89 protein-coding genes and 3 pseudogenes are annotated in these 102645 nt (G+C 40.8%); 42 read left to right on the forward strand and 50 right to left on the reverse strand.

The window, feature by feature from the left end; translation table 11 throughout:
* The first annotated feature begins 359 nt into the window (after positions 1 to 359).
* From ppsA to V7K89_RS16960, 9 genes and pseudogenes are all read left to right on the forward strand, one after another.
* Positions 360 to 2858 carry a phosphoenolpyruvate synthase gene (ppsA, locus tag V7K89_RS16920; protein ID WP_335189052.1) on the forward strand — a complete coding sequence of 833 codons (2499 nt, stop codon included), beginning with the start codon at positions 360 to 362 and terminating at the stop codon, positions 2856 to 2858.
* Positions 2859 to 2908: 50 nt separating this feature from the next.
* Positions 2909 to 3571, forward strand: coding sequence for a glutathione S-transferase family protein (locus V7K89_RS16925; RefSeq protein ID WP_335189054.1), 663 nt, complete (start codon positions 2909 to 2911; stop codon positions 3569 to 3571).
* A gap of 251 nt (positions 3572 to 3822) precedes the next feature.
* Positions 3823 to 4467 (forward strand): GNAT family N-acetyltransferase, encoded by a 645-nt coding sequence (locus tag V7K89_RS16930; RefSeq protein WP_335189056.1) that lies wholly within the window; start codon positions 3823 to 3825, stop codon positions 4465 to 4467.
* 209 nt (positions 4468 to 4676) lie between these two features.
* Positions 4677 to 6251: a dolichyl-phosphate-mannose--protein mannosyltransferase gene (locus tag V7K89_RS16935; protein WP_335189059.1), complete on the forward strand. Its 1575-nt coding sequence runs from the start codon at positions 4677 to 4679 to the stop codon at positions 6249 to 6251.
* A 243-nt stretch (positions 6252 to 6494) separates the two neighbouring features.
* Positions 6495 to 6652 (forward strand): annotated as a pseudogene (locus V7K89_RS16940) (ATP-binding protein); the annotation flags it as partial.
* Positions 6653 to 6929: 277 nt separating this feature from the next.
* Positions 6930 to 7655: a helix-turn-helix domain-containing protein gene (locus V7K89_RS16945; protein ID WP_335189062.1), complete on the forward strand. Its 726-nt coding sequence runs from the start codon at positions 6930 to 6932 to the stop codon at positions 7653 to 7655.
* Positions 7549 to 10269, forward strand: a complete 2721-nt coding sequence (locus V7K89_RS16950; RefSeq protein ID WP_335189065.1) for a peptidase domain-containing ABC transporter — start codon at positions 7549 to 7551, stop codon at positions 10267 to 10269. The genes V7K89_RS16945 and V7K89_RS16950 overlap by 107 nt, the downstream gene beginning before the upstream one ends.
* 72 nt (positions 10270 to 10341) lie before the next feature.
* Entirely contained in the window at positions 10342 to 11865 is a 1524-nt protein-coding gene (locus tag V7K89_RS16955) for an HlyD family efflux transporter periplasmic adaptor subunit (RefSeq protein WP_335189067.1), read from the forward strand.
* A 146-nt stretch (positions 11866 to 12011) separates the two neighbouring features.
* Positions 12012 to 12779 carry a peptidylprolyl isomerase gene (locus V7K89_RS16960; protein ID WP_335189069.1) on the forward strand — a complete coding sequence of 256 codons (768 nt, stop codon included), beginning with the start codon at positions 12012 to 12014 and terminating at the stop codon, positions 12777 to 12779.
* A 49-nt stretch (positions 12780 to 12828) separates the two neighbouring features.
* On the opposite strand, the gene V7K89_RS16965 is transcribed toward V7K89_RS16960, so the two are convergent.
* The 10 genes from V7K89_RS16965 to trmB all read right to left on the reverse strand — a co-directional run bounded on the left by V7K89_RS16965 (position 12829) and on the right by trmB (position 21316).
* Positions 12829 to 13872, reverse strand: coding sequence for a T3SS effector HopA1 family protein (locus V7K89_RS16965; RefSeq protein ID WP_335189071.1), 1044 nt, complete (start codon positions 13870 to 13872; stop codon positions 12829 to 12831).
* A 17-nt stretch (positions 13873 to 13889) separates the two neighbouring features.
* The gene (locus V7K89_RS16970; RefSeq protein WP_335189074.1) at positions 13890 to 15011 is read right to left on the reverse strand and encodes an aminoglycoside phosphotransferase family protein; all 1122 of its coding nucleotides are present in this window, start codon (positions 15009 to 15011) and stop codon (positions 13890 to 13892) included.
* 223 nt (positions 15012 to 15234) lie between these two features.
* The gene (locus V7K89_RS16975; RefSeq protein WP_335189076.1) at positions 15235 to 15420 is read right to left on the reverse strand and encodes a hypothetical protein; all 186 of its coding nucleotides are present in this window, start codon (positions 15418 to 15420) and stop codon (positions 15235 to 15237) included.
* A gap of 566 nt (positions 15421 to 15986) precedes the next feature.
* Positions 15987 to 16157 carry a hypothetical protein gene (locus V7K89_RS16980; RefSeq protein ID WP_335189078.1) on the reverse strand — a complete coding sequence of 57 codons (171 nt, stop codon included), beginning with the start codon at positions 16155 to 16157 and terminating at the stop codon, positions 15987 to 15989.
* 487 nt (positions 16158 to 16644) lie between these two features.
* Positions 16645 to 17742: a T3SS effector HopA1 family protein gene (locus tag V7K89_RS16985; RefSeq protein WP_335189080.1), complete on the reverse strand. Its 1098-nt coding sequence runs from the start codon at positions 17740 to 17742 to the stop codon at positions 16645 to 16647.
* A 26-nt stretch (positions 17743 to 17768) separates the two neighbouring features.
* On the reverse strand, positions 17769 to 18929 hold the full coding sequence (locus V7K89_RS16990) for a phosphotransferase (RefSeq protein WP_335189082.1): 1161 nt from the start codon (positions 18927 to 18929) through the stop codon (positions 17769 to 17771).
* Positions 18930 to 19102: 173 nt separating this feature from the next.
* Positions 19103 to 19306 (reverse strand): hypothetical protein, encoded by a 204-nt coding sequence (locus V7K89_RS16995; RefSeq protein WP_335189084.1) that lies wholly within the window; start codon positions 19304 to 19306, stop codon positions 19103 to 19105.
* Positions 19307 to 19354: 48 nt separating this feature from the next.
* Complete coding sequence (locus V7K89_RS17000) at positions 19355 to 19792, reverse strand: nitrogen fixation protein (protein ID WP_335189086.1); 438 nt, start codon at positions 19790 to 19792, stop codon at positions 19355 to 19357.
* A gap of 145 nt (positions 19793 to 19937) precedes the next feature.
* Complete coding sequence (locus V7K89_RS17005) at positions 19938 to 20234, reverse strand: hypothetical protein (RefSeq protein ID WP_335189088.1); 297 nt, start codon at positions 20232 to 20234, stop codon at positions 19938 to 19940.
* Between the two features lie 434 nt (positions 20235 to 20668).
* The gene (trmB, locus tag V7K89_RS17010; protein WP_335189090.1) at positions 20669 to 21316 is read right to left on the reverse strand and encodes a tRNA (guanosine(46)-N7)-methyltransferase TrmB; all 648 of its coding nucleotides are present in this window, start codon (positions 21314 to 21316) and stop codon (positions 20669 to 20671) included.
* A 395-nt stretch (positions 21317 to 21711) separates the two neighbouring features.
* Between trmB and V7K89_RS17015 the strand changes: the two genes are divergently transcribed.
* From V7K89_RS17015 to V7K89_RS17025, 3 genes are all read left to right on the forward strand, one after another.
* The gene (locus V7K89_RS17015; RefSeq protein ID WP_335189092.1) at positions 21712 to 22440 is read left to right on the forward strand and encodes a MotA/TolQ/ExbB proton channel family protein; all 729 of its coding nucleotides are present in this window, start codon (positions 21712 to 21714) and stop codon (positions 22438 to 22440) included.
* Between the two features lie 42 nt (positions 22441 to 22482).
* Positions 22483 to 23163, forward strand: a complete 681-nt coding sequence (locus V7K89_RS17020) for an ExbD/TolR family protein (RefSeq protein WP_335189094.1) — start codon at positions 22483 to 22485, stop codon at positions 23161 to 23163.
* Positions 23164 to 23494: 331 nt separating this feature from the next.
* A complete protein-coding gene (locus V7K89_RS17025) occupies positions 23495 to 23857 on the forward strand; it encodes a phage holin family protein (protein WP_289798955.1) in 363 nt (120 codons plus the stop codon).
* Between the two features lie 75 nt (positions 23858 to 23932).
* On the opposite strand, the gene psb29 is transcribed toward V7K89_RS17025, so the two are convergent.
* Entirely contained in the window at positions 23933 to 24640 is a 708-nt protein-coding gene (gene psb29, locus V7K89_RS17030; protein ID WP_335189096.1) for a photosystem II biogenesis protein Psp29, read from the reverse strand.
* Positions 24641 to 24849: 209 nt separating this feature from the next.
* Between psb29 and V7K89_RS17035 the strand changes: the two genes are divergently transcribed.
* Complete coding sequence (locus V7K89_RS17035; RefSeq protein ID WP_335189098.1) at positions 24850 to 25455, forward strand: chromophore lyase CpcT/CpeT; 606 nt, start codon at positions 24850 to 24852, stop codon at positions 25453 to 25455.
* A gap of 45 nt (positions 25456 to 25500) precedes the next feature.
* On the opposite strand, the gene V7K89_RS17040 is transcribed toward V7K89_RS17035, so the two are convergent.
* Both V7K89_RS17040 and hemF read right to left on the reverse strand, forming a co-directional pair.
* On the reverse strand, positions 25501 to 25869 hold the full coding sequence (locus V7K89_RS17040; RefSeq protein ID WP_094351701.1) for an STAS domain-containing protein: 369 nt from the start codon (positions 25867 to 25869) through the stop codon (positions 25501 to 25503).
* A 268-nt stretch (positions 25870 to 26137) separates the two neighbouring features.
* Entirely contained in the window at positions 26138 to 27178 is a 1041-nt protein-coding gene (gene hemF, locus V7K89_RS17045) for an oxygen-dependent coproporphyrinogen oxidase (RefSeq protein WP_335189100.1), read from the reverse strand.
* Between the two features lie 450 nt (positions 27179 to 27628).
* Here hemF and V7K89_RS17050 point away from each other — a divergent pair, with 450 nt between their 5' ends.
* From V7K89_RS17050 to V7K89_RS17085, 8 genes are all read left to right on the forward strand, one after another.
* Positions 27629 to 28153: an SRPBCC family protein gene (locus V7K89_RS17050; protein WP_335189102.1), complete on the forward strand. Its 525-nt coding sequence runs from the start codon at positions 27629 to 27631 to the stop codon at positions 28151 to 28153.
* 278 nt (positions 28154 to 28431) lie between these two features.
* Positions 28432 to 29502: an Mrp/NBP35 family ATP-binding protein gene (locus V7K89_RS17055; RefSeq protein WP_335189104.1), complete on the forward strand. Its 1071-nt coding sequence runs from the start codon at positions 28432 to 28434 to the stop codon at positions 29500 to 29502.
* Between the two features lie 167 nt (positions 29503 to 29669).
* Complete coding sequence (rodA, locus tag V7K89_RS17060) at positions 29670 to 30983, forward strand: rod shape-determining protein RodA (RefSeq protein ID WP_335189107.1); 1314 nt, start codon at positions 29670 to 29672, stop codon at positions 30981 to 30983.
* A 102-nt stretch (positions 30984 to 31085) separates the two neighbouring features.
* On the forward strand, positions 31086 to 31283 hold the full coding sequence (locus V7K89_RS17065; protein ID WP_335189109.1) for an NAD(P)H dehydrogenase subunit NdhS: 198 nt from the start codon (positions 31086 to 31088) through the stop codon (positions 31281 to 31283).
* 160 nt (positions 31284 to 31443) lie between these two features.
* Entirely contained in the window at positions 31444 to 32100 is a 657-nt protein-coding gene (locus V7K89_RS17070) for an HAS-barrel domain-containing protein (protein ID WP_335189111.1), read from the forward strand.
* Positions 32101 to 32244: 144 nt separating this feature from the next.
* Positions 32245 to 34383 carry a cation:proton antiporter domain-containing protein gene (locus tag V7K89_RS17075; protein WP_335189113.1) on the forward strand — a complete coding sequence of 713 codons (2139 nt, stop codon included), beginning with the start codon at positions 32245 to 32247 and terminating at the stop codon, positions 34381 to 34383.
* A gap of 469 nt (positions 34384 to 34852) precedes the next feature.
* Positions 34853 to 35803 carry a UDP-glucuronic acid decarboxylase family protein gene (locus tag V7K89_RS17080; RefSeq protein ID WP_335189115.1) on the forward strand — a complete coding sequence of 317 codons (951 nt, stop codon included), beginning with the start codon at positions 34853 to 34855 and terminating at the stop codon, positions 35801 to 35803.
* Between the two features lie 149 nt (positions 35804 to 35952).
* Positions 35953 to 37344, forward strand: a complete 1392-nt coding sequence (locus tag V7K89_RS17085; protein WP_335189117.1) for a UDP-glucose dehydrogenase family protein — start codon at positions 35953 to 35955, stop codon at positions 37342 to 37344.
* 195 nt (positions 37345 to 37539) lie between these two features.
* Here V7K89_RS17085 and V7K89_RS17090 read toward each other — a convergent pair whose 3' ends face one another.
* Positions 37540 to 38334: an LmeA family phospholipid-binding protein gene (locus V7K89_RS17090; RefSeq protein WP_335189119.1), complete on the reverse strand. Its 795-nt coding sequence runs from the start codon at positions 38332 to 38334 to the stop codon at positions 37540 to 37542.
* A gap of 406 nt (positions 38335 to 38740) precedes the next feature.
* Between V7K89_RS17090 and V7K89_RS17095 the strand changes: the two genes are divergently transcribed.
* Both V7K89_RS17095 and V7K89_RS17100 read left to right on the forward strand, forming a co-directional pair.
* Positions 38741 to 39379 carry a hypothetical protein gene (locus V7K89_RS17095; protein ID WP_335189121.1) on the forward strand — a complete coding sequence of 213 codons (639 nt, stop codon included), beginning with the start codon at positions 38741 to 38743 and terminating at the stop codon, positions 39377 to 39379.
* Positions 39361 to 40275 carry a hypothetical protein gene (locus V7K89_RS17100; protein WP_335189123.1) on the forward strand — a complete coding sequence of 305 codons (915 nt, stop codon included), beginning with the start codon at positions 39361 to 39363 and terminating at the stop codon, positions 40273 to 40275. The genes V7K89_RS17095 and V7K89_RS17100 overlap by 19 nt, the downstream gene beginning before the upstream one ends.
* 77 nt (positions 40276 to 40352) lie before the next feature.
* Here V7K89_RS17100 and V7K89_RS17105 read toward each other — a convergent pair whose 3' ends face one another.
* From V7K89_RS17105 to V7K89_RS17140, 8 genes are all read right to left on the reverse strand, one after another.
* On the reverse strand, positions 40353 to 40967 hold the full coding sequence (locus tag V7K89_RS17105) for a hypothetical protein (RefSeq protein WP_335189125.1): 615 nt from the start codon (positions 40965 to 40967) through the stop codon (positions 40353 to 40355).
* A 109-nt stretch (positions 40968 to 41076) separates the two neighbouring features.
* Positions 41077 to 42327 carry a competence/damage-inducible protein A gene (locus tag V7K89_RS17110; protein ID WP_335189127.1) on the reverse strand — a complete coding sequence of 417 codons (1251 nt, stop codon included), beginning with the start codon at positions 42325 to 42327 and terminating at the stop codon, positions 41077 to 41079.
* Positions 42324 to 42473, reverse strand: coding sequence for a hypothetical protein (locus V7K89_RS17115; protein WP_335189129.1), 150 nt, complete (start codon positions 42471 to 42473; stop codon positions 42324 to 42326). Before V7K89_RS17115 ends, V7K89_RS17110 begins: the two co-directional genes overlap by 4 nt.
* 6 nt (positions 42474 to 42479) lie before the next feature.
* Entirely contained in the window at positions 42480 to 43763 is a 1284-nt protein-coding gene (gene glyA / locus V7K89_RS17120) for a serine hydroxymethyltransferase (protein ID WP_335189131.1), read from the reverse strand.
* A gap of 378 nt (positions 43764 to 44141) precedes the next feature.
* Positions 44142 to 44393 (reverse strand): hypothetical protein, encoded by a 252-nt coding sequence (locus V7K89_RS17125; RefSeq protein ID WP_335189133.1) that lies wholly within the window; start codon positions 44391 to 44393, stop codon positions 44142 to 44144.
* A 2-nt stretch (positions 44394 to 44395) separates the two neighbouring features.
* Positions 44396 to 45328, reverse strand: coding sequence for a hypothetical protein (locus tag V7K89_RS17130; RefSeq protein ID WP_335189135.1), 933 nt, complete (start codon positions 45326 to 45328; stop codon positions 44396 to 44398).
* A 166-nt stretch (positions 45329 to 45494) separates the two neighbouring features.
* On the reverse strand, positions 45495 to 46271 hold the full coding sequence (locus V7K89_RS17135) for an RNA polymerase sigma factor SigF (RefSeq protein ID WP_335189137.1): 777 nt from the start codon (positions 46269 to 46271) through the stop codon (positions 45495 to 45497).
* 752 nt (positions 46272 to 47023) lie between these two features.
* Entirely contained in the window at positions 47024 to 47860 is an 837-nt protein-coding gene (locus V7K89_RS17140; protein ID WP_335189139.1) for a photosystem II manganese-stabilizing polypeptide, read from the reverse strand.
* Between the two features lie 265 nt (positions 47861 to 48125).
* Here V7K89_RS17140 and V7K89_RS17145 point away from each other — a divergent pair, with 265 nt between their 5' ends.
* A complete protein-coding gene (locus tag V7K89_RS17145) occupies positions 48126 to 48362 on the forward strand; it encodes a hypothetical protein (protein WP_335189141.1) in 237 nt (78 codons plus the stop codon).
* Positions 48363 to 48646: 284 nt separating this feature from the next.
* Positions 48647 to 48994 (forward strand): hypothetical protein, encoded by a 348-nt coding sequence (locus tag V7K89_RS17150; RefSeq protein WP_335189143.1) that lies wholly within the window; start codon positions 48647 to 48649, stop codon positions 48992 to 48994.
* A 110-nt stretch (positions 48995 to 49104) separates the two neighbouring features.
* Here V7K89_RS17150 and V7K89_RS17155 read toward each other — a convergent pair whose 3' ends face one another.
* Both V7K89_RS17155 and V7K89_RS17160 read right to left on the reverse strand, forming a co-directional pair.
* Positions 49105 to 54153, reverse strand: a complete 5049-nt coding sequence (locus tag V7K89_RS17155) for an nSTAND1 domain-containing NTPase (protein WP_335189145.1) — start codon at positions 54151 to 54153, stop codon at positions 49105 to 49107.
* A gap of 136 nt (positions 54154 to 54289) precedes the next feature.
* Complete coding sequence (locus V7K89_RS17160; protein ID WP_335189147.1) at positions 54290 to 55621, reverse strand: P-loop NTPase fold protein; 1332 nt, start codon at positions 55619 to 55621, stop codon at positions 54290 to 54292.
* A gap of 902 nt (positions 55622 to 56523) precedes the next feature.
* Between V7K89_RS17160 and V7K89_RS17165 the strand changes: the two genes are divergently transcribed.
* The 3 genes from V7K89_RS17165 (at position 56524) to ftsZ (ending at position 59740) form a co-directional block, all read left to right on the forward strand.
* Positions 56524 to 57357 carry a cell division protein FtsQ/DivIB gene (locus tag V7K89_RS17165; RefSeq protein ID WP_335189149.1) on the forward strand — a complete coding sequence of 278 codons (834 nt, stop codon included), beginning with the start codon at positions 56524 to 56526 and terminating at the stop codon, positions 57355 to 57357.
* 730 nt (positions 57358 to 58087) lie between these two features.
* Positions 58088 to 58372 carry a hypothetical protein gene (locus V7K89_RS17170; protein ID WP_335189151.1) on the forward strand — a complete coding sequence of 95 codons (285 nt, stop codon included), beginning with the start codon at positions 58088 to 58090 and terminating at the stop codon, positions 58370 to 58372.
* Positions 58373 to 58432: 60 nt separating this feature from the next.
* Positions 58433 to 59740, forward strand: a complete 1308-nt coding sequence (gene ftsZ / locus V7K89_RS17175; RefSeq protein WP_335189153.1) for a cell division protein FtsZ — start codon at positions 58433 to 58435, stop codon at positions 59738 to 59740.
* A gap of 480 nt (positions 59741 to 60220) precedes the next feature.
* On the opposite strand, the gene gshB is transcribed toward ftsZ, so the two are convergent.
* The 14 genes and pseudogenes from gshB to V7K89_RS17245 all read right to left on the reverse strand — a co-directional run bounded on the left by gshB (position 60221) and on the right by V7K89_RS17245 (position 72952).
* The gene (gene gshB, locus V7K89_RS17180; protein WP_335189155.1) at positions 60221 to 61195 is read right to left on the reverse strand and encodes a glutathione synthase; all 975 of its coding nucleotides are present in this window, start codon (positions 61193 to 61195) and stop codon (positions 60221 to 60223) included.
* 232 nt (positions 61196 to 61427) lie between these two features.
* Complete coding sequence (gene grxC, locus V7K89_RS17185) at positions 61428 to 61700, reverse strand: glutaredoxin 3 (RefSeq protein ID WP_335189157.1); 273 nt, start codon at positions 61698 to 61700, stop codon at positions 61428 to 61430.
* 129 nt (positions 61701 to 61829) lie between these two features.
* Positions 61830 to 61991 (reverse strand): PEP-CTERM sorting domain-containing protein, encoded by a 162-nt coding sequence (locus V7K89_RS17190; protein WP_335189158.1) that lies wholly within the window; start codon positions 61989 to 61991, stop codon positions 61830 to 61832.
* A gap of 54 nt (positions 61992 to 62045) precedes the next feature.
* Positions 62046 to 63791, reverse strand: coding sequence for a GTPase HflX (gene hflX / locus V7K89_RS17195; protein WP_335189223.1), 1746 nt, complete (start codon positions 63789 to 63791; stop codon positions 62046 to 62048).
* A gap of 232 nt (positions 63792 to 64023) precedes the next feature.
* Positions 64024 to 64353 (reverse strand): type II toxin-antitoxin system PemK/MazF family toxin, encoded by a 330-nt coding sequence (locus V7K89_RS17200; protein WP_335189160.1) that lies wholly within the window; start codon positions 64351 to 64353, stop codon positions 64024 to 64026.
* Entirely contained in the window at positions 64331 to 64552 is a 222-nt protein-coding gene (locus tag V7K89_RS17205) for a hypothetical protein (RefSeq protein ID WP_335189163.1), read from the reverse strand. Before V7K89_RS17205 ends, V7K89_RS17200 begins: the two co-directional genes overlap by 23 nt.
* A gap of 125 nt (positions 64553 to 64677) precedes the next feature.
* Complete coding sequence (locus tag V7K89_RS17210) at positions 64678 to 66342, reverse strand: tetratricopeptide repeat protein (protein ID WP_335189165.1); 1665 nt, start codon at positions 66340 to 66342, stop codon at positions 64678 to 64680.
* A pseudogene (locus V7K89_RS17215) lies at positions 66339 to 67664 on the reverse strand (ATP-binding protein). The gene V7K89_RS17210 and the pseudogene V7K89_RS17215 overlap by 4 nt, the downstream one beginning before the upstream one ends.
* A gap of 254 nt (positions 67665 to 67918) precedes the next feature.
* The gene (gene cofG, locus V7K89_RS17220; RefSeq protein WP_335189167.1) at positions 67919 to 68899 is read right to left on the reverse strand and encodes a 7,8-didemethyl-8-hydroxy-5-deazariboflavin synthase subunit CofG; all 981 of its coding nucleotides are present in this window, start codon (positions 68897 to 68899) and stop codon (positions 67919 to 67921) included.
* 113 nt (positions 68900 to 69012) lie between these two features.
* Positions 69013 to 69774 carry a beta-carotene ketolase CrtW gene (gene crtW / locus V7K89_RS17225; RefSeq protein ID WP_335189169.1) on the reverse strand — a complete coding sequence of 254 codons (762 nt, stop codon included), beginning with the start codon at positions 69772 to 69774 and terminating at the stop codon, positions 69013 to 69015.
* Between the two features lie 649 nt (positions 69775 to 70423).
* A complete protein-coding gene (locus V7K89_RS17230) occupies positions 70424 to 70867 on the reverse strand; it encodes an SRPBCC family protein (RefSeq protein WP_334909772.1) in 444 nt (147 codons plus the stop codon).
* 19 nt (positions 70868 to 70886) lie between these two features.
* A complete protein-coding gene (locus tag V7K89_RS17235; protein WP_012411100.1) occupies positions 70887 to 71075 on the reverse strand; it encodes a CPXCG motif-containing cysteine-rich protein in 189 nt (62 codons plus the stop codon).
* Positions 71076 to 71086: 11 nt separating this feature from the next.
* Positions 71087 to 72733: a B12-binding domain-containing radical SAM protein gene (locus V7K89_RS17240; RefSeq protein ID WP_335189172.1), complete on the reverse strand. Its 1647-nt coding sequence runs from the start codon at positions 72731 to 72733 to the stop codon at positions 71087 to 71089.
* 21 nt (positions 72734 to 72754) lie between these two features.
* On the reverse strand, positions 72755 to 72952 hold the full coding sequence (locus V7K89_RS17245) for a SemiSWEET transporter (protein ID WP_335189225.1): 198 nt from the start codon (positions 72950 to 72952) through the stop codon (positions 72755 to 72757).
* Between V7K89_RS17245 and V7K89_RS17250 the strand changes: the two genes are divergently transcribed.
* The gene (locus tag V7K89_RS17250; RefSeq protein ID WP_335189227.1) at positions 72879 to 73043 is read left to right on the forward strand and encodes a hypothetical protein; all 165 of its coding nucleotides are present in this window, start codon (positions 72879 to 72881) and stop codon (positions 73041 to 73043) included. The genes V7K89_RS17245 and V7K89_RS17250 overlap by 74 nt on opposite strands.
* Positions 73044 to 73103: 60 nt before the next feature.
* On the opposite strand, the gene V7K89_RS17255 is transcribed toward V7K89_RS17250, so the two are convergent.
* From V7K89_RS17255 to V7K89_RS17280, 6 genes are all read right to left on the reverse strand, one after another.
* Positions 73104 to 74963 carry a hypothetical protein gene (locus V7K89_RS17255; RefSeq protein ID WP_335189174.1) on the reverse strand — a complete coding sequence of 620 codons (1860 nt, stop codon included), beginning with the start codon at positions 74961 to 74963 and terminating at the stop codon, positions 73104 to 73106.
* A 128-nt stretch (positions 74964 to 75091) separates the two neighbouring features.
* A complete protein-coding gene (gene aroC / locus V7K89_RS17260; protein ID WP_335189177.1) occupies positions 75092 to 76180 on the reverse strand; it encodes a chorismate synthase in 1089 nt (362 codons plus the stop codon).
* A gap of 348 nt (positions 76181 to 76528) precedes the next feature.
* Positions 76529 to 77611, reverse strand: coding sequence for a photosystem II q(b) protein (gene psbA, locus V7K89_RS17265; protein WP_335189179.1), 1083 nt, complete (start codon positions 77609 to 77611; stop codon positions 76529 to 76531).
* A gap of 222 nt (positions 77612 to 77833) precedes the next feature.
* On the reverse strand, positions 77834 to 78505 hold the full coding sequence (locus V7K89_RS17270; protein WP_335189181.1) for a DUF2834 domain-containing protein: 672 nt from the start codon (positions 78503 to 78505) through the stop codon (positions 77834 to 77836).
* 131 nt (positions 78506 to 78636) lie between these two features.
* A complete protein-coding gene (hrcA, locus tag V7K89_RS17275) occupies positions 78637 to 79788 on the reverse strand; it encodes a heat-inducible transcriptional repressor HrcA (RefSeq protein ID WP_335189183.1) in 1152 nt (383 codons plus the stop codon).
* A 470-nt stretch (positions 79789 to 80258) separates the two neighbouring features.
* Positions 80259 to 80591 (reverse strand): rhodanese-like domain-containing protein, encoded by a 333-nt coding sequence (locus V7K89_RS17280; protein WP_292862223.1) that lies wholly within the window; start codon positions 80589 to 80591, stop codon positions 80259 to 80261.
* 159 nt (positions 80592 to 80750) lie between these two features.
* Here V7K89_RS17280 and V7K89_RS17285 point away from each other — a divergent pair, with 159 nt between their 5' ends.
* The 9 genes from V7K89_RS17285 to cysE all read left to right on the forward strand — a co-directional run bounded on the left by V7K89_RS17285 (position 80751) and on the right by cysE (position 90422).
* The gene (locus V7K89_RS17285; RefSeq protein WP_335189185.1) at positions 80751 to 82412 is read left to right on the forward strand and encodes a DUF3352 domain-containing protein; all 1662 of its coding nucleotides are present in this window, start codon (positions 80751 to 80753) and stop codon (positions 82410 to 82412) included.
* Between the two features lie 220 nt (positions 82413 to 82632).
* A complete protein-coding gene (locus V7K89_RS17290) occupies positions 82633 to 83577 on the forward strand; it encodes an Hsp70 family protein (protein WP_335189187.1) in 945 nt (314 codons plus the stop codon).
* Positions 83574 to 84446, forward strand: a complete 873-nt coding sequence (locus V7K89_RS17295; RefSeq protein ID WP_335189189.1) for a hypothetical protein — start codon at positions 83574 to 83576, stop codon at positions 84444 to 84446. The genes V7K89_RS17290 and V7K89_RS17295 overlap by 4 nt, the downstream gene beginning before the upstream one ends.
* Entirely contained in the window at positions 84443 to 84952 is a 510-nt protein-coding gene (locus tag V7K89_RS17300; protein WP_335189191.1) for a LysM peptidoglycan-binding domain-containing protein, read from the forward strand. The genes V7K89_RS17295 and V7K89_RS17300 overlap by 4 nt, the downstream gene beginning before the upstream one ends.
* Positions 84952 to 87681, forward strand: coding sequence for a peptidase M, neutral zinc metallopeptidase site (locus V7K89_RS17305; protein WP_335189194.1), 2730 nt, complete (start codon positions 84952 to 84954; stop codon positions 87679 to 87681). The genes V7K89_RS17300 and V7K89_RS17305 overlap by 1 nt, the downstream gene beginning before the upstream one ends.
* 13 nt (positions 87682 to 87694) lie before the next feature.
* The gene (locus tag V7K89_RS17310) at positions 87695 to 88309 is read left to right on the forward strand and encodes a molecular chaperone DnaJ (RefSeq protein WP_335189196.1); all 615 of its coding nucleotides are present in this window, start codon (positions 87695 to 87697) and stop codon (positions 88307 to 88309) included.
* Complete coding sequence (locus V7K89_RS17315) at positions 88302 to 88778, forward strand: nucleotide exchange factor GrpE (RefSeq protein ID WP_335189198.1); 477 nt, start codon at positions 88302 to 88304, stop codon at positions 88776 to 88778. Before V7K89_RS17310 ends, V7K89_RS17315 begins: the two co-directional genes overlap by 8 nt.
* 173 nt (positions 88779 to 88951) lie before the next feature.
* Positions 88952 to 89443 (forward strand): hypothetical protein, encoded by a 492-nt coding sequence (locus V7K89_RS17320; RefSeq protein ID WP_335189200.1) that lies wholly within the window; start codon positions 88952 to 88954, stop codon positions 89441 to 89443.
* A 214-nt stretch (positions 89444 to 89657) separates the two neighbouring features.
* Positions 89658 to 90422 (forward strand): serine O-acetyltransferase, encoded by a 765-nt coding sequence (gene cysE, locus V7K89_RS17325; RefSeq protein ID WP_335189202.1) that lies wholly within the window; start codon positions 89658 to 89660, stop codon positions 90420 to 90422.
* Between the two features lie 115 nt (positions 90423 to 90537).
* Here the strand turns inward: cysE and V7K89_RS17330 are convergent, their stop codons facing one another.
* On the reverse strand, positions 90538 to 91122 hold the full coding sequence (locus V7K89_RS17330) for an Npun_F5749 family FMN-dependent PPOX-type flavoprotein (protein WP_335189205.1): 585 nt from the start codon (positions 91120 to 91122) through the stop codon (positions 90538 to 90540).
* 162 nt (positions 91123 to 91284) lie between these two features.
* On the opposite strand from V7K89_RS17330, the gene V7K89_RS17335 reads away from it, so the two are divergent.
* Positions 91285 to 92637, forward strand: coding sequence for an ATP-binding protein (locus tag V7K89_RS17335; RefSeq protein WP_335189207.1), 1353 nt, complete (start codon positions 91285 to 91287; stop codon positions 92635 to 92637).
* A complete protein-coding gene (locus tag V7K89_RS17340; RefSeq protein WP_335189209.1) occupies positions 92594 to 94636 on the forward strand; it encodes a tetratricopeptide repeat protein in 2043 nt (680 codons plus the stop codon). Before V7K89_RS17335 ends, V7K89_RS17340 begins: the two co-directional genes overlap by 44 nt.
* A gap of 484 nt (positions 94637 to 95120) precedes the next feature.
* Here V7K89_RS17340 and V7K89_RS17345 read toward each other — a convergent pair whose 3' ends face one another.
* Complete coding sequence (locus tag V7K89_RS17345; RefSeq protein WP_335189211.1) at positions 95121 to 95840, reverse strand: Uma2 family endonuclease; 720 nt, start codon at positions 95838 to 95840, stop codon at positions 95121 to 95123.
* 96 nt (positions 95841 to 95936) lie between these two features.
* Here V7K89_RS17345 and V7K89_RS17350 point away from each other — a divergent pair, with 96 nt between their 5' ends.
* On the forward strand, positions 95937 to 96104 hold the full coding sequence (locus tag V7K89_RS17350; RefSeq protein WP_335189213.1) for a hypothetical protein: 168 nt from the start codon (positions 95937 to 95939) through the stop codon (positions 96102 to 96104).
* Between the two features lie 74 nt (positions 96105 to 96178).
* On the forward strand, positions 96179 to 97522 hold the full coding sequence (locus tag V7K89_RS17355) for a TMEM143 family protein (protein ID WP_335189215.1): 1344 nt from the start codon (positions 96179 to 96181) through the stop codon (positions 97520 to 97522).
* Positions 97523 to 97629: 107 nt separating this feature from the next.
* Here the strand turns inward: V7K89_RS17355 and V7K89_RS17360 are convergent.
* The 4 genes and pseudogenes from V7K89_RS17360 to V7K89_RS17375 all read right to left on the reverse strand — a co-directional run bounded on the left by V7K89_RS17360 (position 97630) and on the right by V7K89_RS17375 (position 102155).
* Positions 97630 to 98340: pseudogene (locus V7K89_RS17360) on the reverse strand (Uma2 family endonuclease).
* A 109-nt stretch (positions 98341 to 98449) separates the two neighbouring features.
* The gene (locus V7K89_RS17365; protein WP_335189217.1) at positions 98450 to 98758 is read right to left on the reverse strand and encodes a KGK domain-containing protein; all 309 of its coding nucleotides are present in this window, start codon (positions 98756 to 98758) and stop codon (positions 98450 to 98452) included.
* Between the two features lie 292 nt (positions 98759 to 99050).
* Positions 99051 to 100118, reverse strand: a complete 1068-nt coding sequence (ccsB, locus tag V7K89_RS17370) for a c-type cytochrome biogenesis protein CcsB (protein WP_335189219.1) — start codon at positions 100116 to 100118, stop codon at positions 99051 to 99053.
* A 246-nt stretch (positions 100119 to 100364) separates the two neighbouring features.
* Positions 100365 to 102155, reverse strand: a complete 1791-nt coding sequence (locus V7K89_RS17375; RefSeq protein WP_335189221.1) for a DUF3352 domain-containing protein — start codon at positions 102153 to 102155, stop codon at positions 100365 to 100367.
* Positions 102156 to 102645: the final 490 nt, after the last annotated feature.

Consider the following 102645-nt stretch of genomic DNA (forward strand, 5'->3'; position numbering starts at 1 on the left):
AAATGCTCTGAATGCGGTAACTAAAAAAGACATTATTGGATGGTTCACCCACTGCTGTTACTATATTGCACCCAACTGAGAACCGCTATATTTTGCGGGCATCAGTGCTGTATTCAGTTAGTTCATCTTCTGCCATTTTTAGGAGTCGTTCTAGCTGCGCCATCATGTATTACATCCGGTATTTTGATCGAGTTATTAAACTGAATAATTGTTAGTTCGTATTGCTTATAATTTTGTATTTCATCGCCAAATATCAAACTACGCGACACAACCAAACATCTAAAGTTGAATATGGCAAAAATAAATACAGTAGCAGTTATGCACTTACAAGTTGAGTATAAACTTCAAAGGTAATATTTATGACTATAGTATCTAAAAGCACTTTGTCTCTATCTGCCCAAGAACGATCGCTCATTCTCTGGTTTGATGAAATTGGTATTGCTGATATACCAGTAGTTGGTGGTAAAAATGCCTCACTAGGGGAAATGATTCAACAGTTAACACCCAAAGGCATTAACGTTCCCACAGGATTTGCTACTACTGCTTACGCTTATCGTCATTTCATTCAATCAGCGGGGTTAGAAGCAAAACTACGTAAACTTTTTGCTGACTTGGATGTTGAAGATGTCAAAAATTTACGAGAACGCGGAAAAAAAGCGCGATCGCTATTAATCCACACACCATTTCCGGTAGAATTGCGCGAGGCGATCGCCACAGCATACCATAGTCTTTGTGAACAATACAATGCAGACACAGATGTGGCAGTCCGTTCCAGTGCCACTGCTGAAGACCTTCCTGATGCTAGTTTTGCTGGACAGCAGGAAACCTACCTCAACGTTGTCGGTGTCGAAGGAGTTTTAGCAGCTTGTCACAAATGCTTTGCGTCTCTATTTACTGATCGCGCTATTTCTTATCGTCACGCCAAGGGATTTGACCACTTTAGCATTGCTCTAGCTGTGGGTGTGCAAAAAATGGTGCGCTCTGACTTAGCAACTTCTGGGGTAATGTTCTCTATTGATACAGAAACAGGTTTTAAGGATGCAGCACTAATTACAGCCGCCTACGGTTTAGGTGAAAATGTTGTTCAGGGGTCTGTAAATCCTGATGAATATTATGTTTTTAAACCAACTTTAAAAGCTGGTTTTTGCCCAATCATCGATAAAAGATTGGGTAGTAAAGAACTGAAAATGATTTATGATGACGGCTCCAAATTTACGAAAAATGTTTCGGTTTCGCCCAGCGAAAGAGGAAAATTCGCTCTGAATGATCAAGAAATTTTACAACTAGCAAGTTGGGCATGTTTAATTGAAGACCATTATTCCCAAGTCCACGGCGTTTTCACTCCAATGGATATTGAGTGGGCAAAAGATGGGATTACTAACCAACTTTTTATTGTGCAAGCGCGTCCCGAAACCGTCCAGTCACAGAAGACGGGAAATGTGTTGCGGAGTTATCGGTTGGTATTGGGGAATCGAGAATGGGGAATCGGGAATGGGGAAAATTCCTACTCCTCACTTCCTGATTCCCAATCTCCAATCCCGCTTGTGACAGGACGTGCGGTTGGGGAAGCAATTAGTCAGGGAAAAGCACGTCTAATTTTAGATGTTCACAAACTAGACCAGTTCCAAGTCGGGGAAGTTTTGGTGACAGAGAGAACCGATCCCGATTGGGAACCAATTATGAAACGCGCTAGTGCGATTGTTACCAATTCTGGGGGGCGCACCTGCCATGCAGCAATTATTGCGCGAGAATTGGGTGTACCTGCGATCGTCGGATGCGGCAATGCTACAGAAATTTTAAAACCTGGTCAAGAGGTAACAATTTCTTGTGCTGAAGGGGAAGAGGGAAAAGTTTATGCAGGCTTATTACCTTTTGAAGTGGAAGAAGTTCCTTTAGAAAATTTGCCCCGCACCCGCACTCAAATTTTAATGAATGTGGGTAATCCTCAAGAAGCATTGAGTTTATCGGCAATTCCTAACGATGGCGTCGGTTTAGCGCGGACAGAATTTATCATTGCTAACCAAATTCAAATTCATCCAATGGCGTTGATTCATTATGACTTGTTAAAAGATGAATTTGTGAAAGCTAAAATTGCTGACATTACTGCACTTTACGACGATAAACCCCAATATTTTGTAGATAAATTAGCCCAAGGTATAGGTAGAATTGCGGCGGCATTTTATCCCAAACCAGTGATTGTGCGAATGTCAGATTTCAAAAGTAATGAATATGCCAACTTGTTAGGTGGGCGACAGTTTGAACCTCATGAAGAAAACCCAATGCTGGGTTGGCGAGGAGCGGCGCGTTACTATGATGAAGGTTACAAAGAAGCTTTTGCCCTAGAATGTCATGCCATCAGGCGGGTACGAGAAGATATGGGTTTAACGAATGTTATTCCGATGATTCCCTTTTGTCGCACTCCCGATGAAGGGCGTTTAGTTTTGGCAGAGATGGCAAAAAATGATTTAAAGCAAGGTGTTAACGACTTGCAGATTTATGTAATGTGTGAGTTGCCTAATAATGTGATTATGGCTGAGGAGTTTGCTGATGTATTTGACGGCTTCTCAATAGGTTCCAACGACCTAACTCAATTGACACTGGGGATAGATAGAGATTCTGCCTTAGTGGCGCGGTTATTTGATGAACGCAGTCAGGGTGTAAAGCGAATGGTAAAAATGGCGATAGAAGCAGCGAAAAAATGCGATCGCAAAATCGGCATTTGTGGTCAAGCACCCAGCGACTATCCAGAATTTGCCCAGTTTTTGGTTGAACAAGGAATTGACTCGATTAGTCTCAATCCAGATTCGGTTTTAAAGACAATGCTGGAAGTGGCAAAAGTCGAGGGTACTAATTCGTAATTCAAGTAATACCAATTTCAAAAAAGAATGGACCGAAAGGAGAAATCACCATGACCCTGACAATGACACCCACTATTACCGCCTTTGAACGGTCGCCTGATGGCGGCAAGGGACTGGCGCGTGATATGCGCGTTCGCTGGGCGCTCGAAGAAGTGGGCCAACCTTACAACGTTCGTCTTGTTTCGTTCAGTGAGATGAAGCAACCCGCGCACCGTACGCTTCATCCTTTCGGGCAAATTCCAACCTATGAGGAGGGTGATCTCGCCCTGTTCGAGTCGGGGGCGATCGTGTTCCATATTGCGGAGGGCCATACAGGGCTGTTGCCAGACGATGCGAATAGTCGAGCGCGAGCAATCACATGGATGTTTGCCGCACTTAACACGATGGAGCCGCCAATCGTTGATTGGGGAATCGCCACGCTCTTAGAGCGCGATCAGGCCTGGTACGAGCAGCGCCTGCGTGTCGTCGAAGGTCGCGTCCATAATCGGCTCTTAGAACTTTCCAGTCACCTTGGAGATGCCGACTGGCTTGATGGCGCATTCAGTGCAGGCGACCTGATGATGGTGTCAGTGCTGCTCAGATTGAAAAACTCGGGTATGCTCTCCGACTATCCGAATCTCTCTACCTATGTCGCCCGTAGCGAAGCGCGGCCCGCCTTCAAGCGTGCTTTCGCCGCTCAATTAGCGGTTTTCACTCTTCAGCAACCGAATTAGTGAAGGCAGATATACCAAACGCTCGGATTGTGTTAGGGTTCCGATCTCAAGAACTGCGGAAAGATTTAGAATTTGCGTAGTTTACCGCCGCAGGCATCGCATAACCAACGGTAGTTAAACTTCTGGATAACTGCCCATAGCATAGCAATCGCCATATTTTGTTTGTGTAATTGTCTACAAAACTTTTGACTGCTCAACCATAAGTATCTTAGTATTTTGCAGAATGGCGATTTAGTTTAGCCAAAAGCAAGATGGCAAATCTTTTAGAAACGGAACGTTTGATAATTCGCAGTTGGATACCCGAACGAGATGCCGAGCAAGCCTTTGTAATTTATAATGACCTTGAAGTTACGCACTTTCTCCGTAAAGCTTCTCGCGTTACAAGTGTTGAGTCACAGCGTCAGCGCTTAATTGAAGGTATCGAGCGCTCGCACCAACGCAACAATGGTACTGGATCTTGGGCAATTGTTGAAAAGGAAACTACAACAATTGTAGGAACTATCCTTCTTAAACAATTGCCCGACAAAGATGGTTTACCCACTCAAGATTATGAGGTAGGCTGGCACTTGCGGCGAGCTTCTTGGGGTAAAGGGTATGCAACAGAAGCAGGACGAGTTATGCTCAACTACGGATTTAGTGTTTTAAACTTACCAGTGATTTATGCCGTAGTGAAGCCAGAAAATCATCCCTCAATCCGTGTAACAGAACGATTGGGTATGAAACTAGTGGGGCGGACAAACAAGTATTACGGTATTGAACTACTCCTGTTTCAACTAGATGCACTTGAAGAGTGGAAGGGGAACAGGGGAGCAGTTCTTAATCTGAGGGTAGGAGGGCAAAGGAGTGGAGTTCAAAGACTCATTAACGGAGTTCAAAGACTCGTCAGCGAGTATTAAAGACTCATTCACAAGTATCAAAGACTCGTCGGCGAGTATTAAAGACTCATTCATGAGTATCAAAGACTCATTCACGAGTATCAAAGACTCGTCGGCGAGTATCAAAGACTCATTCACAAGTATCAAAGACTCATTCCCTATTCCCCATGCCCAATGCCCAATGCCCAATGCCCAATGCCCAATGCCCAATGCCCAATGCCCAATGACTAATGAATAAAAAATGGTTCCGAATTGGGATGGTGAGTGTATTTCTTCTCTCACTCGCCTTGAGATTTTGGGGACTAGAGCGATTCAACACTCTAGTATTTGATGAAGTTTATTTTGCTAGATTCGGTAATAATTATCTTACGCGTACACCATTTTTTAATGCTCATCCGCCGCTAAGTCAATATATTATTGGGATCGGCATTTGGATTGGCAGTCATATTCCTTTTGGGCACGATACGGTAAATGGGCTGACAGGTTCATTGCGATCGCCTTGGACTTATCGTTGGTTCAATGCCCTGACTGGCTCATTTGTTCCTGTAGTGGTGGCTGTGATCGCTTATCAGTTAAGTTATCGTCGTACCTTTGCAATACTTGCAGGATTATTCACAGCTTGTGATGGTATTTTTTTAGTTGAGTCTCGATATGCTCTAAGTAATATTTATATCGTCATTTTTGGTTTGTTAGGGCACTGGTTTTTATTATTAGCATTAGATAACCAAAATCGGCGACGTTCTTTTTGGTTAGTTTTTGCTGGCATTGGTTTTGGTGCCTCAGTCGGTACTAAGTGGAATGGTTTATGGTTCCTATCAGGTGCTTATCTCATTTGGGTAGCAGCTTGGGTAATTCATTTGATACATTCTTTTCCTAACCTCAAATTCTTTTTTACATCCTCTTTATTGAAGGAGGCAGGAGGTGAGGCAGCCCCCGTCTTGGCGGTTCCCGTCGATGGGGGACTGCCGAACCCGAAGGGCAGGAGGCAGGAGGCAGGAGTTAGTACTTATTCTCCCTCATCACTCTCATCTCAGACACCACTACAAAACTTGACTCAGCTCAATATTTTTCAGATGCTGTTTTATCTAGGAATCATCCCAGCTTTTATTTACAGTATCATCTGGATTCCCCACCTTCAACTAGATAAAACTTATGGATTTATTGCAGTACATCAGCAAATTTTGAAGTTTCACTTACATTTAGGAGGAAATAGTCCTAACGTACATCCTTACTGTGCTGCTTGGTATAAATGGCCTTTGATGACTCGACCAATGGCATATTATTATCAAACGGCTGAAAGTATCACTGAACCGTTACCTGTCATGGGCCCGCCTTTACCTGTCGGTGCTGGACAAGTTATTTATGATGTCCATGCAATGGGCAATCCATTTTTGTGGTGGTTTGGTGTCGCTGCTATGTTGTTTTTAGTAGGGATGCTGGCGTTACAAGCAGTAATTCCTTGGGTAAAAGAAAAGCGTTTTTCTATGCCTGCAACCCTGAGTGTTGATACTTGGATTGCCTTATATTTAGTTATAAGTTATGCTGCTAACTTATTACCTTGGGTGGAAGTGACAAGGTGTGTTTTTATCTACCACTATATGTGTGCAGTAGTGTTTGTATTTTTAGCGATCGCTTGGTTTGTCGACCGATGTCTTTGCAGTTATTATCAACAACTCCGGGCGCTAGGTGTCACCATTACTTTTATTATTTTGGCTGCTTTTATTTTCTGGATGCCCATTTATTTGGGTTTACCCCTCTCCCCTAACGATTATAAGCTGCGAATGTGGTTCAACTCTTGGATATAGTTTCTCCCTCCTGCCTCCTACCTTAAAACCTGTAAATTTGTACCTCATTTACCTAAAATATGCTGTAGATGTGTTTCCTGCACCAATACGCTTGGGTTAAGAAAATTTATCTGTTGAGGCAGGCTGTTGTTGAGCAGAAGGAGAAAAAACCTTATCTAAACCATATTGTTTCCTGCACCTAATGCTGATTGAGGATAGTGCAAAATGTCAGATTTAATTAAAAAATGAAGAATTGCAAAGAATAGTAGCCAGTTGATGCATTTATTCCAGAACCTGATCGTAACCTCATAAAGTTCTACAGTGACCAACCACCACAACTTTATATGGGAGCAAAAATAGAAGATGCATGGCTATTCTCAATCCAGGATAACGGGATTGGCATTAACCCACAATTTAGCGATCACAAATATTTTTACTTGTAAATAAAATATTCAGTGGTAGTGCTACATTGTCATATTTAGTCTCATATTTCATAAAAGTTTAACGGTTAATTCATGGAATTTACATATATGATTTGTAGCCTGATATATACCTGACATACAATACATGTAATACATAAAACAATGTGAACTATTAGGGGAATCACAGCCCCTAAATAGATTTGTTTGTGAGTGCTTGATAAATTATGTTTCAAGCACAAGGCATTTATGCGTCTATAAAACTAGCAATTCTACGTTTATGTTCGACTACAAAGCGAAACCTGAAACTAACTACTTAAGTGGATCTACTGGTAAGTATTTAACAGAGTTTCAGCGGAAACTGCTATTACAAAATTTGCAAAAAAGTTTACTTGAATCCTACCGTCAACGCATTGAAATCATGTTGTTGGCAGATGAGGGAAAAACTCAAACAGAGATTTGTCAAAGCTTGGGGTGTTGTGCAGCAACAGCAAGGCATTGGACACACATAGCCCGGACTGGGATGGCGCATCAATGGCAAGATTGCCCCATTGGTCGCCCGAAGGCAGTAAATGACCAGTATTTACAACGTTTGAAAGAACTGATTAATAGTAGTCCCCGCGAACATGGCTATGCTTTTCGACGCTGGACAGCTAACTGGGTTGGGAAACATCTAACAAAAGAATTTGGGATTGAGGTGAGCGATCGCCATATCAAGCGACTGCTTAAACAGATGGGATTATCCACACTCCCAAAACCCAGCAATTCTGAAGCAAACAGCAATGAACAAGCTCAGGGTTCCAAAATTTTGATTGATGACCTTAAATCCGCAGCTATTCCAGATAATACCGAATTTTTACCTATTAACTTTGCAAAATTAGGAAAAGATTTAGACATTCATGGCGCAAGATATATCCGCTCAGTTAGTAACTCTGCAACTGTTCAACAAAACTCTGGGTTATTCTCTTTCGACAGAGGAATTTCAACACTGTCTTCAACAAATTAAATTTATCAATCCGAAAGTTGGCAAGTTCTGGCAAGGAACTGATGCCAAAGTGGGTATTTATATTGCGATCGCTGGTAAGGTCAGGTTGCTAGATAGCGCTGATGAGTTAATCGCCACTTTGGAGGCAGGTGACTCATTTGGGGAATTTACATTGTTCAAGGAAGTTGACTTCAGACCTTATGGAGCAAGGGCTTCAGTAAACTTGCAACTGTACTTTATTCCGGGTGAGGTTTTGTGGCCATTGATGGCTAAATATCCCCAAATACGGGAGCATTTGTGGGCTAAGGCGTTATCTCGTAATCCCCAACAAGTGGACTCAGATTACCCCCCATCTGACTCAAAACTGGTACATGAAACGAAGATTTTGTCAACCCTAGGAGTAGAGCCATGCGAGAAAAAGATTAGCAAAGCCTATTTTCCCAACTCCACGCAGCGAGTCGGGCATTTATTACAGCGTGTGATTCGGCGCTATCCGTTTTTTGCCCAACAGAGTGGATCGGATTGCGGTGCAGCTTGTTTAGTGATGGTGTCTCGCTATTGGGGGAAAAACTTTAGTGTAAATCGCCTGCGGGATATTGCCAATGTTGACCGCAATGGTTCGTCGCTGCGGGGATTATCGGCAGCGGCGGAAAGTATTGGCTTTGCCACGCGACCTGTGAAAGCGAGTCTTGACCAATTGGCGAAACAAAAATTGCCTGCGATCGCCCACTGGGAGGGGAAGCACTACATAGTTGTCTACGAAATTACCTCCAAACACGTAATTGTCGCCGACCCCGCCATTGGTCAACGCACCTTTAGCCACGCTGAATTTAAAGCCAACTGGACTGGCTATACACTACTGCTGCAACCCACAGCCTGGTTGAAGGATGCCAAAGAGACTACAACTCCCTTTTGGCAATTCTTTGAGTTGATCAAGCCTCACTCTTTAGTAATGCTGGAAGTGTTTGTTGCTTCCTTATTTATCCAGATATTTGGGCTTGTTACTCCCTTATTTACCCAGTTAATTTTAGACCGTGTAGTGGTGCAGCGTTCTGAACTAACCTTAACGGCGGTGGGGTTAGGGTTACTAATTTTTAGTTTATTCCGTGTGGCGATGACGGGGTTGCGGCAATATCTGTTAGACCACACGGCAAATAAGCTCGATTTAGCATTGATTGTCGGATTTATTCGCCATACCCTGCGGCTACCCTTAAGTTATTTTGAGTCCCGTTATGTGGGGGATATTATCTCTCGTGTACAGGAAAACCGCAAAATTCAACGTTTCCTCTCCGGTGAGGCGTTGTCCATCCTATTGGATTTAGTCACTGTCTTTATCTATTTAGGATTGATGTTTTGGTACAGCTGGAAAATGGCGTTGCTGGTGTTGGTGATTATACCGCCTTTTTTCTTGCTGGCATTGATTGCCACACCTTTTTTACAAAAGATTTCTAGAGAAATCTTTAATGCTGTTGCTAATGAAAGTAGCTATCTAATTGAAGCCCTTTCTGGTGTACGAACGGTTAAATCCACAGCAGTGGAACAGACAGTACGTTGGCATTGGGAAGAGTTATTAAGTAAGGAAGTAAAAACTAACTTTTCCGGGCAAATTATCAGTAATCGCCTGCAAATATTCAGTAACACAATTGAAGCAGTGGTAACTACCATCTTGCTGTGGTTTGGAGCGTACCAAGTGATTCACAACCAGCTAACCATTGGGCAATTGGTAGCATTTAATATGTTGTTGGGAAATATTATTAGACCCTTCCAACGATTAACAGTTTTGTGGAATCAATTGCAAGAAGTGGTGATTGCCGTGGAACGCATTAATGATGTGTTGGATGCGGAACCAGAAGAGGATTTGCAGCACCAAGCACGGCAATCTTTACCACCCATTCAAGGTAACATTCGCTTTGACAACGTGACGTTTCGTTATCACCCTGAAAGCGATGTCAATGTTTTGGAAAACCTCAGTTTTGAAATACATAGTGGGCAAATGGTTGCCTTGGTGGGACGGAGTGGTTCGGGGAAAACCACGATTTCTAAGCTAGTTTTGGGGTTATATCCCCCCACAGATGGCAAAGTATTGATTGATGGACAGGATATTACTAGTCTTTCGTTGCGTTCTCTACGCGAACAGGTTGGGGTAGTTGACCAAGATAGCTTTTTGTTTGGCGGAACGATTCGGGAAAATATTAGCTTGGCACATCCTGGGGCAACTTTGGCAGAGATTATTGAGGCAGCGCGATTGGCGGGTGCTGATGAATTTATTAAAAAGTTACCGATGGGTTATGAAACCCAGATTGGTGAGGGAGGGGGAATGTTGTCTGGAGGACAGCGACAAAGAATTGCGATCGCTAAGGCGTTGTTAGGCAATCCCAAGCTGTTGGTTTTGGATGAAGCGACTTCCCATCTGGATGCAGAGTCAGAAAGGATTATTCAGACGAATTTAAACACAATTCTCAAAGGCAGAACCACCTTAATAATTGCCCATCGCCTTTCTACTGTACGAAATGCAGATTTGATATTGGTGCTAGATCGCGGCGTGTTGATTGAGAGTGGGACTCACCAAGAGTTGATGGCGAAGCGGGGACATTATTTTTATCTCAATCATCAGCAGATGGATGTTGCAGGGTGAAAAAAGAGGGGAAGGAGGAAGCTTTTCTTGTCTTTCCACTCCCAAAATCCCAAATTGATATCAGGAAAAATTATGCCAAACACATTGAATGGAAGGGTTAAAACCCAAATCTATGAGGTAGAACAGCACGAGGAAGTTTTAAGGGAGCAAACACTAGCTAAATCAACTGATGATTGGGCTGACGCAACCAAGGATTTACTTGATAGCTTGCCCCAGGTGTGGACAAGGGGATTGCTGTATTTTTTAATGGTGTTTGTCTCTATCATTTTACCTTGGGCGATGCTATCTAAGGTAGATGAAACGGGTACGGCAACAGGGCGACTTGAGCCAAAGGGAAAGACGGTTAGGCTGGATGCTGCTGTGGCAGGTACTGTTGCCGAAATTCGGGTAAAGGAAGGTGATTCGGTTAAAGTTGGGCAGACTTTATTGGTGTTGGAATCGGAGTTAGTTAAGGCGGAATTGCGGCAGGCACAGGACAAGTTGGAGGGACAATTAAATCGACTTTCTCAATTAAATTCATCTAAAAGTCAGTTGGTTGTATCTTTGACAACTCAACAGCAACAAAATCAATCTCAACAGTTAGAAAAGCAAGCTCAGATTGACCAAGTGCGACAGAATATGAATGCTCTGAGAAATTCCTATAATTTACAAAAAGACGAAAAATTAGCTCAAGTCAATCAAGCACGGCAAACTCTTGAGCATAGTAAAACAGCTAAGAAGTTAGTAAACAGTAGTTTGGCGAGTACTGAGCGGGAAGTTGAACGCTATCGCAGTCTTTGGCAGTCAGGGGTTGTTCCAGAAATTAATGTTGTCCAAAAGCAAGATATAGCTAAAGACAAGCAACAGTTATACGAACAAAATCAGTCAGATATTCAGCAGGCTAAACTACGTTTGGTAGAACAACAGAGTAGTTATAAGCGGACTATTCGGCAAGCAAGTGCAGATATTGAGCAGGCACAGTTGCAACTGAAAGAACAAGAAAGGAGTTATCAGACTTTAACTCGTTCTAGTAAGCTGGCTCTGCTAAAAATTGACGAACAACAGAAGAATTTGGAGACAGAAATTACTACACTTCAGGCAGAAATTGCTCAAAGTAAGAGTCAGATTGTTTCCTTAAAGTTTCAGTTAGGACAACGAGAGTTAAGAGCCACCGTGAATGGTAGAGTGTTTCAGTTACCAATACAACGAGCTGGATCTGTGGTGCAGCCTGGAGCAATGATTGCAGAGATTGCACCCCAAGGTTCGCCTTTAATAATTCGGGCACAAATGGCAACAACTGAGAGTGGTTCTTTGCGAAGAGGATTACCAGTAAAGCTAAAGTTTGATGCTTATCCGTTTCAGGATTATGGCGTACTGGAAGGAGAATTGTTAGAGATTTCTCCTACTACTATAGAGGTGGAAACATCTAATGGCAAGGTAGCAGCTTATGACTTAGAAATTGCCCTAAAACAAAATTGTGTTCTCTCGGCTAATAAGTGTATTGTCTTGCATCCTGGGGATACAGCAACGGCTGAGGTAATTGTGCGTCAGCGTCGGATTATTGATTTTCTGCTTGACCCATTTAAGAAGTTGCAGCAGGGTGGGGTAAAATTGTAAGGATTTTGCAGTAATCATGCATTTTTAAACCTAATCTCTCTTGCTTCCTAGTGAAGAATAAAAAAGCTCCTTTTCTACTAACAGAGTGATTGGGAATAAGTCAGCATTTCACGTTTTATTTAGTCTATCTACTTAGGATAAATATCATGTCTCAAACTATTACGATTACTAACGAAGACATTCTTGAGCAAGTCAAGATATCTGGCAAAGTTCCTGAGATAATTGAAGAGATTGTCACCCGCACGGTAGTAGAAAATGCCGCATTCGAGGCGGGTATCAAAGTAGAGACTGAGGAACTTCAGAAAGCAGCGGATCAATTGCGATTAATAAATCAACTTCAGAGTGCTGATGATACCTGGGCGTGGCTAGAAAAACAAGGTCTGTCTCTAGATGATTTTGAAAAACTGAATTACAGTAACTTAATTAGTAATAAATTATTTCGTCATCTATTTGCAGATAAAGTTGAACCCTATTTCTTTCAACATCAACTAGACTATGCCCGTGTAGTGTTATATGAGGTTATTTTAAATGACGAAGATTTAGCAATAGAACTTTTCTATGCTATTCAGGAAGGTGAAGTGAGTTTCTATGATGTTGCTCACAAATACATCCAGGATATAGAGTTACGTCGAAAAGGTGGATATCAGGGAATAGTGTATCGTCAGGATTTAAAGCCAGAAATTTCTGCGGCGATTTTTGCATCTAAACCGCCACAGCTTCTCAAACCGATTGTTAGTTCTAAGGGAGTACACCTGATTTTGGTGGAGGAGATTATTCAACTGGAATTGAATAATGCCCTATACCAAAAAATTGCTTCAAATTTGTTTTTTGAATGGCTAAAGGAACAAATCGCTAAAGTTGATGTTGTTAAGCAGTTAGACTCTAATTGTTTAAGCTCTAATTCTGAAGCTTAACCTTAAGTCCTACTCTGTTGGCAACGGGTGAACTTGTTACACTGTTGGCTTAGTATAACGGTGTGTAGATGTCTTCAGAGTTAGGATTGAGATATGGACGCTCTAGGTTAATTCCTAAGTTCTCAAAATGTTTGAGTATATATTTCATCCGAGCTTCTTTTGATTCATCACCATTCTTATGAGCTTCTAGTAAAGCATTGGCAACAATTTGGCAGCGGTTCAGCCCAAAACCTTCTGGAAATAAAAATTCCTGTTCTGGTTTTTCCGCTAAACCCAGCCCTGGGGCAAGCACCTTAGTAAATATGGGAACTTGATTTTGAAAGTGCGATTGATTTTGGGTGTAAATACTCTGTATAACTTGTCGAACCACTGTATATCTTTCCTTATTAATTCGGAGAAATGCTGAGTCATATCGCCCATAATGTGAGGGATTATGCAAGACATGGAAAATGAAGGGAATTTCAATTTTATTTAGTCGTATTGTCAGTTCTTTCATAACTGCAACTGCACCTTCAGGACTGAAGTTAAAGTAGATAAATACAGTTGAATCATCAAAAGTGCTAACGAAATTCCCATATGCCATATAAAATTGATCTATCACTTGACCAGATGGCGTATAGACTGAAACCCAATCACCTACCGCAGCTAATTGCTCTTCTACCCGAAGATGACAGGAGCGCTGGATGTGTACAATAACATCTTTTTTTTGCACTGCGAGACTTCCATCAGCTTCCTCTCTAAGAACGCGAAAGTTTTGATTCCACCAACCTTTTCCTTGATTGTTATTCTGTAGTTTTTCACAGAATTCCCAATCCACCTCGGAAGCAGTGTTATCTAACTCAATTCCATAATCTGCCTTAATTGCTTGGGTTTTTTCTAGTAGCAGTGATCCGTTATAGTAAATGCTTAATATTGAGTTACGCAGTAATGAGTTAAGGTACTCAAACTGCATCTTTTGAGGTAGTTTTTGAAGCTGTGCTATGACATCAGCAGAGGTTTTTGGTAGCTGATAATCAGAATGACAGACAAATAAATCTGAGTATTTGATTTGAAGATGAGTGGCAATATCTTGAAGTTTCTCTAGTACTTGCATAATTGTTATGATTAAATCTATCTAACACAGGCTAAAACTATTAACTCATTTAATGCTAATTCTGTCATCCCAAAAACAGATTTGAATGATTCTTCTGGTCTACATAGCAAAGTTTTGGCTAATTGAAGGATACAAATACCTTGATTATTAAAATCTTGGAAAGACTGAATCATTGCTATAATCTTGTATATTAAGGCAAGACCAGTAAACTGGACCACTCTCTTGAGAAAGTCTGGACATTCTTCTAAAACTTGTGGAAAGCTAATAATATATGATCTGGTTAAGGCGATAATTGAAGGTTGAATGGCTTCTAAAGGTATTGTGGCTAGCTGAAGTGATTGCTCCAATAGAATAGCAGGATGTATAATTAAACTGTTCAACCATAATAGTAAATATCCTGCAATCGCTGTTCCTAAATCAAAGGCTGGATCGCCCCAGCTACAATTATCCCAGTTAATTAATTTAATGATAGTCTTATTAGACTGCTCTGCTTGAAATAACAGCTTTTCTGAGTATATAGGAATTAAAATGTTATTTAACTGAAGGTTATTGTGGGTTAGGCAACAGTGATGATAAGTAGCCACAACCTCTGTCACTGCTGCTCTCAGGCTTTCAGAGCTTTGATAAAAAGTTAGAAACCTAAAACCTTGTGGCAGAAATTCCTCTATTAAGGTTTCAATAGCCACTCTATCAAGCAAATGACCAGGATAAGGGAATTGATAGCAAGATTTGCCTTCAATAATCTTATTCATGAAATCGTAGCAGTTCTTAGAAATGAAAGTTTCACGATGTAGATATGCTAAAGAAGTTCCCATTAACTCTGCTATTCCAGTAGGAAAAGCTTTCTGGCTTATGTAATAACTTTGTACATCAATCAAATCTTTCTGGCATTCGTATATCAAAATCGAATTACCTTCATCAAAATGAATGATTTCTAGATTCAAAGATGAAGCAAAATGTAAATCATGGCAATTACGCAAAAATCTCTGAAACTGCCACTCATTCTTAACTCGGTTACTGATGTTACTATTGTGGTAATGGTAATCCTGCTTAATAAAAAACTGGCGGCCACTGGGCAATTTGACAGTCAAAAAAATTAGATTATTTTTGCCTTTGCTTGATTTAGAATTAATCGTCATTAATTTCCTATTCTGTTGTGAATATATCCCAATATCAAGTAAGTAATGAGATACATTGTTAGAGCTTAGTTTCATAGTTATTAAACTTGATTATAATAGCAGCGTTAATTAAAAAAATGGGATGAATAACACCATTTAGGTATTAAACTCCCAATCCCTAGTTAAATTTAGTTAGGATAAGTTAGACGTTAACCGCTTATCCTTAAGTTTAACTACTTCATGATTAAGCTACAGCTTCTAATTCAGCGACTGCACCCGCACAACTGTGTGCAAAGGTACAAACAAGAGTAAAGCCACCTCCTTTTATATAATTAACATCGTTTTCATTTAGGTCATTCAGAAAACTTTCAGAATCAGCAAACAATTCAAAACCAGCAGGTACGATGTCATTAACTTTAATGTTAGCCATTTGAGTATTTTCTCCAATTAAATTGTGTGCTTTGCTAGGAAGCAAATAATTATGTTTGTTTCCTGATTACATCGTATTAAATTTAATTAGATATGGCTAAAATTTTAGAGATTACAAAGTACCATAAAAGATACACTTTTATAAAAAAAAATTAATTTTAGCTCTTAAAAACACTTTGCTGTCAACTGGGCATGACTTATTTGTGTGCTAGAGTGAAAAATAGTTGAATAAAAAGCAAAATTCTAAAATTAGATTATCTTGACGAGAGATAAAACTAAAACAGTTATGTCTCCATAAACTTTGAAACTGAGTAAAAGCTATAAAAAAATCAGCCCAAGAATCCTCTTAGACTGAACGATAAAAATTTAGGGCTATTTCATTTTTCCTTAAATCTGCTCTGCGTCAATGCTTGAGAGTTGCAGACCTATGCTCGCTTCTTGAGTTGATTTTTTCTCCTGTTGCTCCAATTCTTTTGCAGTGGTAATCCAGTTACAAAGCCGCTTTTAATGTTATCAAAAACCCCTCAAGAAATTTGAGGGGTTTATTAGTCTAGTTTGTATCTCCCTTTAACCTAGTAAAAATGGAGTTAAAGTTATAATAATAACAGGTGTCATTCCGCCTTGAATGCTGAGAGCATCGCTTTCTGACAATTCTGTTAAGTGATCTAAATAGCTTTCGGAATCAGAAAATAATTCGCTGCCAGTCACGGATAAATTATCGATTTTGATTGTAGACATTGGTTTATCTCCTTTGAGATTTACTATTATTATATTTAATAAGTATTAGGTTATATTTTGCCTAATTACTGTATTTATATAGTCGCACTCAAAATCTGTAAAAGCAACTTTTATAAGTATTTAATGAGGACATAATTGTTTTAATATTAATTAAGTATAAGATAAAAATATTTAATTTTAATGAAGTAAATACTATTAATTTCAATATAAATATAATTATTTGTTAGGATATAATTGTTTCATTATTGTCTTGAGTTAAAATACTAAAAAATTTTTAATTAAGTAGGTAAGAATAAATCAAGGTATGTTGGCTTATTATTGAGGCCAAGTTTAAAAATATGCACTGCGTTATCTGGATTAGATAGCCCGTATATTATCCTACATATAAAGCATCATCAGGGGCAGCCGCGATCGCAGTAGGTACTGATTACATTCCAATAGTCACAACTTTTTCAGCATTTTTTGAGTCCCCTTTGGAATGAAAACTTTACAGTTTGAAAAGTGTATAAATATCTTCAGAGTTGGCATTAAGATATGAACGCTGCAATTCTATTCCCAAAGAAGAAAATTGCTCAATTATAGCCCTCATCCGCCCCTCAATTGAGTTATCCCCTTGATACCAGGCTGTCAGCAACCCATTCGCTACAATCTGACAGCGATTCATCCCAAAGCTTTCCTGAACACCAAACTTTTGGTCTGGTTCTTCTGCCAACCCCAACCCTGGTGCAAGTTGCATGGTGAATAGCGGCACCTCCGGCTGAAAATGCAATTGGTTTTCTGCATAGACAGTCTCAAGGACTTGCCGGACAGCTTCATAGTTGCTTTTTCCAAAGTACAGTACCCCTGAATCGTAACGCTTGTAGTCATCTGGGTTATACAGCACCTTAAAGTGGAAGAAAATGGGAATGGCATTCAGCCGCCGTGTCAGGCTATCCATAACTGCCACTGCACCTTCAGGGCTGACATTAAAGTACACCCGTACCAGATTTTCATGACTTTGATGTACGACATTGCTAACTGCCATGTAAAAGCCATTTTGCACCAAATTCTTCGGCATCCGAATAGCGACAGAATCACCTATCACAGCTGCCACTTCAGTAGGTTGAAGATGCTTATTCCGTTGAATATGCAGTCTCAAACCGCCTTTATTCACGACTAAACTGCCATCACTTTCTTCTCTCAAAACAGACCAACCAGGGTCAAAGTAGCCGTCTCCAAAATTACTTTCATGCAATCGCTTATAAAACTCCACATTTACCCTTAAAACAGTATTATTCTCCAAATCTAAGGGCAAACCATTTCCCTCCCCATTTAGTACTAAAGCACTTTGCATAGAACTGTTGTAATAAATACCGTAAAGAAAACTCCGCAATTGCAGACCCAGATATTTCTGTTGCATCTGGGTTGGCATCTTCTGAAAACGTTCAACTGCCTCAGATGGTAATTCTAAAGATTTGTAATCTGGATGGTGAATAGAGAAATCAGATTTTATTTCAATTTTCTGAACAATATCTTGCAGAACATTCAGTAATTGCCCAGTTAAAATAGTCTCTAGCTGAGTTTGAGGAGAATTTAATAATTGCATAACTACTTTAGTAATAACAAAATGATTTAAACAGCAGAACTACTCAGGTTAGTTAATTCAACAGCAGCAGCACCAAAAATTGTTGGCATCGATTGTACAGGACGGCATAATAATGTCTTAGCAACCTGAAGCATAGCAACTCCCATATTGCCAAAAGATTTTTGGTACTGAATCATCGCCTGAATCTGTTGAATCAAAGCAAAACCTGCAAATTGTACCACTCGTTGCAAGAAATCAGGACGGTGTTCTAGAATTTCTGGAAAAGTGTTTAAATAAACTTGGGTTAATGTACCAATTGAAGGCTGAAGTAGTTCTAAAGGTGTTATTGCCAAGCGTAGAGACTCTTCAATACTCAAAGAATTACTGATAACTAAGCTAGTAAGCCAGATTTGTAGATAGCTGCCAAGAAGTGCTCCCAAATCAAAAGCTGGATCTCCCCAAGCCGAGCGTTCCCAATCAATTAGCCGGGCAATGTTGTTACTGGAATCCTGCCAATCTTTGTACAGGAGAATATTATTTAGTTTTAAATCATTATGGGTGAGACAAGAAGGCGTTACATTATTACCTAATTCTGTGATCGCCTGCCCTAAGCTATCATAACGTTGATATAAAGCAAAAAACTTTAACCCATCGCTAGGAACTAGACCAAAAATTTCCGGTTCAATCCGTTCTAATCTCCGAACTAAATGTGATACTTGATCAGCCATAAAATTATCTGAATTTTTAGAAAAGAATTCCTGATATTCTTGGCGGTTGAAAGTATTACTATGGATAGTCCCTAAAATATTACCAATTGCCGTAGCGATTTCTGGAGGAAAGCTATTTTCCTTAGTGTATAAATCCATTAAATCCCGATAATTATCTAAATAATTGAAGACAATAATGGAATTCTCACCATCAAAAAGCAGTAACTCTGGTAAAAATGAGCGGTAGTTGTCAAGATTTGGAAATTGTTGTAAAAACTCTTGAATTCGCCACTCACTAAAAAACTCACCAGCCACTTTACCTTCTTGATTGTGTCGTTCTTGTTTAACAAGAAGCTTGCGATCGCCTGACAAAGTAACTAATAAATTAAAGTTTTTTGCTGTAAGTAATTCTACCTTAATCGGTGGTTGTTTTAACTGATTATATAATCCCTGTTCAATTAAATAATTGGCAACATTATGAGAGTTTAAGAGAAATGTCATAATTTTTTTATCAACCAATTTTGATGTAGAGAAAATTGTGGTAGTTAAGTTACTACCACAACCTGTTTTTGCAAGGATTTTTTAAACTACTACCACACGACGTTAATAAACTATCCATTCTAAATTAATCAAATGTCTGCGGTATATAAATTACAAATTACGTGCAGCAGTGATTAACCCAGTAAATAGCCACCGATGAGAATTATCACATCTCTTAGTGCTCCACCCGTAATATTTCTTTCTTCTTCAGACAATTCTGACAGTGGCTCTTGTACATCTAAACCTTGTTTTCGTCTCGCAGATGCATTCACAACGGCTTCTTCAATCAAGTTCGTAATTTCAATTTGACTTGTGAAATATTTGTGATGAATGTTCATTGATATTATATTCTCCTTAAATTACTTAAATAAACTTTGTAGCTTTGCTTAACTAACAGTCGGTGTTGCCACTTTAAGTAGTAATTCAGAGCGATTGTAATTATCTGTAATAACTTGTGGACAACGCATACAAGCTGCCTTGCCTTCCTGCTCCCACCATCGGCAATCTCGGCGTATGGAACAAGGTGGTAGATCGTCTACTACCGTCGGCAAATTTTCTACAACTCGCATTGCTAAACGACAATCTTTGCCATCAAAATGTTGACAACCCTTAGTTGCACAGGGTGCTGCTGTCCGAAAAATTTCAGTGGGTGTTACTGGACTAGCCTTTGCTATTAGTTCATCTGTGACAGGTTGGGGGTGCTTAAGATAAGCTACGCGGGGTTCTGTGACTGTGCCACCAACGACGCCGAAAACAACACTGTCCTGCCATTCTGGTCTTGCACTAGGGCAAAGTGTAGTCTTTTCTGTAGCGATGTCTTCCATAAATTGAACCTATAGTGAATTGTGTTTTTAAGCTGATGGAGATTTACACAGAGTTTTGAGTCAGATTGCTCTCCATCAACCTAAATAAGCAAATTAAATGTCCAAGAGTTTAATACTGACTAGTAACTTCAAAGACTTGTACTTTCTAGATTAAGAGATCAAGTTCGGGTCCTTGTGCAATTAGTCCACAAGTAATCGGTTGTATCACAGAAATATCATTAATTGGTTCTCTCACACCAATACCACCTGCAATGATTGGATCGAATTTTGTAACCCTTACAAAACCGCCTGCAACGTTTGCCATTTCTTCATTAGACAGAGTTAGCAAAGTATCTTCTAAATCCTGATTGGGATTCCGTCGTGCTAGTGCATTGTTAACAGCATTATCAATCAGATTGCTAATATCAAATTGATAATCTGAATTCTTTTTATTCCTTTTCATTGTACTTTTCCTCTGAAGATATAACTAGATGTAGGCTTAATGATTAAGTACTGTAATTACTTAGCCTGTATATATTTTAAGCATGGTAATAATAGATTTAACTATGTTTTGAAAATTTATAAGCAGACATAAATAAACCTTTTATGTCACTAAAAAATAACTTATAATTTTTCATTAATAACTATTTATTAATAAAGTTTATATCTCATGATTCACTTCAGTAGCAGATTTTTTTTACCAATTATCAGAGAATATTTAATTAAAATTTTGACCCTTAATAAAACATTTATGTCCCAAAAAATTTTCCAATCCTGGGCAATATTTAATAAAAATATAATAAGCAAGACTTAAGAAATATTAATAAATATTTATAAAAATGCTTAATAAAACTTCAAATCCAAAATTAAGGAATAAAGTTGATATTATAAACATCTCTATTCTGTACTTTTCACCCTTTCAAACAAAGCCCGATAAACAGGTTCACCTTTTTTTTGCGTACCTATTTCCCGTTCTGTGGGAACTGGCAGGGGGTTTTCAGCCAACCATTCTTCTCTACCAACTTTCTGAAAAGCTGAATTAGCTGCAAAGCGATCGCGCATTTCTACAGCAACAAATTCCATATCTGATTGCAGAAATACCAATCCTCCAACCGCGAGATAATTAGCTAAGTCTGCTACTAGTTCTGGTTGGACTACACGACGTTTAGCGTGGCGGATTTTAAACCAAGGATCGGGGAATTGAATTGTAACGCGTTGTAAACTTCCTGGAGGGAGGGAAGAAAAAAGTGAGTGCAGAGAGTTATTCACATTGCAAAATAAATAGTGCAGGTTTGTTAAACCTAACTCAGAACGTAACTTATTCGCTTCCACCACCAGCGGTTCCCGAATTTCCAAGCCGAGAAAATTCCAGTTAGGTTCTATCTTGGACATATTCAACAAAAACAGTCCCTTCGCACAGCCAATGTCTAAATGTAGTGGTTGATTTGGCTTTGCATAAATTTTTTCCCAGTCTTGGGGACTTGCTGGTGTTTGATACTTTTTACCAAGTGGATTAACATGCTGGCGGACTCGGACTGCTGCCAAAATTTGTTCTCCTTTACATGAAAATATCCTGTCGTGATTCAGGTTATATCAATTCAAAAAATGTTTGCGACTAGACACCCCATCCTCACTGACGCGCACCCTCCCTCAAGCTTTGGGATGGGTTAGGTAGGGTCTTATCTATGTATTGCATTCTTTTTTCAAATTGGTATTACAAGGAGTCTAGCAAAAGTATGCCAAAAATTATCGGTCTATCATGCAATTGCCTACCCAGCAGCAAGTTTGTACAACAGTCTCAGTTAAATACGTCATCCTTGCACTGTTTTTTTAGGTTATCGAGAAATTTATATTTTGGAAGTCCCTCATTTTGCATTAATCTCTAGAATTAAAATGCCTTAACACATTTGCTTTAGTCGTGGAGGGAGGAAACTTAAACAGTGGATATTTTAGATTTGTTTTATAAGGGTGGGCCAGCGATGTGGCCATTGCTAGTTCTATCAATTCTGGCTTTGAGTGTAATTTTCGAGCGTTTGTGGTTCTGGTTGCGAATTTTGACTCAGGAAAAGCAAATAGTCGATCGCGTCTTGGATGCTGCCCAGGAAAATTGGGAAGTAGCTGCGGACATGGCAAGAGAAGCAAGCCATCAGCCTGTCGGGCGTTTTCTCTACGCCCCTCTACGTTTTGCCAAAAGTGATGCGGAAACTTTTCGACTAGCACTGGAGGCTACAGCAGAAGACGAATTAGCTGGGATGCGGCGGGGTGAAAAACTTTTAGAAGCCGTGATTGCTCTAGCGCCGTTGCTAGGATTGTTGGGTACAGTTTTGGGTTTAATCCACTCTCTGCGCTCAATTCGGATTGGTGATTTGGGAACTGAATCTACCGCTGGCGTGACTACTGGTATTGGTGAATCTTTAATTAGTACGGCAAGCGGGTTAATAGTTGCCATCATTAGTTTGGTATTTTACCGTCTATTTCAAAGTTTTGTAGTCAACCAAGTCAAAGTTTTTCGGAAGGCAGGGAATGAGATGGAATTGCTCTATCGCCAGTCTCCTCCTGACTTTAGCAATAGGACATCAGCAATTTTGCCAGAAAATTTCACTCCACCCCGCAAGCCAGGAAAGACTAGAGTTTCTGAGTCTCCTGAACCCCCGAATACACCTAATTAATAGTCAATAATTCAACCCCTGAACCAGGCTTGAGAGTGAGACATGAAAGTTAATCTACATACTCCAATTGAAGAAGTCCAAATTCAAATCATCCCTTTAATTGATGTCGTTTTTTGTATCCTGACATTTTTTTTATTAGCAGCTTTGCAATTTACACGGCAACAGGCAATAAATGTTGATTTGCCTAAAGCCAGCCCCAGTACAATCTCTGGAATAACATCACAGAGTGGAAGTGTGATTGTGACCATCGATGCTGTGGGCAATACTTACATAGAAAAACAGCCTGTAAAACAGGAAAATTTGAAACAGAGTTTAAAACAGTATCTCCAAGCAAACCCTAATGCCGTTGTCGTGCTGAATGCTTCGCGTACAGCAACTTACAATGATGTGATTGAGACGTTGGATTTGCTACGACAAGTAGGAGGCGATCGCGTTTCTCTGGGAATTATTCCTGGCCCATCTCAACCATCTAACCAGCCTGCCGTCCCCTCTTTCCCAATAAATCCTGGTGCTGCACCAATTCCAGGCATCAATCCTGAAGGTAATATTACCCCCAAATTCCCCTTAGCACCTAATTCTGTACCCTTTCCTAGCATCACTCAGCCTCCAACTGGGCAAGGCATCAGTCCTATTAATCCTGGTATTTCTCCGGTGGTTCCTAACTCAACAGCGCCTAAAGCGCCTGTAGCACCCAAACAAACCCAACCTCCTCTTAAAAGATGATATAGGGACATTGGGCATGGAGCATGGGGCATGGGGCATTGGGTTATTCTCTTTGTCTCCCTTGTCCCCTTTCAAACCTTTTCCCAAACCTAAAGATATCTAGAATAAATCTCAGCTAGAGAAAAAAAAGCTGCTAATTTACAAATAATTGGTTGAGCTTTAAAGATTTTTCCACCTATAGACTAAGCAATTCATCACCAATTACCATCCACATTTCATACCAAATTGGGGAAGGATGTCCAAATAGGTTAACAGATTGAAAAGCGCTTATATCAAGCGTTTTTCAGTGTGTCCTAATTACAAATTACTAATTAATATCAGGGGTTGTGGCATGAATATCGTGACGCTTTTAATTGTTTGGGTCGTAACAGCTATCAGCTTGTTGATAATTAGTAAGTTGCCTTTGGGAGTTGAAATTGATACTCCTGGTAAAGCGTTTCTTTCTGCCGCAGTGCTTGGTATCGTGACGGCAATAGTCAGACCGATTTTAAGCCTCATTTTTGCAGTACCAAATCTACTAACATTGGATTTATTATCTGGCATTTTCACATTTATGATTGCCGTGGTTTGTTTTAGTATTGCTGCTTGGTTAGTAGAGGGCTTTCGCTTGCGTTACGGGATTTGGAGTGCTGTTATTGGGGCATTTACACTGACTATAATTAACAGCTTAATCTACAAAATATTGGGTGTCTAAAGCTAAGAGTTAGGAGTTAAGAGTTATTAACAATTTCTCACTCATAACTCCTAATTCATCACTACCAAACTGTAACTATTCGTTGGAACTTGGGGGAGCAACTGGGGTAGTTGATTGTTGTTTACGTTGCTCACGTTTTTTGCGATCGGCTGAGAGGATATCTGCCATCACCACTAGCGCTTGCGCCATTTTGTCTAAGTTAGAACGGTATAACTCCAAATCTTTATTGAGCTTGTCATCAGAGAGGTGCAAGCCAGCAGCGATCGCTTTCAGCGCCTCAGTAAGTTGCTTTTCGTCTTTGACTAATTCAGGATCTGACTGTTCTAATAACGAAAATACACCAATCGCGAACAGACGGTTGTATTTAAAGTTAGGATTGTTGGCGATCACTTGCAGGTGTGCTTGCAAGTCAGCATCTCTATCTAAGTAACTAGTTTGGCCTAGCCACGCAATTAAATCTTTAACTGGCAAACCTTTAGCTACGGTTTGCAATCTCTGGGCATCCTGTCGATAGTGTTGCGGATCTTGTTCTATAGCCTGACATAAGGCGTTAAAAATTGATTCTTGATCCCGTTCTGGTTGATAGCCTTCCATGAAGCGGTCAAAAGTAGTGACGACACCCAAGGCATAAATTGGATTGTAGCTAAAATCGATATTTACTGACAGCAGATGCATTTCCACCATCAATTCTTCTACAACCCGACGATAAATAGTGTTGATCGGACGGGTGTGAAGATTGTAGAAAGTTCGCTTTGTATCAGAGACTGTACGGACGTTATTCACAAAGAAAAAAGAAATGTTAAGGGCGACGTATCTTTATTTTCTCGCTTAAAGGCTACTTTGCCAAGTTGAGCTTTTAGCAGGTGACGGTTTCATTTACAATATATATACATTAGAAGTATTTTATAAGCTGGTAGCTACAGGAAATAAGACCTTTTCCCCGAAAAAACTAGCCAAAAATTATTATCCTTAATGATTTATTTATTGTACTTATGAACTTATCGCCACAGTTAATTACTTTAGGTGAGTACCTAGCTGGTGAATTTGATAATCGGGAACAAGCCATAGCAGAACCAGTTTGGTATGTTCACCTTTGCCTGTGGCAAAGACCAGTTAATCTGTTCGCAGAAGATAGCATCACCTTATTTGCCGAACAGGCTAACGTTATTACCCTAGATCAACCTTACCGCCAGCGAATTATCCGGTTGCGTCAGGCAAGTGACTCTGACGCAACTGTGGAAATACAATATTATATGCCTCAAGATCCAGGTGCATTAAAAGGTGCAGGTGATAACCCTGCTCTACTAAATACATTGACACCCGAACAATTAGATTTACTACCAGGTTGTATCCTAGCAGTTACTCAGGAAAAACTAGCCTCAGATGGCTATAAGTTTACTACTACCCCACTACCAGAGACTCGTTGCAGCTTTACTTATCTTGGCAATAGCGTCTATGTTTCTTTAGGTTTTGCAGCTACAGCGACAGAATTTCACAGCTATGACAAAGGAACTGATCCTGCAACTGGAAAAGCAACTTGGGGAGCGATTATGGGGCCTTATCGCTACACCAAGCGAAATCAGTATTCAATAAGATAAAGTTATGAGTTCTCGGTCAGATTTGAATTAACTCTTAACTCTTTTTTAGCTAGCAATGCTACGAGGTACACCTTCTAAAGCTTCCTCTTCTGTTTCAAAGATTTCAAAAACAGTATCCATCATCGTCACTTCAAACACGAGTTTGGCTTCTGGATGTACATTACAGATGCGGAAACTGCCCTTGACTTTATCAGCATCACGCATTCCAGCTACCAAAGATGTAAGACCAGAACTATCAATAAAATTTACCTGAGCTAGATTTACAACCACATGGCGACTGAGTTTGGAAATACACTCTTGTAACTTCAGGCGAAATTGCCAAGCAGTGGTGATATCCAGACGGCCTGATGGTGTCAAGACGATAACAGTGTTTCCGTCTTGGGTTGTATAGGTTTTTTGGTCTATATGAATCACTAAAGCCCTCCCCGTGGCATTCCTTTTAAGATTAACTAGTGACAGAATTTTCTAATGCTGTCACTTGAGATTAACAAGCTATAGCTAAATTTGTCACCTTTTTCGGCTAAGTGCTTAACTTTAGTAGTTTAACTCATCAAAATAGTAGAGAATAGGGCATGGGCAATAGGGCATGGGGCATGGGACATAGGGAGAATGAGAGAGCTGGGGGAGATGAGGAAATGAGGGATAAAGAATTAATAACCAATGCCCAATGCCTTATGCCCAATTAATCTGGTGTCCAGTTGATCCAATCTTGAGGTTTAAGGAAAGTTTCATACAACTCGGCTTCGGGGGAATTGGGTTCCGGTTGATAGCCGTACTCCCAGCGCACTAAGGGTGGTAGGGACATGAGAATTGATTCGGTGCGTCCATTGGTTTGCAGACCAAAAATAGTACCTCTGTCATAAACTAAGTTAAATTCTACATACCGTCCCCGGCGGTAGAGTTGAAAATTCCGTTGGCGATCGCCATACTCGATCCCATGTCGCCGTTCTACAATTGGTACGTAGGCTGGTAAAAATGCTCTGCCACAGCCTTGTACAAAGCTAAACAAATCTTCCCAATTTCGGGTTGCTGGTGTTCCCACCTGGTTGCTATAAATAGCCGCTTCTCCATTGGGATTTGGCCCGCGATATAAAGCACCCTGGCCATCTTGGTAATCAAAAAATAGACCGCCAACACCCCGTGTCTCATCACGATGCTTGAGGTAGAAATATTCATCACACCAGCGCTTAAACACTGGGTAATACTCTGGGTGGTGTTGGTCGCAAGCCTGCTTTAATGTTTTGTGTAAATGTGCTGCATCTTCAGCAAAGGGGTAATAAGGTGTCAAGTCAAGACCGCCACCAAACCACCACACTGGCCCTGCTTCAAAGTAGCGATAATTTAGATGAACTGTGGGCACATAAGGATTGTGAGGATGTAATACCATTGAAGTGCCTGTGGCATAAAAGCCATGCCCTGCTGCTTCCGGGCGTTGAGCTAAAATTGAGGCTGGCAAATGAGAACCCCAAACTTCAGAAAAATTTACACCTGCTTGTTCAAATATTGCACCTTCTCGCAGTACGCGCGATCGCCCTCCACCTCCTTCTGGACGTTCCCAACTATCTTCATGAAACTTATCCACACCATCTAGTTTTGCCAATGATTCGGTAATTTCGTCTTGCAGTTGTTTCATAAACTGACTGACCCTAGTCTGAGCATTAGCTGCTGGCAAAGACTTGGATGATTTTGCATCTACAGTTGGTATTTGCGAGTTGGTCAACATAGATTCCCGAACCTAAATTACAATTTCCAGAAAGCCACAAATTCTTCATTTTAAAATTTGGGGGAAACACGCACCAACAATCAAGCTCTATTTGCCCAACCCGCTTTTTTCTTACTGGTTAAGCATTTATACGATTGATGGGCATCACTAGAGTTATTTTCCCTCAAATGCGTATAGGCTTGTATATTGAATTAGTTTTTTTTTGAAATTCTTAATTGGAATATTCTGGTATAAAGACTCAATTTTAGTCTTAAGCTTGAGGTATCAAAGATTTGACTAGTCTACTCAGAAATTTTTTGCCATATTGCTGATGTCGGCTGTTAGGGTCTGTACTGAATCAAGGCTTGCTATGTTTAGGGTATTTTTGAGAAAGTTTTAATTTAACAATTGAGTGTAGTTGCACACCATACCAGAGTTACCAGAAAGTATTTAGGGAGGAGGATTAGGAAAATGCAAGGTTGGTTATCCAAATTCATCCGCCGCAAACGTCGTCGGTTTTGTGCTTCTCTGGTGTGGACATATCGAGAGATTAGTTCTGCTTCTGTAGATGAACTATGGCAAAAAGTGGTTGACTTAACAGATGTTTCTTGGCATCCACAACTTAAGAGTACTAATGTTCCCTACGGATTAGTACCCAAACCAGGATTAATTTTTCAAGCTGTAACACGCTTTTCGCCGATTCCCATCAGAATTTTTGTGGAACGCGTCAATCCCAGAGAGATGCTGAGTATCCGAGTGATGGCGATTCCTGGAATAGAGGAACGGGTAACTTACCAAGTAGAGTCAACGGTTTGTGGTACTTGTTTATCTTATTCTGTAACCCTACGGGGTTGGTTATCGCCCCTGATTTGGTCTTTATCCCGTCCTTATGCAGACCGCGTTGCACGATCTTTAGTCGAGGCAGTAGAAAAGACGGCATTACCAGGGGTATCTGGTAAGAAAAAATCTCTTAATGACAGTTGTTTTGATTTTTAGGTACTGGGGATTGGGAAAGAAGCAGGGGAGCAGGGGAGCAGGGGAGCAGGGGAGCAGAGGAGAGAGAAGTTGCAGTAAGTTTTTCTCCTCTGCCTCTTGTGCCCAATGCCCAATGCCCAAAGAAAGTTAAGATTCTATTAGGTAATAATGCAATTTGCTAAGTTTTATCACGGCAGTAACGTGATAACACTAAGCTGACCTTACTTAAGAAGGCATCCAGTTAATAGCTAAGATGTTTCACACAAGTGTATTTATTCATTATTGAATTTTGAATTTTTATGTACGATGTCCTCGATTCCCGTTCTGTGTTAGAAGTTTTGCGACCAGTAGAAGACCCAGAACTCCGCAAAAGTCTGGTAGAACTGAATATGATTCGCAACGTAAAAATTGACGGTGGTAAGGTTAGTTTCACTTTAGTGTTAACCACTCCTGCCTGTCCTTTACGTGAATTTATTGTCGAAGACTGTCAGAAAGCTGTCAAAAAACTCCCAGGCGTTACAGATGTCAGCATAGAAGTGACGGCAGAAACGCCGCAACAAAAAAGTTTACCCGATCGGACTGGTATTTCTGGAGTAAAAAATATTATTGCTGTTTCCAGCGGTAAAGGTGGCGTTGGTAAAAGTACAGTGGCGGTAAATGTCGCAGTGGCTTTAGCCCAAACTGGAGCAAAAGTCGGCTTACTAGATGCTGATATTTATGGCCCCAATGACCCCACCATGCTGGGTTTGTCTGATGCTCAAATTACTGTGCGTTCTACTGAAACAGGTGACATCCTGGAACCTGCTTTTAATCACGGCGTCAAATTAGTTTCAATGGGCTTTTTGATTGACCGAGATCAACCAGTAATTTGGCGGGGGCCTATGCTCAATGGTGTAATTCGCCAGTTTCTCTATCAAGTGCAATGGGGTGAATTGGACTATCTGATTGTAGATATGCCACCGGGAACTGGAGATGCTCAGTTAACTTTAACCCAAGCAGTACCGATGGCAGGGGCAGTAATTGTTACCACACCGCAAAACGTAGCTCTGTTAGATTCTCGCAAAGGATTGCGGATGTTCCAGCAGATGAATGTTCCGGTATTGGGGATCGTGGAAAATATGAGCTATTTTATTCCCCCCGATCAACCAGATAAGCAATATGACATCTTTGGTTCCGGTGGTGGCTCCAAAACAGCTGCTGAATTGGGAGTGCCACTATTGGGGTGCGTGCCGCTAGAGATTTCCACACGAGTTGGTGGTGACAGCGGTGTGCCGATAGTTGTTGGCGACCCAGATTCAGCTTCAGCAAAAGCATTAACAGCGATCGCTCTTACCATTGCAGGTAAGGTATCAGTTGCTGCTCTAGCATAATTATAAATTTGAATTTCTATTTACTTCCTAGCTATAGCTTGGGAATACTAGAAACTGGGTATTAGGGAGTGGGTAAATAGGGAAAAAAATAACTATTGATTATTAACCAATTCCCAATCCCCAATTTCCAATTCCCAACAATTAAAGCTAAAGTCTAAACTGGCACAATGTTGTTAAAACGATCGCTCCCCAAAATTCGCTGGAAGTCTTGGGTTAAGCCCTGGCAGCATGTAGATTGGCTACTTTTTTGTTTGCCGATTGCTGTTAGTATCTTTGGCGGCCTGATGATTCTCAGTACGGAACTTAAGCAGCCAGTGACTGACTGGTGGTGGCACTGGATGGTAGCGGGTATCGGCGTGCTTATAGCCTTGTTTTTATCTCGCATCCGTTACGAACTCTTGATACAGTGGCACTGGGTAACTTATTCGTTAACTAACTTCAGCTTAATCGCCGTGATGATTGCTGGTACTAGTGCCAAAGGGGCGCAGCGGTGGATTAGTATCGGCGGTTTTAACGTGCAACCCTCAGAATTTGCCAAAGTCGGTATAATCATCACCTTAGCAGCTTTGCTACACAGACGCACTGCTTCTAGCCTCGAAGGTATTTTCCGCGTTCTAGCAATCACCGCTATACCTTGGGGATTAGTATTTTTACAACCAGATTTAGCAACATCACTGGTATTTGGTGCGATCGTCTTAGGAATGCTTTACTGGGCAAATGCTAACCCAGGCTGGTTAATTCTGATGATTTCTCCAGTGGTTGCCGCCATTTTGTTTAGTATATCTTGGCCTTTAACAGAGCCAATAGTTTTATTCAAAGAACTATCTTTTGGCCCATTAGGACTAATTTGGTCAGTTGTGATGGCTATTGTGGGCTGGCAAACTCTTCCCTGGCGTCGATTTGGTTTAGGTGCTATTGGTGCGTGGACTCTTAATATACTGGGTGGCGAATTAGGAGTCTTCGCCTGGAACCATGTTTTGAAAGAGTATCAAAAAGACCGACTAACTGTATTCATGAATCCTGATCACGATCCACTAGGTGCTGGATATCATTTAATCCAATCTCGCATTGCTATTGGTGCTGGTGAAATATGGGGATGGGGTCTGTTCAAGGGGCCGATGACGCAACTGAATTTTGTACCGGAACAGCATACAGACTTTATTTTCTCCGCAGTCGGGGAAGAATTTGGTTTTGTTGGTTGTTTGGTAGTGCTGTTTGTGTTCTGCTTAATTTGCTTCCGTCTATTGCATATTGCCCAAACCGCCAAAGATAACTTTGGTTCCTTGTTAGCTATTGGCGTTTTGTCGATGATTGTATTTCAGGTGATTGTGAACGTTGGTATGACTGTAGGTTTAGCGCCTGTGGCAGGAATTCCCCTACCTTGGATGAGTTATGGGCGTTCTGCAATGCTGACTAACTTCATTTCCTTGGGAATAGTAGAATCAGTAGCAAATTTTCGGCAAAGACAGAAGTATTATTGATGTGTCATTTGTCCTTTGTCCTTTGCTAATGACCAATGACAAATGACAAATGACTAATAACAAGTATTAAGCTATTAAAAGGAAACAAGCGAGGCTAAAAACATGATTCTGCCTGGAGCAACTGTTCGCGTCAAGAATCCCGCAGATACCTATTATCGCTACGAAGGACTTGTGCAACGACTTACTGATGGCAAAGTAGCCGTACTATTTGAGGGTGGTAACTGGGATAAATTAGTTACCTTCCGCCTGAGTGAATTGGAACTTGTAGAAACCACCGCCGGACGTAAAAAATCTAAATAAGATTAGTCATTAGTCATTTGTCCGTTGTCATTTGGCAAAAACTAATGACTAATAACCCTTCAGGTGAGCCAGTTGCTCATGGGGGAAACCCCCTTGGCGCTAGCCTCTCCCTTTGGGAGAAGACCGTACTGGCTCACCAATGACCAATGACTAAATTACTATGCGCCTCCCTTTACCACAGTTTGCCACTGGTGATCGCCATCCCAATCATATTGCGGAGGTAATTGAAACTACCAGTACTGAATTCTTGGCTCAGTGTTTGGAACCGGAAGATTTAAGCTTTCCCTCCATGCCACCCTTTGGTAGTTGGGTCTGTTCTACAGATGAAGAATCTGGCAATCAAATTTACGCTGTAGTGTATTATGCCACAACTATGCCCATAGATTCCGTACACCGAGCGAGAGCGTTGGGGTTGTCCTTGCAAGACTTACGAGAGGAACAACCCCAAATATTTGCTATGCTCCGTACAGAATTCCGGGCTGCGATCGTCGGATTTGAAGTATCTTCGCAAAATCAAAGTTATAACCAAAGAGTATATCAGTATCTTCCACCCCGTCCCCCGCAAATTCATCAAGCTGTTTATCGATGTGAACCAGAAGCTATCATTAAATTTACTGAAGAACTAGATTTTTTACGGACACTCCTTTGTATAAATGGTGCGCCAATAGAGTCTTTAATCGCAGCTGCCATTCGAGATATATACCAGTTACGCAAAGCTGACCGAGAATGGCTAATTAAAGCTGGACGTAGCTTAAGTGTTTTACTTAAAGATGACTACGATCGCTTACGTTTTATTTTGAGTCAAATCCACCCGTAGGTAGTTAATTCTTAAATAATTGCCTAGTTAGTGTACATTAAAATTTTGATTTTTCGTCAGGTGGCTTCTCTATTTATTTATATTGCCCGGGCGATCGCCCCCAAGGTAATCGCTGTTTTACCATAGCCTCTTCAATTCCTATATATGGAACTAATATCACAAGTTCTTGTTCTGGAACCAACTTCCCAAGTTCTTGGCAAAGAACCAATTGTTCCCTTTGCTATTTTGCTAGCGATCATCTTAGTTATACCGATCATATTTGAGCGGCTAAGATTATCAGGATTAGTGGGTTTAGTTTTCTCAGGGCTAGTACTTGGTCCCTCAGGTTGGAATCTTCTTCAGTCTGACTCACCGATAATTAACCTACTATCAGACATTGGGTTAATTTATTTGCTGTTTGTCGCCGGGCTAGAAGTCAATCTAGAACAGTTCCGCCGCAGAAAAAGTCGTGCCTTTGGGTTCGCTAGCTTGACTTTCAGCATACCCCTAGTCATGGGAATTTTATTAGGTCTGATTTTAGGCTATGGCTGGAATACTTCAATCTTAATTGGCTCTTTATTCACTTCCTATACCCTTTTGGCATATCCCATAATCAGCCGTTTGGGAGTAGTAAACAACGAAGCTGTTACTGTGATCATTGGAGCGACGATTTTTACAAATATTGGCGCAGTACTGATATTAGCCGTTTGTGTAGCTGTCGCTCATGCTGGAGTGTTCAGCTTTGCTAAACTACTCACCTTATCAGGTTGGTTAACTATTTACTCTGTTGCTGTTGTTACAGGTTTTGATTGGGCAGGCAAAGAATTTTTCAAGCGGTCTGGAGACGATGAAGGAAACAAGTTTTTGTTTGTGTTGCTTTCTGTGTTTCTGGCAGCTATGGGAGCTCAATTGATTGGGGTAGAAAAAATTGTTGGTGCTTTTTTAGCAGGTTTGGCAGTGAACGAAGCTGTGGGTGAAGGTCCTGTCAAAGAAAAGGTGGTATTTATTGGCAGTGTGCTGTTCATTCCCATTTTCTTTGTTGACCTTGGCTTACTGATAGATTTACCCACTTTTGTGAACAATTTGAACACACTCAAGTTAACACTGTTGATTGTAGTTGGTTTGATTGTCAGTAAATTGATTGCAGCTTTGTTGACAAAACTGGTTTACCACTATAAATGGCAAGAAATTCTAACGATGTGGTCGCTGTCACTTCCCCAAGTTGGTACAACGTTAGCAGCAACGTTAGTGGGATATCGGACTGGGTTGTTGTCACTAGAAGTATTACATAGCGTCATTGCTGTAATGCTTATCACATCAACCTTGGGACCATTGATGACCAGTCGAATAGCTGTTGGTTTGAATTCTTTGCCAGCCGAAGATCCAGTACCACCTCTATCTGAGGAGAATGCATCAGAAACAAACAGTGCTTTTACTATAGTCGTGCCTGTATATAATCCTCAAACCCAACAGTATTTGATTGAAATGGCGGCGTTATTAGCGCGTCAGTCTCAGGGCAAAATTATACCTTTGGCGATTGCTACTGCTGCTGCTCAGATGGATGCGCCCCAGTTAGAAGCGTCTCTACAACGGAGTGAGTGGTTATTGAATAAAGCCACGACACAAAGTCGAGCCTTGGGTGTAGCCGCAGAACCAGTGCTGCGAATTGATGATGCCTTTGCTCAAGGAATTAGCAGAGCGGCTCGCGAACAAGAGGCTAATTTAATTGTTATGGGTTGGGGTAAACGGACTGGGTTACGAGCGCGTTTATTTGGGAATGTGATTGATGGTGTGCTTTGGGCATCCCATTGTCCAGTAGCGGTGACACGTCTAGTAGAATCACCGAAAAAAATTCAGCGGATCTTAGTACCAATAGAAAACTTAACAGCATCGACATTACAACCTGTACAATTTGCCCAGATACTAGCCGAAGCAAATCAGAGCCACATTACTGTGCTGAATGTGTGCGATCGCCGCACTAGTTCTAGCAAAATTGCTTGGAGGCGATCGCACCTCTCCCTACTGGTATCTAAATTGGCTTTGACCAATGTCCCAGAAATTCAAATCATGGCTCACGAAAATGTTGCCCAAGCAATTTTGCAGGCAGCAAGATTATATGATTTAGTAGTTTTACCTTTTATACGTAATCGTACTAGTCCTGGAGGGTTAGCCATTAGCGATGTTACAACCCAGTTAGCCAGACAACTCACCTGCTCAATTATCATGCTTGGAGAACCGCAACGCACTCAAACTACAAATTTAATTATGTCTACCACAATTAGCAGCATTACATCTGCTGTATGATATAAGGCAGAATACAGTTTAAGTAAGTGAACTTCGGCTGCGTTAGCGTAGTCTGCTGGAGGCATCAAATTTCCAAAAATCTTGGCAATAAATGAATCGGCTGTAGGAATGTACATCTGTATTGTTGGCAAGTATTTGTAGCACGAGTGTCACCCCGAACTCGACTAACTTTTTGTATCCAAATAAAATCTTATTAACCGTAAAAATACTTTATATTTTTGAAGATTTGATAAAGTTCGGCTGAACAACAAACAATTTTTAAACAATTTCTGCTATTTTGCTAATTAAATTCTTAAGAAAACAGGTAAAAATATAACAAAACTACAACTGTGAAAAAATAAGTAAGTTCAACAATACTTTTTGACTGAAGCTTGTTATTTTTTTTTGTTTTGAATTTTTGTGCCCAAGGTGGGTAATCTAAAATTAAGTGCAATAGCTACTGAAAATATTTGTAAGTAACTGGGAAACTATGAGAATTTTGGTGACGGGCGGTGCTGGGTTTATTGGTTCCCATCTCATCGACCGACTAATGGCTGCTGGGCATGAAATAATATGCTTGGATAATTTTTACACTGGTAGTAAACGCAATATCCTCAAATGGTTAGATCATCCGTACTTTGAATTGATCCGTCACGATATTACCGAACCAATTCGGTTAGAAGTCGATCAAATTTATCATTTAGCTTGTCCTGCTTCACCAGTACATTACCAGTACAACCCAGTTAAAACCGTTAAAACTAACGTGATGGGAACACTGAATATGTTGGGACTAGCTAAACGTGTGAAAGCAAGGTTTTTCTTAGCTTCCACTAGTGAAGTATACGGAGATCCAGAAGTTCATCCCCAAACTGAAGAGTATAGAGGTAGCGTCAATCCCATTGGAATACGTTCATGCTACGACGAAGGTAAAAGAATTGCTGAGACTCTAGCATTTGATTATTACAGGCAAAATAAAGTTGATATTCGAGTTGTTCGGATATTCAACACCTACGGGCCGAGAATGTTAGAAAATGATGGTCGGGTGGTAAGCAACTTTATAGTTCAAGCCTTGCAGGGTAATCCTTTAACGGTGTACGGTGATGGTTCGCAAACTCGTAGTTTCTGCTACGTTTCTGATTTAGTAGAAGGATTCATCCGCCTAATGAATAGCGACTACGTTGGCCCAGTCAACCTTGGCAATCCTGGTGAATACACGATTTTACAATTGGCACAAACTGTGCAAAATATGATCAATCCAGACGCGCAGATTAAGTTCGAGGCACTACCTTCGGACGATCCCCGACGTCGCCAGCCTGATATCACAAAGGCAAAAACTTGGTTAAATTGGGAACCTACCATTCCTCTGCAAGAAGGTTTAAAACTGACAATAGAAGATTTTCGCGATCGCATTCAAAGCGATGCCAATAATTCAACCACCTGAGTGGCGTCTAGCGTTGCTCTTAATTTTCATGCAGGCTAATCCGATTGGTAGCTAGTCTATATTAGTTACTGATTTTTCTTAAGTGTGTAAGTGTAAAATTGAGAATTTCTTTTTGAAAATTAAACCCAAAAAAGTGAGGAGTTAAATAAATGCGTGTTTGCGTTATTGGTACTGGTTACGTTGGTTTAGTTACAGGTGCTTGCTTGGCTCATATTGGGCATGATGTAATTTGCGTAGACAACAACGAAGAAAAAGTTAAGTTAATGAAGTCTGGGCAGTCTCCAATTTTTGAGCCGGGACTCTCAGAAATTATGCAGTCTGCCATTCAAGCAGAGAAGATTCATTTTACTAGCGATCTTGCTGCTGGAGTTTCCCACGGAGAAATTCTGTTTATTGCTGTGGGAACGCCACCTTTACCCACTGGTGAAAGTGATACTCGTTATGTTGAAGCTGTAGCCCGTGGTATTGGCGAAAATCTCAACGGTGGTTATAAAGTAATAGTAAATAAATCTACAGTACCCATTGGTTCAGGTGACTGGGTGCGGATGCTGATTCTGGATGGTGTTGCAGAGCGGCAGAAAACATTGGTACCCGCAGGTGGAGTGCCGAGTGATGATAAATTATCTGAGTTTGCAGCTGAGTTTGATGTAGTCAGTAATCCAGAGTTTTTGCGAGAAGGTTCAGCAGTTTACGACACCTTCAACCCTGATCGCATTGTATTAGGGGGCAATAGTCAAAGAGCTGTAGCATTGATGCAACAACTATATGGGCCAATTGTTGAACGCAAGTTCGCTGCCGATCAATCTCTACCTCCTGTGCCAATTTTGGCAACAGACCTTAGTTCGGCGGAGATGATTAAATACGCCGCTAATGCCTTTTTAGCCACTAAGATTAGTTTTATTAACGAAGTTGCTAATATTTGCGATCGCGTCGGTGCTGATGTTACTCAAGTAGCTAGAGGTATCGGTCTAGATTCCCGCATTGGTAACAAGTTTTTACAAGCTGGTATTGGTTGGGGTGGTTCTTGTTTCCCCAAAGATGTCTCTGCACTGATTCACACTGCTGATGACTATGGTTATGAAGCCCAGCTACTGAAATCTGCTGTCAGTGTCAACGAACGCCAGCGATTGATTGCTTTGGAGAAACTCCAACAAGTTCTGAAAATTCTCAAAGGCAAAACAGTCGGACTACTCGGACTGACCTTCAAGCCTGATACCGACGATTTGCGTGACGCCCCAGCACTCAACCTAATTGAGCAGCTAAACCGACTGGGAGCCAAAGTAAAAGCCTATGACCCCATTGTTTCCCAAACAGGTCTACGTCATGGGCTTTCTGGCGTGCTAGTAGAAACCGATGCTGAAAGACTCGCTGATGGCTGTGATGCCTTAGTACTTGTCACCGAATGGCAGCAGTTCAGCACTCTCGACTATGTGAAGATGGCAAAATTGATGGCCCACCCCGTTATCATCGACGGTCGTAACTTCCTCGACCCCGAAGTAATGATACGCGCTGGATTCCAATATGTAGGTGTGGGAAGATAAAAAGTAGAGACGCGATTAATCGCGTCTCTACAGGAGTTAAGAATGATAATAAAAATTAATTACAACTTAGTAATTAATAACTCCTAACTCCATTCAAAACCTAAAGAATTAAACTACTGCCTAGATGATTCTAGGCGGTAGTTTAATTTTTTTAAAGTTTCACTTTACTTTGATTGTTTGTGTGTAAGTATTTCATCAAGCGCTATTTGGAATACGTTCAATTTCAGCATATCCACTGAAAATAAGTTTTTGACCTTCAGTTTCTAATCGGTTGAGCCGCATTTTCACTCCATCAAGGTCAAAACGATCAAGATCAACCATATTATCTAAAATTTCTACTAGCGCCACGCTCAAGGTTTGCGAGATTTCGCGTTGTGCTTCTGGTACTTGGTCAAGTTCGATTTTTGGATCTTTGAAAGAAACTCGCCGCCGCCTTTCAATGCCTATAGTTAGGATCATGCTCAGGGGTACAAGTTCGCCATTATTTAAATCTGCTTTTGCTACAAGCTGCAACCGATTTTCAGGTAATAGCTGTATCTGAACTTCCGTAAAGGAGACTGGTTCTCCGCCAGATAATGCTGTCAGTGATGGTACGGTGAGGTTAAGCAGGCGCTTTTTCACCAGTTCCGCATTAAAAGCTTGGTTGATGCCTACTTCTGATAAGATTACTTGAGCGATCGCTTGAGTGGGTTGCTTAAGACTGAGTTTACCCTTTAAAACCGAGCCGAAGTCAATGGCAACCGCATCAGTTTCAAAAGACATTTCCTCAACCGCGAAATCTTTCCGAATCACCAAGCCACGACCGCTCATTTTGAAGCTATCAATGCTGCCTTGCAAGAGCTTGCTGGAGGGGTAGCAGCGCACAAATACTTCTACTGACTCGCTCATACTAAACAGGTGGCGAATCGTTTGGCTAGCGACCGTGTTAAGCATCCGCTCTCCCCAATCAGTGCCTTTAGGATCTTGTAAACTAGTAAGTCCGCCGAACATGTGATTTTGGGTCTCTAGAAGTTCTTTGTACTTTTGTAACAAACTGTGAAGAATACAGCAAGCGATCCCGTGATTAATTGTACTGATGGGTAGGCATAGGATAGCTGATGGTTAATGGGCAAATGTATCATATATTACTTACTTTGTTTTGTTAGGATTAAATTTAGTGCAAAGTGCTATTAATCGCTTACAAGTGGGAATACTGAAACAAGATTAATTTTGAAGCCTCTCACTACTGCCAACTACCACTCAGCTAGATATTTTAGAACTTGTCAACCATTGTTATATAAGGATAATCACAACAAGAACTACTGCTAGTACTTATTGGTGAATAAGGGCAATTATTGAGCCAGCTTAAAGATGATTTGCAGATGTTCCAAGTAGTTTTATAAGAACAAGGATTCTAATGGCAAAGGTTCAATGTCAACTGTGGACACCTATTGCGAATGCTTATGAAGCTTATCGCCGTCGTCTAATTGGGAGTTCTACAGCGATTTACGAACACACTTGGCGATTGATCCATATTGAGGAGTCACTGGTCGTAACACTCAGTGCGTCTTTAGCTACGCGGCTTTTAGTTATTTGGCAAGAACAACCAAATATGAGTGAGCAATTGAATAAGTTACGAACATTAATCACAGGTATAAAACAGGATGATGCTGGTGAGCCTGATTTTGATTCAGATAATGTAGGCTGTCTTCGTGGAAGTATTGGTGCATGGCTCGATTTTCTCAGTTGGTTTTTAAAGCTTGATGAGCAATTTGAGTGTTCATTTGTCGTTTGTGTCAAAGATTACCTTGAAAAAGTTCCTGATGGGAATCCTTCTTTAGCATTTCTCACTGCTTGGCAACGTATTGAATCAGTAAAAGGTTTTAAAGGTAATGAGCTTAAGAGGATCGATAGGCTTAAAGCGATAAATTCACTACGCAATAAACTTGCACACGTTCCAATTTCGCATAGGATATTTCGTGATCTTTATGAAGGGCTTCGCCAAGAAGTACTATCACTACTTACTCCTTTGACTGATTGGCAAAAAAAGGTGTAAGTGATGATCCAGAAATAAAAAAATGGCATTCGCCTTTTTATGGATTAATTACCAATGAACTTTGCTTTTCTACAGGTCTTAATATTACTCAATCTAAAGATATTGATGAACAAAAAATTTACTGGAAATGGAATCCGCCCAATAATGAAAATTCAATTCAATGGTTAGCTTCTCCATTTGTACATATTGATGATGAATTGGGAGTATCACTTCTGTTTAGAGTGAATCATTTCAGGGATGATCTCAAAGAACAACGCGGTGAATATCATCGTTTTGCTGCGGAATTGGAACCTGTTCGAGAACAACTAATTCCACAAGATATTATTCAGGCATGGATTCCAGCGAAAATACCTTCCTCTACTACAGAATTATTGGATGGTAACTGTGTAGGGGAGCCTGTTAGCGATCCTGCTGAAGTAAAAGAAGAACTACAAGAGCAGTTAAAAGATAAAACGCCCTATGAATTAAGGAGTGCAGCAGTAGAAGCTTTTTGGAAAAGAGATTATCTGCGAGCAATGACAATATTTGATGAATTAGCAAAAATTCATAACTCCAATGAATACAACCATGTAGCAATGTACCAGCATGGTGTTGCGATGTGGAATACAGCTGAACAACTCGGAGCCGAAGGCCACATATATAATTTGGATCAGCGAATTACTTGGCTTAAAAATGCTGTTGATTTACTTAAAGACGCTTCGCAGCACCGAAACTCTGATTACTCGGCTAAGGCACTCTACGAAAGATCAAAAGCATTATGTCGTCTATCAAAGCTTGATATAGATGATAATGACTTTTTTACACAAGCTTGTGAGGATGCTGAAAAAGCAGCGAACTCTGTTTACGAGCCAGCTTACATAAGTTGGTATCAGCGATTGATAGAACGTGGTTGCTAGATTCTATTTTGACTTGACTGTAGAAAATATTAATATGATAATTTTTCATCTTTGATTCTCCAAAGTCGCGATCTTTCTCAGCAACCGAGTATCGCCACCAAAATACAAAGCAAGTCTTCTATGTCAGCAGGAACACGATATAAATTCAGGTCTTGAGTTATTTGTTTACTTTCTCGATTCAATAAACCAAATTGCCAAATATCCCCTGTAGAAACAGCCCCCTGTAAATTTGGTTCTTGAGAGTCAGTCCACGCATCAATAGCAATCAGTTCTACAGCAAGCTGAGTAAAACCCCTTGCCAAATCAGCATTTTTAGCTTCTATAACTAAAAGCTTACGGTCTGTATGAAGATAATAGTCAAGGGAACCTTTTAACTGTTCTGTAACTAGAAGAGGATATTCGATTCTAAGTTGGGCGTGAGTGTAATGAACAACATCCAATAAAATTGGCGCAATTAGTAACTCTCTGCGGGCTGCCTTACTAGTCAAACTAATATATGGCAAACTCTCTTCAATTCTAGATTTGAGATTTGCAAGTCTGTCTAATTCAATGGTAGACTTTTGTAGATTGAGAGAGGAACGTTTTAAAGAATAGCCAAATTCAACCAGTATGTCTTCTGGCTCAAATGACATCTCAAAATAGCTTCTAAAAATGTATGAGTGATTTGGTTGGAGGATAGGAACTTTGCTCATACCTGCATAATTCGTAATTCGTAATTCGTAATTGAGTTTTTCAGCATAGCATCAGATTTTCGATAAGTTCGTTTGTCATACAACTTGTATGACAAACATAATATAACTCCTACCTCGTCAACAACTTCCGCCGCAGATTATCCAACGCTGCATTCGCGCTGACATGACGAATTAAAGCTCGACCTCGCACTGTACCAAACTGATACTCAAAACTTGCCACTTCATCCTTTGGCCCAGCCAAACCAATGTAAACTAAACCCACCGGTTTAGTATCTGTCCCTCCGGTTGGGCCAGCAATACCAGTGATACTCAATCCCCAAGTTGTTGCAAGGCGGGTTTTGACTCCAACAGCCATTTGCTCTGCGACAGTAGCACTTACCGCCCCAAATTTATCTAAATCTTCTGGGTTAACCCCCAACAGTCCAACCTTCACTGAATTGTCATAAGAAATTACGCCACCCCAAAAGTAATCAGAACTCCCAGAAATCTCAGTCAACATTTGCCCTAAACCGCCACCAGTGCAAGATTCTGCCACTGAAAGCGTCTCTTTTGATGCCCGCAATAACTGACTGACTACGGAAGCAAGGGTATCGTTGTTAACGCCGTAAAAATCCAATCCGGCGATTTCTTTAAGCTGTTTCTCAATGGGTGCAATTAGTTCTTCTGCGGCTGCTTCGGAAGTGGCTTTAGCAGAAACTCGCAATCTTACTTCCCCCTTACCTGCATAAGGGGCTACTGTGGGATTTGGCAATTTCAAATAGGAAGCAACCTTTTCCGCCAAAGCAGATTCACCAATACCCCAAAATTTTAAACTCCGGCTGTAAATAATTTCTTTACCCCAACCTTGACTTTTGAGAAACGGCACAGCTGTTTCTTCCCACATCACGTGCATTTCACTGGGAACACCGGGAAAGGTAAAAATCGTGATTTCAGGACGAGGTTGCCAAATGATGCCGGGTGCTGTTCCAGTGGGGTTGGGTAGAATTTCTGCACCTTGGGGAATCAAAGCCTGCTTGCGGTTACTTGGTGACATAACCCGACCACGTTGGGCGAATTTCTGAGTTATGTCCTCGATAATGTCAGAACGTTCTACCAAGGGGACTTTAAAAAAATCGGCGATGGTTTCGCAGGTGAGATCATCAGGTGTTGGGCCGAGTCCACCAGTGAAAATGAGAATTTGCGCTCTGGAAGTAGCAATTTCTATAACTTGCTTCAAGCGTTCTGGGTTATCCCCAACCACTGTTTGATAGTAGTGGGGAATTCCTAGTTGCGCTAATTGTTGCGCCAAAAATTGAGCATTGCCGTTGAGGATATCTCCCAACAGTAGTTCAGTACCAACACAAATAATTTCTGCACTCATTGGATTGGGGAAGGGAAGTAGGGAGTGTGGAATGGGGAATAGGGAGTGGGGAATGGGGAAGAAGAACTATTGACCAATGCCCCATCCCCAATGACACCAGTTGCTTCAAGTCGGGCATTGCCCGCCCAACGCACTGGCTCCCCCATGCCCAATTATGCTAATGCTGGTACAGGAATTTCCAGGTGAGGATATAAGGGAAAGCGATCGCACAATGCCGCTACCCGTTGCCGACAATCTTGGGTTACTACGTCGGAATCTGGAGAAAGTAGGCGATCGCTAATAATATTTGCAATCTCGGTAAATTCTGCTACTCTTAAGCCCCGTGTAGTCATTGCTGGCGAACCTAACCTCAGACCGCTGGTAACAAATGGTGACTGCGGATCAAAGGGAATAGTATTCTTGTTAGCAGTAATATTCACAGTACTGACTAACTGATCTGCCTGCTTACCAGTTAGACTTACAGAGCGTAAATCTACTAAGATTAAATGATTGTCAGTGCCGTTAGATACTAACTTTAAACCACGATTTTGCAGTTGTTCGGCCAAAGCACGAGCATTTTCAATCACTTGGGCAGAATAAGTTTTAAACTCAGGCTTGAGGGCTTCTCCAAAAGCTACTGCTTTGGCAGCAATAACGTGTTCTAATGGCCCGCCTTGGCTGCCAGGAAAAACAGATTTATCTAACTTTTTACCTAGTTCTGCGTCGCCAGTCAAGATTAAACCACCTCTAGGTCCGCGTAGAGTCTTATGGGTAGTTGTTGTTACTACGTGACAGTGAGGAATGGGATCGGGATGAAGACCAGTGGCAACTAAACCAGCAATGTGAGCAATATCAGCGAGTAAGTAAGCGCCGATTTCATCAGCAATATTACGGAACTTTTCAAAGTCAATTACACGAGGATAAGCCGAATAACCACAAATCAAGAGCTTAGGACGCTCCCTCAGCGCCAGCTCGCGAATTTGATCGTAGTCAAGTTGTTCTGTTTGTTGACTGACACCGTAGTGGCTAACTTGGAACCACTTACCTGAGAAATTTACAGGGGAACCGTGGGTAAGATGTCCCCCATGAGACAAATCCATCCCCATAATTTTGTCCCCTGGTTCTAGGAGTGACAGAAACACAGCAAAATTGGCTTGTGCACCAGAATGAGGTTGTACATTCGCATGAGCCGCACCAAATATCTGTTTAGCACGGTCGATCGCTAGTTGCTCGATTTTGTCGATAAACTCACAACCGCCATAGTAGCGTTTACCAGGTAAACCCTCAGCATATTTATTTGTCAGTACCGAACCTTGAGCCGCTAGTACAGCGGCGGAGGTAAAGTTTTCACTAGCAATCAACTCCAAATGGTCTTGCTGACGCTGTAGTTCGTCGTTGATTAACTCCGCGATCGCCGGATCGCTGAAAGAAAGAAAGTCTGAATTAGTCCTAGTCACTTCAATTATCCTTATGGAAATTTGTACAACGGCTGATTTTGGTTGGACGCAGCACTTAAATATACAGTCAAGAGCAATGGTTTTTGACTGCTTTAGAGAGGCGATTAATCGTCTTTGTACTTTGAAAGTTTATTTGCGCCAACTTATTTATTATTAGACTCAAGCTCGATTAATGCATTAATTATCATAACGTTGCTTTTTAAAATCCTCCCCTTGCTGCGTGTTGTAAGACCGTTAGACAGTATTTTTATGAACCTGTGTGAAATAATGCTTACTGCGATCGCTGCTTTGTGGAATGAATTTCAGAATGATTCACGAACAACAAGAACCCCGACTTCTTAAAGAAGTCGGGGTTTTGCGGGTTGCAATTCTCACAAATCAAATAGGATTCATATAGCGATTTTGATAGTAAGCCAAAATCTGGTTAACTCGTTGCCGATTTTCTAAGCTAGAGTTTGCTGTCCACCAGAGGCTCAAGCCAGCAATTTGACTTTGATTGTAATCAAACTGTTGGGATGACTGAGGAATTAAATCCACTTCCACCCCTTTGACTTGACGTAAATGAGCTGCTATTTCTCTATATACAGCTAAAGGCAAACCAGGGAATTCGACTTTTTCCTTAGTCTCCATTTTTATGAAGCTCCCACATTAAAGGTATTTTGGGGGGGCGTTGTCGCTGAAATAGGATTGCCAGTAGCAGATGCAGCTGACGGCGTTGAGTTGACAGCCCCTTCCCCTACCATTTTGGCAACTTCAATACCATATTGTTCCAAAATCACAATGGGATTGTAGCCTTGATTCATTTCAATACGTTTAATCAGTACCCCATTTGCTAATCGCTGTCCCGCCTGTACATAACGACTTGTCGGCTCATCGGGTACTTTGATAATTGCCTGTGGTTCCTTGCTAATTAGAACTACACCAGTTACAACTACTGCCCTTGCTAACTCAGGCTGTGCTGGTGGTGGCAATACAGAGACTAAAGTGGGGTTAGGGATAACTTGAGGCAAAACTTTAGGCAACACTGAAGTCAAGGTAGGATTGACTTTTTTTGGTATAGAAGAAACGTTATTTTTCTTTGGATTTAAAGCTATGCTACGTATTGGAAGTTTTCGTCCTGCTAGTGATGCAGTAGGTAGCTTAGGCGATACGGTAACAGGTCTGTTTGAAGCTATGCTGCGTGTTGGAAGTTTTCGTCCTGCTAGTGATGCAGTAGGTAGCTTAGGCAACACGGGAACAGGTCTTCCAAATGTTTTAGGCATTCCGAGAACCGTCTGCCCGAAAAGTTGTGTAAAAGGATCGCTTCGATCTTTTGATATCACAAGTTCTCGTGCCCGCTCTGTAGCATTAGTGGATTGAATCAAGCTAACAGATGCAAGATTAACTTGTGAAACCTGTTTAGCAGGTATCACTGGATTCTTAAAGGATTGAGCCGCTAATGGCGACTTTTTGGCTATTTTGGGAATTGGCACGGGATTGATAGCTTGTTGTGTATCTTCAGAAGCACATCCAGCGATCGCCAAAGTTAGAATAGCTGCAATTGTAATTTTTGAAGTTCTGCCCATGAGCCTTTCTCAAAAGCCATTGGAAAATTGAAAATTGGAAATCAACATGCCTAAAATTTGGATCTAAGGCAAAGTATGTTCCCTTTATAACCTAATTTTTTAAATTTCAAGGGTGATTTTTAGTACTGCCCACGCAGTATAACTGCGGTTTTGTGTTTGTTTGCAGTCAATCTTCTGCCACACCCATAAGCTCTTTCATTAAATCCAGTCCTTTCTTGACTCTACGGGAAACTGTTACTACACTGATGCCCAGATGTTCTGCAACTTGTTTTTGGGTCAAATCTTGCAAAAACACACATTCCAACACATCGCGGGTGCGTTTTTCTAGCTGAACCAACGCTTGTTGTAAGCGAAGTTGGTCTTCTTGTGCCAGTTGAAAGCTGCGATAGTGAGGATCTGGAACCAATTCTCCCAAGCAGGTAGAACCTTCTTCTCCATCTTGGATTGGCACATCAAGACTCAAGGGAGCGCGATTAACCCATGCTAATTTAATTTCTTGCCATTCGTTTGGAGAAATTTCCAGTGCAGCTGCTAATTCCGAGTCGGTTGGTTGACGATTGTGCTTTTCACGCCAAGAACGTGATACTCCTATTGCTTGCTGTTGGAGTGCTAACCATCTCCGAGGAATTCGCACGGTGACACCTTTATCTCGGAGATAGTGTTGAATTTCACCCCGAATATAGGGAAGAGCATAGGAACTGAAGGCATGTCCCTTGGAAAGTTCAAATCTTTCAATAGCTCTGATTAAACCCAAACATCCAACCTGGAGCAAATCATCGTAGGTTTCATGACATTGATTTGTCCAGTAGTGAGCTTCTTTTCTCACCAGTCCAAAATTGAGTTTTACTAGTTGATTGCGGATATTTTCTGACGGACATTGCTGATATTCTCGCAACAACTGCCAAATTTCGTGCTTTAGTTCAGTGGTGACTGTGGTAGGCATAGCACCGGGTTTATTGAGCAAATAAAGAATCAATTATTCGCTTTTAAATTCAGCTGCGATCGCACGATATCAAAGGAAATATTGCGCTATACTTCCTAGTAAATGCTATGGAAAATAATAAAGATTTTCTCTCATAATCCCATAGTTTACTGACAATCGAGCAAAATTTAAACGGGCGAAATCGCTATTTACGTTGGTTACTTATCTTTAGTATGGGCTGTAGCTGTTTTAGAACTACATAGGAATAAAATATAAAATTAATCACTAAATATCAAACCGAGATTGTACTTAACTTGAATTAATTAATGATGAAGTAAATTTAGAGAAACAAAACAACAGTAGTTGAGCTTTTGTTTGAAAAGCAAAAGTTGGATTTACAGTAAAATTACGTGCTCTTTCAACTAAAATTTATTCAATAGTTAAAAATCACTAAATAATTTAAAAAAGTCCTATGTATATTTACGCAAGCCCATAAAAAAAGGGCATTTCACCCTTTTTTGTACTGAAGTCTATATTCTTTTAATGAAAGGGAAAAGGTTAAAGGAATGAATCAAGCTACCTATAAGACTAAGGAATAAAAATCTTCCCAATTGCCAGAGCTATTTTACTTAGATTTAACTTTTCCTGATTTTTGTAAAAAATCTATTTACCCTCTTGAAAAAAGAGGGTAAATAGGTTAAATTTTGCGATCAAGTCTGATACTTACAGAATTATCGTTCTGAGTACCAGTCAGTTTCCTTACTTTCGAGGATTTAGCCACGAGTCGGTTCAACCCGTCCATAAAATAGACCGCGAATCTTGACTTCTTTAGGTTCGCCAGCACCTAAATCTGTATCAGATGGCTGTTCGCTCTCGAAAGTACCAGCAATTTCACCACTAGAGCCATCTATTTTAGCGATTTGCAGAGAAATCTTGCCATTAAGATTTTCAGCACGCTTGACGTTAGTGCGGGTAAGCTCTTCATCATCTGCTTGGGCGGGGAGAGCTACGGCATTATCGTAGCCACTGACGACACCACGACCTTTGGGATCTAGGAAGGCAGCACCACGATAGGAAGGAACTTTGAAAGTGCCTTCAAAGTCCGTGGAGGTGTTAATACTGGTCAAACTGGGTTGGGTTTGAGCAACCAAGTTTTTGATAGTGAAGAGGAAAGGTACTCGCTCACCACCAGGAAGTTGCACAGTAATGGCTTGGAAGTCAAGACCATCAGTTTCCACAAAGGTCAGGCTATTATCTGAGTTGATTTTTAGGTTGCCTTGCACCTGGTCAATGGTGGAAGTGTATCTGGTCAACAATTTGCCAGCAACAAATTCTGCTTCTTGGCGTTTATTAGCAGGTTCTTCTTTGATGAAGAAGCTAGTTGGTTCCAAGCAAAGTTCTTTGATGGCATAGGACTGGCTAGAATCAATGGGAATGGAGCCACGGCGTGTTTCTGTTAGTTGGGGGCATTTGTTAGCCAAGCCAGTGCCGCGAATTTGATCGTAAGTGAGTACATCTCTACCACTACTGCTAGCAGGAGCATCACTACAAGCGGTTATTAGCCCCAGGCACAAAGCCAAGAATGCAACAATTAAAGCGCGATACCTCATGGTCAACCTCAATCTCAAAAATTAATATCTAAGTTGTAAAACTGCATCAAAGCTTTAATCTTTGATGAGAAGTCGCTACTCTGCGAAAAGCTACCTTTGGTCAGACACGCCTTTGCTCTGATTAAGAGGCTCAAGCAAGTGTCCGGGCGTCTAGGTTGTCAACCGCTGCTCAAACTTTTCTGTTGCTAAACGTAGTTAATACGTATCGCTCTCTTGAGCTTGGGATGTAAACCCCAGACTAAGTAGCACACTGCATCCATTTTGGATGTGTCTCACTAAGGGAGCAAAAAACCAGCAGTTTTACTGTTGGTGGCATTTATTAAAGTTGGGCGGGTGGATGAATAAACCTCACACAGAGCAGCATAAATGCTTGCCTCAAAGAGTGCGAACAGGGATGTCTGCTTCGCACTTTGCTTTTGCTTATGGCAAAAGCAGCGTCGCCCAAGTCTTTTTGTATCATGTATGTGACGCCACTACATACAGCCCATTGTTTGATGGGTAAATCAGCCAGATCATACGATTTTTTTTAACTCAAAATCAAAGTTATCAAAATCCAAGAAAGTCTCCTTATGATCGCATCTAGCTTCTGTAAAGCCTATGCTAAAGGTTACTACGCTCTTTTTGGAGCGATCGCAATTGCTTTTGATAAAGATACAAATCTAGTTATATTCACTCCTAACTAGGGCAAGTGAGGAGATGCGGTAACAGGGAGACAACTGACAAACTAGGGAAAATTAAAAATCTCCGGTAAATTTGAGTTGACCTCATTTATAGGGAAAGGGTGGGATGAACGATCGCAAAAATATTGAATTAGAGAAGTTGTCTAGTAAACTGCAAGCGATCGCAACTGTGGTGTCTGATGCAGCTACAGCTTCTGAAGGCGATACTGTAGCTCTTTTGGCTTTGCTGCGGCAATTGGAGCAGTTGCACCGAGAGATCCGGGATGGGGTTTTTCAAGAGAGTTTACCTGTTAACCGTCGCCAACTTTACTCACTACTGAAAGATATTGAGTCTGAGGGAGGCTGGCCTTACATTGAGCGCATGAAGCTACAAGCCTTTTTGGCGAATTTGCCACAAGAGGCTCCCGAAGAAAATAACCATGAAATTTTGGAGAGCGATCGCTCATGCGGCTGATTAGCTCAAAATTTATTTCTAGCTCTGAATTAATAACTTTGATCGCCTTATCAACCGCTAAACCAAGGGCGGTTGCTCATTGAGGCTTCAACCTAATTCCTAATTCGTAATTAAAAAGGGTTTGTCCGGGTTATGCCATCACAAAGAAGGCGATCGCGCTCCTCAAGATTATGGTTGTGCTTAAGGTAATCACCCACCCAATCGCAACCACGAACAAGCAGATCGTCAAGATGTAAATTCCACAGAATTATTGTGTTGTCATCACTAGCTGATGCTAGTGTTTGACCATCTGGGCTAAAACTGACACTTAATACCGGAGCGCGATGCCCATTGAGACTTTTAATTAATTTGCCATCACGGCTCCAAAGTTTCACTGTACTGTCCCAACTGGCGGCGGCGAGTAATTCACCATTGGGGCTGAAAGTCACGGCATTGACGCTATCACTGTACCCCTTTAATAAGGTTTTTAACAATGTCCCATCCCGTCGCCACAGTTTCACGGTGTTATCCCAGCTGGCAGAAGCCAATAACTCGTCAGTAGGACTAAAACTGACACCCAACACCCAGCTATCATGGGGTGAGAAAGTTTTGAGCAAAGTACCATCCTGCCGCCAAAGTTTCACAGTTTGATCGTCACTGGCAGAGGCTAAAACCTGACCATCAGGGCTGAAATTCACGCTATTTACCCAACCCTGATGTCCCACTAAGGTTTTGAGTAACTTGCCCTCACGGTTCCAAAGTTTCACTGTTTTATCTTTGCTAGCTGATGCTAAAAACTGACCATCAGGGCTGAAATTCACGCTCATGACACTATTGCTATGCCCGTGGAGAGTCATGATTAAAGTACCGTCCAACCGCCAAAGTTTCACTGTTTTGTCAAAACTTCCTGAAGCCAGCATTTCACCTTTGGGGTCAAAACTGACACTAGTAACTTCATTTGTATGCCCCACCAAAGTTTTGTAAAGTCGGGTTTTGACCTCGCCACTACTGGTGTATCGTTGCCAAAGTTTGACAGTGCGATCGCGACTACCAGAAGCTAGCATCTGGCCATCGGGACTCCAAGCAACGCTCAAAACTCGCTTCCGATGCCCTTGAAGAATAGACGGTTTTGGAGCATCTAAACTCCATAGTTTTATGCTTTTGTCGAAACTTCCTGAAGCTAACAATTTGTTTTTTGGACTGAAAGCGATGCTAACGACAGCATCACTGTGTCCTTTGAAGGTTTTGAGTAAAGTACCAGTGATACTCCACAGGTTTATGGTATTGTCTTCACCTGCGGAAGCTAACTTTTTACTATCGGAACTAAAGCTCAAACTCCACACCGTACCGTTATGCTGCCGTAAAGTTTTGTAAGGAAAAAAGTCAAAACTGTCTTTAGTGTTGTTATTTTCCCGCCGCCAAAGCTTTACTGTCTGATCTCGACCTGCTGACGCCAGGAATTTACCGTCTGGGCTGAAAATAGACACAATCACGCCTTGCTTATGTCCTTGCAAAGTTGTAACCAGGCTACCGTCCCGTCGCCAGATTTTCACTGTTTTGTCGTCGCTGGCCGAGGCGATGAATTGACTATCAGGACTGAAGTTTACCCAGTTAACCCACCCTTGATGTCCTCTCAATATTTTTACTAGGCTACCGTCTTTACGCCAGAGCTTTACAGTTTTATCCTTACTGCCAGTAGCTAATAATTTGCCATCAGGACTAAAATTAACGCTGTAAACCCAATCTCCATGTCCTCTCAAGGTTTTATATGGTTTGGGGTCAAATTCACCTGTAACCGAGTTTTTATGCCAGATTTGCACTGTTTTATCAAGGCTAGCGGAGGCTAGGGTTTGACCATCTGGGCTAAAACTTATACAAGTAACAGCATCAGTGTGACCTTTGAGGGTTTGGAGTAAAGTACCATCAGGATGCCAAAGTTTCACCGTCTGATCTCGGCTACCTGATGCTAGCAATTGACCATCTGGGCTAAAAGTCACTCCCCAGACGATATCAGTGTGCCCATCCAGGCGGTTAACCTCAGTTACCCCGTAAACTGCTTGTTGTAGGGCTGTTACCACCCGCATTCGGGTATCTGGCTGAACTCCATCTGCTTGTTTAAGTTTTCTCCAAGCCCGCAAACTTTCTAATAGGGCATCAAATTCTTTATTAGAGGCAAACAAAGCTTCACTAGCAGCAGCGATCGCACTAATTTTCAAGTTAGTTTCACTGCGTTCAGCTCGTAGAGTTTGACGAACTGCTGCTCTTTTTTGTAAGTCGGCTTGCCACCATAACGCTGCGATTGTTCCCCCCATAATTGCTAGAATTGCGCCTGCTATCCGTGCTTCCCGCAGTCGTCGTTGCAATACTAAATTTAGTTGCTTTTGACTAAGTTGTTGGGCTGCTTCCGCTCTAGTTTTTTCAAGTTTGATTTTTTCTAATTCGGCGAGCATACCATAGTTGTTTTTTTGGCGAATTGGTTCAACTAAATAATCGTGAACCAACTGGTAGCGATCGCCTAACTCTTCTCTGACTCGCAATACCAATCCTGAACCTACCAATATTTCTAAAATCAGTTCTCCAACTTGGTCAAAGCTTGAGATTGTATCTATATCATAATTATTCACTAATGCAGCCGCTAAATCAGCTTTGGTTTTTAACGGTCGTGTCCCCTTTTCATCAGTTAACTCAAATAATAATTTCCAACTTAACTCTTCGTTTTCTTGACCGCAGTCTTTGATAACTTCCCCCAACCAACGTTCCACCAATTTTGCCGAGCCACCACAAAGCTTATATTCTGCAAGTGTCGTAATGTTTTCTATTTGTAGTTGAGCACCGACTATTTGTAATTCAATTGGATGTACTTCATCTAGTTCTCCTGTCAAATCCTGGACTAATCGGTTAATTAATTCCTCACTCAGTTCGTAATGTGAACGTTGAGTAAGACTGTGAATTATAGCTTTGGCATCTTGGCTAGAGAATTTTCCTAAATAGTAGCGAATGTCCTTATCAAGAATATTTTTATTAATTACTCCTAAATCATATAATCCAGTACTTTTTTTCTGACTCAAACGTTCAAATTCTAATAAATGATGTAAGTAATCTTCTCGTAATGAAAGAATAATTTTTACATAAGAGATATTTAAACATTCACTAAAAAATTTATAAAATTCTATTCTTTGTGTAGGAGGATTATTAATAAAGAAAAATTCTTCAAACTGGTCTAATATAATAACTATTGTATAATTGCGCTCAGATGCTAACCGAATTTTTTCTAGTATGATGGTGGGTGTAGAGTCAAGATTAACCGATATTCCTGTGTATGCTATTGCTTGGTTGATACTAGCGATTAAGATTGTCATCCAATCAGTATAAACAGACAAAACAATTGGTATAGGAATGCGTTCCCCAATAACTTTTCCTTTGAGTGCTGGGACTAAACCCGCTTTGAGAATTGAACTTTTACCTACACCAGATGGCCCATAAATAACTGTGAGTTTGTAGTCAGCACGGGCAATTCTTTCAATGAAGCGATTGACATCTTGTTGCCGTCCAGAAGCAGATATTTCTTGAGCAATTTCTTCAGGAATAATCGGTATTTTGTGAGGTTCCAGTACTGGGTTAATTCTAGGGCGTTGTGGCTGCAATTGACTTGCGCCGATGAAGGCACGAAAGCCATACTGATGTTCTATTTTAATTTTTTCTTGTTTTAGCTTAAAGGCTTCTGTATAGTTATGACATTCAAAAAAGTAAAGCGATCGCAGTTCCTCTAAAATCTCTAAGTAAAGTAATGGCTGATGTTGTAGCTCACAAACTATCCTTGCCCATTCCAAGTTATTGATAGCTTCCTCCGACTCACCCAAATGCCGTTGTGTACGTGCTAGTAAGAGAAGATGCCAACTTTCTTGTCGTCGTCTTTGCAAAGCATCTTGCAGAGAAACTTGTGTTACTTCTTCGGAGATAGAAAGTGCTGTATTTGCTAATTCATAAGCCAGTACCCAATTCGATTCTGAAGCCGCCACATTTGCTAAAAAACCATAATTTTGGGCAATTTGTGCGGTAGTTCCATAAGTTTGATGTAGATGTAATGACTTTTGAGCTAATTGTTTTAAATCATCCCAGGCTTGTAAGCGTTGCAGCATTTCACAAGCAGGCAAAATGAATTTAGCAACTAAGTCTTCTCTTTGTACCTCCTCTAATAGCTCCAAGCATTGTTTAAACCACGATAGAGCATGTTCGCAATAGCTACTAGTATTGTGGTATAAGTCTGCCATTCGGTGATAACAAAGCCCCAGGTGGAATAGTACTATTGCTTGCTTTAGTAAAGATGAGGGGGGCATAGGTTGAGGACATGAGAGGGGCAAAGAAGAATTACTCTCCCACTCTGCTACCCTCCTCGCTTCCTGCTGCCATAATGCTAGGCTTCTTTGATAATTGGCTAAAGCGCCATTAATTTGATCGTTGGCGTATTTATCTCGCCCCAACACAAATTCTAAACTAGCTTCTAATCCTGGTGTTAATTTAACGCCATATAGGCGTAGTAAATCATTACGGGCTGATTCTATTTCGTGGCGGTGTTGGGATTTTGGATCTAAATCTAGGAAGGCATTAGATAAAAACGTTTCAGCACCTGCTTCTAAAACTTTGTCAAATAGAGATTCTTCCTCTTGAGAAATCAAAGCAATTAAATCTGCTTTGGCCATTTCAAATTTAATAGTGGTTGCAGCCCAGCTTTTGAAATCAGGCGCTAATCTTGAAAGCAATGATGCCACTTCATCCTGTAGCCACAACACCACTGGAAATGGAAAAGTAGCAGCATAGATATCTCGTGCTTGGTTGACACCTGTAAGTAAGTTTTCTAGGTCGGTAGTTGACTCAATACCGAAAATCATTACAGCAGACGGTAAAGAGTCTGTAAGGACGGCAGGATTATCTAAAGATAGTTCTGAGATTATTGTGCTGTGTAAAGAAGTAGTTGATGGATTGAGAACGATTTCTCTGATATTAATTTCTTTGGTATTCGAGCGAATATTTTCTAACATTTGCTCACGTAATCGCCCATAGTTACATCGAACTAAAATCAGAGCAAATTGACCTTCAGAAAGTGCGATCGCTCTAATCAATCTTTGCAAAGTATGCTGATTTTCTTTGGTGTAGACGCGTAGCTGTTTGTCATGAGGCATTGGATATGAGGCATTGGATATGAGGCATTGGATATGAGGCATTGGATATGAGGTATTGAATATGGGGCATTGGATATGGGGCATTGGCCATTAGTCCACTAACAAATGACCAATGATGACAAATGACAATTGACTGTTACTTATTTTGTTGCCAAGCCAAAACTTTTTCTGTTTCTGCCAAGGCTGGACTGATACCAAACCAGCGCCCCACAGGATCGCGATATTCAAACAAATACATACTTCTTAGCAAGCTCTGATAGTCAGACTCACCTTTAACTCTCTGCTGCTGTACTACTTCAAACAATAATTCCCACTGGGACTCATCAATAGCTAATAGTAGATCGTCGCGGTAGTCCTTAATCACGGCTTCTAAGCAGTCCCTAGAAAAAGGCGGATCTTGTCGTTGCAGGCAGCTATAAAGTAAGCCCAGTAAGTTACGAATGTGACCACCACTAACACGGCATAGACGATCCAAAGTTTGAGAGCAATCGAATAATTCTGTAATTAATAAAAGTCTGCTATTCAAAGGAACTTCTGGAAAAGCTCTAGCTAGAACTAACTGGCGCACTAGTGACATTCCTGGTTCGTAGTCACTATCATCTCTTTGCCGTACTAATACCATCGGCAGTACTTTTGGTGCAATCCCTCCCCCCAAACGATTTTTCAGTGTCTCATACTCATTGGAAAAAATTAACGCCAAGGGAATTGTATAAACTAGGTGGCATTTAAGTCGGCGTAACTGTTCGCCTCGGTCGATGAAGAGATATTCTGGTTGCGATCGCCCGGATGCTAAGGGACGCATATCCACTCGATCCAAATTATCTACAATCACTACCAGTCCTTTTTGACCTCTTAGCTTTAGCTGTTCAACAGCCTTTTCTAAAATTTCTTCGTTAATCGCTTGCAAAATACTATTGGTTCGTGGTTCCAGATATTGCCTTAGTTGATTCCGCATCTGGTTGCTATCTTTAGTTTTGGCAGTAATTTTGGCAATACCCAAGGACAACTCTGCTTGTCCAGAAAGTTCTATGGGGCTTTGCAAAAAATCACCTACTTCTTTAAACAAATTAGTAAAATAACCAGGTTTAAGTTTGATGCCAATGCCTTCTAAACTGGCACTGACTTGACGGGCTACACTCAGCAGAATATCGCTGATATCAATATCTGCCATGTCCAAGTCTTGACTGGACTCAAAATAAACCACATGAAATCCCGCTAATTCTAGTTCTGTCTTGAGGCGTTGCAATTCCGTTGATTTACCACAGCCAATGTGACCAGTAAATAACTGACAGGTTGGCTCATCAGGAGAAATCCGAATGATAGTCCGTTGCAATTCTTCGACAATCTTGCAACCACGTACATCAGCAAAATCTATGTAATACTGCCGATCTAGTACGTTACTTATATTTAGCGTGTAGCTGGGGTTACATGCTTTATAAAAACGTGACAAATTTAATGTCGTTTTCATGTACGTAAAGGTGTATGTAGATGCAGTTTAGTTTGGATTTTTTATACAATTAATCCCTATCTGGGATGGAGACACAGGATTGATTCGCAAGGTGGTGGTGTCTTACAAAAGACAGCATTTATAGCAGGATTACTGTCAGTAATATGGTAAAGATTTAATTGACCCTAATAGCGAATGGCACGCTTGTTAACGCAAACCCATTATCTACAAAGCTTTTAGTTGTGGGGTGTAGGGTGTGAGGTATAGTGAGGTTCGCGCCAGCGTTGCGTAGCAAAGAAATTTATTTATGTTCACACTTATTTTTACTTTTCTTGATTTTTTCCGAACCTACACCCTACCCCCTATACCCAGACCTGGCAAGGATTTCATTTTTTATTTGTGCCATTCAACCCTAATAGCCTTAAGCATATCTGTCCTTTTTACACCTACTATTAAGGTTTTGACAATTTCTCGCTTTTGTTTGACCTGTCACAAAATTATATAGCTGAGTACGTGTGTAAAAAAAGCGACGATACTTCATGGTTGTTATTTTGGATAGCTGATGAGACTAACTAGTATTAATTATAGCAATGCATACATACTTTGGGAATAGTAATACCATTTAATGTTCTATTTGTCAAAAAAACAAAGTCCTAAATATTTCAATTAATATTTTGTAATCTTTAAGAAAAAAATCTTCACAAATAACTTGTCAAAAAGACTACAGTCAGTTAAAAATGAACACCGGAAACTTTAAATGAACGATGACTAGCGCCATAATCCTTGTGTAGTTACTGTAAAGTGTTACTAAAAACAAAAAAAGTCTTGAGGAGAGTGGCTAAAACATGCCAACAGTGTTTACCGAAATTAACAATGATACAAGCGTGTCAAGGAATTTAGATTGCAAGCAAAAAGGGGTGTGAATGGCTGGCATAATATCAGTTTCCCGCACGCATCTAGCCCAGCGTCGTCAGAAATTGCGTCGGCAGCGGCAGATGAGAATTATTCAAGCTATTTGGCGAACTTTTGCCATTACTGGCTTGGCGGGTGGATTGCTGTGGGTGGCAGTCCAACCAGTGTGGATGCTAAAAACTCCTAAACAAATAGTGATGAAATCAGGTAATAAATTACTGTCGGATCAAACAGCTCAGTCATTATTGGTGCTGTCTTACCCTCAGTCTTTGTGGCGGATTGAACCATCGGCGATCGCTAACTCTTTGAAGAAACAACCAACTATTGCCCAAGCGAGCGTCAGACGCCGCCTATTTCCTCCTGGATTAATCATTGAAATCCAAGAACGAGTACCTGTAGCGGTAACTCAAACACGTGGCAACAAAAAAGTAACAATCGGCTTACTAGATGCAAGTGGGGGCTGGATGCCTTTAGAAAAATATACATCACTGAATCCCACTAAAAAATTACCCAATCTCAGAGTAATTGGTTCGCCAAATCAATATTGCCCCTACTGGACTCAACTCCATGAAGCTGTGAGCCAAAGTCCCGTGAAAGTGATGGAAATTGATTGCCAAAATCCAACAAATTTAATTTTGAAAACAGAACTAGGAAATGTTTATCTCGGTGTTCCAGGCCCCCAGTTATCTGAACAAATTAAGGTACTCGCCCAAATGCGCCATTTAGCAACAAAATTTAATTCCGATCAAATAGAGTATATTGATCTGAAAAATCCTGAATTCCCATTAGTACAAATGAACCAAAAAGACCAAAAATTAACTCCCAAAATTCCTAAAAACATCTAGCGTGTTTATTATTTTGATAGCTCCTAGTAAATTAAGAAGCTTTATGCTGATAAATATATTTATTATTTTCAGTTTTCCAGCAAATCGCACGAAAATCGGCATTAACTTCTAATTAAAATGAGAAGATTAATCATAAAATCTCTATTGCGAGTAACAGACCCTCAATTGTTACCTTAACATCTAATAGTAGGGTGCAAGATGTCAAACAATCTAATGATGGTCTTTGGCGTGCAAAACGCCTTGTGCCCATACATTCTTTGACTAAACCCAGTGCAAAAAAAGAAAAAATTGCTTGAGCTTTTCATTTAGATCGGACTCGTGAGCAGAGGGCACTGATGAGAACGGTTTGCGCCGCCTTCCAAGTGCAGAGGCAAAAAAGCTCTAGCTTTGGTCTGTTGAGGACACTTCCAAAGACAGTTTACCGAAGTTTCAATCTGTAACGAAAAATGCCACCCAAAGTTGCGTAAGCATTGCTTTTGGGCAATAAGTTTGGACTACTCTGTGCTGTAATTCCTATTAGGTGACAAAATCTCTTAGAAAATCTTGATTTGTTGGCCGCACTAGTCAGGGTTCTTGTCAGATAGACTATTGCTCCAACAAAGTGTCCATTGAGACCACCCAAACAACAAATTAATCAGGTATAGTCTGACAAGTAAATTCTTGCTTAGTTTAACCTTAAGGATAAGTAAGTAAAAGGTAAATTTTGTGTCTAAAGTTGCAATCATCCCCAATGGTCAAACCTATTAACAATATTATTGAGGCAGAGAAGATACGCTGTAGTGTGTCTTTACAAGTTATGCCCGCCGCTGAAAATAATCAAGAGATTAATGTCTGGTTGAAGTTATACAGGTCAGTTTTAGATAAATATAGGTATACTTCTCTAGAATTGGCTGTGCGATCGGCTGTGTTAACAGCTTATCTCATAGCAAATTTTCGCACTGCTAATTCTGTTAGGCTTGGCAGTAGTGAAAACAATAAAGAACAACGCCATAGTATTGTGGCATTGTCAAACTAAAGTTGACTCTTAGGTGAATAACACCTGAAAAAGTCGTTTATCTACCCTTTCACAAATCCAATGACACTTGATAATAACCAAGGACTTAACTATAAAAATTCCCAATCTACGGGACAGCCGGGATTCTCTCTGGCAGTTAACTCAACCAATCCCTTTAATAACTCTGGACTGAACTTCGGGCAAAATCACGATAAGAAGATTTCTCCGGAAAATAGCCGAATTGGCGAGATTGTTCCTGGTCGGGTCGCTAACATCAAAGTGATTGGTGTCGGCGGTGGTGGTGGCAATGCTGTTAACCGCATGATCGAGTCTGATGTCTCTGGGGTAGAGTTTTGGTCAATTAACACTGATGCCCAAGCTCTTACCTTAGCTGGCGCTCCAAGTCGATTGCAAATTGGGCAGAAGTTAACACGGGGTTTAGGAGCAGGTGGTAATCCTGCTATCGGTCAAAAGGCAGCTGAGGAATCACGGGACGAAATTGCTACGGCTTTAGAGGGTGCAGATTTAGTATTTATCACTGCTGGTATGGGGGGTGGTACTGGAACGGGTGCAGCACCAATCGTGGCAGAAGTGGCCAAAGAAATGGGCGCTCTCACTGTTGGTGTAGTCACACGTCCATTTGTTTTTGAGGGACGCCGCCGCACCAGTCAAGCAGAACAAGGTATTGAAGGATTAAAAAGTAGAGTAGATACACTGATCATTATTCCCAACAACAAACTTCTGGAAGTGATCCCCGAACAAACGCCTGTGCAAGAAGCTTTTCGCTATGCAGATGATGTGCTGCGTCAAGGGGTACAAGGTATTTCTGATATCATCACAATCCCCGGTTTGGTAAATGTTGACTTTGCTGATGTCCGAGCAGTTATGGCAGATGCGGGTTCGGCATTGATGGGAATAGGCGTTAGCTCTGGAAAATCCAGAGCTAGAGAAGCAGCGATCGCAGCTATTTCTTCACCATTACTAGAGTGTTCTATTGAAGGCGCTAGAGGAGTTGTATTTAATATTACTGGTGGCACTGACCTGACTTTGCATGAAGTGAATGCAGCCGCAGAAGCAATCTATGAAGTAGTTGATCCCAACGCCAATATTATTTTTGGGGCTGTAATTGATGACAGGCTTCAAGGTGAGGTAAGAATTACTGTAATTGCCACCGGATTTACAGGTGAAGTGCAAGCTGCGGTACAACAAAGCGTGCCTAACGTTCGAGTAGCACCGAATACCTCAAAGCGTCCAACAACACAGCAACCCCCTGTTAATCCCCCAACCTCAACTCCAACTCCAACTCCAACTCCAATTCCAGAACCAAAAGAAAAACCTGGATTAGATATACCTGATTTTCTGAGAAACCGACGTACACCAAGGAATTAAAAGATTTTGGATTTTAGATTAACTTAGCAGTCTCAGGTCAGGCTGAACACTGTATAAAATCTGCTACTTCCGCCAGGGTTTTACCAAGGGCAGGGATAAGCAATCTTTTGCCGTCCCCAATTTTGTCAATTGGTAAAAAAACTCGTCAACACTACTTTATAGAATGAATTTGGGCAGGAGTCTACTGGCTTGCATGTCCAGCTATGCTTTAAGAAGAAAACAATAGGAATACCTGCCCAACTAAGGATGCATCACCGAAAGCGTAGCGGTAGCGAGTCCACGAGCATCCGCAAGAGCGTCACAGCCCGTTTTAGATAGACTATTGATACATCTACCCTTCACCATCTGTTAAACTCATTTTCCGCACAAGTAAGTATACTTGCTAAAAATAAGTAGCATATAAAACCCAATTTACATAAGTGTCCAAAGAAAGTCTGTTTGCTGAGAAATAGGACATCAACCAAAAAAAATAAATGTAAATTATTTTTGGATTTTTAATGTCTGTTCAATCCATTGAATAACCTGATGACCAAGGTGAGTACCATCTAGGCGGTCAATCTCACGAATTCCGGTAGGACTAGTGACGTTAACTTCAGTTAGGTAGCCACCGATAACGTCAAGACCTACAAAAATTAAGCCGTCTTGACATAAGCGTTCGGCGACTTGAGTACAGATTTCATACTCTCTTGGGGTAATTTCGGTTTGAGCGACTGTACCACCAGTTGCCATGTTATTGCGAAAATCTGTTCCACTAGAAAGGCGATTGAGCGCACCAATTGGTTCACCATTGAGCAGGATAATTCGCTTATCTCCCTCTTTTGCTTGTGGTAAATAGGTTTGCACCATTACTGGCACTTTACCTTGGAGGGTACTGAGTTCAACAATGGAGTTAAAATTGCGATCGCCTGATTGCAAAAATAAAATTCCTTCGCCAGCTTTGTTACCCAACGGTTTGAGAACTGCTGCCCCCTTTGCTTCCATAAATTGCCGGATAAACTGCTTATCAGCACTGACAATCGTTTCTGGAATCGCTTTGGTAAACTGAAGGGCGTACATTTTTTCATTTGCCCCTCGGATGCCACTGGGACTGTTAATCAACAGAGTTTTATTTTGGTCAATGTAATCGAGAATATAGGTAGCATATAGGTAAGAATCATTGACAGGTGGATCTGTCCGCATAAATACGGCGTCCATTGTTTCTAAAGAAGTTAAGGAGGAATCGCTCAACTTATACCAAGGATTCGCCGCTACCCAGCGTCCCTCGACTAACTGTACTGGTACAAGTTCGACTCGCTGTAGGACAGCCCAAGCTTTGCCCTCCGCCACACTCAACAGATTTGCCTGAGTCACCCAAACTTCATGTCCCAGGATTTGGGCTGCTTCAATTAAGGCAACACTGGTATCATGAGACGGATCAAGTAGATGGATAGGATCAATGATAAAAGCCAGTTTCACCCTTTATACCTCAATCACCAAGAAATTAAATGGTTATTCAATTATTATCTCTTGATGCTCTTACCAATTGATGTACATATTTACTGCTGAGTAGAATCTGGAGGGTAAAGTCTTGTGGGCAGATTGGTTTTGTGAGCAAACCCGTAGACAAGGCAACGCATTGTTTTTTTAGAGTTGTAGCGACTACCGTGTAATTTGCAATGGTTTGTCGCTAGCGCAATACTTTCTGAACCTATACGCTATTGCTAGAAGTTAGTAGCTTATCTAGCTTGCCTTGACTTTCTAAAGCGTGGATATCATCACAACCACCAACATGATTGTCGTTGATGAAAATTTGCGGTAAAGAACGGCGTCCATTTGCTCTTTGAGCCATTTTATTTCTGGCTACTTCATCTCCATCAATGCTGTATTCGATAAATTCAACTCCCTTGTTTTTCAGCAAACTTTTGGCACGAATGCAAAACGGGCAAGTCCTCCAAGTGTAAATTTCTACTTTTGCAGCCATGATGTCCTCAACTTGATTTAATACTTTTTAATTTTAGAGCTTTGCCACTGACTGTGGCTGCTTTATTCCTTGATAACCTAATCTACAGAAATCGTTAATGTAAGTAGGCAAAAATAAATAAAAGTAATATTAAGTGATGTAAAAAGGGAAATATTTTTTGTTTTTCTTCTGGAGTCCGAAAACACCCAAGGCAAATAATCCTAATACTGCGGTTGTACTGGGTTCAGGTACTTTTTTCGGTTGAGGTGCAGGGGGTTGATAATATCTATTATTTTCAATGGAAAATGCCATAGTTACTATTAACTACAGCATTTTCAACTAGATATTAAAAATTTATTTCAGTATTTACTGAGAATCAACGGCGTATTCAATCAGCTTGGCAAGGCGCTGACGTAGGGTTTCTAATCCCAAGCGCTGACTCGCGGAAATAAATACCGCCAGGGGAAATTCTTCTCTAGCTAGAGCTAGTGTCTCACTATTGGCTTGATCAATCTTGTTAAAAATCACTAGCGCCGGGCCAGGAGTTATTGGCATTTGTGCCAAAATTTCTCTGACTGAGCGAATATGACGCAACCAAGCAGGGTGAGACAAATCTACCAAATGTAGTAGGGCATCGGCTTCTGTGACTTCCTCCAAGGTGGCGCGGAAGGCATCCATTAATGATGCAGGCAGTTCGTGTATGAACCCTACCGTATCTGTAATTAGAATTTCCTGATGTTCATTTGTTTCACCATAAGGAATCGCCAGACGGCGCGTTGTGGGATCGAGAGTAGCAAATAACTGGTCGGCTGTATAAACTTCTGCATTAGTCAGGGCATTTAGCAAAGTGGATTTACCAGCGTTGGTATATCCAACTAAAGCGACTGAAGGAACTTCCTGATGCTGTCGTCGCTGCCGTAACCGCGAACGATGGGCTTGCAACTGGTTCACTTCTTTTTGCAGTCGGGAAATACGCTGTCCAATGGCACGGCGTTCAGTTTCCAGTTTTGTTTCACCAGGGCCACGAGTCCCAATACCACCACCCAATCGGGACATCGTGCGACCTCTACCAGCTAGTCGCGGCTGCATGTATTCTAACTGTGCTAGTTCTACTTGCAACTTACCAGCACGAGATTGAGCGCGTTGGGCAAAGATATCCAAAATTACTTCGGTGCGGTCAACCACCCGGATACCAATTTGCATTTCTAAGTTGCGGACTTGGGAAGGTGAAAGGTCGCGGTCGAAGACAACGAGGTTAACTCCTAGTGTTTGGGCAGTTAGGGCAATTTCTTGCACCTTACCTTCACCAACTACTGTCTGGGGATGAACGCGCGATCGCCTTTGTTGTATTGTCTGTAATACATCTCCCCCAGCAGTATCAACTAAACGCCCCAATTCTAATAGAGTGTCTTGGAATTGTAGGGGAGTCATCTCACTGGTCATCAGCCCCACAATCAGCACGCGATCGTGGTCAGCATCTACTTCCTGAGCGACATATTCGCGCTGGAATTCCGCTTCCAGATTTTCTACTAAATCTACTAAATCCTGCTCTGCCAGATCGTCCAAGTCCAGAGGTGGCGATATATTCCAACTTGGAGATTGGATTTGGCTTTCCTCTACTTTGAGAGCCGCAGGACTAGTAATCAGGGTGCGAGACTCTTGGGGTGTCAGATGAGCTAGATAAGCTTCTTTGACATACCCAGTCGCACCGCCGCCCCGCCGTGTAAATCCGGTTCCGGTAATATTTAGGACAACTAGGGCATCTAAGCGTTGCAGTGCCATCGCCGTGAGCGCCGCTTCGTTGGGCGGTTCTGGCTTGAGATGGGTAGCAATACAACGAATACCACTGAGTCGTTCTGCACCGTAACGGGGCAATTCCATTGGTGGTATTTGCGTTTGGCGCGGTGTGCCTACCCCGACGCGAATCACTTGTCCGCGACGGTTAATGTAGGCGCACACAGGCTGATTGACTTCTGTGCTAATTGCTGCCATACGCTGGGAAAACTCAGGCGTGGTGATGCGATCGCCTGGTATGCGCTGGTGATACAGCCGCTGTAGTTGCTTCAGCTGGCTGGACTTCAGACCTTGGAGATTTCCAAAAATAGTTTCTATAGGCGTTTATGACCAGTTAAATGGCCCCTCAATTCCTTCTATGTCTATTTTACAACAGGGTTTAAGCTCCTATCTCTCTCCTTTGAGGGATGCGTTAGGAATTAGTTCACGGTGGGTATTTATTTGAAGCTATTTTGATGGTAGTGCTATGTACACCGTTGAGCAATGGTTTTTATTCACGCTGTTTTTGAATAAAGATAAATTTGTAGCGATCGCTTTTAATTTCAATTGCTTAAAATTGAGGCTTGATATGCAAATCCCATACTTCTTTTAAATGCTTTGCATCTAATTCAGAAATTTGCCCTATTTTAGCCAGCAATAAAAACTGTTCTAAACAATTTAATCGAGACAGACGCACGGTTGAAGCAACACGCAAGCCACTTGCAGCCCAATCATTTAGAGGTACATCATTTTGTGTGCGTGGTTTTGCAGATGTAACTACTGCTACTACAACATCATTTCCATCTATCCACAACACAAGCACAGGGAGCTTTTTGGAACTGCTACCGCTAGTAAATGGAATATCTGCTACCCAAAACTCACCTGCTTGGATAGTCGTCATAAAGTCCTTCGTCTTCTGGTGCGTAGCCGTTCAAAAAAGCGTCATGGTTGCGGGTACTTTTGGGTTCTTCCGCTTTTTGTTGGATGGTGATTACCCAGCGTCCTGTAGTTATATTTTCCAGTATTGATTCTGGGAAATTCAATTTCTCCCCTGGTTTTAGTTCAATTTCATAAGTCAGAGTAGTCAATTCATTTTGCATAAATGTTAGTTAGGATTTTTATAATGTTAGTCTAATTCATTTACGGGCGATCGCTTTTAATTTCAGTTAGTATTTTCAGTGGAAGTGTGAAAGTGATCGCTACATTAGTTTAGTGTTTATAGCGGTTATTGAGTTAAAGCTTGAAAACGCTCATCTTCACGGATACCATCAAAATCAGAGTCACTTTTTGCACATTCACGACATTCATTAGGACTTAGATTAATTGCTTTTTGTAGGTTTTCTAATGCCTGCTCAATATTACCTTGAAGGGTATAATAGCAAGCTTTGTTGTACCAAGCTTCGTGGTAATCAGGTTTAAATTTCAGTGCTTGGTTGTAGGATGCGATCGCCTCTTCATTGCGTCCTAAATCAAATAGCGCATTGCCCCGATTGTTCCAAGCTTCGTGGTAATCAGGTTTAAATTTCAGTGCTTGGTCATAGGAGTTGAGCGCTTCTTCATTACGTCCTAAATCATCTAGCGCAATGCCCCGATTGTTCCAAGCTTGGTAGTCATCTGGTTTAAATTTCAATGCTTGGTCGTAGGAGTTAAGTGCTTCTTCATTGCGTTCTAAATTGCCTAGCGCATTGCCCCGATTGTTCCAAGCTTGGTGGTAATCAGGTTTAAATTTCAGTGCTTGGTCGTAGGATGTGATCGCTTCTTCATTGCGTCCTAAATCATCTAGCGCAATGCCCCGATTATTCCAAGCTTTATTGTCATCTGGTTTAAATTTCAGTGCTTGGTCGTAGGAAGCGATCGCTTCTTTATTGCGTCCTAAATTGCGTAGCGCATAGCCCCGATTGTACCAAGCTTTGTGGTCATCTGGTTTAAATTTCAGTGCTTGGTTATAAGATGTGATTGCTTCTTCATAGCGTCCTAATTTGCGTAGCGCATAGCCCCGATTGTACCAAGCTTTGTGGTCATCTGGTTTAAATTTCAGTGCTTGGTCGTAGGATGCGATCGCTTCTTCATTGCGTCCTAAATCGTCTAGCACAATGCCCCGACTGTTCAAAGCGTCGGGATAATCTGGTTTAATTTTCAGTGCTTTGTCGTAGGATGCGAACGCGGCTTCAAATTCATCAGCAGAATGTAATAACCTACCCAGTTCACGTAGTAAACTAGCCTTTCGACTTTTTGTTTGGTGTTTTTCTGCAAGCAAGTCTTGAATTTCTAACACTTTCTCTGTCTTTTTTTCTTGGCTGAGTTTCAAATATTCATCATAATCTGCTTCATCTAATAGGCGAGATGACTCTTTATCTAACAATTCTGGTGTTGTCGGTAATTCAAATACCCCAGAACGCCAATCAAAAAAATCTGGGGCGCGATGAATAAAATAGTTTATCGAAAATGAACGTAAAAGAAAAACAAAGCTAATGGGAAAGTCATCTCTAAAGCGTTCTCGCTGTTGGTTTAAGTGATTTAAAATATGCGGAACACTAGTTAAATTGCTAAATTGTCCTTCTGTAATTTCACCAAAATTTCTTTTCTCATACTTATATAAAGAATATTCCAGACCTTTAATCAATAAAATATCAACTTGCTTGTCTTTAACAAACTCTGCCACTGGCTGATATAAATTATCAATCGACTCGACAAAGCGTAAGACTGCAATCTTCTTCTGCGGAATCTCCTGGGGAAGTTTGACAATAAACTTGTCTGCTTCTCCAGGTGTACATTGGACGAAAAACAAACCAAATCCTGATTTTCGCTTTAGTGCGCGAAGTAAGTCTTGGTAAGCTTCTTCTGGTTGTGGGGATAAATCATCATCCCAATCACTTAAATTTGGGTTCATGAAAGTTTCGCTACGGCTTCTTTAAATTCTGGAATTCCTTGAATCAATGGATGAATATCATACCAACGCTGCATCTCTCCCTCATCATCCAAATAGCGGTATTCTAAAAGACTGCGATTATACATCAAGCTCCGATACAAGTCATCATTAATAATCCGCTTAGAAGAAGACACTTCTGCTAACAGACACCATTGATGATTTTCCACAGCACGGCGAAAAGTATCTCTAGCTTGAGTAATTGCTCGTCGCACCGCCTTTTCTGAAACAGGTAACTCTTCAGTGCGTCCAATGGCATCTTGAGTTAACAATAGCAAATTCCTCACATGACCTCCACTCATCAAACAGAGTTTTTCTAAGGTTTGGAGACTGTCGAAAATTTCCGTTTCTAGTGATAGTTCCGGTGCAATTTGCCGGACTCGCTTGTTAATTACTTCTTTAACTTTCTTGAGTCCTGGCTGGTAAATGTCTCCTTTGAGAGTATTTACCATAATCATCGGCAAAATTTGGGGATCGCCGTAGATATCTCTGAGGTCTGTTGCTCTGGTAGAATAGACCATTGAAATGGGGACAGTGTAAATCAAATGGCAATCTAAAGCTTGGAGTTGTTCGCTGCGGTCTAAAAAGACTTCCTCATAGTTGGTGCGTTCTCCTTCTTTGACTAACACCATCCGGTCTAAATTATCGACAATTACCGCCAGTTGAGTTTTACCCGTAGGTAAGTTCTTTTTTGCATCCACCAGAAACTCATTCAACACCTGAATTAAAGTGACGGTGTAAGGATCAATTTTTTGGCGAATCTTCTGGCGTAATTCTGGAACAGCTCTTAAATTCGCAGTCAACTTGGCAAACTGAGCAAGTTGGGTTTCTACTTCCAGACTCTCAAACTCTATGGGAGTCTGCGCCAAATCTTTTAAATCTTCCTAACGACTTTTTAACCAGTTAAGTATCGGACGAGGACTAGCAATTTCTTTTAAATCTTTGAGCAAACGGCGGGTACAGGCAAGGAGTATATCTGTATATTGGGCATCTTCAGAATCGATATCCTCTTCATCAGCTGCAAAATAAACAACATAAAATTTCCGATTTTCTAAATACTTCTTTAACCTGAGTAATTCTGTAGACTTCCCTGCACCCCGATGACCAGAATACAATTGGCAAGTATTTGTATTTGCTAGTCGCATCCGATTTCCTAACTCTTGCTCAATATCCGCATCTCCCCGCACTTCCTGACAATCTACATATTTTGGATCGCCTGCGGGTAAGGGTTCAAAGGGGTTAAAGGCGTTGTAGAGGTTTGCGAGTAAGTCAGTACTATTAACCATAGGTAAAAAATATAGCAATGATGCTCATAATAATTGAGATCATACAGAATTGAGGTAGATGAATCCAATTCAAACACTCGTTGACGGAGATAAAAGGTGGATTCATCCACCTCAAATACTCGTCAACGGAGATAAAAGGTGGATTCATCCACCTCAAACACTCGTTGACGGAGATAAAAGGTGGATTCATCCACCTCAAACACTCGTTAGCAAAAAAACTACTACGAGATAGGAAAATCTCTACTTCCCTATTCTTACAAAAGAAAAACTGGGGTTAAAGTCTTTCGCCACTGTCTCACCGCTGTTTGTAATTCTTTCGATAACCAACTATCAAATTGCGGATAAACTGGCAAACGGGGCATCAATTCCCACCCCGCAGGCTGTAAAATTTCTCTTAATGCCTGTTCCTGAACATGAAGATAATCAGGATTCACCTCATCTTTTGGCCCTATTCCACCCAAATCTCGCGCACCAGCTTCGATACAAGCAAGTAACCATCGGTCATTTTTAACTAAATTCGGCGGAATTTGAATAGTAATATCTGGCGGTAAAATCTGACGCGCTTTAGCAATTACTTCTGGTAACTGATGAGGGTCAAAAGGTGGTGCATCAAAGGTTTGCTGATGTCCTGGACTATGAGGTTGCAAGATAACTTCTTGAATGTGGTGATAACGTTGATGCACTTGAGATATAGCTTTTAATGTTTCCCACCAATCATCAACTGTTTCCCCAATTCCCAACAGTAACCCAGTTGTAAAGGGAATCTGCAACTCTCCCGCCCATTGCAACTGCTGTAAACGAACTTCTGGTAATTTACTCGGTGCGTGCCGATGTACACTATTTAACAATGTTGGCGTTAACTGTTCCAACATCAGCCCCATCGAAACATTCACACGCTTGAGCTTTTGCATTTCTGCAAAACTCAGTGGCCCCACATTTGTATGAGGTAAAAACCCCATTGAAAGCGCTAATTCACACAAATTATAAATCCGCTCAAACCACGCCTGACGCTTTGGCGAATGGGGATGTACTTCACCGCTAAGTATGAGAATTTCACAGACTTTTTCGCTTTGAAGTGGTTTTAAAATACTGTTTGCATCTGAAAGACTCATCCAGGGACTTTTACCCGGTTCGCTGTGAAAGTTGCAATAACTACATCGATTAAAGCACTCGTAAGTGGGAACGATTGTATAAGCAGGACTATAGGTTACAAGACGAAAATTATTAATTGGCATAAGCAGAATAAATTTGCTTTTAGTAAGCAGCCTCAGGCTGATTTTAAGGGTTAGAAACGCTAACTAGAAACTTTTAATTATTCATGCCTACTTATTTATTAAAAAAACAAGAACTATTTTGCTTTATAAATTTTTGGTAACTGCCACCAAGCAACATGGGGATACTCGTGATGTTCTTCATGATAGCCGAAATGATAGCACGTAATAAATGACCACCAAATTGGACGGCTAATCGTTTGGGCACAATGAGGCTGAATATAACCTGTAATTGGTTCGCTATGTGGAAGGAAAGTACCAAAATAAAACAACTGGAATGAACTTAGAAGCGAAGGAAGCACCCAAAAAATTATTAGATTAGCATGGGGTATATGAAGGATGCGATTAGCAAACTGATATATAAGAGTTAGAGCAATAATTTGTCCCCAACTCCAGTAACCTTTCATAAAATGGAAATACCAAGCAAAGAAGCTTTTATGTTTACCATTATGAAAGTCTGGGTCTGTTTGAGTTGCTGGATTTTGGTGATGTAACCAATGCTTTTTTAATAATTTTTTATATGGTAAAAGACCATATAGTGATAGAGTTAATATCCCAATAAGATGATTAATTTTACTGTTTTGGGGAAACACTACCCCATGCATAGCATCATGAGATGTAATAAATAATCCCGTATATAAAAATGTTTGCCAAGCTATGCTAGGCAATATTATCCAAAATTGTAATTTTGAGATATCAAGAGGAAGTAATAAACTTAAGCTAATGACCCATGCGCTAATAATCACAATAGCAATGAAAAGTCCTTGAAACTGAAATTCACTTTTCACTACTGGAGTCAGTTTTATTTCATGGCTGGGTGGTTGTTCTAATTGAATCACGCTTTTACTCTGCCTAGTATTCAGGTGAAAATTCCTAAAATATAGTCACCATAAAAAGCACTAACCACCAGCCAGAAAACTCTATTAGTGGTAAGTGTTTTGCATCGGATAGTGCCAACACTTTAAGATATTTAGATATATTAAGTTGCTTGAACTATTATTACACATACAACCGCTATACCAAAAATAGTTTTTGGTTTAGAGGTTGATTTATATAAGTTATAATACTGCTAGTAAAGTATTATTAATAACTAGTATTTTTAATGTAGGATTTTTGAAACAGCCGAAGCCTGAGAAAAAGACGGTAACAGAATCAGCAGCAAGAATAAGGAACGAAATGTAGTAATTCCTGCATGACACTGTAGCCGTTGAGATTCCAAACTAATGTAGGCTAGAAAGTCATTGTTGGCAAGCGATCGCTCCAAAGTTCAGACCGAGGATTAAACCTCAACTCTAAGGATGAGATTTTCAAGCTTTTCAGGAAACACTTTGAAATTAGCGAAATAGTATTTATATTGTCAAAAAAATCTAATGGTAATTATAAAATTTATTGGTTTTTCTTATCTAAACTAATAAAGATAAAATAATAAATATGGCTCCTAGTAAGCTAAAAGTCTGGAGCCACTTAACTACAAGAGAATGCTCATAGTTACTCGCATTCTCGTTTAGTTACATAGTGGCGGTAGCGAAACATTGCTTCTAATTGCGCTTGCACTAGCCAACCACTGACAAGTTCAATAGTTCCTCCACCAGGCATAGAGAAGGAAATAGCGTCAGTTAATCTGGTTTTGCCATTTTCCAGTTCAAATTCATGTCGATGTAACCAAGATTCAAAAGGGCCAGATATCTGTTCGTCAGTAAACAGGCGATATTTGTCACATTCAGTATGACGTGCTAACCAAGTTAAGGGTAATGGGCCGAGAAACAAGCGAAATTCGGTGATAGCACCCACGTTTAGCCCTCCCTCACGACGAACCACTTGGACTGGCTGCCAAGGTGGATTCAACAGTTGTAAAATATCTGGCCTTTCGTGAAATTTCCAAACTACTTCTGGTGAGGCATTAATTATTGAGGAATGTTTAAAGTGCAGCATGGAAAGAAAAACCTAAAATTCAGCTTTCAGATTCGGTATCAATTTCGATATCTAGGGTATCTTCATCAACCCGCACATACAAAATATTTGGGTTACAACAAACTTGACAATCTTCAACGTAAGATTGCTGTCCTCCAGCACTCAAATCAATAAAAGTTAAGTTCGGTTCGCCGCAATAAGCGCAGTAATACTCAGCTGTGTTTTGCATCAAGTTTTCAGCTATGAATTCAATGGCTGTAGTTCTTTTGGAGATGGATTGATATAACTCTGAGCATCAGCCAAATGCTTTAGTAGTGTAGACTGTGGCAGAGGCCCTTGCAAGTGGCTCCAGGGTAATACTTGTTCTGTTGACCATTCGGCGTGGACGTAGAAATCTAAATCGGGGATTTGCCCTTTGAGTTGCTTGAAAGCACGTTTGTAGCTACCCAAGGAATCGCCAAAGTCACGAGTAAGTTCAAGAAGCTGGGAAAGTCTGCGATCGCCTCTCGATAACAAAGCCTGTATAATCGACCAATTATAGCTTTCTGGGCGAAATTCTATCCCCTGCGGTTTTAGCTGTTTTTGCAAAAACTGCAACCGCTTTTCGGCTTGGCGATTCACCCCAAACCATTGAAACGGCGTATGTGCTTTGGGTACAAAAGTGCTGCAACCGTATGTTAAGCGTAATCCTGGTGCAGCTTTTTTGATATCACGCATCATCGCCACAGTTTGCTCTAAATCTTCTGCTTCTTCACCAAGAATTCCTGCCATTCCGTAGAGTTTCAAACTTTTTAAGCCGCCAGCTTTGGCATTTATCGCTGCTTGAATAATTTCATCGTTATGCAGCTTTTTGTTGACGATTTGGCGGATTTTTTCGGAACCACTTTCTACAGCAATGGTAAGCGATCGCGTGTCTCGTTTTGTCAAAGTTTCTGCTAACTGGACTGTTACAGTATTAGTTCGGACTGAGGCAATACTGAGACGGACATCATCATACTTTGGCTGACTAATATAATCTAGCAACGCCTCAAATTCTGGATGTTGAGTGACTGAAGCCCCTAATAATCCTAGCCGATTTGTGACTTCTAAACCTTTGGCGATCGCTGGAATTAATGAATTTTCCAGACTGGCTGTTCTAAAAGGCAGTGTGAGATAACTCGCCAAACAAAAGCGGCACATTTCTGGACAACTTCTCACAACTTCCACCATATAAATATTTTCCCATGCCGCTTTTTCAGTAACTACAGTAGATGCCGATAGTGTATTTCCTTTATAAGTTTGCTTTTGCACCACTGCGGGAATTTCGGGAGAAATTGGTTTAATTGACTTTACTTCACCATCTTTCGTGTGATACTCCACTTCATACAAACTAGGTACATAAATTCCTGGTATTTGTGCAAGTCTTTTTAGTTGAGTTTGTCTTGAGGCATTTCTCACTTCTTTGTAAGCCTCAATAAAATTCCCTAACAGGGTTTCACCATCCCCCAGCAAAATTACATCAAAAAAATCTGCAAAAGGTTCGGGGTTAGCAGTGAGAACTGGGCCACCACCAAAAATTATCGGATGAGAATCATCACGAGAGGTTCCTCGAATAGGAATTTCTAAAGATTCCAGCAAATTTAAAATATTCACATAATCCAGTTCCCACGAAATAGAAAATCCCACAATTTCCGGCGTTCTGGGGAGTTGTTCGTGAGTATCGGTAAACAGGCGACTCACCTGCACATCATCACGCATTGCAAAAGTTGCCCACACTACCTGATAGCCAAGGCTTGTAATACCTACATTGTACTCATTGGGAAAGGCGAAGATTATGGGGATAGCGTTGGTGTCTGGGGTAGTAGGGGTAAAGAGAAGACGTTCAGAGTCAAATACAGATGATGTCACAGGTGTTTGTTAGAGGCAAGTTTATCTATATTTAATTTTAAGCCATAGAATAATTAAGTTAAAAATCAATGTTATGGCATTAGCAAGAATAATTGGCAAGGATTGTAAATAAATTCCATAGATTAGCCACAAAAAAACACCACTTATGAATGTAATCAGCGTAACAAAAGAAACATCTTTTGCTGATTTTGTTTGCCAAGTTTTAAACATTTGTGGCAAAAAAGAGATTGTGGTTATTGTGGCGGCAGCTAATCCTAAAATTGTTATAAAATCCATGCAATGTAACCAGATAAATTCATTTGTAGTTTAACGTCAAAGTAACACTTGTCTTACATTAAAATTTACTTAGTTTCTCTTTTGCTTTTTTGATTCAGATTTTATTATTTGAGTTTTTGATATAAGACTTTGCCCAAGCATACCGCTGTGGATCTTTATTTAGTAGGTAGTTTATCACTTGCCGACGCTGACTTTCATCCTTAGTATTCTTCACTACTCGCTTGATTTCAGAATCCATATCTCTAGGATTAGCACCACGTTTTATTGCTTCTTGAAACCAATATTCACCATCTGAATATTGATGTCGTTCAAAACAAATGGCTCCTATCAAAGTGTAAGGGTGATGGCTTTTTGGTTGATACTCAATAGCTTGACGGGCGCAATTTTCTGCTTCATCTAATTTTCCAATATCTCGAAAAGCTCCACCTCTGCTAGTTAGCAAAGCTGACTTAAGTTTATTTTCTTTAATTTTGTCTAATTGCAAATTATTTGTCAGTTGCAATGCCTGTTTTGGTTCATCTGCTTTGCGCCAATGGCTGCTCGCATTTGCTAAGTTCCATTTGTTCTCAGTGCGTTGAAACTTCTGCTCATAAAAATTTGCTTCAATTGTGTGGTAAGCAATCCAAATTTTACCAGAGAATAATTTAGTCTCTTGATACTGAGACTCTTTTTGCCTATAATAACTATATGTTGGTTGAAGTACTTCAATTCTAGTCTCTTGAAGCCAAGCAACATCTGTTGGTTCAAGTCGCTCTTTTAACTCAAGCTTTTGCAAAATTGTGTATAAAAGACTGGTGTGTAATTTATCTTGATAGCCTAAAACATCATATTTTGATTTCAAAGCTGCAAAGTGCTTTTGTTTAGCAAAAATAATGATATCTTCATATCTATTATTTTTCAACCACTCAATTTCTGACTCATTAAGTAGTTCTCTTGAATCTATTTTATATTTTAAAATAGAGACATATTTTTCATTTGCAATTTCTATAATCTTAGTCAGCTTGCGTTTTTTGAGGAAGTTAATGTCCTGTTCACCTAACTGATTCGACAACTCAAGTCTTTTAAGAATTTTATACAGGTGACTCTTGGGCGATGAATCCTGATACTCAGTTGCTTTATACTTAAGTCTCAAAACGGCAAATTCTCGTGTTTGTTCCAACTCTTGAGCAATGGCAATAGTTTCGCTAAGTTCTTGCTGTTCCAACCAGTTAATCTCGGAATCACTCAAATTATTTTTGGCATCAATATTTTGCAGTATTGAATATAGTGGATTTGATAATGATAAATCAGAGTGTAGATTCACTTGGTATTTATCTCTTAATTTAGCAAAGTGAGTTTCTTTTACAGACTCTTGTTGTTGAAAAATTTCTGCTGTTTCAAAGAGTTCATTATCCATCAGCCAATTATATTCAGAATTACTTAAACGTTCTGTTAACTCTAATTTTTTGAGTATTTGATAAAGTTGACTATCAGGATATGAGTCTTGATATTTAGTAGCTTGATATTTAAATTTAAGTTGACTAAATAGTTTTACCTCTTGAGCAATTTTATTAGTTTCATATAAACCATTTGCTCTTAGCCATTTAACCTCTGAATCAGTAAGGAAATTTCCTGACTCCAGTTTCAAAAGAATGAAATAGAGATGACTAGATTCCCAGGAACCGTTATAAATTGTAGCTTTGTACTTAGACTTCAATTTGGAGAATTCAAATTCTAAATTTCCAAATTCTTGTACTTTATATTTCTGCTTTTGCTTGATAGCTTCTAAAGTCTCCTCAAGCCGAGATTCTCCCAACCAATTAGATTCTAAGTCAAGAAGTTCAATTCCTAAGTCAATTTTTCGTAGTATAAGATACAGCAAACTAGCGGGTAATGAATCTTCATATTGAGTTGCTTGGTATTTGGACTTTAAAGCAGCAAAGTGTTCTAAGCGATTTTGAAACTCTTTACCCATATTGCTAACATATGCGACCGCACGTAGTTAAATGTGTTATCCGCCACTATAGCAATATCAGTAAAAAAGGGCGAGTCAGAAACCCACCCTCGAAGCATAAATATTTACTGAAAGTCAAAGTATAACCCCTACAAAACCTTACACTGTCCATGATGCCGTAACAAATGGTCACACAACACCAGTGCCACCATCGCCTCGACCATTGGAACTGCACGCGGTAAGACACAAGGATCGTGTCGTCCTTTCGCCGCTAGTAGCGTTTCTTCACCTTCACGAGTTACTGTTTTTTGCTCTTTTCTAATTGTCGCCGTTGGCTTAAATGCAACTCGTAAAATAATATTTTCCCCATTGGAAATTCCCCCCTGAATACCACCAGAACGGTTAGTTACAGTGCGAATTTCACCATTTTCATCAATATAATATTCGTCGTTATGCTCAATTCCCGTTAACAGCGTCCCTCCGAAACCGGAACCAATTTCAAAGCCTTTGCTAGCCGGGAGAGACATCACACCTTTAGCGATATCAGCTTCCAATTTATCAAATACTGGTTCGCCTAAACCTTTCGGCACATTACGAGCTACACATTCTACGACACCGCCGATAGAATCACCTTGTCTACCAACTTGCTCAATTAATTCAATCATGAGATCGCTACATTCGGCATCAGGACAGCGAACGATGTTGCTTTCCACTTGTTCTAAGGTGACAGTATTTGGATCGACTACACCTTCCAAGTCCTTAATGCGCTTGACATAACCGATAACTTCAATATTGGCAACTTGACGGAGAATTTTTTTAGCGATCGCACCTGCTGCTACTCTGCCAATTGTCTCACGCGCTGACGACCTACCTCCGCCTTGCCAATTACGAATGCCATATTTTGCATCATAAGTTGCATCTGCATGAGAAGGGCGATACTTCTCGGCCATTTCGTCGTAATCTTGGGAACGAGTGTCTTTGTTCCGTACCAAAATCCCTATAGGTGTTCCTAGTGTTTTGCCTTCAAATACACCTGATAAAATTTCGCAGGTATCGGCTTCTTTGCGAGGTGTGGTAATTTTACTTTGTCCCGGACGCCTTCTATCTAATTCTACTTGAATTTCTTCTACCGAAATTTCTAGTTGTGGAGGACAACCATCAATCACAACCCCCACACCACCGCCGTGAGATTCACCAAAAGTAGTTATACGAAATAGATGACCAAAAGTATTGCCCATGATCTTAAAGAAAAAGGATGAGGCTTATGTATTTTAACTAGAGTTTGTGCAAAAGTTAATTTTTATGCTTTGGCACTCGCAATGTGTAAAAGGGACTGAGGACTGGGGATTAGGGATTGGGGATTGGGTAATCAGCTGAAAAATGATGTTTGGGGTTATTACCTACAGCAAATTTTGGAATGTTTTCCCAGTACCCAGTCCCGGAGCGGCGTTTTTCCCACCGCTAACATAAAGGTATAGCGGGGGACTCTTCACCGCAATCATGTTGACGTATAGCCTTTACCTATACAAATAAGAGAGCGCCCTCCGTTACCAGAGGGCGCTCTCTTATTTAGCTAAACTTGAGAATTAACCGTTGATAGCAGGAGCGGCTAGAGCTACAGGAGCAACATCACCAGCAGCCAAATCTAGAGGGAAGTTGTGAGCGTTACGCTCGTGCATTACTTCCATACCCAGGTTAGCGCGGTTGATTACATCTGCCCAGGTGCTGATGACGCGACCTTCAGAATCAATGATTGATTGGTTAAAGTTGAAACCGTTCAAGTTGAATGCCATTGTGCTTACACCCAAGGCGGTGAACCAGATACCGACTACAGGCCATGCTGCTAACAAGAAGTGCAAGGAGCGGCTGTTGTTGAAAGAAGCGTATTGGAAGATCAGACGACCGAAGTAGCCGTGGGCTGCAACGATGTTGTAAGTTTCTTCTTCTTGACCGAATTTGTAACCGTAGTTAAGGGACTCAGTTTCGGTGGTTTCACGAACCAAGGAAGAAGTTACCAGAGAACCGTGCATTGCACTGAACAAGCTGCCGCCGAATACACCTGCTACACCTAATTGGTGGAAGGGGTGCATCAAGATGTTGTGTTCTGCTTGAAACACGATCATGAAGTTAAATGTTCCGCTTATTCCTAAGGGCATACCATCAGAGAATGAACCTTGTCCGATGGGATATACCAAGAATACTGCACTTGCTGCTGCAACGGGAGCAGAGTATGCGATTGCAATCCAAGGACGCATTCCTAAGCGGTAGGATAGTTCCCATTCACGACCCATGTAGCAGAATACGCCAATCAAAAAGTGGAAGATTACCAACTGGTAAGGACCGCCGTTGTACAACCACTCATCTAGAGATGCTGCTTCCCAAATTGGGTAGAAGTGCAAACCGATGGCGTTGGAGGAAGGTACTACTGCACCTGAGATGATGTTGTTTCCGTAAATCAACGAACCTGCTACTGGTTCGCGGATACCATCGATGTCTACTGGAGGTGCAGCGATGAAGGCGATTACGAAGCAAGCGGTAGCTGCTAGCAGGGTGGGGATCATTACTACGCCGAACCAACCGATATATATGCGGTTATTGGTGCTGGTGATCCATTCGCAGAATCGATCCCATACGTTGGCGCTTGAGCGCTGTTGTAAGGTTGCTGTCATTGTTTTATAAATGCGATTATTTGCAGATGAATTTTAGGTAGGTTTGACTACCTGTTACATATCTTAAACAATTTATTGCGTTTTGTAAAGTACTTTCGGAAAAAACTTTTTCTTAGGATTTACGCACCCACAGAAAATCCCCAAACCTTTGAAAAAGGGGGGACTTTAGGTGATACCACTTGGAATTTTAGATTGTGGATTGTGAAAAATGCACTTTATTCTTCAATTCGCCACTGGCTGCTTGGATATGGATGTACTCACTTCTGGCAAAGGTGGACGCACAGATAAATAAACCAATGGGCCAAATAGCGGTATCAAGGTTATTAACCAGAAAAACTGCGGATTTTTCCAACCGCGACGTGCCATATCATCCCCCAATAATGCAGGAAATAATAGGCAGAGTAAGCAAAAATCTAAACTCATCACATTGATGAAACGGTTAGTTTGCCACTCTTGCACAAAACTGCCCCAATCTCCTGCTCTTAAACCGTAGGTAACTAGAATAACCGTGGCTACCGTTAACACAAAACCAGTCACACGAGAATCTAGCAACTTGAGCAAGGTATTCTTTTGACCGAGAAACTGATTATTTGGTTCTCTAAGAGCTAAGTACGGCAACAAGGCAAAAGCACCAACTGCGAAAGAAGTAGTAGAAAACAGCCAAGCAGGTATTTTTTGTCCTCTACCATCAATAAAGACTACTGCGCTGTAAATAAGAGGCCAGATGCCCATGAGGTTGAATAGTACTATGACCAACGGGTTAACACCTTGCCACTGGCCGATAGAAAGGTTTTTAATTAACTCGAATGTACCGACTTGATCAGGAGGCGCGAAGAAAAAAGCATAGACAACAAATCCGAGCCACAGTAGACCAAAGGCAATTTTTCTAAGCATGAAAGATTTGAGTAGTATTAATTATTGATTTTGCCGTTACAAATTCGGCTATCTGCTTGCTATGGTATTGTTCACTCACCTAAAGGCGTAGTGGCTTGTTCCTAAATATAACCTGATACGATTAATCCCTATTAAGGATTGAAATAATTGAAAGCTTCTGAGAGGTAATCAGCAGCAGATGCTACTACTGCGATCGCACTTTCATAATCTAGGCGCGTTGGTCCCAAAACTCCCACACTTCCTACGGGTATGGAACCTCGGCGATAGTTAGAAGAAATCAACGTGCAGGTACGTATCGGTTCTAATCGATTTTCTGCGCCAATACGAACCGTTACCTTTGGTTTTCCACCATCTTCTGGTTCTGGTTCCTCAAATATTAATCGCCACAGTTGGTCTTGTTCTTCTTCCAACAGTTGGATAATCGTTTGTACTTGCTGTAACTGGGAAAATTCTGGCTGGCGCAAAACTTCTGATACACCCCGAACCATAATTTGGGTTGCAGTCGGTGCAAGAGTGCGACGAGTCAATTCGGCAACTGAGTTTTTCAAGAATTCTCCGTAACGTTGGAACTCTTGATCTAGTTCGCTCCAGTTGAGGTAAGCTAATTCCAACAAACTTCGCCCCCGCAGGTGACTATTCAAAAAGTTAGAAACAATCTGCAACTCGCGATCAATTACCTCTGAATCCCGTTGTGTTTCCTCTGGTATTGGCGACAAATCCATCAATTTAGAATGTGTCTCGTAACCATCTGTTACCACAATCAGCATGATCCGTCCGGCTTCAATTTGCACTAATTGCAGATGTCGCAATAGCGCTGTGGTCGTTTGCGGCATAGTAATCAAGCTAATGCAACCACTCAAGGTTGCTAAAATCTGCGCGGCTCCTTGCAGTAGGGTTTCTAAACTCCGATCTTGCCACTGTAGCTGCTTTTGCAATGCCACCTCTACTTCTCGCCCTAAAATTTCCGTAGCACTTTGTGGAAGCAAGCTACGTGTAGTATCTGTTTGCGACACACTACGCGAACGCAGAGAAGGTGTAATTAGCTGGTCAACATAAATGCGATAGCCTGAATCTGAAGGTACACGTCCAGCAGAAGCGTGTGGTTGGTAGAGTAATCCAGACTTTTCTAAAACGCCCATCACATTGCGAATTGTCGCCGAGCTTACACCAAGGTCGTACTCCTCGACTAAAGCCTTTGAACCAACAGGCTCTGCCGTAGCAATATAGTGACGTACCGTTGCCCAAAGTATATGCTGTTGTCGATTTGTTAACTGAACTTCCATTATGGTATGTTTTGCTGAAGGCAAATTTTAATCAAACTCTGAAAAAAAATTTCTGGATTTAATCGAAAACACAGAATATTAATAATTTATTAAGGTAGCAAATTATATAACTACATTTTGATAATTATTTTTAAAGTTTATATATACAGCATTTTTAAGAGTAAAGTTGGCATAGTCGCTCAACTTTTTTTGCAAAAGCTGCTGATTATAATGTACCCTTACGATGCTTCTTTATAACCGTACTTTTGCACAAAATTGTATATGCAACAGTATTATTAAATACGTATTTGTTTCCAGGGACTACTGCCGAACTGTAATTTAGAGCAATCCAACATTTTTGTGCAGATGTACTTGATGCCCAAATTTCAAACTTTCTGGCAAGCCTCTAACATTGATGTACTTCTATCTTTAGCATAGCAAAAGTTAGATGGAAGAGTAAGTTCCATCTGAATAATGTATTCGAGCAAAAGCTAATACTGAGGAATTGAAGGGTCTACTAGTTGGGAATAGGCATCAATACCACCCGAAATATTTTGCACATTTGTAAAACCTTGGGCAATCAACCACTGGCACATTTGGGCAGAGCGGATGCCGTGATGGCATAACACCAAGGTTTCGGCTTCGGGATTGAAGAGGGTAGGTACTCGATCTCCCCATTCCGCAAATTGACTTAAAGGTAAGTTGACAAAGCCCTCAATGCTAGCGATCGCCAATTCTTGTGGTTCCCGCACATCTACTAGCTGAATACTTGTATCACTAGAAGAAAGACGTTGCGCCAGTTCTTCTACACTAATTTGATTCATGAGTTCCCTGTCATGAGGTTTTCGTAAACAGTCCTAATACTATTTATGGTGACAGAAAATTTCTGCCTTGACATCAGCATCCATTCTCAAGAGGGTTGATTAATTCTGCTAGGCTTTCTGCTTAAATGGCTGTAAACCGTCTTTTTTAATAGGTTTAATGTGAATAGGCAACGTTCATTTATCGGTTTTATCGTAGCTGGGGCGATCGCCTTGCTAGTAATTGCGATCGCAAGCTTTTACTGGTTTTTCGCTAAAAGTCCGGCTAACCTCATTGCTTCTAGCTCTGGTCCTGGTGCAGCCATATTCGTGTCGAAACTGTCCCCTGCAATGGTTTCATTATTAACCAATCCTGACCGTTTGCAGGTCTTGGAGCGGGAAGAGGAACTATCTAAACTCAAAACTAGTTTATTCGCTAAGAGTGGCATAGATTACAAACAAGACATTCAACCCTGGTTAGGGGACGAAATTACATTAGCGATTACCACCTTAGATATTGATCGCGATTCAGAAAACGGACAGCAGCCAGGGTATTTGTTGGCATTAGCAACCAAGCAACCAGAAAAAAGCCGCGAGTTTGTCGAGTTGTTGTTTTCTAAACGAGCGTTAGCCGGAGCAAACTTAGCTGTTGAACAATATAAAGGTGTAAAACTGATTTCTGACAATTCTCAACCAGAAGAAAACTTGCTTGCTGGTGCTGTTGTCGGTGAAAGCTTCGTCTTATTTGCCAACGATCCGAAAGTACTACGAGATGCTATCAATAACGTCCAAGCACCCGATCTGAATTTGACTAGCTCACCCGAATACCAAAAAGCTACCAAAGAACGGCTAAAAGAAGGTTTAGCTGTAGCTTTCTTGAATCTTCCTATCGTAGCAAAATGGCAAGGGTTAGAGTTACCAGAACAACTTTATAATAGTCAAATCATATCCTTGGTGTTAAATCCCCAAGGATTGCTGGCAGAAACCACCTTTTTGACTTCATCAGAAATTGTCCCTCCATCTGCACCGCTATCTAAACCTGTGGAAGCATTGCATTATGTTCCAGCATCCGCAGGTTTAGCAATTTCCGGCTCGAATTTGAGTAATTTGGGTGACAGCGATCTAGCCAAACTCTGGAGACAAGCAACAGCAACCGTATATGGTTCTGGAGAAGATGTGGTTTCTCGGTTAGCAAAACCTTTGGTGGATGTTCAAAAACGCTGGGGTATAAATTTACCAAAGGATATTTTTAGCTGGGTACAAGGAGAATATGCTATAGCATTGTTACCTGAGAAAGAGCAAACAACCCCACATTGGATTTTTGTGGTGGAAAAATCCGAAGGTGTAGAACAAGGCGTTGCTCGATTAGATGCGATCGCCTCATCTAACGGATTCAGTATCAATACCCTAAATATAGACAAGCAAAAAATCTCCGCTTGGACAGAGTTAATCACAGCTACAAAAAAAAGTGATGTCAAAGAAGGAGCATCTTTCAGCATTGAAACAAAAGTGCGGGGATTGCATACAACTTTCGGAAATTACGAAATTTTCGCCTCTGACTTGGAGACGATGAATGAAATTCTCACAACCAAGGATAATTCCATAATTGACAATCCCAATTTCAAAGATAGTATCGCTGCGATTCCTTTACCAAACCAAGGTTATATATATCTTGACTGGACAAAGAGCCAGAATTTTTTAGAGCGTCAAGTACCGATTCTCAAACTAGTGGAAGTCTTAGGTAAACCATTTTTTAACAACCTGCGATCGCTCACAGTTAGTAGTTATGGAACTGACAGGCGATCGCTCAAAGGTGGCGTTTTCTTCAAACTCCATAATTCCTGAGATTTTCATAAAAGCTCAAAGTACAGAAGGTAAAAAATCATTTTATCTTCTGCACTTTCTTGCCCCATGATATTTACGTAGATTTTCTGTAGCATTTGCTATTTGTATTTGTAATCTTTGGATAGATACAGGCTGCTGGCTTAGAAATTTCGGTTCGATGTGGCAGTGAGTCTCAAATACATCAGAAATAATTTACACAATACCCAGGTAGCGATCGGTAATGGGCAAGGCAATTGGCATTGATCTAGGAACAACGAATTCTGTCGCCGCTTTTAAGTTAGCAGAAGTTGAAGTGGTGACAGCTAATGATAATACGCCTCCAGATAGGAAACTGACGCGATCGGTCATTGCCTGTGAGCAAAATAAATTTTTGGTAGGAGATCAAGCTTACAACCAACTCAGGGCTAATCCTGAAAACGTGGTTGTTTCCATCAAGCGCCTAATAGGAAGAGGTTTTGGCGATCCAGCAGTACAAAAACAAAAGTCAGAATTTGGCTACAAAATTGCTCAACCGAGCCAGGGTACAGACAATGGTATTGCAGTGTGGCTAGGAGGCAAAGAATATCAGCCAGAAGATATTTCTGCTGAAATTCTCAAAAAAGTTGTGCAAAATGCCCAAGCTTATCGCCAAGGAATTGGTAAAACAGGCGAAGTCATAGACCAAGCAGTTATTACCATCCCCGCTTACTTCAATGATAAACAACGTCATGCTACCCGCACAGCTGCACTCAAAGCTGGAATCACTCCTTTAGAATTGCTCCCCGAACCCACAGCTGCCGCCATATCTTACGGCTTTTCTCCAACTGGGGAAGATTTTAAAACAATTTTAGTTTTTGATTTTGGCGGTGGTACATTTGATGCTTCAGTGATTCAAGCAGCAGGAACTTCATTTATTGAACTGGGAAAAGCTGGGGATTTATGGTTGGGAGGAGATGACATTGACTCTCGGATCATCAAGTTTGTTAAACAGCAATTTGCCCAGCAAGAAGGAATTGCTGATATTGATGGCTTGATAACCAAAATGCCCCACTATCAAAGGGTGCGATTTAATGCTGACTTGAAGTTAGCAGTAGAACGCGCCAAAGTTGAACTAAGCACTGCTACAGTATCTCGGATTGCTCCTGCGACTCAATTACTTGACGAATTGGGTATTGCCAACGTTTGATTCACTTTCAACTTTTCAGCCCCGATCAAGTAAGGCAAGATTTAGATGAGATATATGAGGATGAAAGTATTGGAAGTATTTGGTTGGGTTTAAAGCAATCCTATCCACGCGGGACAGAAGTTTTAGTCAACTTGGAGTTAGATGAAAAAAATAGTGGGCTAAAGATGACTGCCACATTGAAAAATGCCCCTTCACAGAGAGTGAGTCGCACCTTTTCGCGAGGATACTCAGATGAGAAAATATATAAGGAATTAGAGGAAACGATCGCAGAACTCAACGACCAAAACCTAACTCCTCTCGGTGTGGAAGAAGCGCTGAAGTTAGCCTTACCAGTCGTGGAGTCAGCCAACAAAATCATCGATCCGGATACGGGAAAGGAACGCGGCTATTTACGCGATGACGCTAGTGCAAACTTAAGAAAATTCCAGGTATCCATGTCTAAGGAAAGCCTAAAAGCCGAGTATCTAATGAATGAATGCGATCACCTAGTTAAATACTGCGGATCGATAATTCCTCAACCACAGCAGGAACGATTACAAAGACTGAGTCAAGAATTGCAAGATGCCATCAACACCAATAACCTCTCCAAGATAGAATCTCAGAGTGAAGATGCAAGACGAGAACTAGACAATCTACCTGATGAGGTCAAGCTTATTCAAGCTTGTTTTTTAGCAATTCGTCAAGCTTGTGCAGTTGCACCGACTGAAGCAAATACCATGTCTGACAAACTTTTTCGGATGCTTGGCGCTATGGAAAGTGATGATGGACAGGAAGCTAATCGCTTGTGGAATGAATTGCAACCAGACATCCAGCGTTGGCTAAATGAGGAGTTACCCAGCAACAGCATTGTCACAGGAATAACGCGATGAAGATGAAGTTGAATTGTCCTGTGTGTGATTACCAAGAAATTGAAGGTGACACTTGTCCTAACTGTGATACCGACCTTTCTATAATTCGGATGCTTCAAGAATTACCGCAGGTGGAAAATCCTGTGCGACAAGTAAAAATTTCCAAATGGCAACTAGGAGTTGCTTTACTCCTGCTAATTATTGGCATTGGGTTGGGAGCAATGGGCAGTTTTATATTCCTGCAACCACAGTTACACACATTAACTGTCTCTTCTTCCAATCCAGTTATTAGCGATCGCCTAAAACTACCAGTTAATCATGCTCCTGTGACAGCTAAGAAACCCCCAAAACCAATTACCTATACTGTAAAATCAGGAGATTACCTCAGCGCGATCGCCCAAAAATTTTGTGGTAAGGGAACCTCTTGGCAAGTAATGGTTAAAGCCAACCCCCAACTCAAAGGACGGGAAGATGATATAGACGTAGGGGATGTGTTAAAAATTCCCAACTGCAAGGAGGACGCTTAATGAGCATCCTTGATAGTTTGAATGCCTTAACTAAAACTTTACTGGGAGTCGGCATTGTTGATGCCTGGAAACAAGTGCCACTGACTAAAGAAGCCAGCCAAAAAGCAGCACAATTAGCCCAAAACAAATACCTGCGAGAAGCGGTAATGATTGCAGAAAAAGCTCTCGCTGCCTGGTCGAGAAAACCAGGTTTTTGGGAGCATTTGATTTGTCAATTGCTGCTGGGTAAGCTGTTAGACAATCTTACTCAGCAACTAAAGCAATGGCGCTATCAAGTAGCAGAAGTGGATAAACTAGCTGCTAATGCCAAAACCCTTCTCAAGCAAGATACGGGCGACCCTTTTGAAACACAAGTACTTGCAAATGCGATCGCCATTTATCAACGCTGTACCAAAATTCTCCACGATGATCGCATATCGCGGGTAATCAAGCAATACCAAGAAGAACTGCAACGACGACAGCAGTTTTTGAATTTAGTGACACAGGCGCAGTCTCATGCAGAAAATCGATTTTATAAAAATGCGATCGCAGTTTACCGAGAGGCACAAAAGCTTTATTCTACTGAGTCTTTAGAAAAGGCGATCACTGCAAGTCTTGCCCAAGTCCAACAAGAAGAAATTTACGATGCTGCTTTTCAAAAGGTGCAACAAGCTGAAAGTGAAGGAAAATTACAGGCAGCGATCGCACTTTTAAAAAATGCTTTGACTAACTTTTCTCGCTCTGACGGACTTCATTTACTACAAAAGCTACAACAAACACTTAAAGGAAGAGAACAGTTTCGCCAAGGGTTAACAGCAGAAAAAGCGGGTGATTTTAAGGCAGCTACATCTCTTTATACAAATGCTAAATTGCTCTTGCCCAACTCTACATACTGCCAAATCCGGTTAGCACTTGTGGCAATTAAAACTCAGGCATGGGCAACGGCACTAACTCACTTAGAAGCTATACCTGGAGAACAAGCTGCTTACTTGCGGGGATTTGCCTACGCGCAACAAGAAGATTTACAAGTAGCTTATAAAGAATGGCAAAGGCTGACTACTCCTAACATTGCCAAGCAACGAGAGATAATCAAAAACCTTTCGCAACGTCAACGCCTACTAAGACTACAAAATATAGAACAGCTGGTAAAAGCTGAAAATTGGGATAATGCTAAAACAGAAAGTACACAATTTATCCAAAAATTTGGTTTTGATCCGTTAGTCGATAAAAATCTCAACGAACACATTCAGCCTCGTTTAGAAGTGGAAGTATGGCAAGAAAAAAACTGGAGAATTATTGTTGATAATGCTGAAAAAGCCTGGATTTCAAACCCTAATATTACCACATTGCATAATTGGGCAATAGCAAATTATTATCTTGCTCAAACTGAACCTATAAAGCTTTTTAGGTTAATAATTTCTTTTTCAACAGCCTTAGCAAATATAACTGAAGATCCAAGCCTTCAAGATGTGCCTTGGTTAGAAAATAATTCTGTAGAATTTACCTCAATTTCTTTAAATATAAAACACCGAATAGCAACGTTAATAGATACTTACAAAGATACAAACATTATTGAATATTTGAATTTACGTGATTACTACCGATTAGAATTACTATCTCTAAACCTGATGGGTGAGCCGTCAAAATGGGGAATGAAAATAAAGAATATATTTATCACACCTGGTTGTTATCAGCATTACCTTCCTCAATGGCAAGGTAGTTACGACAATAGGATAAATGCTAACCAAAAAATTTTAAATTCCCTGTATACAAATTGGGGATTAGCTATGGCTGCTTGTTTAGAAGGAGATTACCAAAGAGCAATTCAACTTAAACCCTTAACCACAGATAATTCTGATATTGCAGCATTTGCTCAGAAATTTGTTGCTTATCATGAAGGTTACTATCAGCTACAGCAGCAGAAATGGCAAGAGGCAATTATTCCTCTAAAGCAAGCAAAGCCAGAAATTCAAGCTAGTAACGATTGGCAACAAGAAATAGATAGACTTTGTGGATTGCAACGTCAAACAATATCAGAATTTCAAGAACATTTAGAGTTTGCCCAGTTTTGGTATGACCTTTTAGGAAGTAGAGACGCTAGAAGTTATCTAGCTGAGTATAAGGCAGAACAAATACGCGAACAAATTGCTAATGAACAACTTTCATTAGCAACAGGTCTAAGAGAATTACAAAAACTAAAAGAAATTGACAATCAAAATCCTGTTGTAATTGACTTAATTCAGAGAATTGAATTTCAACAAGAATTAGAATTAATTGAGAATTTATTAAAAAATAATCAATTTGAAGAAGCTGTACAACGTGCTAAAAAATCCCAGGCTCAACGTATACGTAATATTGTATCAGATATTTGCGTAGAGATATTAATCAAGGGTTTCCAAAATCGTGATTTAGGATTTGAAGATATTTATCAATTAGGCTATTGGGCTTATGAACTCTGTCCAGATGATCCAAATGTCCAAGAAGTTTACAGGTTTAGTCAAGAACTGAAGGATATTCAAAATTTAATGAAATGCGATCGTTTTGATGAAGCTGTTCATCGTGCCAAATACTCACAACATAGCTCTATTCGTAACTATGTCGCTGAGTTTTTTATTAATACCTTGGTTAAGGGTATCCAAAACCGCAATTTATCTTTTGACTTAATTCAGCAATTAGGTCGTTGGGCTTATGAACTTTGTCCAGAGGAACTTGCTTTTCAAGAAATTTACCACAGTCTGAAGATTCGTTAGTTAAAGGTATCTAATGAAATACAATCCTTACGACATTCTCGGTGTATCCCCAGCAGCATCCAAAGCTGAAATTGCAAAAGCTGTAGCAATGGCAATGAAGCACAAAAAACATCCTGTGGATATCATTGCTAAAGCCCAAAAAAGCTTATTAAAACCAGAAGAACGCATCATAGCCGACTATTTGCGTCCTATACTGCCCACTATTAAGTACTTCAAATGTAGCGATCTATCGGCTTTGCTTCAGCCAGCACCTAGACTGATGTTATTACCAGAATTTGATGGATTAGAGCAAGCGATCGCTCAATCTGCCCAAGAAGAACGCCTAGAGCAAGAGCCTTTACCAATAAACCTATCAGAGTTGTTCACCGAAGGCATTATAGCTTGTAAAGAAGAACGTTACCTCAAAGCGATAAAATATCTAGAAGACTACTGCCAAGGCTGTACAGACACTAATAGTAAAGATTACATTCAAGCCCAAATGTGGCTGATTAAAGTGTATAAAATAGTTGGACAGTTAGAAAGAGCGATCGCGCTTTGTCAGCTTTTGAGTAACCATACTCATCCACAAGTGCAAACTTGGGCAACTAAAACTTTACCAATGTTATCAAAAGAGGTTTACCATGTCTAATTTTATTCTCAGCCAAGAGAAGCGCGACTGGCTTAAACAAGAATTTGGCAACCTCCAAAAGGAAAAAGTTTTACTACAACAATCCTTGCGAGAACAGCAAACTAAAACCGCAACAAACACTGAAGATTTATTTTTAGAACTGCTAGAAATTGGTGATGCATTAGAAGCTTTACTGGATTATCTAGAACAGAACCCCAATCTCAGCCCAGAATTTCTCCAGCGTTTACCCAAGTCTTTAGGGGCGGTTAATCGGAAGTTTCTCGGTGTACTAGGAAAGCGCCATGTCTTACCTATAGAAATAGAACTGCAAAGTACACAGCCAGATTTTAATTTATGCCGTGTTGTTGATCGTGAAGTCAGAAATGATATAGCAGACCAAACAATAACTAAAATCGTCCGTCGAGGGTTTTCTTTAGGAGAGAAAACCCTGCGTCCAACAGAGATAATCACATCAAAATCAGAAATTTGAGAATCGTAGCTGCTGTTTATATCAAGAAATAACTTAGTAATTAGCTGTCCATTTTCCAAAACATCAACTGTGGCACATTTGATTGTGGCACAACCAACTGAAATTTCACTGTAATTTTTTTACTAGAATATGTATATATCACTACTTATTTAAAAACTTGTTGGAAAGCTACTATGAAATACTGTCGCCCCCGACTTCAGTTTTGCGGCGGTTGGTTGGTAGCTATACTTACCGCCATCACAGCTACCCCTGCAATAGCACAGACAGCAAACTTTGGCACTTTCAATTTATCAACAAACTTTGATTCAGCACAAGGAATAGTGCAGGGATTTACAGGTGGTTCTTACTCATTGTCTGCCATCAGTAACCGCGATCGCGATCAAAAAGCCTGCATTGGCTTTGCCGATCCCAAACCAGATCACATTATGGTTTTGGAAAAGGACTTTCCTCAGCTAACAATCCAAGTTGACAGCAACAACAACGACACCACTTTAATCATTCAAGGCCCCGATCAAACAACAATTCGTTGCGGCGATGACACTGGTAAAAGTAAAGATGCTAGCGTTAGCGATCGCAACTGGAAACGGGGCACCTATCGGATTTGGGTGGGTACATTTAATCCTGGAGTCAAGCGGGATTATACTCTGAAAGTGGAGCAGCAGTGAATTGGGGAGTAGGGGAGGCAAGGGGACAGGGGGACAAGGGGACAAAGAGACAAGGTGACAAGGTGATTAAAGTAGAACTTGCAACAAGTCTTTCCTTTCTCTTGTCCCCAAGTCTCTTCCCAATGCCCAATGCCCCATGCCCAATTTTTAGGTGTAACACTTGAGGGGATAATATGGGAGAGTAGCTTGTTGTGCTTTCCGAGGGTGCTATCTCGTGCTATCTATACTGCGTGCTGACTTTCGTATCATATTTGAACGTGACCCAGCTGCCCGTAACTGGTTGGAAGTTTTATTTTGTTACCCTGGTTTGCAAGCCTTGTTATTCCATAGGCTGGCTCACTGGCTCTATAGTGTTGGTCTTCCCTTTATTCCGCGCCTGGTTTCTCACTTGGCTCGGTTTTTGACTGGAATTGAAATCCACCCTGGTGCAACAATTGGGCAAAGTGTGTTTATCGACCACGGGATGGGTGTAGTAATTGGTGAAACTGCGATCGTCGGAGACTATGCCCTAATTTATCAAGGTGTCACCCTTGGCGGTACTGGTAAAGAATGTGGCAAGCGCCATCCTACTGTGGGCGAAAACGTCGTAGTTGGAGCTGGAGCGAAGGTACTGGGCAATATCCAAATTGGCAATAATGTCCGTATTGGTGCTGGTTCTGTTGTTTTAAGAGATGTGCCTTCAGACTGTACTGTAGTAGGTGTGCCTGGGCGCATTATGTATCGTTCTGGAGTTCGGGTTTCACCTCTTGAACACAATAACTTACCAGATTCAGAAGCTCAAGTAATTCGTGCTTTAGTAGACCGGATTGAGGCGTTGGAAGAACAAATACAAACTCTTAAGCGCACTAATTCTTCAGAAAAAACTCCTGTTTTAGTGGGTTGTTTAGCAGCGAATGAAGATGAGCTAACCCATGATACTCGCTGGTGCAACCTCAAGGATAAGACCATCCAGGAATTTCTAGATGGTGCTGGCATTTAAAAAAGTGAGAAGTTAAGAGTTAGGAGTGAGGAATAAAAATCATAAATGTCAGGTTTGAAATTTCCAACTCCTAACTCCTGTAGAAATGCGATTAATTGCGTCTCTACTCCAATATTTAAGGATTAATCGCTTCGCTAGACCACTCTTGCTGGTCATCACGGCAGTAAAGCCATCGATTTTGTGGTTCGCCGCGTAATTCTAAATGGTCTACTTGCACCGGATCTAGTAGCAGTAGACAAAAATTAGCCACTGGCTCAACCGGATCGGGTGCTGGTGGCTCAAAAGCTCCTGTTTCTTGGATTCTGGGTTTACCAGGATGCGGCCAGGCAAACTGTAAACGCGCCGCATCACTCAATTCTTGCCACATTGCGATCCGCGCTGACTGTAGATTGTGGTCAGAATCATTACCGCTTACCAGGGTTAAACAGCCAGTGATACGGAATTGTTCTCGTGTATTGGGGAAGTACCAGCAAATTTCTGCCCAAGGTTGTTGCTGTATCTGATCGGTTTTGGCGCTACGGTTATCGGTGATAAATTTTAGCTGGTTTGTATCTTCTAGAAAGCCGCGAAAGACTAGGGTACGATTGGCGGGGCGGCCGTTTGTCTGTAGCGTTGCTAGTTGCAGGTAACGGGCATAAACAAGGCTGCGGTTGCGATCAAGTGCATGAGCGATCGCACCTCGCCAAGGAGCAAGAGACATTATACAATTCTGTTGGTAATCTAGCGCCAGGTATTCCTGAACATACTACCACTTCAATACTCCTGGTTGAGCGTTAGTGATTCCTAAAAGTTCTCTAACGCCAAGAAGCTTTAAGATTTTGCTGCTGTAATATATATAAATTCTTAATATAAATAATACCTAATGAGTTCCTTACCCGCTAATCGTGCTAATACCCTCAAAGCTGCTTTTCGTGTTTGTGATGTAGCTCCTTTAGTAACGAATAGAGATATTGAACGTTATTATGTTAACTTATCAAAAGTTCGCAAGACAGAGGCAATTAATACTATTAAAACTCGCTTAAGTTTTCTGGAACCCGCAGAATTTTGCAGCCTTCTATTTACTGGACATCGGGGATGTGGTAAAAGTACAGAATTAAGGAAGATTCAGCAAGAATGGGAATCTCAATATAAAGTTATTTATATAGAAGCTGACGCTGAACTAGATATATTAGACGCAGAATATACAGATTTATATTTAGTAATTATTAAAAAAGTTGCTGATGTTCTATATGCATCGGAATTAAATTTTGATGCACAACTTTTAAATAATTTCGAGTCTTGGTTTAAAGAAATTACTCAAGAAACTGAACAAACAGTTGAAAGGTCAGTAAGTATCAGTGCTGAGGCAGAAGCAGGTATAAAGATTCCCTTTATTTCAAAGTTATTGAGTAAAATACAAGCTCAAATTAAAGGCGCTGATAAACAAAGAAAGACGGTTAGGCAGAATTTACAAAAAGATATTGGTCGTTTACAAGCAGATATAAATTTGTTGCTAGGTGATGCTTTTGTCAAGCTTAAATCCAAATACCCAGAGTATGAAAAAGGGTTTTTAATTATTTTTGATAACTTAGACAGAGTGCCTCCAAATGTAGCTAAACATTTATTTTGTGATTATGCATTTCAATTACAAAGTCTACATTGTACGATTATCTATACAGCGCCAATTTCTATAGTCTATTCTGAAAATAATTTGGCTAACACTTTCGACACACCCAATATTGTGCCGATGGTCAACATATATGAGTTTGAACAAGGCAAAATCGAGTTAGATTATAATGATGAGGGGATAACAGCAATTACGAGTTTAATTGAACAAAGAGTTGAAGTAGACGTAGTGTTTAAATCGCGTCAACTATTGGTAGATTTAGCGAAAGCAAGCGGCGGTCACATCCGCCAATTGATGCAAATAGCATCAAAAGCATTTCTTACAGCAGCAACTCGCGGTCATGATCAAGTTACTGCTGATGATATCACTTATGCGATTAAGCAAGAGCAGTTTAATTTTGAGCGGAGTATACCAACAGAATACTATTCTGCTTTGGCTGCGGTATATATTAACAAAGATGTTTCTAAAGATGAAATCGGCAGGTTAATGCTGTTCAATCTTTGGGTTTTTGAGTATAACGGCAAAAATCGCTGGAATTATGTTAATCCAGTTGTGAGGCAAATCCATGCTTTCCAAGAAGCAGTCAAATCAACCACAAGTAACCCCTGAGTTAAATTTAGAAAAAGAAACTTTTGTGCAAATAAATCAGCAGTCATTAGCGGAACTGTTAACCTTTATTGATTTTGCTGACACTCAGTTAACGATTGGGTTCGTTGCTGTTAACTTTGCAGAAGATAGAAATACTTTAATTGAAATCCTCAACAATCATCCTCGATGTCATGAGATTCAATTTGAAATTCTCAATTTTGCCGATCCTAATTTGCGTTTTTTAAGGGATGAGATTATTCATGATTTAAAAGAAATTCATTTAGAACCAGATAAAAAATTAGTTTTGATTGTTATCGGTTTAGAAAAGTCTATTGGCTTGTCTGGGGAATATCCCCCTGTACTGCAAGACTTGAACTTTGTGCGAGACGCTTTTACTAATAGTGTTCCTCACCCTATACTGATATTTCTGCCAGATCATGCCCTAACACGTTTAGCAAAATATGCCCCAGATTTTTGGGCATGGAGAAAAGGAGTATTTTATTTTCAAACAGTCGAGTCTACTCAAGAGTTGGCTATTGAAAAAACTATTCAGTCGGAGAGAATATTAGGAAGTTTAGATTTACCAGAAAGGCAAGAGCGGATTGATTTACTTGAGCGCTTGCTAATGGAATCATCAATAGATGTACGTACCCGCATTACTGTTTTGCAGGAGTTAGGGGTAGCTTATAGGAGTATTGGTGAGGTACAAAAAGCAGAAGATTTTTTGCTAAAAGCTTTGAAGTTGACTGAAGAAGATGAAAATTTAGTAGGAATCAAAGCCAGCGTTCTCCACGCACTAGGAATTATCTACGCCAACAAAGGGGATGTGGATGAAGCGATCGCACTCTACAATCAGTCTTGGAAAATAACAGAACGCATTGGTGATGTCAAAACCAAAGCAGCGACATTGCACGAACTGGCAGGTATCTACGCCAACAAACGGGAAGTAGATCAAGCAATCGCACTCTACAATCAGTCTTTGGAAATAAAAGAACGCATTGGTAATGTCCAAGGCAAAGCGGCAACGTTGCACGAACTGGCAGGTATCTACGCCAACAAAGGGGAAGTAGATCAAGCAATCGCACTCTACAATCAGTCTTCGGAAATAACAGAACGCATCGGTGATGTCAAAACCAAAGCAGCAACATTGCACCAACTGGGAATGATCTACGCCAACAAAGGGGAAGTAGATCAAGCGATCACACTTTACAATCAGTCTTTGGAAATAAATGAACGCATTGGTAATGTCCAAGGCAAAGCGACGACGTTGCACCAACTGGGAATGATTTACGCTAACAAAGGTGAAGTAGATCGAGCGATCGCACTCTACAATCAGTCTTTGGAAATAACAGAACGCATTGGTCATGTCCAAACCAAAGCGGCGACGTTGCACCAACTGGGAATGATTTACGCCAACAAAGGGGAAGTAGATCAAGCGATCGCACTCTACAATCAGTCTTTGGAAATAGAAGAATGCATTGGTAATGTTCAAGGCAAAGCGGCGACGTTGCACAATCTGGGATATATCTACACCGACAAAGGGGAAGTGGATCAAGCGATCACACTTTACAATCAGTCTTTGGAAATAAAAGAACGCATTGGAGATGTCCAAGGCAAAGCGATGACGTTGCACGATCTAGGATATATCTACGCTGACAAAGGGGAAGTGGATAAAGCGATCAGACTCTACAATCAGTCTTTGGAAATAACAGAACGCATTGGTGATGTCCAAACTAAAGCGGCGACGTTGCACTGTCTAGGATATATCTACGCCAATACAGGGGAAGTGGATAAAGCGATCGCACTTTACAATCAGTCTTTGGAAATAAGTCAACGCATTGGTGCTGTCCGAACTCAAGCAATGACTCTGCGGAGGTTAGGAGATTTGGCAGAACAGCAGGGTGAATACACTAAAGCGATATCCTATTTGCAACCAGCTTTAGAGATTTTGCAGCGATTGAAGTCACCGGATGCTGAAAGTGTGAGTGCAAGTCTTGATAGGGTAATGCGTAATTCGTAATTCGTAATTCGTAATTACAGCACCTAAAGTTTTTTGTCTCACGCAGAGAGAAGTTTGAAGCGCGGCTTTTGCCGATCAAAACTTCTCCTATCGAAGACGCTACGCGAACGGTGGGCGCAAAAGCACAGAGAAGAAAGTGAGAGTGTTTTTTAAATATATGAAAATTGCTGTAATGAGTCTTTGATACTCGTGAACGAGTCTTTGATACTCGGCGACGAGTCTTTTTTACTCGCGGACGAGTCTTTGATACTCGGCGACGAGTCTTTTTTACTCGCGGACGAGTCTTTTATATTCGTGAATGAGTCTTTGATACTCGCAGACGAGTCTTTGAACTCCATTAATGAACCTCGGAGCTTCGTTGATGAACCTTTGAGCTTTATTCGTGAACCTCAGAGCTTTGCTGATGAACCTCGGAGCTTCATTCGTGAACCTCAAAGCTTCGTTAATGAACCTTTGAGCTTCGTTAATGAGTTTTTACAGCAATTCAGGAAAGAGAATCAGGATCTACGCCAAGCGATCGCAATCGTTCTCGTAATAATTGGGTTTCTTGCTGTGCCTGTTGAGCTTTTTGTTCTGCCTGTTGAGCTTTTTGTTCAGCAAGTTTTTCCTTTTCTTCTGGTGTTAAAAACCGTTGTCCTTGTTGGTTATACCAATACATCCACTCCCGTGGTACGCCTAGATAAGTTCCTCGTTCGATGCCAATTCCTAAACCTATTTCTGGCAACCAAACTGGATTACCATCATGTAATTCATAAACATTGTTAACTAATTTGTAAACTTCTAAACGTGGCTTGTGGCGACGAAATGGGTTGTAAACTACATAATACAAAATTCCCAATCTTGCATACTCTGCTTTTTTGGTCGAGTACTCACCACGGTATGTTTTAGATATTATCTCCAATACTAATATCGGTAATTTTTTCTCTTCCCAAAGTACATAACTTAGACGGAGGTCTTCATCATAAAACCGCTCTACCTCCAAACTCAAAAACCCATCTGGGACTATTGCTGGTAAATCTGGGTCATAATAAATACCCATATCTACACCAAAAAACCAATCCATGCGTTCTGGCCAAGCCATTGCCAGAAGCGCTTTTAGTAAACCTGGAATCAAATCTTGTAATTCATTATCCACTGGGGTATCGTCAGAGTCAGGTAGCTCCTCAGATGAGGGCAAACAAGCTAATGGATCGTAATTTAGCATGATCGATTTCCCATTCCTCAGTTATGAGTACATCTTTATTTTATTAATGAATCTTGATGGTAATTTAAATGAGAGAATCAAGATCTATGCCGAGCGATGTCTACGACGGGCTACGCCCACGCACTTTTCAATCAGTCTTTGAAAATAACAGAACGCATTGGAGATGTGCAAGGCAAAACAAATATCCCTATTTACTTTTTCCCTCGGCTCAGGAAAAAACTGCTAGATTTACCACTCAAGATACTAGAATTTAGTTGCCAATGAAGACATAATGTCTCATCGCCGACGTTTTCGTGGGATGTGGCAAACCCTAGTTAGATTCTGATTCATCTTTGAACATGACTGTTTCCGAAAATCGAGAAGCGTTTATTCCCTACACTCGCAGTGATATTATCAAACTTTGCCTGCAAGACGGTCAGCTAGATGAAGTTGATGTCAAAAAATTTCAAGATTTCTGCCAAATCCTCATTGCATACTATCACTTTCGCTTCCACAAAACCTTAGAAGTTATCAAAGATAACTACGTACCCTTTAACCCTAATGCAGAGATTCAACCAATAACTCCACCAACATTCGAGCAATATGATCACATGGAGTTGAAAGTAGTTGAAGCCTTTGGGCATATTGTTGAAAGAGCTAATTATATTCTTTTGCCTGAATCGATTCTCAAACGAGCGCTAGCAACCAAATCTCTCATTGAATTGAAAACTAAAGTAAATTTTGAGGATTTTGAGCGCTTAATCTGTTATTACCGGGGTGATAGTTCTAAAAAAATTTCGGTAAAAAAATTCTTCTTTTGGCAAGAAGAAAAGACGATTGATATTTTTGAACGGATTGTTTTATTAGTCAAGTTCAAAGAAGCAGCTTACTTTCGGGCGAAGAAAGACAAGATCCAAGAATTAAAATTCATTCCCGGTAAGATGTATGTTTACTTCTACAAAAATATTCCCAAACTAGATGTTGACTTAATCTTTCCCAATGTAAAAACAAGTATGACCTGGAAAGATCGGTTACTATTTGGAATTCCAGCGATTGGCGCGGCAATTCCTTTGCTCTTAAGAACACTGCCGAATTTATTATTAATAGTTGCTGCAATTTTACTAGTACTAAATGTTACTTTTTGGGTTGAATCATTAAATGTAGAGTTGGATAAAGTCAGAAATTTTATGCCTGTCTTGGTGGCAGCATTATCATTAGCGATCGCTTTGGGTGGATTTGCCTTTACGCAATACAATAATTACAAAAATAAAAAAATTAAGTTTCAGAAAATTGTAACTGATACGCTATTTTTTAAGAATTTAGGGAACAATCATAGTGTTTTTCAAATGTTTCTGGAATTAGCAGAAGAAGAAGAATGTAAGGAAATTATTCTGGCATACTATCACTTACTTACTAGCCCCACAGCATTAACTCCTCAACAATTAGATTCTCGTATCGAAACTTGGATGGACAATAAATTAGGCACAAAGATTAATTTTGATATTCAAGGACCTCTAAGCAATTTAGAAGATATTCGCGGTCAAGTAATTCAAAATAGCGAAACAACAGACAATGTACCAGAAATCCCTTTACTAGCGTACGATCGCCAAGGAGCATGTCATGTTCTACCCTTGGATGATGCGAAAGCAGTGATTGATTATGTTTGGGATAATGCCTTTCGATATAACGGGATAATCTTGTAGTTTAGTCTCTCGGTTATCTGTATATCTTCCAATTTGCACCTTTGAGTTCATTGATGAATATTCAGAGCAATTTAGGTGAAAGAACCAGGATCTACACCAAGCGATGTCTAACGACAAGCCGCTCCGCGTCTACGCAATTGTTCTGCTAATAATTCAGCACGTCGTCGTGCTTGTTGAGCTTCTTGCTGTGCTTGCTGTGTTTGTTGTTGAGCAAGTTTTTTGTCTTCTTCTGGTGTTAAAAACCTTTGTCCTTGCTGGTTATACCAATACAACCACTCGCGTGGAATACCTAGATAAGTTCCCTGTTCCATGGCAATTCCTAAACCAATCTCTGGTAGCCAAACAGGATTACCATCTTGAAATTCATAAACATTATTAACTAATTTATAAACTTCTAAACGTGGCTTACGGCGACGAAATGGATTGTAAACCACATAATACAAAATCCCCAATCTTGCATACTCTGCTTTCTTGGTTGAGTACTCACCGCGATCTGTCTAAGATACTACCTCCAGCACTAATATCGGTACTCTCTTCTCTTCCCAAAGCACATAACTGAGGCGGAGGTTTTGATCGTAAAATCGCTCTACCCCCAAACTCAAAAATCCATCTGGGACTATCGCTGGTAAATCTGGGTCATGATAAATCCCCATATTTATACCAAAAAACTAATCCATGCGTTCTGCCCAAACCATCGCTAAGATAACTTTAAGTAAACCTGGAATTATATTTTGTAATTCGTTATCCACTGGGGTATCGTCAGAGTCGGGCAGCTCCTCAGATGAGGGCAAACAAGCTAATGGATCATAATTTAGCATGATAGGTTTACCGCTTTTCAGTTGTTAGCACATCCTATTTTATTTGTAAACATAGAGAATATTAAAACCCCACTTCTTAAAGAAGCAGGGATATTTTACTTATTGAGTATTAGTTTTCCACTTGTTTGAGTTTTTGAAAAATTTCATCAAGTGGTGACTCAGATTCATCAGGACAAAACTCTAAAGCAAGTCTAACTTTTCCTTTTTTCCATCCCATAGTACTAAATTGTAAAACTTCACAATTCAATCCTTGAGTATACAAATTTACTTCATCCGTTTCTTCTACTCCAATATATTCCTTAATTGCTGTAATCAAATCACGGACTTTAAAAGTTTTAGCAATATTTAACTTATTAAAAGTGTCTGGTTCTATAGACACAACTTCATCATGGTTTAGTATCTCGAATCCATCTTCCATAAAAATCTCCTGTCAATAAATCTATATTTTCTAGAGATATAACAGTTCATCCGAAATAAAATGATAATTTAGTCATTGGTCATTAGTCCCTGGTCGTTATCAGTAATAATTTTTGTCTAGCACAATCGCTCTTAGCGATTTAGTAAGAGTAGGGGCAAAGATAAAACTCTGCCCTCTTGTGCGTTTCAAATTAAATACTTAACTCACCATAGTTTTACGCAAGATTTTACTAAGTCCTGAGTTATGAGTAAAAGTAAAATACTCGATACTCAGTACTGTCTTAGTGAGATTTTTAGAAAAACCAACCGTAAGAATGCAAACCTTTACCTAAAAGATTCACACCAAGATAGCAAACCCAAACAACAAGCAAGCCAGCGGAGGCTAAAATTGCCGGACGACGCCCTTGCCAACCGCGAGTAATTCTGGCATGAAGGTAGGCGGCGAACACTAACCAGGTAATTAATGCCCAAGTTTCTTTCGGGTCCCAACTCCAGTAGGAACCCCAGGCTTCGTTAGCCCAAACGCCACCGGCAATGATGCCAATTGTCAGCAGAGGAAATCCTAGTCCAATGATGCGATAGCTGATGTTGTCGAGGGTTTCGGCAAGGCTAAGGCGCTGGGGTGAAAGAGGTTCAGCAGATGCAACAGCTTGAGATTCAGGAGTAGTTACTAAATTCAAAACAGCAGTGTTACCGTTGCCGTTGCCGTTGCCGTTGCTACTAGTTTCAAAACGGGCAAAGCCGTTATTTTCAACAGCAGGGGTTAATGGTTGAGAAATTAGTTCAGATGCTTTGTGCAAGCGGTAGCCGTTGCTGCGATAGCCACCAGTACCAACAGAACTGCCTTGTAGTTGGATATTTTGACCACGAGTGACAATTAAAAAAGCGATCGCTAATAAGGAACCCACCATCAAAGCAGAATAACTTAACATCATGACGCTGACATGCATCATCAGCCAATTTGACTTCAAGGCAGGTACTAGAGGTTCTGACGCTTGCATCTGGGATGGTAGTGTCATAGTAGCAAAAGCTGCGATCGCCATTGCCACCGGGGCTGTGGCAACTCCTACTAAGCGGCTACGGCTACTATTTTCGGCAATCAGATGGATGGCGGTAATTCCCCAAGTTAAGAAAAACAGAGATTCATAGAGATTACTTAAGGGAAAATAACCAGCTTCAATCCATCGTGCCCCTAGTAGAGTAGCTATACACAAATTTGCGATCGCCATCCCAGCTGTCCCCAAAGCGGCTAGATAAGGCAGATTTGGAAAAGCCGCTCCTCCCCAATACACCAGCATTGTCAGGAATAATATGGCAAAGGACGCATTGTCCAGCCAGTTCTGGAGTACAACCAAATTCATAAAGTGTTCTCTCCGTGGATAATTTAAAATATCGATTCTGACTGTTTTGATCCTATATGTTTAGAGGGGAATCGGGAATGGGGCATTGGGGATTGGGAATTGGGCATGGAGAAGAGACAAGATAGACAAGGAAGGGCAGGAGGCAGGAGGCAAAAGTTCTTTAATTTTGAATTTTGAATTTTGAATTTTGAATTGATTTATCCCCCTTGTCCCCTCTGCTCCCCTGCTCCCCTGTTTTCCTCCTCCCTATCTAACAGAATTACTCTTACTCCTTTCTGGACTAGGCAATGTAGTCGCGTTGGTAACTTTTTTAAGTTCGATAAAAATATCGTAACGGTTACTGCGATTATCGCTGACAGCAGATGTCATCCCAATTGTGCGGGTTGCATCTAGCAAAGTTTGTTGATTGGGAATTAGAGTTGGTAAAGGGAAATTTTTCACAGTTCGTTCCACATCCAGGAAAAATTGACCATTCGTCGGATTGGGTTCTGTAGGAACTGTTTGTTGGAAGGGAAGAGTGCCAGCTAGTGTGTAGTTAGGTTTGGGAACAATTTTATCCGCGATCGGAGCGCCCACTATCAGAAAAGCGACATCTCCATCTAACCAACCGTGGGTTGCAGTTAACGTACCATAAGGTGATACCCAGTTAACAACGGGTTGACCTGCGACTTTCCCCGGTTGTACTTGAAACTGGTATTGATTTTTCATCACTTCATCCAGTTGACTGATGGATGCTTCAGCTGATTTGCGTAAGCTTTGCCCGCCTTCTCTACGAGACGCTCCGCGAACGGCATCGTTTGTCTGTATCATGAACAGCAAACCCGCACGAAAATCATTTGGTGAACCTTCTTTTGGAGTAGCTGGAATCACTGATAACGAAAACTCGCCTTTCATCCAACTAAGCAAATCTTTATCTAAATCGAGATCGGTAAGGGATTTTATACTACCTCTAATCTGTTCTGGTGCGATCGGTGATAAAGGATTTCCCTGAGATGTTAAAACATAGTCTCTCCATAACCTCTGTAAGTTGCTGCCAGTAAGCATCATTAAGGTTTCCGCTGGTACGCGGCTTTGCATGTTCCCAGCTTTATTTTCCACTGCCAGCACTCGTTGACTATTAGGATTTAACCAAGAAACACCCTTCAAGCGGATTCCTTCTGACTCTAAGGTTATTGTCCCCGCTAAACCTTGGTTATTTTGCAGTTGAGCCAAAACTTGAGCAGGTAAAGGGCGGTTTGGAGAAGCGGCGGCTATTTTCGCAGCTGTTGGCACATTCACATAAAACTGGGCAAAGGGTTGGTAATTGGCAATTTTCGGGAAATTCTCAGCAAAGCCGCCTGTTGTGACTAGGGATGTTTTGTTTTTGTAAGCGTCGATCGCTCGTTCTGTGGCTTTGGGACTATCAGTTATGACTAAAAAACGCCCATCTAGTAATGCAGCCGAGAAGTTTTGCCCTGCTTGTCCCTGACTTTGTTTAATGGCGATTCCTTGATAAGTGCGCTCGCTCCATTTGCCTTGTTTAAGAATTTTGGGTTGTGCCAAAATATTTTTGGCGATTTCTGGGTTTTTGACTGGTAATACCATTACCATCGATTGCTGATCGCTGGCAGCATTTTCATTGGTGGTAACAGGTTTGGGTGCAGGTTTATTCCCTGCTGCTGGGGCAAGAATTGCGATCGTCACGTCATCGCCTACCCAAGGAGCGATATCTTTTTGAAAGTCGTAACCATTATTAGTCAGAAAGCGATCGCGTAACTCTACTAAATTTTTGTCCAGTTCTGTTTGAGTTTCTTTTGTCCCAAACTGCCGCAATTTCTGCCATTGCTGGGGATCTGTTGTTAAGGAAACCGCAAACAGGGCATCACCAGGAATAATATTTGCACCTACTAACAAATCGCTAGAAGATGTTTGTCTCTGGGCTAACAACCAGTAGGCTACACTCCCCGCACCAATCAATAACCCAGCAGCCGAGAGCGTCAGCACCAGAGACGGTTTCTTATTTTTCTTCATCGGAACAGACACAAGAGGCAGTGCCATTGAAACCTATACCTCATATTTGCAAACTCATTACTTGCTGAATTGGTTAAGTCAACCAAAAAGTTTCTTGCGATCTAAGGCACTTAACTTGATAAATTTCTCCACCATAGACATTGATGCTATTTCCGTAATCTACCTTCTTTACTGTTTCAAAGCAGTGTTTTAGTAGTTAGTTACCTTTTTTAACACGCTTTGTTGAATTTCGCAGGACACTCCTTTTAACGGCTGTCTATTTCGGAAGGTCTCCGAAAGTTAACATCCTACATTTCAAGCACTTTGAGGATATAACTAACTTGAAAAAGCTGCAAGTAATCTGTAACTTACATTACTTTCTATTTAGATAGCTTCTATCTTTGGTATTCACTCAATCTAAGTAAGATCAAATGTCCGGTATTTTAACCTGAGTTGGGGTTAAGCAGATTGAGATAAAATCCAGTCCATTTGAAGGCTAGGCTTCTTCGGTTGGTGAGAATAAGCAATTAATCCACAC

The sequence above is a fragment of the Nostoc sp. genome (assembly GCF_036917515.1).
Lineage (GTDB): Bacteria > Cyanobacteriota > Cyanobacteriia > Cyanobacteriales > Nostocaceae > Nostoc.

Excerpts from the sequence above, each read along its gene's own strand:
- ppsA (WP_335189052.1), top strand. The coding sequence starts at position 360 with ATGACTATAGTATCTAAAAGCACTTTGTCTCTATCTGCCCAAGAACGA.
- V7K89_RS16925 (WP_335189054.1), top strand. The coding sequence starts at position 2,909 with ATGACCCTGACAATGACACCCACTATTACCGCCTTTGAACGGTCGCCT.
- V7K89_RS16930 (WP_335189056.1), top strand. The coding sequence starts at position 3,823 with ATGGCAAATCTTTTAGAAACGGAACGTTTGATAATTCGCAGTTGGATA.
- V7K89_RS16935 (WP_335189059.1), top strand. The coding sequence starts at position 4,677 with ATGAATAAAAAATGGTTCCGAATTGGGATGGTGAGTGTATTTCTTCTC.
- V7K89_RS16945 (WP_335189062.1), top strand. The coding sequence starts at position 6,930 with ATGTTCGACTACAAAGCGAAACCTGAAACTAACTACTTAAGTGGATCT.
- V7K89_RS16950 (WP_335189065.1), top strand. The coding sequence starts at position 7,549 with ATGGCGCAAGATATATCCGCTCAGTTAGTAACTCTGCAACTGTTCAAC.
- V7K89_RS16955 (WP_335189067.1), top strand. The coding sequence starts at position 10,342 with ATGCCAAACACATTGAATGGAAGGGTTAAAACCCAAATCTATGAGGTA.
- V7K89_RS16960 (WP_335189069.1), top strand. The coding sequence starts at position 12,012 with ATGTCTCAAACTATTACGATTACTAACGAAGACATTCTTGAGCAAGTC.
- V7K89_RS16965 (WP_335189071.1), bottom strand. The coding sequence starts at position 13,872 with ATGCAAGTACTAGAGAAACTTCAAGATATTGCCACTCATCTTCAAATC.
- V7K89_RS16970 (WP_335189074.1), bottom strand. The coding sequence starts at position 15,011 with ATGACGATTAATTCTAAATCAAGCAAAGGCAAAAATAATCTAATTTTT.
- V7K89_RS16975 (WP_335189076.1), bottom strand. The coding sequence starts at position 15,420 with ATGGCTAACATTAAAGTTAATGACATCGTACCTGCTGGTTTTGAATTG.
- V7K89_RS16980 (WP_335189078.1), bottom strand. The coding sequence starts at position 16,157 with ATGTCTACAATCAAAATCGATAATTTATCCGTGACTGGCAGCGAATTA.
- V7K89_RS16985 (WP_335189080.1), bottom strand. The coding sequence starts at position 17,742 with ATGCAATTATTAAATTCTCCTCAAACTCAGCTAGAGACTATTTTAACT.
- V7K89_RS16990 (WP_335189082.1), bottom strand. The coding sequence starts at position 18,929 with ATGACATTTCTCTTAAACTCTCATAATGTTGCCAATTATTTAATTGAA.
- V7K89_RS16995 (WP_335189084.1), bottom strand. The coding sequence starts at position 19,306 with ATGAACATTCATCACAAATATTTCACAAGTCAAATTGAAATTACGAAC.
- V7K89_RS17000 (WP_335189086.1), bottom strand. The coding sequence starts at position 19,792 with ATGGAAGACATCGCTACAGAAAAGACTACACTTTGCCCTAGTGCAAGA.
- V7K89_RS17005 (WP_335189088.1), bottom strand. The coding sequence starts at position 20,234 with ATGAAAAGGAATAAAAAGAATTCAGATTATCAATTTGATATTAGCAAT.
- V7K89_RS17020 (WP_335189094.1), top strand. The coding sequence starts at position 22,483 with ATGAAAGTTAATCTACATACTCCAATTGAAGAAGTCCAAATTCAAATC.
- V7K89_RS17025 (WP_289798955.1), top strand. The coding sequence starts at position 23,495 with ATGAATATCGTGACGCTTTTAATTGTTTGGGTCGTAACAGCTATCAGC.
- V7K89_RS17035 (WP_335189098.1), top strand. The coding sequence starts at position 24,850 with ATGAACTTATCGCCACAGTTAATTACTTTAGGTGAGTACCTAGCTGGT.
- hemF (WP_335189100.1), bottom strand. The coding sequence starts at position 27,178 with ATGTTGACCAACTCGCAAATACCAACTGTAGATGCAAAATCATCCAAG.
- V7K89_RS17050 (WP_335189102.1), top strand. The coding sequence starts at position 27,629 with ATGCAAGGTTGGTTATCCAAATTCATCCGCCGCAAACGTCGTCGGTTT.
- V7K89_RS17055 (WP_335189104.1), top strand. The coding sequence starts at position 28,432 with ATGTACGATGTCCTCGATTCCCGTTCTGTGTTAGAAGTTTTGCGACCA.
- rodA (WP_335189107.1), top strand. The coding sequence starts at position 29,670 with ATGTTGTTAAAACGATCGCTCCCCAAAATTCGCTGGAAGTCTTGGGTT.
- V7K89_RS17065 (WP_335189109.1), top strand. The coding sequence starts at position 31,086 with ATGATTCTGCCTGGAGCAACTGTTCGCGTCAAGAATCCCGCAGATACC.
- V7K89_RS17070 (WP_335189111.1), top strand. The coding sequence starts at position 31,444 with ATGCGCCTCCCTTTACCACAGTTTGCCACTGGTGATCGCCATCCCAAT.
- V7K89_RS17075 (WP_335189113.1), top strand. The coding sequence starts at position 32,245 with ATGGAACTAATATCACAAGTTCTTGTTCTGGAACCAACTTCCCAAGTT.
- V7K89_RS17080 (WP_335189115.1), top strand. The coding sequence starts at position 34,853 with ATGAGAATTTTGGTGACGGGCGGTGCTGGGTTTATTGGTTCCCATCTC.
- V7K89_RS17085 (WP_335189117.1), top strand. The coding sequence starts at position 35,953 with ATGCGTGTTTGCGTTATTGGTACTGGTTACGTTGGTTTAGTTACAGGT.
- V7K89_RS17090 (WP_335189119.1), bottom strand. The coding sequence starts at position 38,334 with ATGTTCGGCGGACTTACTAGTTTACAAGATCCTAAAGGCACTGATTGG.
- V7K89_RS17095 (WP_335189121.1), top strand. The coding sequence starts at position 38,741 with ATGGCAAAGGTTCAATGTCAACTGTGGACACCTATTGCGAATGCTTAT.
- V7K89_RS17105 (WP_335189125.1), bottom strand. The coding sequence starts at position 40,967 with ATGAGCAAAGTTCCTATCCTCCAACCAAATCACTCATACATTTTTAGA.
- V7K89_RS17110 (WP_335189127.1), bottom strand. The coding sequence starts at position 42,327 with ATGAGTGCAGAAATTATTTGTGTTGGTACTGAACTACTGTTGGGAGAT.
- V7K89_RS17115 (WP_335189129.1), bottom strand. The coding sequence starts at position 42,473 with ATGGGGGAGCCAGTGCGTTGGGCGGGCAATGCCCGACTTGAAGCAACT.
- V7K89_RS17125 (WP_335189133.1), bottom strand. The coding sequence starts at position 44,393 with ATGGAGACTAAGGAAAAAGTCGAATTCCCTGGTTTGCCTTTAGCTGTA.
- V7K89_RS17130 (WP_335189135.1), bottom strand. The coding sequence starts at position 45,328 with ATGGGCAGAACTTCAAAAATTACAATTGCAGCTATTCTAACTTTGGCG.
- V7K89_RS17135 (WP_335189137.1), bottom strand. The coding sequence starts at position 46,271 with ATGCCTACCACAGTCACCACTGAACTAAAGCACGAAATTTGGCAGTTG.
- V7K89_RS17140 (WP_335189139.1), bottom strand. The coding sequence starts at position 47,860 with ATGAGGTATCGCGCTTTAATTGTTGCATTCTTGGCTTTGTGCCTGGGG.
- V7K89_RS17145 (WP_335189141.1), top strand. The coding sequence starts at position 48,126 with ATGTGTCTCACTAAGGGAGCAAAAAACCAGCAGTTTTACTGTTGGTGG.
- V7K89_RS17150 (WP_335189143.1), top strand. The coding sequence starts at position 48,647 with ATGAACGATCGCAAAAATATTGAATTAGAGAAGTTGTCTAGTAAACTG.
- V7K89_RS17155 (WP_335189145.1), bottom strand. The coding sequence starts at position 54,153 with ATGCCTCATGACAAACAGCTACGCGTCTACACCAAAGAAAATCAGCAT.
- V7K89_RS17160 (WP_335189147.1), bottom strand. The coding sequence starts at position 55,621 with ATGAAAACGACATTAAATTTGTCACGTTTTTATAAAGCATGTAACCCC.
- V7K89_RS17165 (WP_335189149.1), top strand. The coding sequence starts at position 56,524 with ATGGCTGGCATAATATCAGTTTCCCGCACGCATCTAGCCCAGCGTCGT.
- V7K89_RS17170 (WP_335189151.1), top strand. The coding sequence starts at position 58,088 with ATGGTCAAACCTATTAACAATATTATTGAGGCAGAGAAGATACGCTGT.
- ftsZ (WP_335189153.1), top strand. The coding sequence starts at position 58,433 with ATGACACTTGATAATAACCAAGGACTTAACTATAAAAATTCCCAATCT.
- grxC (WP_335189157.1), bottom strand. The coding sequence starts at position 61,700 with ATGGCTGCAAAAGTAGAAATTTACACTTGGAGGACTTGCCCGTTTTGC.
- V7K89_RS17190 (WP_335189158.1), bottom strand. The coding sequence starts at position 61,991 with ATGGCATTTTCCATTGAAAATAATAGATATTATCAACCCCCTGCACCT.
- V7K89_RS17200 (WP_335189160.1), bottom strand. The coding sequence starts at position 64,353 with ATGACGACTATCCAAGCAGGTGAGTTTTGGGTAGCAGATATTCCATTT.
- V7K89_RS17205 (WP_335189163.1), bottom strand. The coding sequence starts at position 64,552 with ATGCAAAATGAATTGACTACTCTGACTTATGAAATTGAACTAAAACCA.
- V7K89_RS17210 (WP_335189165.1), bottom strand. The coding sequence starts at position 66,342 with ATGAACCCAAATTTAAGTGATTGGGATGATGATTTATCCCCACAACCA.
- cofG (WP_335189167.1), bottom strand. The coding sequence starts at position 68,899 with ATGCCAATTAATAATTTTCGTCTTGTAACCTATAGTCCTGCTTATACA.
- V7K89_RS17230 (WP_334909772.1), bottom strand. The coding sequence starts at position 70,867 with ATGCTGCACTTTAAACATTCCTCAATAATTAATGCCTCACCAGAAGTA.
- V7K89_RS17235 (WP_012411100.1), bottom strand. The coding sequence starts at position 71,075 with ATGCAAAACACAGCTGAGTATTACTGCGCTTATTGCGGCGAACCGAAC.
- V7K89_RS17250 (WP_335189227.1), top strand. The coding sequence starts at position 72,879 with ATGAATGTAATCAGCGTAACAAAAGAAACATCTTTTGCTGATTTTGTT.
- V7K89_RS17255 (WP_335189174.1), bottom strand. The coding sequence starts at position 74,963 with ATGGGTAAAGAGTTTCAAAATCGCTTAGAACACTTTGCTGCTTTAAAG.
- aroC (WP_335189177.1), bottom strand. The coding sequence starts at position 76,180 with ATGGGCAATACTTTTGGTCATCTATTTCGTATAACTACTTTTGGTGAA.
- psbA (WP_335189179.1), bottom strand. The coding sequence starts at position 77,611 with ATGACAGCAACCTTACAACAGCGCTCAAGCGCCAACGTATGGGATCGA.
- V7K89_RS17270 (WP_335189181.1), bottom strand. The coding sequence starts at position 78,505 with ATGCTTAGAAAAATTGCCTTTGGTCTACTGTGGCTCGGATTTGTTGTC.
- hrcA (WP_335189183.1), bottom strand. The coding sequence starts at position 79,788 with ATGGAAGTTCAGTTAACAAATCGACAACAGCATATACTTTGGGCAACG.
- V7K89_RS17280 (WP_292862223.1), bottom strand. The coding sequence starts at position 80,591 with ATGAATCAAATTAGTGTAGAAGAACTGGCGCAACGTCTTTCTTCTAGT.
- V7K89_RS17290 (WP_335189187.1), top strand. The coding sequence starts at position 82,633 with ATGGGCAAGGCAATTGGCATTGATCTAGGAACAACGAATTCTGTCGCC.
- V7K89_RS17300 (WP_335189191.1), top strand. The coding sequence starts at position 84,443 with ATGAAGATGAAGTTGAATTGTCCTGTGTGTGATTACCAAGAAATTGAA.
- V7K89_RS17305 (WP_335189194.1), top strand. The coding sequence starts at position 84,952 with ATGAGCATCCTTGATAGTTTGAATGCCTTAACTAAAACTTTACTGGGA.
- V7K89_RS17310 (WP_335189196.1), top strand. The coding sequence starts at position 87,695 with ATGAAATACAATCCTTACGACATTCTCGGTGTATCCCCAGCAGCATCC.
- V7K89_RS17315 (WP_335189198.1), top strand. The coding sequence starts at position 88,302 with ATGTCTAATTTTATTCTCAGCCAAGAGAAGCGCGACTGGCTTAAACAA.
- V7K89_RS17320 (WP_335189200.1), top strand. The coding sequence starts at position 88,952 with ATGAAATACTGTCGCCCCCGACTTCAGTTTTGCGGCGGTTGGTTGGTA.
- V7K89_RS17330 (WP_335189205.1), bottom strand. The coding sequence starts at position 91,122 with ATGTCTCTTGCTCCTTGGCGAGGTGCGATCGCTCATGCACTTGATCGC.
- V7K89_RS17335 (WP_335189207.1), top strand. The coding sequence starts at position 91,285 with ATGAGTTCCTTACCCGCTAATCGTGCTAATACCCTCAAAGCTGCTTTT.
- V7K89_RS17340 (WP_335189209.1), top strand. The coding sequence starts at position 92,594 with ATGCTTTCCAAGAAGCAGTCAAATCAACCACAAGTAACCCCTGAGTTA.
- V7K89_RS17345 (WP_335189211.1), bottom strand. The coding sequence starts at position 95,840 with ATGCTAAATTACGATCCATTAGCTTGTTTGCCCTCATCTGAGGAGCTA.
- V7K89_RS17350 (WP_335189213.1), top strand. The coding sequence starts at position 95,937 with ATGTCTACGACGGGCTACGCCCACGCACTTTTCAATCAGTCTTTGAAA.
- V7K89_RS17355 (WP_335189215.1), top strand. The coding sequence starts at position 96,179 with ATGACTGTTTCCGAAAATCGAGAAGCGTTTATTCCCTACACTCGCAGT.
- V7K89_RS17365 (WP_335189217.1), bottom strand. The coding sequence starts at position 98,758 with ATGGAAGATGGATTCGAGATACTAAACCATGATGAAGTTGTGTCTATA.
- ccsB (WP_335189219.1), bottom strand. The coding sequence starts at position 100,118 with ATGAATTTGGTTGTACTCCAGAACTGGCTGGACAATGCGTCCTTTGCC.
- V7K89_RS17375 (WP_335189221.1), bottom strand. The coding sequence starts at position 102,155 with ATGGCACTGCCTCTTGTGTCTGTTCCGATGAAGAAAAATAAGAAACCG.